The 115343-nt window shown below is 44.0% G+C and carries 97 protein-coding genes and 1 other RNA gene (2 of these 98 cut by a window edge); 66 read left to right on the top strand and 32 right to left on the bottom strand.

The genetic code is table 11. The annotated features are described in order from the left end of the window. Nucleotides 1-1142, bottom strand: partial view of a glycoside hydrolase family 9 protein gene (locus tag ABD960_RS10030; protein ID WP_345331015.1) — the beginning only. The gene continues 1345 nt to the left of window position 1, outside the view; only the first 1142 of its 2487 coding nucleotides appear in the window; it begins with the start codon at nt 1140-1142; its stop codon lies off the left edge, out of view. 153 nt (nt 1143-1295) lie between these two features. On the opposite strand from ABD960_RS10030, the gene ABD960_RS10025 reads away from it, so the two are divergent. Further along, nucleotides 1296-2897: an AGE family epimerase/isomerase gene (locus ABD960_RS10025; protein ID WP_345331014.1), complete on the top strand. Its 1602-nt coding sequence runs from the start codon at nt 1296-1298 to the stop codon at nt 2895-2897. Between the two features lie 53 nt (nt 2898-2950). Here the strand turns inward: ABD960_RS10025 and ABD960_RS10020 are convergent, their stop codons facing one another. Beyond that, nucleotides 2951-3949, bottom strand: a complete 999-nt coding sequence (locus ABD960_RS10020; protein WP_345331013.1) for a glycosyl hydrolase — start codon at nt 3947-3949, stop codon at nt 2951-2953. Between the two features lie 214 nt (nt 3950-4163). On the opposite strand from ABD960_RS10020, the gene glgX reads away from it, so the two are divergent. From glgX to ABD960_RS09980, 8 genes are all read left to right on the top strand, one after another. Beyond that, nucleotides 4164-6305, top strand: coding sequence for a glycogen debranching protein GlgX (gene glgX, locus ABD960_RS10015; protein WP_345331012.1), 2142 nt, complete (start codon nt 4164-4166; stop codon nt 6303-6305). Beyond that, nucleotides 6286-8127 carry a malto-oligosyltrehalose trehalohydrolase gene (treZ, locus tag ABD960_RS10010; protein WP_345331011.1) on the top strand — a complete coding sequence of 614 codons (1842 nt, stop codon included), beginning with the start codon at nt 6286-6288 and terminating at the stop codon, nt 8125-8127. Before glgX ends, treZ begins: the two co-directional genes overlap by 20 nt. Then, on the top strand, nt 8120-12331 hold the full coding sequence (gene treY / locus ABD960_RS10005; protein ID WP_345331010.1) for a malto-oligosyltrehalose synthase: 4212 nt from the start codon (nt 8120-8122) through the stop codon (nt 12329-12331). Before treZ ends, treY begins: the two co-directional genes overlap by 8 nt. A 90-nt stretch (nt 12332-12421) precedes the next feature. Beyond that, entirely contained in the window at nt 12422-13522 is a 1101-nt protein-coding gene (locus ABD960_RS10000; protein WP_345331009.1) for a Gfo/Idh/MocA family protein, read from the top strand. 195 nt (nt 13523-13717) lie between these two features. Continuing rightward, nucleotides 13718-14113: a hypothetical protein gene (locus ABD960_RS09995; protein WP_345331008.1), complete on the top strand. Its 396-nt coding sequence runs from the start codon at nt 13718-13720 to the stop codon at nt 14111-14113. Between the two features lie 98 nt (nt 14114-14211). Further along, the gene (locus ABD960_RS09990) at nt 14212-15354 is read left to right on the top strand and encodes an efflux RND transporter periplasmic adaptor subunit (protein ID WP_345331007.1); all 1143 of its coding nucleotides are present in this window, start codon (nt 14212-14214) and stop codon (nt 15352-15354) included. A gap of 87 nt (nt 15355-15441) precedes the next feature. Then, nucleotides 15442-18603 (top strand): efflux RND transporter permease subunit, encoded by a 3162-nt coding sequence (locus ABD960_RS09985; RefSeq protein WP_345331006.1) that lies wholly within the window; start codon nt 15442-15444, stop codon nt 18601-18603. 19 nt (nt 18604-18622) lie between these two features. Beyond that, the gene (locus tag ABD960_RS09980; RefSeq protein ID WP_345331005.1) at nt 18623-20065 is read left to right on the top strand and encodes a TolC family protein; all 1443 of its coding nucleotides are present in this window, start codon (nt 18623-18625) and stop codon (nt 20063-20065) included. An 85-nt stretch (nt 20066-20150) separates the two neighbouring features. Here the strand turns inward: ABD960_RS09980 and ABD960_RS09975 are convergent, their stop codons facing one another. Continuing rightward, the gene (locus ABD960_RS09975; protein WP_345331004.1) at nt 20151-21110 is read right to left on the bottom strand and encodes an EamA family transporter; all 960 of its coding nucleotides are present in this window, start codon (nt 21108-21110) and stop codon (nt 20151-20153) included. An 18-nt stretch (nt 21111-21128) separates the two neighbouring features. Beyond that, complete coding sequence (locus ABD960_RS09970) at nt 21129-21605, bottom strand: Lrp/AsnC family transcriptional regulator (RefSeq protein ID WP_345331003.1); 477 nt, start codon at nt 21603-21605, stop codon at nt 21129-21131. Nucleotides 21606-21764: 159 nt separating this feature from the next. On the opposite strand from ABD960_RS09970, the gene ABD960_RS09965 reads away from it, so the two are divergent. The 30 genes from ABD960_RS09965 to ABD960_RS09820 all read left to right on the top strand — a co-directional run bounded on the left by ABD960_RS09965 (nt 21765) and on the right by ABD960_RS09820 (nt 59586). Then, complete coding sequence (locus tag ABD960_RS09965) at nt 21765-23321, top strand: CotH kinase family protein (RefSeq protein WP_345331002.1); 1557 nt, start codon at nt 21765-21767, stop codon at nt 23319-23321. A 134-nt stretch (nt 23322-23455) separates the two neighbouring features. Then, nucleotides 23456-23695, top strand: a complete 240-nt coding sequence (locus ABD960_RS09960; RefSeq protein ID WP_345331001.1) for a hypothetical protein — start codon at nt 23456-23458, stop codon at nt 23693-23695. A gap of 41 nt (nt 23696-23736) precedes the next feature. Beyond that, nucleotides 23737-24828 carry an AI-2E family transporter gene (locus ABD960_RS09955; RefSeq protein ID WP_345331000.1) on the top strand — a complete coding sequence of 364 codons (1092 nt, stop codon included), beginning with the start codon at nt 23737-23739 and terminating at the stop codon, nt 24826-24828. A gap of 73 nt (nt 24829-24901) precedes the next feature. Continuing rightward, entirely contained in the window at nt 24902-25081 is a 180-nt protein-coding gene (locus tag ABD960_RS09950) for a hypothetical protein (protein WP_232178500.1), read from the top strand. A 64-nt stretch (nt 25082-25145) separates the two neighbouring features. Further along, nucleotides 25146-25493: a hypothetical protein gene (locus ABD960_RS09945; RefSeq protein WP_345330999.1), complete on the top strand. Its 348-nt coding sequence runs from the start codon at nt 25146-25148 to the stop codon at nt 25491-25493. A 102-nt stretch (nt 25494-25595) separates the two neighbouring features. Continuing rightward, nucleotides 25596-26171, top strand: a complete 576-nt coding sequence (locus tag ABD960_RS09940; RefSeq protein ID WP_345330998.1) for a sigma-70 family RNA polymerase sigma factor — start codon at nt 25596-25598, stop codon at nt 26169-26171. A 66-nt stretch (nt 26172-26237) separates the two neighbouring features. Continuing rightward, on the top strand, nt 26238-27734 hold the full coding sequence (locus ABD960_RS09935; protein ID WP_345330997.1) for a calcineurin-like phosphoesterase C-terminal domain-containing protein: 1497 nt from the start codon (nt 26238-26240) through the stop codon (nt 27732-27734). Between the two features lie 144 nt (nt 27735-27878). Continuing rightward, nucleotides 27879-28856 (top strand): FecR family protein, encoded by a 978-nt coding sequence (locus tag ABD960_RS09930; protein WP_345330996.1) that lies wholly within the window; start codon nt 27879-27881, stop codon nt 28854-28856. A gap of 8 nt (nt 28857-28864) precedes the next feature. Beyond that, nucleotides 28865-32284 (top strand): SusC/RagA family TonB-linked outer membrane protein, encoded by a 3420-nt coding sequence (locus ABD960_RS09925; protein WP_345330995.1) that lies wholly within the window; start codon nt 28865-28867, stop codon nt 32282-32284. Between the two features lie 5 nt (nt 32285-32289). Then, nucleotides 32290-33729: a SusD/RagB family nutrient-binding outer membrane lipoprotein gene (locus ABD960_RS09920; RefSeq protein WP_345330994.1), complete on the top strand. Its 1440-nt coding sequence runs from the start codon at nt 32290-32292 to the stop codon at nt 33727-33729. Nucleotides 33730-33759: 30 nt separating this feature from the next. Beyond that, nucleotides 33760-35319, top strand: coding sequence for a DUF5689 domain-containing protein (locus ABD960_RS09915; RefSeq protein ID WP_345330993.1), 1560 nt, complete (start codon nt 33760-33762; stop codon nt 35317-35319). A gap of 133 nt (nt 35320-35452) precedes the next feature. Continuing rightward, nucleotides 35453-36529, top strand: a complete 1077-nt coding sequence (locus ABD960_RS09910) for a LacI family DNA-binding transcriptional regulator (RefSeq protein ID WP_345330992.1) — start codon at nt 35453-35455, stop codon at nt 36527-36529. 393 nt (nt 36530-36922) lie between these two features. Then, a complete protein-coding gene (locus ABD960_RS09905) occupies nt 36923-39925 on the top strand; it encodes a SusC/RagA family TonB-linked outer membrane protein (RefSeq protein WP_345330991.1) in 3003 nt (1000 codons plus the stop codon). Nucleotides 39926-39963: 38 nt separating this feature from the next. Further along, nucleotides 39964-41481, top strand: coding sequence for a RagB/SusD family nutrient uptake outer membrane protein (locus ABD960_RS09900; RefSeq protein ID WP_345330990.1), 1518 nt, complete (start codon nt 39964-39966; stop codon nt 41479-41481). 45 nt (nt 41482-41526) lie between these two features. Continuing rightward, nucleotides 41527-42387, top strand: coding sequence for a PKD domain-containing protein (locus ABD960_RS09895; RefSeq protein WP_345330989.1), 861 nt, complete (start codon nt 41527-41529; stop codon nt 42385-42387). 43 nt (nt 42388-42430) lie between these two features. Then, entirely contained in the window at nt 42431-43549 is a 1119-nt protein-coding gene (locus ABD960_RS09890) for an acyltransferase family protein (RefSeq protein ID WP_345330988.1), read from the top strand. 13 nt (nt 43550-43562) lie between these two features. Next, nucleotides 43563-45113, top strand: coding sequence for a DUF4832 domain-containing protein (locus tag ABD960_RS09885; RefSeq protein ID WP_345330987.1), 1551 nt, complete (start codon nt 43563-43565; stop codon nt 45111-45113). A 116-nt stretch (nt 45114-45229) separates the two neighbouring features. Next, on the top strand, nt 45230-46363 hold the full coding sequence (locus tag ABD960_RS09880; RefSeq protein WP_345330986.1) for a phosphotransferase enzyme family protein: 1134 nt from the start codon (nt 45230-45232) through the stop codon (nt 46361-46363). A 5-nt stretch (nt 46364-46368) separates the two neighbouring features. Further along, the gene (locus ABD960_RS09875; RefSeq protein ID WP_345330985.1) at nt 46369-47028 is read left to right on the top strand and encodes a carbohydrate-binding family 9-like protein; all 660 of its coding nucleotides are present in this window, start codon (nt 46369-46371) and stop codon (nt 47026-47028) included. A 24-nt stretch (nt 47029-47052) separates the two neighbouring features. Further along, entirely contained in the window at nt 47053-48342 is a 1290-nt protein-coding gene (locus ABD960_RS09870) for a sugar MFS transporter (protein WP_345330984.1), read from the top strand. Nucleotides 48343-48374: 32 nt separating this feature from the next. Beyond that, a complete protein-coding gene (locus ABD960_RS09865; RefSeq protein ID WP_345330983.1) occupies nt 48375-49724 on the top strand; it encodes a Gfo/Idh/MocA family protein in 1350 nt (449 codons plus the stop codon). A gap of 154 nt (nt 49725-49878) precedes the next feature. Beyond that, nucleotides 49879-51804, top strand: coding sequence for a glucosamine-6-phosphate deaminase (gene nagB / locus ABD960_RS09860; protein ID WP_345330982.1), 1926 nt, complete (start codon nt 49879-49881; stop codon nt 51802-51804). Nucleotides 51805-51814: 10 nt separating this feature from the next. After that, the gene (gene glmM, locus ABD960_RS09855; RefSeq protein WP_345330981.1) at nt 51815-53200 is read left to right on the top strand and encodes a phosphoglucosamine mutase; all 1386 of its coding nucleotides are present in this window, start codon (nt 51815-51817) and stop codon (nt 53198-53200) included. A 125-nt stretch (nt 53201-53325) separates the two neighbouring features. Next, entirely contained in the window at nt 53326-55689 is a 2364-nt protein-coding gene (locus ABD960_RS09850) for an ABC transporter permease (protein ID WP_345330980.1), read from the top strand. Between the two features lie 182 nt (nt 55690-55871). Continuing rightward, on the top strand, nt 55872-56807 hold the full coding sequence (locus tag ABD960_RS09845; RefSeq protein ID WP_345330979.1) for a ring-cleaving dioxygenase: 936 nt from the start codon (nt 55872-55874) through the stop codon (nt 56805-56807). A gap of 3 nt (nt 56808-56810) precedes the next feature. After that, on the top strand, nt 56811-57434 hold the full coding sequence (locus ABD960_RS09840) for an alpha/beta hydrolase (RefSeq protein WP_345330978.1): 624 nt from the start codon (nt 56811-56813) through the stop codon (nt 57432-57434). Between the two features lie 53 nt (nt 57435-57487). Then, on the top strand, nt 57488-57859 hold the full coding sequence (locus tag ABD960_RS09835) for a cupin domain-containing protein (protein WP_345330977.1): 372 nt from the start codon (nt 57488-57490) through the stop codon (nt 57857-57859). A 53-nt stretch (nt 57860-57912) separates the two neighbouring features. After that, nucleotides 57913-58500, top strand: coding sequence for a Crp/Fnr family transcriptional regulator (locus tag ABD960_RS09830; protein ID WP_345330976.1), 588 nt, complete (start codon nt 57913-57915; stop codon nt 58498-58500). 11 nt (nt 58501-58511) lie between these two features. Continuing rightward, nucleotides 58512-59207 carry a molybdopterin-dependent oxidoreductase gene (locus ABD960_RS09825; RefSeq protein WP_345330975.1) on the top strand — a complete coding sequence of 232 codons (696 nt, stop codon included), beginning with the start codon at nt 58512-58514 and terminating at the stop codon, nt 59205-59207. A 52-nt stretch (nt 59208-59259) separates the two neighbouring features. Next, entirely contained in the window at nt 59260-59586 is a 327-nt protein-coding gene (locus tag ABD960_RS09820; RefSeq protein WP_345330974.1) for a hypothetical protein, read from the top strand. Here ABD960_RS09820 and ABD960_RS09815 read toward each other — a convergent pair. Further along, entirely contained in the window at nt 59583-60446 is an 864-nt protein-coding gene (locus tag ABD960_RS09815; protein WP_345330973.1) for a YitT family protein, read from the bottom strand. The two genes, ABD960_RS09820 and ABD960_RS09815, sit on opposite strands and share 4 nt — an antisense overlap. 183 nt (nt 60447-60629) lie before the next feature. On the opposite strand from ABD960_RS09815, the gene ABD960_RS09810 reads away from it, so the two are divergent. Genes ABD960_RS09810 through ABD960_RS09800 form a run of 3 tightly spaced genes read left to right on the top strand, consistent with a single transcriptional unit; the run spans nt 60630 to nt 63390 of the window. Then, nucleotides 60630-61949 carry a sensor histidine kinase gene (locus ABD960_RS09810; protein ID WP_345330972.1) on the top strand — a complete coding sequence of 440 codons (1320 nt, stop codon included), beginning with the start codon at nt 60630-60632 and terminating at the stop codon, nt 61947-61949. 14 nt (nt 61950-61963) lie between these two features. Next, complete coding sequence (locus tag ABD960_RS09805; RefSeq protein WP_345330971.1) at nt 61964-62347, top strand: response regulator; 384 nt, start codon at nt 61964-61966, stop codon at nt 62345-62347. After that, nucleotides 62347-63390, top strand: a complete 1044-nt coding sequence (locus tag ABD960_RS09800; protein ID WP_345330970.1) for an adenylate/guanylate cyclase domain-containing protein — start codon at nt 62347-62349, stop codon at nt 63388-63390. Before ABD960_RS09805 ends, ABD960_RS09800 begins: the two co-directional genes overlap by 1 nt. Nucleotides 63391-63411: 21 nt before the next feature. Here the strand turns inward: ABD960_RS09800 and ABD960_RS09795 are convergent, their stop codons facing one another. From ABD960_RS09795 to ABD960_RS09785, 3 genes are all read right to left on the bottom strand, one after another. Next, the gene (locus tag ABD960_RS09795) at nt 63412-63792 is read right to left on the bottom strand and encodes a response regulator (protein WP_345330969.1); all 381 of its coding nucleotides are present in this window, start codon (nt 63790-63792) and stop codon (nt 63412-63414) included. 129 nt (nt 63793-63921) lie between these two features. Continuing rightward, nucleotides 63922-64626, bottom strand: a complete 705-nt coding sequence (locus ABD960_RS09790; protein ID WP_345330968.1) for a Crp/Fnr family transcriptional regulator — start codon at nt 64624-64626, stop codon at nt 63922-63924. 153 nt (nt 64627-64779) lie between these two features. Next, on the bottom strand, nt 64780-65799 hold the full coding sequence (locus tag ABD960_RS09785) for a threonine aldolase family protein (protein ID WP_345330967.1): 1020 nt from the start codon (nt 65797-65799) through the stop codon (nt 64780-64782). Between the two features lie 137 nt (nt 65800-65936). On the opposite strand from ABD960_RS09785, the gene ABD960_RS09780 reads away from it, so the two are divergent. Next, complete coding sequence (locus ABD960_RS09780; RefSeq protein WP_345330966.1) at nt 65937-66548, top strand: hypothetical protein; 612 nt, start codon at nt 65937-65939, stop codon at nt 66546-66548. A gap of 9 nt (nt 66549-66557) precedes the next feature. Then, the gene (locus ABD960_RS09775) at nt 66558-67244 is read left to right on the top strand and encodes a hypothetical protein (RefSeq protein WP_345330965.1); all 687 of its coding nucleotides are present in this window, start codon (nt 66558-66560) and stop codon (nt 67242-67244) included. A 1-nt stretch (nt 67245) separates the two neighbouring features. Here ABD960_RS09775 and ABD960_RS09770 read toward each other — a convergent pair whose 3' ends face one another. The 4 genes from ABD960_RS09770 to ABD960_RS09755 all read right to left on the bottom strand — a co-directional run bounded on the left by ABD960_RS09770 (nt 67246) and on the right by ABD960_RS09755 (nt 69591). Continuing rightward, nucleotides 67246-67857, bottom strand: a complete 612-nt coding sequence (locus ABD960_RS09770) for an HAD family hydrolase (protein ID WP_345330964.1) — start codon at nt 67855-67857, stop codon at nt 67246-67248. A gap of 83 nt (nt 67858-67940) precedes the next feature. Beyond that, on the bottom strand, nt 67941-68531 hold the full coding sequence (locus tag ABD960_RS09765) for a hypothetical protein (protein ID WP_345330963.1): 591 nt from the start codon (nt 68529-68531) through the stop codon (nt 67941-67943). After that, on the bottom strand, nt 68518-69015 hold the full coding sequence (locus tag ABD960_RS09760; RefSeq protein ID WP_345330962.1) for an RNA polymerase sigma factor: 498 nt from the start codon (nt 69013-69015) through the stop codon (nt 68518-68520). Before ABD960_RS09760 ends, ABD960_RS09765 begins: the two co-directional genes overlap by 14 nt. 48 nt (nt 69016-69063) lie before the next feature. Then, complete coding sequence (locus tag ABD960_RS09755; RefSeq protein ID WP_345330961.1) at nt 69064-69591, bottom strand: hypothetical protein; 528 nt, start codon at nt 69589-69591, stop codon at nt 69064-69066. A 93-nt stretch (nt 69592-69684) separates the two neighbouring features. Here ABD960_RS09755 and ABD960_RS09750 point away from each other — a divergent pair, with 93 nt between their 5' ends. The 11 genes from ABD960_RS09750 (at nt 69685) to ABD960_RS09700 (ending at nt 79035) form a co-directional block, all read left to right on the top strand. Further along, nucleotides 69685-70011, top strand: coding sequence for a YbjQ family protein (locus ABD960_RS09750; protein WP_232175999.1), 327 nt, complete (start codon nt 69685-69687; stop codon nt 70009-70011). A 69-nt stretch (nt 70012-70080) separates the two neighbouring features. Continuing rightward, the gene (locus ABD960_RS09745) at nt 70081-71451 is read left to right on the top strand and encodes a dicarboxylate/amino acid:cation symporter (RefSeq protein WP_345330960.1); all 1371 of its coding nucleotides are present in this window, start codon (nt 70081-70083) and stop codon (nt 71449-71451) included. 112 nt (nt 71452-71563) lie between these two features. Beyond that, nucleotides 71564-72064, top strand: a complete 501-nt coding sequence (locus tag ABD960_RS09740) for a hypothetical protein (RefSeq protein WP_345330959.1) — start codon at nt 71564-71566, stop codon at nt 72062-72064. 73 nt (nt 72065-72137) lie between these two features. After that, nucleotides 72138-72446 (top strand): 50S ribosomal protein L21, encoded by a 309-nt coding sequence (gene rplU, locus ABD960_RS09735; RefSeq protein ID WP_345330958.1) that lies wholly within the window; start codon nt 72138-72140, stop codon nt 72444-72446. A gap of 48 nt (nt 72447-72494) precedes the next feature. Further along, nucleotides 72495-72884 carry a 50S ribosomal protein L27 gene (rpmA, locus tag ABD960_RS09730; protein WP_345330957.1) on the top strand — a complete coding sequence of 130 codons (390 nt, stop codon included), beginning with the start codon at nt 72495-72497 and terminating at the stop codon, nt 72882-72884. A 178-nt stretch (nt 72885-73062) separates the two neighbouring features. Continuing rightward, nucleotides 73063-73341: a 30S ribosomal protein S15 gene (rpsO, locus tag ABD960_RS09725; protein ID WP_232175990.1), complete on the top strand. Its 279-nt coding sequence runs from the start codon at nt 73063-73065 to the stop codon at nt 73339-73341. A 131-nt stretch (nt 73342-73472) separates the two neighbouring features. Then, nucleotides 73473-75614: a polyribonucleotide nucleotidyltransferase gene (gene pnp, locus ABD960_RS09720; RefSeq protein WP_345330956.1), complete on the top strand. Its 2142-nt coding sequence runs from the start codon at nt 73473-73475 to the stop codon at nt 75612-75614. A 172-nt stretch (nt 75615-75786) separates the two neighbouring features. Then, nucleotides 75787-76059 carry a hypothetical protein gene (locus tag ABD960_RS09715; protein ID WP_345330955.1) on the top strand — a complete coding sequence of 91 codons (273 nt, stop codon included), beginning with the start codon at nt 75787-75789 and terminating at the stop codon, nt 76057-76059. A 61-nt stretch (nt 76060-76120) separates the two neighbouring features. After that, nucleotides 76121-76789, top strand: a complete 669-nt coding sequence (rpe, locus tag ABD960_RS09710) for a ribulose-phosphate 3-epimerase (RefSeq protein ID WP_345330954.1) — start codon at nt 76121-76123, stop codon at nt 76787-76789. Nucleotides 76790-76937: 148 nt separating this feature from the next. Beyond that, nucleotides 76938-78005, top strand: coding sequence for a 3-phosphoserine/phosphohydroxythreonine transaminase (gene serC, locus ABD960_RS09705; protein ID WP_345330953.1), 1068 nt, complete (start codon nt 76938-76940; stop codon nt 78003-78005). 82 nt (nt 78006-78087) lie between these two features. After that, nucleotides 78088-79035 carry a D-2-hydroxyacid dehydrogenase gene (locus tag ABD960_RS09700; protein ID WP_345332808.1) on the top strand — a complete coding sequence of 316 codons (948 nt, stop codon included), beginning with the start codon at nt 78088-78090 and terminating at the stop codon, nt 79033-79035. Between the two features lie 216 nt (nt 79036-79251). On the opposite strand, the gene ABD960_RS09695 is transcribed toward ABD960_RS09700, so the two are convergent. Next, nucleotides 79252-80649, bottom strand: coding sequence for an MBL fold metallo-hydrolase (locus ABD960_RS09695; protein WP_345330952.1), 1398 nt, complete (start codon nt 80647-80649; stop codon nt 79252-79254). Between the two features lie 120 nt (nt 80650-80769). Then, complete coding sequence (locus tag ABD960_RS09690) at nt 80770-81546, bottom strand: SAM hydrolase/SAM-dependent halogenase family protein (protein WP_345330951.1); 777 nt, start codon at nt 81544-81546, stop codon at nt 80770-80772. A 101-nt stretch (nt 81547-81647) separates the two neighbouring features. On the opposite strand from ABD960_RS09690, the gene ABD960_RS09685 reads away from it, so the two are divergent. The 4 genes from ABD960_RS09685 (at nt 81648) to ABD960_RS09670 (ending at nt 85042) form a co-directional block, all read left to right on the top strand. Beyond that, entirely contained in the window at nt 81648-82607 is a 960-nt protein-coding gene (locus ABD960_RS09685) for a PhoH family protein (protein WP_345330950.1), read from the top strand. 126 nt (nt 82608-82733) lie between these two features. Further along, a complete protein-coding gene (locus ABD960_RS09680; protein WP_345330949.1) occupies nt 82734-83678 on the top strand; it encodes a phosphoribosylaminoimidazolesuccinocarboxamide synthase in 945 nt (314 codons plus the stop codon). A 47-nt stretch (nt 83679-83725) separates the two neighbouring features. Then, on the top strand, nt 83726-84103 hold the full coding sequence (locus tag ABD960_RS09675; protein WP_345330948.1) for an STAS domain-containing protein: 378 nt from the start codon (nt 83726-83728) through the stop codon (nt 84101-84103). A 21-nt stretch (nt 84104-84124) separates the two neighbouring features. Then, the gene (locus ABD960_RS09670; RefSeq protein WP_345330947.1) at nt 84125-85042 is read left to right on the top strand and encodes a ribonuclease Z; all 918 of its coding nucleotides are present in this window, start codon (nt 84125-84127) and stop codon (nt 85040-85042) included. Nucleotides 85043-85049: 7 nt separating this feature from the next. Here the strand turns inward: ABD960_RS09670 and ABD960_RS09665 are convergent, their stop codons facing one another. The 4 genes from ABD960_RS09665 to ABD960_RS09650 form a co-directional block, all read right to left on the bottom strand. Next, nucleotides 85050-86012 carry a YpdA family putative bacillithiol disulfide reductase gene (locus ABD960_RS09665; protein ID WP_345330946.1) on the bottom strand — a complete coding sequence of 321 codons (963 nt, stop codon included), beginning with the start codon at nt 86010-86012 and terminating at the stop codon, nt 85050-85052. Nucleotides 86013-86162: 150 nt separating this feature from the next. Further along, complete coding sequence (gene fsa, locus ABD960_RS09660) at nt 86163-86822, bottom strand: fructose-6-phosphate aldolase (protein ID WP_232175966.1); 660 nt, start codon at nt 86820-86822, stop codon at nt 86163-86165. A 90-nt stretch (nt 86823-86912) separates the two neighbouring features. Next, nucleotides 86913-87012, bottom strand: an RNA gene (gene ffs, locus ABD960_RS09655) — signal recognition particle sRNA small type. Nucleotides 87013-87113: 101 nt separating this feature from the next. Then, nucleotides 87114-87665 carry a 2'-5' RNA ligase family protein gene (locus ABD960_RS09650; RefSeq protein WP_345330945.1) on the bottom strand — a complete coding sequence of 184 codons (552 nt, stop codon included), beginning with the start codon at nt 87663-87665 and terminating at the stop codon, nt 87114-87116. A 76-nt stretch (nt 87666-87741) separates the two neighbouring features. Here ABD960_RS09650 and dinB point away from each other — a divergent pair, with 76 nt between their 5' ends. Beyond that, complete coding sequence (gene dinB, locus ABD960_RS09645) at nt 87742-88926, top strand: DNA polymerase IV (RefSeq protein WP_345330944.1); 1185 nt, start codon at nt 87742-87744, stop codon at nt 88924-88926. A gap of 57 nt (nt 88927-88983) precedes the next feature. Here dinB and ABD960_RS09640 read toward each other — a convergent pair whose 3' ends face one another. The 7 genes from ABD960_RS09640 to queG form a co-directional block, all read right to left on the bottom strand. Beyond that, entirely contained in the window at nt 88984-94578 is a 5595-nt protein-coding gene (locus ABD960_RS09640) for an alpha-2-macroglobulin family protein (protein WP_345330943.1), read from the bottom strand. A gap of 63 nt (nt 94579-94641) precedes the next feature. Beyond that, nucleotides 94642-95046 carry a hypothetical protein gene (locus ABD960_RS09635; RefSeq protein WP_345330942.1) on the bottom strand — a complete coding sequence of 135 codons (405 nt, stop codon included), beginning with the start codon at nt 95044-95046 and terminating at the stop codon, nt 94642-94644. A gap of 34 nt (nt 95047-95080) precedes the next feature. Next, complete coding sequence (gene topA / locus ABD960_RS09630) at nt 95081-97411, bottom strand: type I DNA topoisomerase (protein ID WP_345330941.1); 2331 nt, start codon at nt 97409-97411, stop codon at nt 95081-95083. 204 nt (nt 97412-97615) lie between these two features. Next, on the bottom strand, nt 97616-98704 hold the full coding sequence (mnmA, locus tag ABD960_RS09625) for a tRNA 2-thiouridine(34) synthase MnmA (RefSeq protein WP_345330940.1): 1089 nt from the start codon (nt 98702-98704) through the stop codon (nt 97616-97618). Nucleotides 98705-99528: 824 nt separating this feature from the next. Then, nucleotides 99529-100791, bottom strand: coding sequence for a glutamate-5-semialdehyde dehydrogenase (locus ABD960_RS09620; protein ID WP_345330939.1), 1263 nt, complete (start codon nt 100789-100791; stop codon nt 99529-99531). A gap of 3 nt (nt 100792-100794) precedes the next feature. Beyond that, the gene (gene proB / locus ABD960_RS09615) at nt 100795-101865 is read right to left on the bottom strand and encodes a glutamate 5-kinase (protein ID WP_345330938.1); all 1071 of its coding nucleotides are present in this window, start codon (nt 101863-101865) and stop codon (nt 100795-100797) included. Nucleotides 101866-102001: 136 nt separating this feature from the next. Further along, complete coding sequence (gene queG, locus ABD960_RS09610) at nt 102002-102961, bottom strand: tRNA epoxyqueuosine(34) reductase QueG (protein ID WP_345330937.1); 960 nt, start codon at nt 102959-102961, stop codon at nt 102002-102004. 194 nt (nt 102962-103155) lie between these two features. On the opposite strand from queG, the gene ABD960_RS09605 reads away from it, so the two are divergent. The 3 genes from ABD960_RS09605 (at nt 103156) to ABD960_RS09595 (ending at nt 105281) form a co-directional block, all read left to right on the top strand. Continuing rightward, complete coding sequence (locus ABD960_RS09605; RefSeq protein ID WP_345330936.1) at nt 103156-104574, top strand: tetratricopeptide repeat protein; 1419 nt, start codon at nt 103156-103158, stop codon at nt 104572-104574. Between the two features lie 123 nt (nt 104575-104697). Further along, the gene (locus ABD960_RS09600; RefSeq protein WP_345330935.1) at nt 104698-105069 is read left to right on the top strand and encodes a SpoIIAA family protein; all 372 of its coding nucleotides are present in this window, start codon (nt 104698-104700) and stop codon (nt 105067-105069) included. An 11-nt stretch (nt 105070-105080) separates the two neighbouring features. Next, nucleotides 105081-105281, top strand: a complete 201-nt coding sequence (locus ABD960_RS09595) for a hypothetical protein (protein ID WP_345330934.1) — start codon at nt 105081-105083, stop codon at nt 105279-105281. Nucleotides 105282-105334: 53 nt separating this feature from the next. Here the strand turns inward: ABD960_RS09595 and ABD960_RS09590 are convergent, their stop codons facing one another. From ABD960_RS09590 to ruvB, 3 genes are all read right to left on the bottom strand, one after another. Further along, nucleotides 105335-106186 carry a polysaccharide deacetylase family protein gene (locus ABD960_RS09590; RefSeq protein WP_345330933.1) on the bottom strand — a complete coding sequence of 284 codons (852 nt, stop codon included), beginning with the start codon at nt 106184-106186 and terminating at the stop codon, nt 105335-105337. Between the two features lie 74 nt (nt 106187-106260). Beyond that, entirely contained in the window at nt 106261-107355 is a 1095-nt protein-coding gene (locus ABD960_RS09585) for a Gfo/Idh/MocA family protein (protein ID WP_345330932.1), read from the bottom strand. Between the two features lie 15 nt (nt 107356-107370). Further along, nucleotides 107371-108393, bottom strand: a complete 1023-nt coding sequence (ruvB, locus tag ABD960_RS09580; protein WP_345330931.1) for a Holliday junction branch migration DNA helicase RuvB — start codon at nt 108391-108393, stop codon at nt 107371-107373. A gap of 255 nt (nt 108394-108648) precedes the next feature. Between ruvB and ABD960_RS09575 the strand changes: the two genes are divergently transcribed. Continuing rightward, complete coding sequence (locus tag ABD960_RS09575) at nt 108649-109866, top strand: GAF domain-containing sensor histidine kinase (RefSeq protein ID WP_345330930.1); 1218 nt, start codon at nt 108649-108651, stop codon at nt 109864-109866. Between the two features lie 176 nt (nt 109867-110042). On the opposite strand, the gene ABD960_RS09570 is transcribed toward ABD960_RS09575, so the two are convergent. Both ABD960_RS09570 and ABD960_RS09565 read right to left on the bottom strand, forming a co-directional pair. After that, complete coding sequence (locus tag ABD960_RS09570; protein ID WP_345330929.1) at nt 110043-110990, bottom strand: ligand-gated ion channel; 948 nt, start codon at nt 110988-110990, stop codon at nt 110043-110045. A gap of 88 nt (nt 110991-111078) precedes the next feature. Then, the gene (locus ABD960_RS09565) at nt 111079-111690 is read right to left on the bottom strand and encodes a WbqC family protein (RefSeq protein ID WP_345330928.1); all 612 of its coding nucleotides are present in this window, start codon (nt 111688-111690) and stop codon (nt 111079-111081) included. Nucleotides 111691-111726: 36 nt separating this feature from the next. Between ABD960_RS09565 and ABD960_RS09560 the strand changes: the two genes are divergently transcribed. Together ABD960_RS09560 and ABD960_RS09555 are read left to right on the top strand one after the other, a co-directional pair. After that, on the top strand, nt 111727-112608 hold the full coding sequence (locus ABD960_RS09560; protein ID WP_345330927.1) for a lysophospholipid acyltransferase family protein: 882 nt from the start codon (nt 111727-111729) through the stop codon (nt 112606-112608). Further along, a complete protein-coding gene (locus tag ABD960_RS09555; RefSeq protein ID WP_345330926.1) occupies nt 112608-113645 on the top strand; it encodes a glycosyltransferase family 2 protein in 1038 nt (345 codons plus the stop codon). The genes ABD960_RS09560 and ABD960_RS09555 overlap by 1 nt, the downstream gene beginning before the upstream one ends. A gap of 51 nt (nt 113646-113696) precedes the next feature. Here the strand turns inward: ABD960_RS09555 and ABD960_RS09550 are convergent, their stop codons facing one another. Then, complete coding sequence (locus ABD960_RS09550; protein ID WP_345330925.1) at nt 113697-114578, bottom strand: bifunctional 5,10-methylenetetrahydrofolate dehydrogenase/5,10-methenyltetrahydrofolate cyclohydrolase; 882 nt, start codon at nt 114576-114578, stop codon at nt 113697-113699. Nucleotides 114579-114683: 105 nt separating this feature from the next. Then, nucleotides 114684-115343 carry the 3' portion of a translation elongation factor 4 gene (gene lepA / locus ABD960_RS09545; protein WP_345330924.1) on the bottom strand. It continues 1128 nt past the right edge of the window, so only the last 660 of its 1788 coding nucleotides appear in the window; the start codon falls outside the window, past its right edge; the stop codon is at nt 114684-114686.

Raw genomic sequence — 115343 nt, 5'->3', positions numbered from 1 at the left:
TAATCAAGCGTAGGCTGCCAAACGTTTTCTTTAAACACACCTGCGTTAATAGCGAACGGACGGCTTTGATAATTACCATACTTTACCATATACATACCCGGTTTGGTCACCTTGGTAAAATCGAATTGCAGGTAGTGGTACCGTAAAAAATCACCCCATTCTTTAGGTGCCGATGTTAAAACAGGTTCCAGCCCGCCTTTTTCGCCTATACGCAGCAATGAGGCTTGTTTGCGGGTTTTATCCTTCTGATCTAATTCAATAACAGCAATTTTTGATTGTACCGGATGATAGCCCACTTGTGATATCTGGATCACTGGTTCCGACTGCCATCCGCTAACCGCGTTGGGCGTTACCAGCCACTCAATAGCGTTTTTTGATGCGCCTTTGGCCACCAGCGAGCGTACTACAAACCAACCGTTATTATGCTTGCCACGGCCATCCAGCAATTCAAGGTTGCCGCCCGATAAGTTTTGGATCGTCATGCGCTGGGCATCAAGCTCAGGTACTATAGTTAGTGATTTACCACTCGCCATAGGTTTTATTTGCAACTCACCGGCGGCATCTTTGTACATTTGTCCGTTTGGCTGCTGCGGAAATATGCCGAATTGCTGATCCATGTAGTACGAACGGCCAAACAAAATGCCCGGAAACAGCTCGAAGTTAAAACCAACCTTGCCTATCCATTCATCGGGCAGGGGCTTATCCAAATCAACAATAATGCGGAATGAGCGCCCCTCAGGCTTAACGCGTATGTTGTAAGCAAAATTCAGGTCGGGGTAGATGATCGGGTTAAAGCCCTTACGGTTCATGTCAGGGTTAGGGTACTCCATGCGTACACTAACCTCGTTCTTTTGGCGGTCAACCACGCGTTTGCCTACCTTCGGTATGGGCGACCATTGCCCTGGCGTAGGTTCAAGACGCAAATCGCCGTTAGTAGCCGTACGCTGCCCGTTCTGTATAACGCCAACGCCGCCCTGGTGGCCTTCCGGATAAAAATCATGCGCAAGCATCACGTTTACGCCCTCAAGTTCCAGGTAATCTTTACTATTGATTACCATCGCCTTTTTTTGCTGGCCGTAAACCGTGCAGGCGGTTGCTATTGTAATAAATAGTAAAAAGGATTTTTTGTATAAAATTTGCATAGATATGTTAAGTTACATAGTTGGTAAGCTAAAAGTAACATGGGAGCAAAAAGCCTTGTAATGTATTTTTACCAAATGCTTGTAATATATTGTCAAAATAGCGGTTTGGCGGCTTAAGCATTTATTTTTAATCCTGAAACCAATTATTCAACCATGCATAAACTAGTACAAAATAGCCTTAAACTAATGCTTGCAGGCAGCCTGATAACGCCTCAAATATTGTTTGCGCAAACCGATAAGCCAACCATCGCCAATCAGATGGAACGCTCTGCCAGGGTGGAGCTGCTCGACAAATGGTACCCACGCTCAGTTGATACCGCTTATGGCGGGTTTTTGAGTGCTTTTACCTATGATTTTAAAGTAGCACCCGATCAGCATAAAATGATTGTTACCCAGGCAAGGCACGTATGGTCAAACGCGAAGGCGGCATTATTTTATCCAAACGTACCATACTTTAAAGCCGATGCCAAACAGGGCTTTTTGTTTTTGAGGGATAAGATGTGGGACAAGCAGAACGGTGGTTTTTATACCTATACCGACAGGCAGGGCAACGTAGCCGAAAATTCATTCGCGCCTAAAGAATCGTATGGTAACTCTTTTGCCATATACGGGCTTGCCGCTTATTACCAGGCCTCCGGCGATACGGCCGCGCTTAACCTGGCCAAGCAAACCTTTTGGTGGTTAGAGAAACATGCGCATGACCCTATACATAAGGGCTACTACCAGCACATGGAGCTGGATGGCGCCGTGATAAAACGTACTGCTGATTTTCCGTCAACATCTGATAAAGGTTATAAAGATCAGAATACCTCTATCCACCTGCTCGAAGCTTTTACAGAACTCTATACCGTTTGGCCGGATAGCCTGCTGCGCGAAAGGTTAAACGAGATGCTGCTGTTGGTACGCGATAAGATAACTACGCCCAAGGGTTACCTCACCCTGTTTTTTCAACCGGACTGGACGCCTGTTTCAACCCGCGATTCATCAACCGCCAGCATTTTAAAGCACCGTTACCTCGATCATGTATCCTTTGGGCACGATGTGGAAACCGCTTACCTGATGCTGGAAGCATCGCACGTGCTGGGTTTAGGGCATGATGAGGCTACCCTGAAGGTAGCTAAACGCATGGTTGACCATTCCCTGAAAAATGGTTGGGATAAAAAATTAGGTGGTTTTTATGATGAGGGCTATTATTTTAAAGATCAGCCCGGTATCAGCATTATAAAGGATGGTAAAAACTGGTGGGCGCAGGCCGAGGGGCTTAATTCGCTGTTGCTGATGTCAACACTTTATCCGAAGGACGAGTTGAAATATTACGATAAATTCACACAGCTCTGGACGTATGTGCAAACCTATCTTATCGATCATCAGCACGGCGATTGGTACCCAGGAGGGATTGATAAAGAGCCTGAAATGAAAAAGGCGCTGAAAGGACAGATATGGAAAGGTACTTACCACAATTTTCGCGCGCTCATGAACTGTATCAACCAATTAAAACCCGACAATACGCCGCCGACCGTACCGCAAAAGGTATCCCTTAAAAAGCTAACCACCGGGGCAAAGCTGCAATGGGCTGCAGCTAAGGATAACCGGCAGTTTATGGGCTATAATATTTATAGCAACGGCAAACGCATAGGCTATACGCCGCTCAACTGGTTTATGGTAAACACCGGTGATGCAAAAACCCATTACACTATTCGTGCTGTTGATTTGCAGGGAAACTTATCTAAGCCGAGCCATCCGGTTTCAAACTAAACAAAAATGCCGGGCTACGTACCCGGCATTTTTGTTTAATACGATATTACGATCTACTTGTAATTGATCTCATCAAGCGTTAGAGCTTGCGGGCGGGCATAGTTGCCTTTCACCAGTTCTTTGGTGTTATGTGTCCACAACCAATCGCCCCAAACCATAAACCATACCCATTCCGGTTGTGCTTTAAGTATTTCAGGTTTAGGTAGTTCACCAACTTCAGTTAAAGCAATTGGTTTGCCTTTGGCTAACTGTAAAAGCTCGTTATAATCTTTCTGCTCATAATCGGCATTATAAATATCGGTACCCAATATATCTACATACTTTGCGCCTGGGTAATAGTATTTGTATGAGTAGGCCTGGTCTTGGGGCAGGTCGCGCGGGCCGTTAGCTCCCCATACCCAAATCAGGTTGTTTAGTTTGTGGTAGTTGGTGTAGCGGTCGTACATCATCTTCCATAACTTGCTGATGCCATCCGGCCCTTTTTTATCGCCCCACCAAAACCATACGCCATTCATCTCGTGGTATGGCCGCCAAAGTACGGGTACTTTTGCATCCTGTAGTTTTTTCAGCCATACGGCTATCTGGTCAACCTGTGCCAGCCAGCGTTTGTTTAATTCGGTATTAGGTGTGGTTAGCTCCTTCCATTGGGCGGGGGTAAGCTTGGCCTGTACGCTTTCTTTCCAGCCGTAAGGCGGGTTATCGGTAGGGCGGCCCTGGTGCCACATCAGGCAGATAAGGTAGCCTTGTTTATAACGTTTAATGGCCTGGTCAACTATGGTTTGGCCAACGTCATTGGTGCCGCTCCAAATAAAATCGGCACCCCAAAGGCCAGGTTCTTTACCGGTAATCGCTTTTACGCTATCCAAATGCTTGTTAGGTATATGCGGGTAGTTGTGCTGCCCGGTTATAATGTGTTTGCCTTTAATACTGTAAATGTAACTCAACAGTTTGCGCGCCTCGGGTGTGGTGTTCGGGTTTACCGGGGCAAACTGTTGCTGGGCAAAGCCGTTTAGCCCTGCCACAAGGGCAAGTAGGGTAAGCTTTATTCTCATAATAGGTTTTTTAACAAAGCTACTCAGTAGCCGAAGCAGGGGTTAATGTTTATTTATCCTTATAGTATATTATTTTGAGCCGTTTTTAAAGGTTGTTTAAACATTATTGTTGTTTCGCTGTAGTAATGATGTCTGGCGCAAAACTGATGTCGGGCGTTATAGCTGATGCCTGTTTTATCTCTGCTGCCACAATAAAAACATTTACAATCTATCTATGGAAATAATAACTTACCCGGGTAAACCGTACCCGCTGGGTGCAACGTGGGATGGCGAAGGCGTGAATTTTACACTTTATGCCGATAATGCTACCGGCGTTGAACTGTGCTTGTTTGATTCGCCCGAATCTCAAACCGAATCAAAAAAAATTAAGCTTTATGAACGTTCACATCAGGTATGGCATGTTTACCTGCCGGGTGTAAAACCAGGGCAGTTATACGGCTACCGTGTGCATGGCCCTTATGAACCGCAGAACGGCCACCGCTTTAACCCGAATAAATTATTGTTAGACCCTTATGCCAAGGCCATTGCGGGTGTAATTGACTGGCACGATTCACTGTTTGCCTACCAGGTTGGTCACCCTGATGAAGACCTGAGCTATAGCGAGGAAGACAGCGCGCCTTATATACCAAAATCGGTAGTTATTGATAATAATTTTGACTGGGGAGATGATGCTCCGCCACGTACGCCATATCATCAGTCAGTGATCTACGAAGCACACGTTCGTGGCCTTACAATGCAGCACCCGGAGATACCGGAGGATATCCGAGGTTCTTACGCGGCTATCGCGCATCCGGCTATCATCAAGCACCTGCAGGATTTAGGCATCACCGCTATTGAACTGATGCCGATCCATCAGTTTGTGAACGACCGTTACCTGGTTGAAAAAGGTCTGCGTAACTACTGGGGCTATAACTCCATCGGCTTTTTTGCGCCTGATGTTCGCTATTCATCCAGCGGCGTTACCGGCGGACAGGTAAGCGAGTTCAAAAACATGGTGAAGGAGTTACATAAAGCAGGAATAGAGGTTATACTTGATGTGGTATACAACCATACCGGCGAGGGTAACCAGATGGGGCCTACGCTCTCATTTAAAGGCGTGGATAACGCGTCATATTACCGTTTGGTTGATGATGATAAGCGTTTTTACATGGACTATACAGGTACAGGTAATACGCTTAATGCTATGCTGCCCAATGTGTTAAGATATATAATGGATAGCCTGCGTTACTGGATAACCGAGATGCATGTTGATGGCTTCCGCTTTGATCTTGCGTCGACCTTGGCCCGCGAACTGCATGAGGTAAACCGGTTGAGCGCGTTTTTTGATATTATTCACCAGGATCCCATCATATCGCAGGTTAAGCTGATTGCCGAGCCCTGGGATGTGGGCGAGGGTGGTTACCAGGTAGGTAAATTCCCGCCGGGATGGGTGGAGTGGAATGGTAAATACCGTGATTGCATCCGCGATTACTGGCGTGGTGCCGACAGTATGCTTGGCGAGTTTGCCCAGCGCTTTACCGGCAGCCCCGACCTTTACCAGGATGACTACCGCAGGCCTACTGCCAGCATCAACTTTATAACCGCGCATGATGGTTTCACCATGCACGATCTGGTATCGTACAACGAGAAACACAACGATGCCAACGGCGAAGATAACAACGATGGCGAAAGCCACAACCGCTCGTGGAACTGCGGTGCAGAGGGGGAAACTGATGACGAATCGGTAAACGAGCTTCGCGCGCAGCAAAAGCGTAATTTTATGTCGACGCTATTTTTATCGCAAGGGGTGCCTATGTTGGTAGCCGGCGATGAAATGGGCCGTACACAGGGTGGTAACAACAATGCTTATTGCCAGGATAACGAAATTTCATGGGTAAACTGGGAGAATGCTGATAAAGAGCTGCTTGAGTTTACGCAAAAGCTCATACACTTCCGCAGGGAGCATCCCAACTTCAGGCGCAGGCGCTGGTTTCAGGGGCAGCCTGCTAAAGGCCAGCAACTGGAAGATATTGCCTGGTTTTTACCAGAAGGCGATGAAATGAGTGAGGAGAACTGGAGCCACGATTTTGCGAAATCATTAGCCGTATTTTTAAACGGAAAGGGTATTCACTCGCTCGGGGCAAAAGGGGAGCGCATAGTGGACGATAGTTACTATGTGATATTTAACGCGTTTCATGAAGCTATAGATTATAAATTACCGGCTGAAAAATTCGGCAAAAAGTGGAAAGTGGTTTTAAACACCGCCGATTATAAAGCCGACAGATCAGTTTATAACGCCGGGGAAACGGTTACTGTTGAAGGGCGTACAGTGGTTTTATTAGAGCATCATAACAAGCATGAAGAAGCCGCAGATTAATAAACGGAGCCTTGGCGTAAATTTTGGTGCTGACGGCTTGGCTCAAATAGCGGTTTGGGCGCCGCTTGTAAAGCAGATTTCTGTTGTAGTGGATGAAAAAAAACTTGATTTACCGCTCAAAGGCGAAGATTATGGTTACTGGACGCTCACTACCGATAAAATACAGCCCGGCGACAGGTATATGTTTAATTTGGATGGAGAGAAGCAGCGCCCCGACCCAGCCTCTCTTTCGCAACCTGAAAGTGTGCACGGGCCGTCGGAGGCGTTAGATATTTCCACGTTTAATTGGACTGACGCTTTATGGACGAATCACAAGCAGGATGCCTACATCATCTACGAACTGCATATTGGTACGTTTACTCCTGAAGGTACATTTGATGCCGCCATCACAAAACTCGATCATCTGGTTGAAGTGGGCATTACGGCTGTGGAAATTATGCCGGTAGCGCAATTTCCCGGCGGCCGAAACTGGGGTTATGATGGCGTTTTACCCTATGCGGTGCAGGACACTTATGGCGGTCCGGAGGGACTGATGCGTTTGGTTGATGCCTGCCATGCAAAAGGCCTGGCGGTTGTGTTGGATGTGGTTTACAATCACCTTGGCCCCGAAGGAAATTACTTCAACGATTTTGGTGCCTACTTTACTGATAAATATCACACGCCATGGGGCAATGCCATCAATTTTGATGATGCCTGGTGCGATGCTGTACGGCTATATTACATCGAGAACGCATTGATATGGTTCAGGGATTTTCATATCGATGCGCTGCGGATGGACGCTGTTCACGCGATTAAAGACCTTAGTCCGACACATGTACTTAAGGAGATCAAACAGCATGTCGATGAATTAATGGCTTTGACAAGCCGAAAATATCACTTGATTGCCGAATTAGATTTGAACGATCCAGTTTATATAAATAGTTTAAATAATAATGGTTATGGCATTGATTTGCAATGGATTGACGAGTTTCATCATGCCCTTCGTGTAACAGCGGGTGAGCCACAAACCGGTTATTATTCGGATTTTACCGGAATAGATCATTTGGCAAAGACTTACCGCGACGCTTATGTGTTTGATGGTATATATTCGCCGCATCGGCTAAAAACATTCGGTGCGAGTGCTTCAAAAAACAAAGGAAATCAATTTATCGTATTCTCCCAAAATCACGACCAGGTGGGTAACCGCATGTTAGGCGAGCGTACCAGCACATTGGTAAGTTTTGAAATGCAGAAACTGATGGCGGCGGCGGTAATGTGTAGTCCATACATACCTATGTTATTTATGGGCGAAGAATGGGCTGAAACAAACCCGTTCCAATATTTTATCAGTCATACTGATGACGAGCTGGTAGAAGCCGTACGCAAAGGCCGCAAAGAGGAGTTTAAAGCTTTTCACGCCGAAGGCGAGACGCCCGATCCACAGTCGGAAGATACGTTTAACCGGTCGAAATTGCAATGGCAATTACTAACCCAACCCAGGCACAAGGAAATGCTGGAATACTACAAAACGTTAATAAATCTGAGAGTTAACCACAAGGCTTTAAGGGAATTAAACCGCGAAAACCTAAGTGTTACTGCTGATGCCGGTAAGAAAATCCTGATGCTTCAGCGCTGGCACGAAGATGAAAAAATTTGTTGTGTACTGAATTTTTCTGACAGTGTACAACAAGTTGATCTGCCTGAAAATAACAACTGGACAACGTTGTTTAACAGTGCTGACGAAAAGTGGGGCGGCAAAGCAATAATTCAGCAGGAGGAAGCGGCTCGCGCCGCATCAGTACAACCTGAATCTGTAACAGTTTATATCAATCGTTATGTTTAATCCAGTAGCAACCTATCGCATCCAGTTCAACAAGGATTTTACCTTTACCGATCTTGAACGGATAATACCGTATTTGCAATCGCTCGGAATAAAAACGCTGTATGCTTCTCCCATTTTTGAAGCCGTACCGGGCAGCACGCATGGTTATGACGTTACCAATCCGCACGTAATCAATCCGGAAATAGGTACGCTGAAACAACTGCGGCAGATAAGTAAACGGTTAAAAGAGAGTGGAATAAACTGGTTGCAGGACATCGTGCCAAATCATATGGCTTTTGATACCAAAAACAGTTGGTTGATGGATGTGCTGGAGAAAGGCACGTTATCCGCTTATGCCTCATTTTTTGATACCGCCGGAACAAGCGAGCTTTTTGAAGGCAAAATTATGTTGCCCTTTTTAGGATCATCACTTGAGGACGTAATCAATAACGATGAATTAAAGCTGACTTACGCGGATGGCGCTTTTTATCTGAGCTACTACGATAACAATTATCCGGTTAATATAAGCACCTACGACGCGGTGTTATCAGCCGTAAAAGGAAAAGATAGCGCACTGAAAAAGTTGCTGCAGGAAATTAAACAAACACATCAAAATGATGATGTAAGTGCTTTTACAATAGCTTTTAATGAGTTAAAAATCCAGTTAAAATCCTTGTTTTCCGGCGAGGGATATAAGGGTAAGATCGACCGGGCAATCCAACTGATCAATCAAGATAAGGCTGAGCTTTCGCAACTTGTTGAGATGCAGTATTACCGGCTGTGTAACTGGCAGGAAACCGATAGCAAGATAAATTTCCGCCGGTTTTTTACCGTGAACGGGTTGATCTGCCTGAACATGCAAAACCCGAACGTATTTACAAATTATCATAAATTCATTGCATCATTACTTAAAGAAGGTGTATTCCAGGGCGTCAGGGTTGACCATGTTGATGGTTTGTATGATCCGACAGGTTATCTGGAAAATCTGCGCAAGCTTGTTGGTAATGACGTTTACATCGTGGTAGAAAAGATACTGGAAAAAGACGAGCAATTGCCGGAAAGCTGGCCGATTGAAGGGGCAACTGGCTACGAGTTTTTAGCAGTAATCAATAATTTGCTAACCAATGCAGATGGCGAAAAGCAGTTTACTTCGCTATACAACCGCTTAACAGGTAATGGTAAGTTAAGTGAGGCCGATATACACGAAAAAAAGGCTTACATACTAAAACAGCACATGGCAGGAGAACTGGCTAACCTGACCAGGTACTTTTGCGAATTTAATTTGATCGGTGAGCATGAGCATCAGCAAACAGACCACGAAAAGCTAAAGGAAGCTATTGCCCGGTTTTTAATTTACTGCCCGGTTTACAGGTATTATGGCAACACGATGCCGCTTGCAGCGGATGAAGCAAAGCAGGTATCAGCCATCATAAAAAAAATAAAAGAAAGCGATGCAGAGCTAAAGCAATCAGCAATGCTATTAGAGCAGGCTTTACTGAAAAATCCGGAAGAAAAGGCCGCGGAATATGCTGATAATGCTTTAAGTTTTTATCAGCGCTGTATGCAGTTAAGCGGTCCGTTGATGGCTAAAGGGGTTGAAGATACGCTGATGTATACCTACAACCGTTTTGCAGCGCATAATGAAGTAGGAGACGCGCCGGACGCGTTTGGTATGCCGGTTGATGAATTTCATGCCTATATGAAGCATAGGCAAGCCCATTGGCCGCTTGCGCTAAACGGTACATCAACGCATGATACTAAGCGTGGCGAAGATGTGCGCGCAAGGCTCAATGCGCTATCTGCCATGCCTGATTTGTGGAGCAAAGCAGCTGAGCAATGGATTAAAGAAAATTCACAGCCGGACGGTGATAAGGTGCTTGATGTTAATGATATATACCTGATTTTTCAAACCATCGTCGGCGCATACTCGATGCCCGGACAGGGAGACGATAACTTTGAACAGCGCCTGCATGATTATCTGGAGAAGGCGCTTCGTGAGGGTAAACAGCATTCGCAATGGGCGCAGCCGGATGAAGATTATGAAACAGCGGCTAAAAATTTTGCGTCGCGTTTACTCGATAATGGTTCACCATTTTGGAAGAGTTTCTCGGGCATTCACCCGCAACTTGCCGATCATGGTATTGTTAATTCACTGTCGCAGTTACTGCTCAAATTCACTTGCCCGGGCGTACCTGATATTTACCAGGGCTGCGAGCGTTGGGACCTGAGCCTTGTTGACCCGGATAACCGCAGAGATGTTGATTATACTTTAAGTGATACATTGCTGAAAGATATACAATTAGGTGCAAGAGAAGATATTAAACGGCTTTGGAACGAACGATATACCGCCTCCATCAAGCTTTGGCTTACCAAAAGCTTACTTGCCATTAGGATTAAATATTCCGAAGTATTTACTTCCGGAAAATACGTGCCGTTAAAAGTTAAGGGTAAATACAAGCAGCATATCCTGGCATACGCCAGGCATTATCAGCAACAATGGATAGTGACGGTTATCCCGCTACACCTGCCTGTTATAAAAGCAAACATTGCCGAAGAGTCGATTAATTGGGCATCTACAAGGATCGTACTACCTGAAGGAATACCCGAAAGCTATTACAATGAGTTAGCAGGAACAGAGGGCCGCTCGCAAGAGGATGAATTGTTTATAAAAGATGTCTTTGCAGATTATCTGCCTTTGGGATTAATTAGCTTTAAGCGTCAGGAGAGCCCACGCGGATCAGGCCTGTTGTTGCATATCACATCGTTGCCGTCTGATTTTGGCGTAGGCGATTTGGGGCCGCAAGCATTAGCCTTTGCACATGCTTTGGCGTACAGCCAGCAAAAATACTGGCAGCTGCTTCCACTTACACCAACCGAGATGGTAAACAGCCATTCGCCATATAGTTCGTTTTCAAGTATGGCCGGGAATACGTTGCTTATTAGCCCGGAGTTGCTGGCTAAAGATGGTTTGTTAACCAACGACGACTTAAAAGCCCATGCAATGCCATCAAAAGCTGAAGTGGATTATGTCGCGGCTGAACGTATTAAGCAGCAGTTACTGAATATTGCCTGGGGTATTTTTCAAAAGCAAGGCGAAAATTCACAAGCTGATTTTGCGAGCTATTGCCGCGAGCAGGATGCCTGGCTTAACGATTTTGCACTATATGTGGTGATAAAACAGCATCACGGTGGCAAGCCCTGGTATGAGTGGCATCAGGATTATAGTCAGCGTAAAGACAAATCGCTCAAAGCCTTCGGCCGCAAATATGCTGATGAAGTGCTTAAAGCCAAATGGATGCAATATATTTTTGCCAAACAATGGCAAGGCTTGCGTAGCTATTGTAATGACTTGGGTGTAAAGCTCTTTGGCGATCTGCCATTTTACGTAAGCTATGACTCGGCAGACGTTTGGGCGCACCGCGAATTTTTTAATCTGGATGAACAAGGTAAAATGCTTGGCGTAGCAGGTGTACCGCCTGATTATTTTAACGCCGATGGACAGCTTTGGGGCATGCCTGTTTTTTGCTGGGATAAGCTAAAGCAGCAAAATTACAGCTGGTGGGTACAGCGCATCAAAAAAAATATGGAACTTTTTGATGTGCTCCGTCTGGATCATTTCAGGGCATTTGCGGCGTACTGGGACGTACCGGCCGACGAAACTACCGCCATAAATGGTAAGTGGCAGCAAGGCCCTGGCAATCATTTCTTTGAAACGCTGAAAGCTGAGCTCGGAGAGTTACCGTTGGTTGCAGAAGATTTGGGCGATATTGACGACGCGGTATACCAGCTGCGTGATGAGTTTAGTTTGCCGGGCATGAAAGTGCTACAATTCGCCTTTGGCGATAACATGCCGCAGTCGCCCTACATACCCCACAATTACACCGCAAATTATATTGTTTATACCGGTACGCATGATAATAACACTACTGTTGGCTGGTTTCGGCAGGACGCCGGGAAGCCCGAAAAACGCAGGCTTTTCGATTATACAGGCATCAAAATAAAATCAGGTAACGTGCACGAGGTGATGATCAGGCTGGCGATGAATTCGGTAGCAAACACATGTATCATTCCGGTTCAGGATCTGCTTGGTCTTGATGAAGAATCTCGTATGAATATACCGGCCTCGTCATCAAAAAATTGGCTTTGGCGTTTAAAACCGGGGCAGCTCGGCCAAAAAGATATTAAGAAGCTACTTAAATGGACGTTAGCCGGCAATCGTGTGTAAATAAAATTACAACAATTTGGAATTTAGTGTGTTAAAGTTACACGCACCAGTTAAATAACCGATTGTACATTATTATTAAAACAAAAAGTCATGCAGAATTTCGAGGATTTCAACCGCAGGAATTTTTTAAAGACCTTATCAATCAGTGCCGGTGCATTGATGTTGTCGCCGGCATTACAGGCGTTCAACCCGCAGGGTAAAAAGCTTGGTATAGCGCTTGTTGGTTTGGGCGGTTATAGTGGTGGCCAGCTTGCGCCCGCATTGCAGCAAACCAAACACTGCTACCTGGCCGGTATTGTTACCGGCACACCCTCAAAAGCCGACGAATGGTCAAAAAAATACAACATACCCGATAAGAATATTTATAACTACAGCAACTTCGATGAGATAGCTAAAAACCCGGCTATAGATATTGTGTACGTGGTGCTCCCTGTATCCATGCATAAGGAATTCACCATCCGCGCAGCAAAAGCAGGCAAGCACGTTATCTGCGAAAAACCTATGGCCCTTAACGCGGCCGACTGTACGGAGATGATTGCAGCCTGTAAAAAGGCAAATCGTATGCTCTCTATCGGTTACCGTTTGCATTTTGAGCCGCATAATATGGAGATGATGCGCCTGGGCCAAAAAAAGGTGTATGGTAAAGTAACCGCCATTGATACAGGTAACGGTTTTGTATATCGCGGAGACCCCAACGCCTGGCGATTAAAAAAAGCGCTTTCAGGAGGCGGCGCGTTGATGGATATGGGGGTATACTCTATTCAGGGTACTCGCTACACGTTAGGGCAGAATCCTTTGTTTGTAACCGCTACCGAGCAAAAAACAAACAACGAGTTATTTAAAGAAGTTGATGAAACCATTATGTGGGAGTTCGAATTTCCGGGAGGGTTAAAAACTACTGGTAAGTCGAGCTATAATAATAACTGGGGTTATTTAAAAGCTACCGCCGAGAAAGGTCAGTTTTCTCTTGAGCCCGCGTTTGGGTACGGCGGCATAAAAGGTACAACGCACGAAGGTATTATGAATTTCCCGCAGATAAACCAGCAGGCCGCCCAGATGGATGATTTCGCCTTATGCGTATTAAATAAAAAACAAACACGCGTACCCGGTGAGGAAGGCTTAAAGGATATGAAGGTGATTGATGCCATTTATCGCAGCATAGTATCCGGGAAAAAAGAAAAGATAGTGTAACATTTACATCACGTAAAGCAGGTATACAATTGCCAATCAGAATAACATTTTTTCCTTCTTGTTAAATTCATTATAATATTTTACTCTTGAATAAAAATGCGAGAGTTTATTGTTATTATTGATGGTGAATAGCGATTTTATTATTAGAATGTTTTAAACATTGTGTGATTTTTTGCTAACTTCGCAATTAAGGTTATGCAAAAAAAGTTTGCTTACATATTTGTATCCGTTATTTGTTGGTTTGCCATTATTGTGGTATCTCCTATTTCGGGTGCCCTTGTACACAAACAATATGATGCTAACAGCCAAAACCTTAACGGTAAGTATACTCACGCGCACATAAGTGCAGATGATGCGAACTTTTATAACGATGATGCATCTGAGTCTACCAACCAAAAACGGCTTGTAGCCCGGTTCAGGGTTCGCTTCCTTTTAAATCGTACTGTCCAGATTAACGCGCTTTTGCCAACCGGAAATTCCATTCCGGGGTTGTTACCGGCGCATGTAAAGCATTTGTTTTCACGATTTGTAATCAGCAAAGCATTTTTGCCCGCTTATTACGGGTTTCTGTTCAGGCTTAGCCCTTTCTAATACATTTTCTTTTTCTGCCATTTGCGGTTTCGCCGTAAATTTTTTTGTTACACCCACGCTTCAGTGTGTAATTTATTACAGCTTTAACAAACCAAACAATGAAAAAGATTAAAGTTTTAGGCTATGCTATAGCCCTTGCCGCGGCATTTATGGTCACGGGTTGCTCTTCAGGTACTGCCACAGATAAGGCAGCTGAAAATGCTGATACACTTCATTATCCTGTAATGACGTTACAGGCTACAGATACCGTACTGAAAAAACCTTACGTTGCCGATATCCAGGCACACAAGAATGTTGAAATCCGCGCCCGTGTACAGGGCTTTCTTGAAAAAATATATGTTGACGAGGGCAAGCCGGTAAAAAAAGGGCAATTACTATTCAAGATCAACGATCAGGAGTTTAAAGTGCAGCTTACCAAAGCAAAGGCCGCTTTAAGTAATGCAGTGGCCGATGCCAAGGCTACCGAACTTGAGGTTGACCGTGTTAAGATGCTAGTTGACAAGAAAGTTATCGCCAAATCCGAACTTGAAGTAGCACAATCTAAATTAAATGCCGACAGGGCTACTATAGACGAAGCACGTTCGATGGTGCAAAGCGCGCAAAACCAGTTGGCTTACACACAGGTAACAGCGCCGTTTGATGGCATTGTTGACCGTATTCCGCTAAAAGCAGGTAGTTTGATTGATGAAGGCGCGCTGCTCACCAGTTTGTCTGACGTAAGCTCGATGTACGCGTACTTCAGCTTTCCTGAAAACGAATATCTGCGTTATGTGCGCACCATGAAAACTTCGCCCGATAAAACAAGCACTGAGGTAAGCCTGGTACTGGCTGATGGTTTGGAATTCCCGGAAAAAGGGAAGATAGAAACCATCGAAGGTGAAATAGAACAAACTACCGGTTCAATTAATTTCCGTGCCCGTTTCCCTAACCCGCAGGGATTATTGAGGCATGGCGCAACCGGCAAATTATATATCTCCACAAAAGCCGAAAATGTGGTTATGGTACCGCAGCAATCGGTGTTTGACATTCAGGACAAAAGCTACGTTTACGTGGTTGACGAGGGTAACAAACTGCACATGCAGGCATTTACCCCGCTAACACGTTTCTCACATTACTACATTGTAAAGGAAGGCCTCAAAGCAGGCGATAAAATCCTGTACGAAGGCACTCAGAACGTACGCGACGGAATGGTAATTAAACCCAGGCAAGTAGCAAAGGATGCTTTTATAGCGATGCAATAAGCAAAGCGTCCGGAGTTGCAATTATGTGGCGATCCTTGCTAAAAAGGATACGCCTGAGTTTAGTATGTACATTTTTCTGAAACTGATATGTTTGAAACCTTTATAAAGCGGCCCGTGCTGTCGCTTGTTATATCCCTCATTATTACCTTACTGGGGGTGCTGGCCCTGGTTACGCTGCCGGTTACCCAGTTCCCTGATATTGTGCCGCCGTCCGTCACAGTTACTGCTAATTACACAGGAGCCAATGCCGAAGTATGCGCCAAAGCCGTTGCTACACCGCTTGAACGGGCCATCAACGGGGTGCCGGGCATGACGTATATGTCCAGCGTTTGCAGTAACGACGGCTTAACCGTCATCCAGATCTATTTTAACGTCGGTATTGACCCCGACCAAGCTGCGGTAAATGTGCAGAACCGTGTTTCGACCATTATTGATGAGTTGCCAGAAGAGGTAATTAAGGCTGGTGTCACCACCGAAAAGGAGGTAAACAGTATGCTGATGTACCTCAACATCATGAGCGACGATAAAAACATGGATGAAAAATTCATCTATAACTTTACCGATATCAACGTACTGCAGGAGCTTAAACGTATTGATGGCGTAGGCCGTGCCGAAATTATGGGTGCCAAGGAGTACTCCATGCGTGTATGGTTAAAGCCGGATAAAATGCTGGCCTACAAGGTGTCTACCGATGAGGTGATCGACGCTATCCGTGCACAGAATGTAGAGGCCGCACCAGGCAAAACCGGGCAAAGCTCTGATAAATCCCCGCAGATGCTGCAATATGTATTGCGCTACCCGGGTAAATTTTTTGACCCGAAGCAATACGAAAACATTGTTATCCGCGCCGATGAAGGTGGGGCAGTGCTGATGCTGAAAGAGGTGGCCGATGTAGAATTCGGCTCACTTACCTACAGCATGGTATCTAACACTGACGCCCGCCCATCCGCCTCTATCATGATCAAGCAAAGACCGGGTTCAAACGCCCGCGATGTAATCAACAACATCAAAACCCGCATGGCCGAGTTAAAGGAAACCTCGTTTCCAACGGGTATGACGTATAATGTAAATTATGACGTATCCCGCTTCTTAGATGCCTCGATACATGAGGTATTGCGTACGCTTGTCGAGGCCTTCTTACTGGTTTTCGTTGTAGTCTATATATTCTTGCAGGATTTCAGGTCGACATTAATACCGGCTCTGGCGGTACCTGTAGCGTTGATAGGCTCACTCTTTTTTATGCAGATGCTGGGTTTTTCCATCAACCTGCTTACATTATTCGCGTTGGTGCTGGCAATCGGTATTGTAGTAGATAACGCCATTGTAGTGGTTGAGGCTGTCCACGTAAAAATGACCGAAGAGCATTTAAGCCCGATGGATGCCACCGTTAGCGCTATGCGCGAGATCAGCGGGGCGATTGTAGCCATAACCCTCGTGATGTCGGCGGTGTTTGTACCGGTAGCCTTTATGTCGGGGCCGGTAGGGGTGTTTTACCGGCAGTTCTCGTTAACATTAGCTATATCCATCGTTATATCAGGCGTTAACGCGTTAACGCTTACACCCGCGCTTTGTGCGCTGATGTTAAAGCATGATCATGCCCCGCGGAAAAAGAGTTTTATTCAAAAATTCTTCTCGGGGTTTAACAAGAGGTACGATGGCTTGCAAAACCGGTACGCAAAGTGGATGAATTATCTGTCGCCGCGTAAAGGTTTAACGCTGATTATCCTGGCTGGATTCTTTATCCTGACCTGGGGCACTAACGCCTTATTGCCCACCGGTTTTATCCCAACGGAAGATCAGGGTATGTTGTACGTGAACGTAACCACGCCTGCGGGCGCTACGGTTGAACGTACCGAGCAGGTGCTGAAACAGGTTGAAGCGCAAACCAAAAGCATTAAGTCCATCGAGTCGGTATCAACCCTTGCGGGCTACAGCTTGGTGAATGAGATAGCCGGTGCATCCTATGGTATGGCCATGATCAGCTTAAAACCTTGGGATGAACGGGAGGAATCATTAACGGATGTGATAAAGTTATTAGAGGATAAAACCCGTAACATCAGCGATGCATCCATACAATTCTTCCCGCCGCCAACGGTGCCTGGTTTTGGTAATGCCAGCGGTTTTGAGATACGGATGCTTGATCGCAGCGGTCGTGGCGATCTGCAAAACGCGGCGGCCGTTACCCAAAAGTTTGTAAAGGCGCTGAATGACGCGCCCGAGATCATGGGCTCGTTCACCAGTTTCGACCCTAACTTCCCGCAGTACATGATTACGGTCGATCAGCAAACGGCAGCCAAAAAAGGTATCACAATAGATAAAGCCATGTCGACCCTGCAAACCCTGATGGGGAGCTACTATGCTTCAAACTTTATCCGTTTCGGGCAAATGTACAAGGTGATGGTTCAGGCTGCGCCGGAGTACCGATCCAAACCGGAGGATGTGCTTAATCTGCAGGTGAAGAATACCAAAGGCGAGATGGTACCCTTTTCCACCTTTATCAAAATGGAAAAGGTATTCGGGCCTGAGCAGTTAACGCGCTACAACATGTATACCTCGGCCATGATAACGGGCGATGCGGCACCTGGCTACAGTAGTGGCGATGCGCTGAAAGCCATACAGCGTGTGGCTGATGAAACGCTGCCTAAAGGCTTTGAGTTTGAATGGTCGGGCATGACACGGGAGCAGGTACTTTCAGGCGACCAAGCGATATACATCTTCGCTATCTGTTTGGTGTTTGTGTACCTGCTGCTTGCCGCGCAGTACGAGAGCTTTTTGCTACCGTTGCCGGTTATTCTTTCGCTGCCTACAGGTATTTTCGGAGCCTTCTTCTTTTTGAAGATATGCGGATTAGAGAATAACATTTATGCGCAGGTAGCCCTGGTAATGCTCATCGGTTTGTTGGGTAAAAATGCCATCCTGATCGTAGAGTTCGCCATTCAGCGCCAAAAGGAAGGTTTGACCGTTGTACAAGCCGCCATTGAAGGTGCCGTATCAAGGCTTCGCCCGATTTTGATGACCTCGCTGGCGTTTATAGCAGGGTTGATTCCATTATGTATTGCGAGCGGTGCAGGTGCTATGGGTAACCGTTCCATCGGTACGGCATCAGCAGGAGGAATGTTGCTGGGCACCATATTCGGTTTGGTGCTTATACCCGGCCTGTACGTAATATTCGCCTCAATGGCTAATCGCGACAGCAAAAAGAAAGAAGAAGCTGCGCACGCTGAAGCGCTTGATCCAGTAAATTATTAATCATCCAGATACCATCAAAATGCTTAAAAAAGCAAATAAATATATTATACCTGCGGTTTTTGCAGCGGCATGTTTTGCCGGCTGTAAAAACTACAAGGCCACAACGGCCGAGGCCAACATAAAGTTGCCTGACACTTTTACAGGCAGTACCGATACCACAAGCATTGCCCGATTGCCCGTTAAACAGTTTTTTACCGATCAAAATCTGATCAGCCTAATCGATTCTGCGTTAGGAGCCAATCCCGATATTTTAACTGCACTACAACGTGTTGAGGTTGCAAAAGCTAACGTGCGGTTTAATGCTTCAAGATTGTTGCCGCAGATAAGCGCTACGGCAAATGCCGGCGTTGAAAAATACGGCGACTACACCCAAAACGGCGTTGGTAACTACGATACCAATTTTTCGCCTAACATAAACGACAAGCAGCGCATACCTGATCCGGTTCCAAATTATTTCCTCGGCTTTCAAAGCTCTTGGGAGATCGATCTGTGGGGTAAGTTAAGCAGCCAGAAAAAAGCAGCCTATGCCCGTTTCTTGGCCAGCCAGAGCGGTTACCGGTTGGTGATCACCTCATTAACGGCACAGATAGCGCAGTCATATTACCAATTGTTAGCGCTTGATACCGAGCTGAAGATCATCAATAAGAATATCGGTTTACAGGAGAAGGCTTTAGAGATCATCAAGATACAGAAGCTGGGTGGCCGGGCTACTGAGTTGGCAGTGCAGCAGTTTCAGGCACAGCTGCTGCGTACTAAAAGCCTGGAGTACAGTACCCGTCAGCAAATCAAGGAAACCGAAAACCAGCTTAACTTTTTAACCGGTAATTTTGATAAGCCGATCAGCCGTGACACGTCTATTAATTCGGCTACCTTGCCCGGGGTTCTGTCTGCAGGTGTGCCAAGCCAGCTATTACTAAACCGGCCGGATGTGCAGGCGGCTGAGCTGGAGCTTGCTGCCATGAACGCGGATATTAAAACCGCGCGGCGAAGCTTTTTACCATCGTTAACACTTACGCCTTACGTAGGTTATAACGCGTTTAAATCGTCGCTGCTGTTTGATCCGGGAAGTTTAACCTGGGGAGTATTAGGCGGACTTACCGCGCCGATATTTAACCGCAAAGCCCTAAAGGCTGATTTGCAACGTACCGTTGCCGAAAGCAAGGTTGCTGTTTATAATTACCAGAAAACCATATTGGCCGGTTTTCAGGAAGTAAGTAACGGCTTAAACGGCATCGAAAATTATAACAAGTTTTACGAGCTAAAGCAGGAAGAACTCAAATCCTTAAATAATGCTTTAGCGGTAGCTAATGATCTGTATTTGGTTGGCCGGGCTAACTACCTGGAGATCATTACCGCGCAACAAAGCGTGTTAGAGGCAGAGCTTGACCTCGCCAACACCAAGCGTAATATATTTTTGAGCGCGGTTAACCTTTACCAGGCAGTAGGGGGAGGCTGGCGCTAAATAAATATCTTTTCCGTGTGTTTTTTTAGATGATGAGTGCCGCTGTAAAGCGGCATTCGTTTTTTTAAATAGTTCTGTTCGGTTGTTATTGGCTTACTTGGTTGCCACCAATTTGTTTTTGTTTAGCTTTTCGATATTTAGCTAGGTTGATAAGTAATACACTGCCTAAAATAATTACCAGTCCGCCGATCTGCAGGGCGGTGATCTGCTCATGCGCGAAAAGAATACCTAACAGCACGGCTATAACCGGGTTAACATACGCATATGTGCTTACTTGCGTAGCCGGCCGAACTTTTAACAACCATACATAAGCGCTAAAGGCCACTATCGATCCAAATATCACCAGGTAGGCTACCGCCCACCATGAAGCGGCAGGTATTTCGCTCCATTTTAACCTGTCTAACTCGCCATGTACAATGCTGCACGGTATAAAGGCAATGCCCGCGGCCAGCATTTGCCAGGTGGTGTTTACTGTTGTTGATGTACCCGACGCTTTATATTTGGAATATAAGGATCCTGCGGCCCATATTACAGAGCCAAATACCGCGATAGCCATGTAGGGTAATTTTGACGGCCCGCCGGAATGCATGGCAACATCTAACTGCTCAGCAAAAAGCATAACTACCCCGCCAAAGCCAATTAACAAGCCAATAACGGTTGAGGGGTTTTTCAGGTTCTCCCGCCAGTTTGCCTTATCCAACAGTACAAACCATATTGGCGCCGCCGATACCAATATGGCTGATACCGCGCTCGGTACTTCGAGCTCGCTGATTATCAGCGCGCCCGTGCCGCCAAAGAGCAGGAGCAGGCCGCTTATCATGGCGGGTTTATTTTTACTGAAATTCCAAACCTCTTCGCCGGTTGCCATACACCAGATCAGCATAATTGTTCCGGCTAATAAAAACCTGGCTGCACCTAAAAAGAAGGGCTGCATGCCCTGCAAAGCCAGCTGAATAAAAAAGTATGTTGAGCCCCAAACAATATATACCAATGCAAATGCAATGATTACCATCAGGGTTGAGCCTTTGTTTTGTGAGGTTGACATGAGGATTATGTTCTTGGGTTAAGCTTTCGGTATTACCAGCTGCTGTTGTTCTTTCACAGTTTCGAGTACTATAGTTGTGCGGGTACTTACTATACTTGATATTTTACTCAGGTGGTTTCGCATAATTCCTACCAGCGACGCCGAATCGTACGTACGGATCTTTACCAGATAGCAATCGTCGCCGGCCACATGGTGAACCTCTTGTACTTCAGGTATGGCAGCTAAGTATTTAGTGGTCTCTATATTGCCAGGGGCTTCGTTCGCTTTTATCGCAATAAAAGCAAGCATATTTTGCTTTAGCGCAGCCGGATTGATGGCTGCTGTGTATTGCATAATCACACCTTTCTGTTCAAGCTTCTTAACTCGTTCCAGTACGCCTGAAGGAGCCATGCCGATTTCGCGGGCAATGTCAGCGTTTGAAATGCGCGCATTATCCTGCATCAGGCGCAAAATATGCAAATCAGTTTTATCCAGAATTAAATCGTTATCTAACATAATTCTCAAATTTAGTTAAAATTAAGAATTATAATCAAATTTAGTATTTGAAAAATGAATTTAATTCTTTTTTGGTTTAAGGTTATATGTGTAACTTTTTTGTTAAGAAAATATATATTTGACCAACCAATTTTATTTCTTAACAATTATTTAAACCTGATGATTAAAAGATTTACGCTATGTTTATTTATAGCCGTAGCTGTATGGAGTTGCAAAACTACTAAGGAGACTGAACCGGCACCAGAGCCCGTACCTGAGAAAGCCGATACGGTTATGCTGACTTCCGTAGTTATTGAAGCTAAGAAAAATCCTGACCTGTTAACCGCCGACGTTAAAGCTACGATTAAGAATGACGAGATAACCGCACTTATCCCATCCATCAAAAACACTAAGAAACTGGTGGTAACTTTTACTACTAAAACCAGCGGAACCGTTGTAAAAGCCAACGATACCTTATTAGTAAGCGGCACCACTAAAACCGATTTTACCAAGCCGGTTACATATGTCCTAACTACGCCTAAAGGCTTAACCCGCAATTATACTTTCAAGGTTAAAAATTTTACAGGCATACCAATTTTTTATCTGACAACCAGCGCACCGGTCGACTCAAAAGATGTATATGTTAACGGTACACTCGTTATTAATACTAACGGTGAGTTTGAGCAGGAAAAGCTTACCATCCCTTTACAGATTAAGGGTAGAGGCAATTCAACCTGGATGCACCCTAAAAAGCCCTACCGGTTAAAGTTTACTGATAAGGCCGCCGTGCTGGGTATAGGGGCCGCAAAAAACTGGGTACTGCTGGCCAATTACTCCGACAAAACACTAATGCGCACCAGCCTTGCCTTTAATTTAGGTAGAAAGTTGGGCGTTGGCTTTACACCCGATAGCCGTTTTGTTGAGGTGGTAATGAATGGCGAGTACGCAGGTAGTTATTTATTGACGGAACAGGTGGAGGTTCATGAAAACCGGGTGAATATTCCTGAATTAAAAAAAGGCGATGTATCTGAAGACAAAATTACCGGTGGATATTTACTGGAGTGGGATCAGCGTTTGGATGAAACATTTTGGTTTCGAACCGCGCATGATATACCTTTCACGCTTAAATCACCATCAGAACTGCCGGAACCACAGTTCAACTACATCAAAAACTATGTGCAGCAAACAGAGGACGCCATCTTTGCTGATAATTTTGCTGATGTTAATGAAGGGTATGCCAAATATATTGATGTCAACTCCTTCGTAAATTATTTCATTGTACAGGAGCTGATGAAAAATCAGGATGCGCGTGATTTTAGCAGCATATATTTTTATAAGGATAGGGGTGGTAAATTAACGCTTGGGCCGTTATGGGATTTTGACCTGGCGCTGGGTAATGTGGATTATTCGGATGCACGATATCCAACAGGTTGGTGGGTTAAGGATGGCCCCTGGTTTGCACGCTTGTTTGAGGATGCTGTATTCCGTAAAAGGATTAAAGACCGCTGGAACCAGGTGAAGGGTACAGAGATTAAAGCTATTTATGCGGACATAGCGGCTAACAGCAATTATATTAATCTATCGCAACAGCAAAACTTTAAACGCTGGCCGATATTAAATGAGTATGTATGGCCCAATCCGGTGATTTTAGGTACATATAACAATGAGGTCAACCAAATAAAAACCTGGCTCGACAGCCGGATAGCCTGGCTGGATAGCGAGATAAATAAATGGTAGGTGATTAAGAGATTGTCGGCGATCTGTAATAAATGTTACCAATACAGTAATAATAATTATAATAATTTGTGAAAGTGTTAAAACAAAGTGGTACTTTTAGCTGTTACTATCCTTACACACTAAATTTTTCTGCTATGAACACCGCATTATTATCAAGCCCTATTATGTTTGTAACAACTTATTGGGGATCGCCTGCATTTGTTAAAGTAACGCCAACCGGTGATTTGTATGATTTGCAAATTAATGATCAGCATATGGCTTTATTGTCATACAATAATCGTGTGCTTACTGATGTTGAGGAGCGTTTAAGCGATTCAGAAATGCTTAAAGAAATATCGCGCCGCATACAGGAGCGTGCAGCCACTGCAGCTTAGCAGCTTAAACTTTATCACATCAACGTTGTTGTGGTTTAATCATGGCTAAACTTCAACGCAGTGTTCTTGTACTCTTTCTCCTTTTCTTACTGGTTAGCGGGCTTTATTTCGCCAAAGAATTTTTAGTTCCGATCACTATTTCCGGCTTATTCGCGATGCTTTTTATCGGGTTCAGTAACTACCTGGAAAGTAAAGGCATGTCGCGCGGTTTCTCGGCCTTTTTATCGGTGCTTACCCTGGTATTATCAGTTGCGTTGATATTGTATTTACTATCCATTCAGCTGAGTGAGTTTTCTACTAACGTAGATACCATGAAGCAGCGGCTTGCCGAAATATTACTCAACATTAAGCGCTGGGTTAATCAAACCGTCGGCTTGTCCATGAAACAGCAGGACGATATGCTTAAGCAGCAAACACAATCAGGCGCTGCGGGTAACCCGGGTACTATGGCGGCAGCGGTTGCCAGTTCGTTAATGAGTGTTACAGTTAATTTGGTGCTTGGCCTGGTTTATATGTTTCTATTGCTTTACTATCGCAGCCACATCAAAAAATTCATACTTAAAATAGTGCCTGATGAACAACTGAAGCGTACCGACGAAGTGGTACATGAGTCGGCCCGGGTAGCACAGAAGTATTTGAGTGGCCTTAGCCTGATGATTTTAATGCTGTGGGTGTTGTACGGAATCGGTTTTAGTGTTGTAGGCGTAGAAAACGCGATTTTTTTCGCTGTGCTATGCGGCATCCTTGAAATTGTGCCTTTTGTAGGTAATGTTACCGGCACTACGCTAACTGTTTTGGCTGTTATCGTTCAAGGGGGAGATGGTGGTATGATCGCCGGAGTTTTAGGTACATACTTCGTTATCCAGTTTACCCAAACGTATATAATTGAACCTTTGGTGGTAGGTGAGCAGGTAAGCGTTAATCCGCTGTTTACTATAATGGCCATTGTACTTGGCGAACTGATTTGGGGCGTGCCCGGCATGATACTGGCTATACCCGGCATAGGTATCGTCAAAATTATATGCGATAACGTACCCGAACTCAAACCTTACGGATTCCTGATCGGGTCGCAAAGCAAAAAATCTAACACAGGCATTATAGATAAGATTAAATCCATATTTAAAAAGGATTAACGGTATGGTTATTGTTTTGAATAACTAAATGTGCATTGCTTTAATGTACAATTATTAACTTAATACCAATGTTATGAAAAAGGGACAGGATTTGAGAAACAGCGGAAACTTTCAGGGCAATTCAATTGCCGACAGGGCGTTTACGAACAGCCGGGAAGTAACAAAGTCAAAAGGAATATCCAATGGCGGCGCCCAGCGGGCCGACCAGACATCTAATCGGGACAACATCCGCAAACAGGAAAATAAAAAATAGTGAAAAATGAAAACAGGCCTCGAGCCTGTTTTTTTATCTTAGGCACTTCATAAGCTAATTAGTTGTGACTGATAAGATAAAAACGTTTTTAACGCTATTTGCTATAACAGCGATTATAATAATTACATTTGTTTTGCTTACAAGGAAGGCTGAAAAATCAGAAGCTGAACACTTGTCAGAATTCAACAAAGGTTACAACCAGACAAAAGGTATTATTACAGATATCCATTACTATAAGGGTCGTACATTAACCGTTGAATATTTGGTTAACAACAAGGTTTACGAATCTACTATGGTTTGGGATATTAATCCCAAGCATTTAGATAGCGGAGATTCAATCTATATAAAATACGCAATTACAAACCCTCAAATAATATTTACAGAATTAAATAAAGATTATTATTCCCGATAGTTCCGATTCTTATTGTAACAAATCTACTGCATCAGATTTAACATAAAATTAATAGCACTTCTACCGGCATCCGGGCTTAAGCCAATTAATTTTGCAACCGGCATGCAAACGGAAAGTGAAGTTAAAATAAATACCCTCCATAACCTCGAAACCATTTTCAGGGAACATTATTCATACCTGTTCAGGTATGTGCACACGATGGTAAAGGATGAAGATGAAGCGAAGGATGTGCTGTCAGATATGTTCTTGAACTTGTGGATGCAAAAGGATAATCTGCAAATAACAAACATTAAAGCCTACCTTTTTCGCGCTGCACGCAACGGCGCCTTAAAAACCCTTACGGCCCGCCAAACAGATGAATTGACTGAGAATTGCTGGAACATCAGCGAGCAGGCCTTTAGTCCGTTTGAGCGTTTAGTCGCTAAAGAATCTGTTAAAATAGTTGAGCGTTTAATTAATAAGCTGCCGGCTATGCGTAAGGAAATCATCCAACTGCGTTTAACAGGATTGAAAAACCACGAAATAGCCAAAGTGCTGGACGTTACCGAAAAGAAGATAGAATACCACATGCGCGAAGCCATTGAACAATTGGGCTACTACATGCGCCACGAAAACTATGATCGCGCTACCATTGCCGGTGGATTGTTGCTGGTTAATGTAATGTTGACATTTATTTAACGATTTTTTTCGGGGAAAACCGGCCGGGCTTTGCTCTTTGCTAAAAGATATCTTGTAAACAAACATATGTCGAACAGAAGAGATTTTATAAAAGGCCTGGGCATAACCGGTGCCATGCTGAGCATCCCCGCGGTTATTAATGCCGAACCGGCGGTTGCCGCTTCAGAGAAAATTGATATTGCCAATATCACCCTAAAAGGCCGGGTGCTGAGCAACGGACAAGGGGTAGCCAATGTAGCCGTTACGGATGGTATTAACGTGGTGCTTACTGATAAAGGCGGCAACTATCAATTATTAAGTAACAAAACCGCGCAGTTTGTTTACATCAGCCTGCCTGCCGGATACGCCTTTCCGCATGAGAAGAGCATTGCCAGGTTTTTTAAACAGATTGATAACAAGCAATCGGTTTTTAAGGCTGATTTCGATCTCACACGTTTAGAAAAAGACGATGCTAATCATGCATTTGTGGTTTGGGCTGATCCGCAGATCATCTCAAAAAAAGATGCGGCTATTATGCTCGAAACTTCAGCGCCTGATTTACGCGACCTGGTAGCATCATATCCTGCCGGTACATTAATGCACGGCATAGGTTGCGGCGATTTGGTGTGGGATCATTTTGAACTTTACGAGGATTATAAGCAGGCCATCGGCATGTCGGGCATACCATTTTTTAACCTGATTGGTAACCATGATATGGACCTGGATGCCCGTACTGATGATTACTCGGCGCAAACTTTTAAAAAGAATTTCGGCCCGACATATTATTCTTTTAACCGCGGGCAGGTGCACTATGTAGTGTTGGATGATGTGTTCTTTATCGGTACGGCAAAACGCTACATTGGCTATTTGACCGAAACACAATTGCAGTGGCTGGAGCAGGATCTGTCGCACATAAAACCAGGTACAACGGTTGTAGTATCGCTACACATCCCGACCAATACAGGGGTGAAACGCAGGTTAAATAATAAAGAAGATGAATTAGGTGGCGTGGTATCAAACCGTGAACAGCTTTATAAAATATTGGCTCCTTACAAAGTACATATTATGTCGGGCCATACCCACATGAACGAAAAGTGGGAAGACCGCAATATGATCGAACACGTACACGGTACCGTTTGCGGCGCATGGTGGACGGGCCCAATCTGCAGCGATGGCGCACCTGCGGGCTACTCGGTTTACGAAGTTAAAGGCGGCGAGATCAGCTGGTATTATAAATCAACAGGCAAGCCAAAAGATTATCAGCTCAAAATTTACAAAAAAGGCTACCTGCAAACTGCACCCGATGAAGTAGTGGTCAACGTTTGGAATTGGGATAGCAAATGGACGGTGCAATGGTATGAGGACGGTGTGCTTAAGGGCAACATGGAACAACGTATTGATTATGACCCATGGACTGTTGAGCTTTACAAAGGCGATCAGTTGCCTAAAAAACATAAATGGGTTGACCCGACGTTGACCGATCACTTGTTCTTTGCCAAACCATCAGCAGGCGCTAAAAAAATAACCGTTACGGCTACAGATCGTTTCGGAAAAAAATATAGCCAGGATATGGATCTGGTATAATTAAAAACTTTTCACTTGATGGAGGCTGTTCCTGCTTTGCAGGGCAGCTTTTCTTGTTTTTAATGGTCGTGTTAACAATTACTTCATAAACGCTTAACTATTTCTTTCAGTGGAAAGGGACGGTGGATACCTCTTACTTGTAAAATGATCGCAGTGAACTGGGAGATACTTATAAAATACCTGAACAAGGAAACCACTGAAGCCGAAAACGCTGAAGTGAAATCCTGGCTTGCCGAACGGCCGGAGAATAAAACATTACTGCAATACCTGGAAGAACGCAGCCGCAAGGTTAATGAGCCGGTTAAAGGAGATGTTGTACATAACGAGTGGGTAAAACTGCTTGACCGTATGTATGCCGACCCAAAGCCGGTAAAGCAAACAAAAATTAAAAGGTTGTATGCCTGGGCTGGTGCAGCGGCTTCGTTAATATTGGTTTGCTGTATTACCTGGTATACAATGCAGCGGGAAAAAGATGCCTATGAAAATGGCTATACCTTCATAAAAAAATCACCGTCGCGAAAAAAAGTGGCACTGCCTGATGGGTCTGTGGTGTATTTAGCGCCCGATGCATCCCTGGAGGTAAGCAATGCTTATGGCCAGGCAAAACGCGAGGTACGCTTACGGGGCGAGGCTTTTTTTGATGTAAAACACAATTTAAAAAAATGCTTCATTGTACGTACAGCCAATAACTTGCAGGTAAACGTACTGGGTACATCTTTTAATGTTTATTCGGCCAAAGGTATATCTGAGCAAATTAAGGTGGCCACCGGTTTAGTCGGCTTTATTGAAGGTAAGAAAACGCACTTTATAAAAGCAGGCGAACAGTTAAAGTATAACGTTAGCGCAAAAACAGCACAGAAAATCCTGGTAAATATTGATGATGCGCAAAGTTTGCTTAACGGAACACTTTATTTCAATAACAGTAACGCATCACAAATAGCCTCAAAACTGGCACAGTACTACCATGTCAAAATAGAGGTTGAGCCGTCAGCCAATAAAAAATACAACCTGTTTAGCGGTGAGATGAAAGACAACGGTCTGGACAAACTGCTTGAGGGCCTTAACTACGCTACCGGATTACATTATAAATATAAAAACCAACAAACGATTATTTTTTACTAATCATCATCATGTATCGAAAATTTTTACACAAAAAAGTTCGGAATTACTTATGTGCCATACTTTGCTGTATACTGGCTTTGCCTTTGCATGCACAAAAGCGGCAGCTTAAATTTAACAGTACACAGGTAACCATTGCAAGCATAATCGACAGGCTGCAATCAATTTATAATTACAAGGTATCTTATGACGCCAATGTAAATACAGCCGGGAAAATTAATCTTTCCTCAACCGATCTTACACTTGGTCAGCTCATTACCGAGATAGAGCAGCAGGCCGGCATCGGTATCCGTAATATTGATGGAAACCTGGTATTTAAAAAGGTTGATACCTTTATGGTAAGTGGTACCGTAACATCGGCTGATGACGGATTGCCTTTGGCCGGCGTTACCATAACCAACATTGCCAAAAAATCATTAGGCAGCACGAATGCCGATGGCCGCTTTAATATCAGGGTGACGTCGGGCGCGCCGGTAAGCTTCGGCATGGTGGGCTTTGATACGTTTACAACCCGTTTTCAATCTGCAAACAACAATATTAAAATTAAGCTAATTACGGCCAATACTTCACTTAATGAGGTTGTAGTAACGGCATTGGGCATTAAGCGTGAGGAAAAAGCGCTTGGCTACTCGGCAACCGTAATTAAAGGCGAAGATATTGCTAAAGCGCCATCCAATAACTGGACAGATGCACTGTCGGGCAAGGTAGCGGGTTTAAACCTGTTACGTTCAAATGGTGGTCCAACCGGATCAAACAAAATTATTTTGCGTGGCGAGAACAACCTTAACGGTGAAAACGAAGCCTTGATAGTTGTTGATGGTGTGGTAATAAACAACGGTAGCGGCCGCTCAACCGGTTACGGTGGCAGCTCGTACCTGGCTGATGAAACTCCGGTTGACTTTGGCTCAGGTTTAAATGATATTAACCCTGCTGATATCGAGAACATCACCGTACTGAAGGGCTCAAACGCATCGGCTCTTTACGGGCAGCGTGGCGCTAACGGCGCTATCATCATCACAACTAAATCGGGCTCGGCCAGGAGCAAAGGGATAAACGTAACCATTAACTCAAATACGGCTATTGAAAGCATTAACCGCTGGCCCGATCTGCAATATCAGTACGGACAAGGCGTTGATGGCGCTTTGTATTATTCGTACAATGCGTCAGAAGATGGGCCAAGCACGCGCAGCACCAGCTCCGCCTGGGGGCCTAAGTTTGATGGGCAGATGTTTTATCAGTATGACCCGGTAACGCATACCAAAGGTACAACGCGTACCCCATGGGTGCCTTATGTTAATGATAGCCGCAATTTTTTTGAAACCGGCAGAACCTACACCAACTCGGTAACTATTGATGGCGGTACGGATAAAACAACTGCCAGGTTCTCTGCAACCAATGTGAAAAATTCGTGGATCATACCTAATACCGGTTATGATCGTAATACGGTAGCCTTATCGCTTAACCAAAAAGTAAGTGACAAACTACAGTTATCCACTAAAATAAACTATACCAACAAAAAGAGTGATAACCTGCCATCGGTGGGGTATAACAATCAATCTATCATGTACTGGTACATTTTCTGGCAGCCAAATGCCGATATAAACTGGCTGAAAGATTATTGGCTGCCGGGCAGGGAGAATATTCAGCAAAGCTTTCCGTTCAGTAGTTTCCCGGATAACCCGTACCTGATTACCCAGGAGATGCTGAACACTATGAACCGCCACGGTGTTACCGGTAACGTTCAGGCTACTTATAACTTCACTAAGGAATTAAGCCTGATGGTACGTACTTCAATGGATTTTGGTTACGATCAGCGTACACAGCAGCGCCCTTGGGATACCGAGAAATTCAGAAAAGGGATGTTCCGTACGCAGAACATTTACTCGCAGGAGATAACCGCTGACTTCCTATTACGATACAACAAAAAGATAAACAAAGACTTCGAGATTACCGCAACAGGTGGTGGTAGTACATTAAAAAACACTTACAATCAGGATGCGCTAAGCGCCGATTCGCTTGCCTATCCGGGCGTTTATAGTCTTGCTAATAAAGCGGGCATATTAGTGGCTACACCATATAAATCAAAATACGAAATAAACAGCTTTTACGGCTTGCTTACTTTGGCCTTTAAAGATTATTTGTACGCTGATATAACCTTCCGTAACGACTGGAACAGCGTGTTGGCAAACGCAAGCGGTAATGATAATGTGTCATTCTCTTACCCAAGTTATAACTTAAGCTTTATACCAACCGAAGCGTTTAAAATGCCTGAGTTTATTGATTATTTAAAGCTGCGTGGTTCAATTTCTAACACGGGTAGTGGTTCTCAGGTTCCTTATCAAACAACAAACGGTTATGTTGTAACACCAACTTTTCCGGGTGGTTTACAAAACGATACCCGGTTTGCTAACCTAAACTTAAGACCGCTTACGACCATAGCGCATGAGGTGGGTGTCGAAGCGAAATTTTTTAAAAACCGGGTTGGGTTTGATTTGACTTTGTACAGTTCAGACACCAAAGATCAGCACTTGTGGACGAGTCCTGACCCTGCTGTAGGGGGCACAGCAGCTCTTTTCAATGCCGGCCGCTTACGTAATAAAGGTATTGAATTGGCAGTAAACGGTACGCCGCTAAAATCAAAGAATGGCTTAAACTGGACCGTCAATGGTACGCTTACCGCTAACCGTAACAAAATTATGGAGCTTACCGAAACGCAAACTGAGCTGATTTTACAGAACGGCCCTGGTAGCCGTGGTTTAATATCTGCAAGAGTAGGAGGCAGCATGGGCGATTTTTATGGCCGTGGCTACGAGCGTTCGCCTGATGGGCAGATCGTTTACGAGGGTGGTTACCCCGTATTGAGCCCGGATATTAAATACATTGGCAATACCATGCCTAAGTTCAGGGGCAGCTTACAGAACAACTTCCGTTACGGCTCTTTTGGCTTCAGCTTTCTGTTCGATGCACAAACCGGCGCTGTAGGTTATTCACTTACAAGTGCCGTACTTACCGAGCAGGGTAAAACAAACGCCACATTGCCGGGCCGTTACAATGGCATAATAGGCAATGGCGTAGTGCGTAATGCTGACGGTTCATTCAGCCCTAACACAGTAATCGCCGAAAACATCGCTACATACTACAATGCGCATTACGGACGTGATAACGTAGAAGGAACAACTTACTCAACAGACTATATTAAATTAAGAGAGGCACGTATCGATTACTCATTGCCGGCACGTTTTGCACAACGCGTTGGTATGAAAAAGGCGACCATTGGTATTTACGGTCGCGATTTGCTGATCATCAGTGACTGGCCGGCATTCGACCCCGAATTCGGTACACTTAACGGATCTGAAATTAACCGTGGTTTCGAGCTTGGTCAGTTACCGTCAACACGCACATTAGGCTTAAACGTAACATTAGGATTTTAATCATCATGAAAAAGAGATATATAATTTGGGGATTGATGGCATTGTTGTCGCTATCCTCGGTATCGTGCACAAAAAACTTCGAGGAACTGGCAAAAAACCCCAATGAAAGTTCATTTGCTTTACCGCAATCGTTGCTGGCACCCGCTATTACAAATATTGTAGCTGCAAACATGAACCGCAGCCAGCGCATTACCAATGAGCTAATGCAGGTTACCGTTAATATGGGCGATACCGATGGTAAAATATTCCGCTACGAAATTCGTAGTGCCGAGGCCGATTACTTATGGACAAACTGGTATGTACAGCTTACAAACCTAAAGGATATCTATACCGGCGGTGAGGATAACGATAGCAACACTTATATGGGTATTTCGCTTATCCTGCAATCATGGGTTTACTCCATGCTTACTGATACTTATGGCAATGTGCCTTACTTTGAGTCAAATAAAGCTAAAGAGGGTTTATTTCTTCCCAAGTATGATTCGCAGCAGGCGATTTATGCAGATATATTTGCCCGTTTGGAAGAGGCTAACGAATTGCTGAAAACCGGTACAAACGTTATCTCATCAAGCGACCCCATTTACGGTGGTGTTGCAGCTAACTGGCGTAAGTTTGGCAATTCCTTATACCTGCGCTTATTAATGCGCGTGTCAGGTAAAGATCAGGCTGCTATTGATAAGATTAAGGATATGGTTGACCTGAATGCTGCAAATTATCCGGTCATGACCAGCAATGCGGAATCGGCCATTTTGAAATGGAGCGGCAGCGCCCCTTACGTTTCGCCTTTCGCAACGTGGCGGCCAGCTGATTGGTATACACCCAAACTGGCCAGCTTTTTTGTAGATAATTTGAATGAGTGGAGCGATCCGCGTATAGGTAAATGGGCTACAGTGTTCGAGGGTGAGTATGCCGGAATACCAAGCGGTTACCCGGTAGGGCAGGCACCACAGGCAAAATCAACTTTACCAACCGCTTTACAGCGTGAACCATTGCTGGGCAATATCATGAATTACGGCGAACTGCAATTTATTTTAGCCGAGGCCGCTGCCAAAGGCTGGATAACCGCCAAACCCGCGCAGCAATATTATGAGGCCGGTATAACCGGAGCGATAACTATGTGGGGTTTTAACGTACCGTCAAACTATATGAATTTTAATTCAATTAAATGGGATGATAGCTACACGCTTGATCAGAAGATGGAGCTGATACATAAGCAAAAGTATTACTCGTTATTCTTTACTGATCTGCAATCGTGGTTCGAGTACCGCCGTACCGGGCATCCAAATTTGCCAAAAGGATCAGGTTTGGATAATAATGGTGTGATGCCTGCACGCCTTAACTACCCGGTTTCGGTGCAATCATCAAACCGCGAAAATTACAATGCCGCCGTTGCCGCACAGGGGCCGGATGTAATTACCACACAGGTTTGGTGGCAAAAGCAATAATTAAATAAATACCATATAGTATTACATACAATGAAAGCTAAGATATTTCTTATAGTTTCAGTTTTATCGGCGCTATTTTTCAGCGCCTGCAAAAAGCACGATTTTGCCGAGGGGCAGCTTAGCCCCATAATAGCGCTTGTTGATCTGCGTGCTATACACAAAGGCGCTGATGTTACGCTTAATAAGGATAACATGCTGGGCGCCTACCAAATAACGGGCAAGGTAATTTCAATGCCCGATTCGGGTAATGTGCCGCAGGGTGTTTTAATTGTACAGAATAACCGCCGCAAAGCTATCCGTGGCATACAGATACCCATTGGCGAAGCCGCCGCTACCTTTAAGTCGGGCGATAGCATCGTGGTTAACGTTGAGGGCGCCATCTTGAAAAGGGTAAATGGCGCTTTACAGTTAACCGGTATAACTCCGGCTAACATTACAACCGTATCTACCGGTAACGAGGTGCAGGTACAACAGGTTTCAAGCTATTCCATCAAAACCAAGCCTGATGATTATGAGAGCACGTTAGTGAGTATCAAATCCGCCACGGTTTCTCCGGCACCTGTTATGGGCCAAACAAAGTATGTTGGTAATAAATACCTGGTCAACGGCGCCGATAGCATTATTATGCATACCGAGCCAACAGCGCAATTTGCCAACGAGTTTTTACCTGCCGGTGCTACGGTAGCCGGTGTATTGGTGGTTGATAATACAGTAGATTCCGCTTCGGTTTACCAGGTGTGGCCACGTAAGTTTACGGATATAAGCGATATTACCAAACCTGCCGACCCTAACGCACCTGATCTGGGCGAAATGCCGGTAGTGATTACAGGTTTTGTTAATGATGCCAAGGGATCAGATGGTAATTACGAATACTTCCAGTTCAGAGCGACGCAAAATATTGATTTCTCAGTTACGCCAATGGCTGTAGTTACCTGTACCAACGCTGGCGCCGCGCAACCTAATGCAGGCGATGCGCCGGGTGCAGGCTGGGCAACGGGTGGCGGCCGTACCTATAAATTCAATCTGACTAACGGGCAGGTTAAAAAAGGCGATTTCTTCTATGTAGGCGGTAGCAATAAACGCATTAACGGACCAAACACAACCGACATCAGCGAGGCAAAATGGATAAGCGCTATAGCTTATGTAACTAATGATGGCGACGGCTTTGGCAGCGCCAGCAGCGGCTTATTGCCTAACAGCGGCAACGCCGGTGGTATAGCAATATTTAAAGGCATCAACGTAACAGAGCAATCAGTACCGGTTGATGTGGTGTTTTTTGGTGGTACGGGCAAAACAACCATGTACAACCCAACTACTAACAAAGGTTACCGTGTGCCTAAGAATGATCACTATAATTTTGTTGATGAAGCAGGCGCGGAGCAACCATTCTTTTACCAGGGTACCAACCAGTATGTAATACCGCACGTATCACCTGCCGACCAGGGTGTGTTTATGAAACTGGGCGGAAGTTTTGATGCTGAAACGAAAACATGGATAACGCCTCGTGGCATATCAGTATTCATTATGTCGGGCAGTACCGCGTTAACCGATATTGAAACCGGAAGCGATGTTACGGTAATTTCAAACTAATAGTAACAGCCAGTAAGTAACCAAGCCGCCCCATAACCGGGGCGGCTTTTTTGTGCATCCATTATTTTGCCTGCTGAGGTGCTGTAATTATTAATTGCATAAAAAGCAACTGTTATATTTTTTTACTATAATAGTGCTGTTAAACCAATTAGTTGCTGCCGAGATAACCACCGTACGTATGCAAAATAATAAGTTACCTACTATTAAGGAGATCGCTAAAAAGCTCAATGTGTCCGTTTCAACGGTGTCGCGGGCATTGCACGATCATCCGAGTATTGGTTTGGTAACCACCATGCGGGTACATAAGGTAGCCAAGGAACTGGGTTACGAGGTTAACAAATCAGCCATATATTTCAAGGAGCGTAAAACGTATACAATCGGCGTTATTATCCCCAGTTTGGCAGAACCTTTTTTTTCATCGGCACTTTGCGGGGTTGAGGATTTTGCCGGACAGTTTAATTACAATGTGATCATCGGCCAATCGCTGGATAGTTTTGAACGCGAAAAGCGCATTGTTGAGAATATGAAGGATCATCGTGTAGATGGTATTCTGGTATCGCTCACCAAAGAAACATCAACTTACGAGCATTTCGATAATCTGAAGAAATACAATATTCCCATCGTTTTTTTTGATCGTGTGCCGCAAAAAAAGGATATACACTTTGTATCATGCAACCTGCATTCGGGTATGCTGCAAGCCATAAGCCGTTTTGTTGATGCAGGGCATAAAAAGATAGGCCTGATCAATGGTCCGGCAAAAATGGCGGCTACACTGCAACGGCTGGAGATTTATTTTAAGTGCCTTAAGGAAAACAACCTGCCCATTAATTATGACATCATTGCGTCCACAACGCTGAGCAAGGATGACAACATAAAAGCTATACGCAAACTTATTGACCAGGATGAAATGCCTACCGCCGTAATGGTTTTTAACGATTATGTATTGCTGGATTGCATTGCGACTGTGAAAGCGGCGGGTTTAGAGGTAAATAAGGATATCAGCTTTATCAGCTTTGCCAACCTGCCCATCTGGGAGTATATGGATACTCGTCCGTTGGCTTCGATAGAACAATTCTCATACAAGCAAGCCTCTATAGCAACTGACTTTCTTTTCAAGCTGATTGATGCTAATAACAAGGGCGACCATACAGAAGTAAATTATTTACAGCAGATAATTGATTCGGAAATGGTTAATTATCCGCTTAAATAATCGTTTTCTATAAAATCCATTCGTTTTAGCAATTGTTTCTTAGTGTCGATTTTACAATAAGTTGGGTTTTGCCCTAATATTATGTCGTCTTATAGTTTTTTGGCTAACGGTAGATGCACTTTTGCGTTAGTATCGTACCTTGATTGACGATTTTGTACTGTATTTTCTGAGCTAAACCACGCTAAAATTTTAATAATAGCCCGCCTTGGCAATTATTATTTTGATTGACTCTAAAATTACACAAACGTTTGCGTAGCCAAAACAAACGTTTGCGTAACTCCAATTTGACTTGAGCAGTGCCGCCGGTGTTTTTTTAATGCCTTTTTTGATTCAACTTTAAGTTATTCCAATTAATGATGTACTAACTATTTATTTAACCCTACTTAACATTATATGAAAAAAGTTGTACTCCTGTTTTTTAGCCTGATGGTTTTCGCGAGGGTGTTTTCGCAAAGCCAGCCGGTGTCAGGAAAGATTACTTCCGGCACTGATCAGCAGCCGCTACCAGGCGCGGCTATCACCGTAAAAGGAACCACCATCGGCGTATCGTCAAAGGTCGACGGTACTTTTAGCATCAACATCCCCACCCAAAAAGCAACCCTGGTTATAACATCCATGGGCTTTTTAAGCAAAGAGGTTGAGGTTACCGCCGGGCAAAAGGATATGGTGATCTTCCTGTCTGAAAACATCACACAATTAAACGATGTGGTGGTAGTAGGCTACACCAGCAAAAAACAAAGCGAACTAACCAGCGCCGTAACGGTTGTATCGGCAGATAAGCTGAAGGACGTTACCGCAAACAACGTAGGTACTATGTTGCAGGGTAAAGTAGCCGGTTTACAGGTAGTAAACAGCTCCGGTGCGCCTGGTTCACAGCCGGAGATCAGGCTGCGTGGCGTATCATCAGTTAATGCCAATCAAAGTCCGCTTTACGTGGTTGATGGTATTATCGGCGGTAATTACGATCCTAACGATGTAGAGTCAGTTACCGTGTTAAAGGATGCCGCTTCAACAGCGCTATATGGTTCGCAGGCCAACGCCGGTGTAATCATCGTTACTACTAAAAGTGCCAAATCAGGTAAAACCCGTTTCGAGGCTAAGATAACATCAGGTTTCCGTACCGCCGATTTTGGCAAAATGAACCTGATGAACAGCAACGAACTTTATGATTACCAAAAGGAATTTTATCGCGATTATATTGTAGGTGCTACTGATAACTCATATAAGATAGACCTGATCAAATTTTACAGTGAACGCCCGCTTGATTTGCGTAACCAGGATTATGACTGGGCGAAGGAATCATTTAAAGCCGCGCCGATGTATAACGTGTACATAGCCGCCAGCGGTAAAACCGAAAAGAACGATTACTATGTAGGGGCATCGTATTACAACGAGAAGGGTACCTTTTTGAATACCAATTACCAGCGTATAAACCTGCGTGGTAATTCAACCTATCATTTCTCTAAAAAGCTCGATATAACCAATAACATCAACCTGAGCGCGTCAACCGGCCGCAGTTATGATTATATGGATATGTACTATTCATTTCTGAACATGCCTTGGGATAATCCGTACGATGCCAATGGTAACCCGGTTTATGTGGATGGTACATCGACATTTAAATGGTGGTCGCGCGATAAGATCAATCCGATACATACCATACAAAATTCCGATCATACCTATAAGGGCTTTGATGTAAACTACGATTTTATGCTGAACTACCGCATTACCAACTGGCTGACTTTTACCAGCACTAACCGGGTATCAGCTGCATTTAATAAGAGTTTTAACTATGTATCGCCTTTGGCGGCGGGCACCTACCATGATGATGGTTATATTGATGAGTTGAACACGCTTAATTACGGTGGTATATCAAACAATCTGTTAAAGTTTAATTTTGATATGGGCGACCATGCATTAAGCGGCTTGGCCGGTATCATTTTCGAGGGCGGCCGTACTGAATTTTCGGGCGGGTCGGGCAGGGGCTTGCCAATTGGTTTAAAGGTTCTTAACGTAGCTTCGAACACGCAACTGGTTAATGGTTACAACCTTACCACAGAGTTGCGCTCGTTCCTCTCGCAAGTTAACTATACATATAAAGGCCGCTATATCCTTTCCGGTTCATTCAGGGTTGACGGTTCATCAGCTTTTCCGGAGAGTAAACAATACGGTTCATTCCCTTCTGTTTCAGGTGCCTGGATCATCAGCAACGAGGAGTTCCTGAAAAGTAATAACGTGATCAATAACCTGAAACTACGTGCCAGCTACGGTGTAACCGGTACACAAGATATCGGTGCAACGCGCTACCTGGGCCTGTTCTCGTTAACTACGCAGTATAACTCAATAGCAGGCGCGGTACCTTACCAGTTAGCTAACCCGCTGCTAACCTGGGAAGCCAAGCATCAAACCAACGTTGGCTTTGATTTGAGCCTATTTAAACGTATTAACTTAACAGTTGATGCTTACCGTAACAATACCAAAAATCTTTTATTGCAGGTATCGCAACCATTATCGGTTGGTTTTGAAACCCGTTGGGAGAACGCCGGTAATGTAATTAATAAGGGTATTGAGATTGGCTTGAACACCATCAACATCACCAATAAGAATTTTGAGTGGGTAACTGATTTTAACATCAACTTTAATAACAATAAAATTTATGGCCTGCCGGCTGATATTGTTAAAACCGGATCGTGGAGCATATCGCAGATCTACCGTAACGGCGGCAACCTGTACGAGTTTTACATGCCTAAATGGTTAGGTGTTGATGCGCAAACCGGCGCCCCTGTTTGGGAGAAACTGGTTTACAACGATGCCGGTGAGGCTGTTGCCAGCGAAAAAACATCAAACTATGCTGAAGCTACCATACAGGAAGTTGGTTCGGCACTGCCCAAATTCCAAGGTGGTTTTAACAACAGCTTCCGTTACAAAAGCTTTGGTTTACGTGTAAACACTTACTTTAACTACGGCAATAAGGTATTTAGCAACAACCTGCGCTTTATGATGAATGATGGCCACGAACCATATTACAACCAGATAAAGTTACCTGATAACGCGAAGGTTTGGAGCGGCCCGGGCGATACCGAGGCTACAGAGCCAAGTCCGCAAAATTCTGCCAACTCTACCGAAACCTCAACGCGTTACTTACGGAATGGCAGCTACTTTACCATACGTAACATAGCTTTCAATTACACTTTGCCATCCGCGTTCGCTAAAAAGCTGAGTTTTGAAAGCATCACGGTAGGTTTAACCGCCGACAATGTGGCTACGTTCTCTAACTTCCTGGGTCAGGATCCGCAAACTACTATCACGCCTAATGGCTTCGCTACACCGGGTGTGTCAGACTTTAAGTATCCTAACAACAGGCAGTATTTGTTCACTGTTAATTTCAACTTTTAATAAAGCAGCACCTTAACCGGTTTAAAAATATTCAGAACATGAAAAAGAAATTATCATCCATATTTGTGCTGTTGCTGCTGGCAGCAAGCAGTTGCAAGGATCTTACCGTTACGCCAACCGACGCGATCAGTACCGAAACGCTGGTGACAACCACCGCTGGCTTAACCAACGCCCTCAACGGCGCTTATGCATTGTTTAAAGATCACATCAGCTTTAATGGCATTGTTGATAATAATAATATGTACCTGCGCCAGTACTATCATTTGTCTGACTTTGCGAGTGATGACATTGTGTGCGGACAGGTAACTACCGACCCTCTGTTTTACAGTTTCAGCCTCGGCCATTCGCCGTCGCAGGGTAACACGCGCTATTTCTGGTATGTATCATACAAGATCATCTCAGGCGTGAACACGGTTATCGATGCCGTTGAAAAATCAGGCGACAAGGATGCCGCTAAACAGCAGTTGCTGGGCGAGTGCTATTTTTTACGCGCGTTTTGCCATTTTAACCTGGTTCGCCTGTTCGGCAAACCGTATAGTGTTGACCCAAGTGCGCCGGGCATTGTTTTACGTACATCATTAACTGACGAAGCTAAAAAGGCCCGCTCAACTGTGAGCGATGTATATGCCTCAATTACTGCTGACGCTGAAAAAGCAGCCTCCTTGATGACGCAGAACCGTGGCGTTCAATACGCGTCGAAAGAAGCCGCCTGGGCATTGTTATCAAGGGTTAATCTTTATAAAGAAGATAACCAGAAAGCACTTGATTACGCAAACCAGGTAATCAGCTCCAACAGGTTCAAACTCGAAACCAAAACCACTTACCCTAATTTATTCGCCAACGCCACAACCGGTACCGAAACTATATTTTGTGTAGCCTTTACCGCGGCTGATGATTACGGCAAATTCGGTTCTATCGCCTCAATGATTTATTCTGATGGTAACTCAGGCTGGGGCGAGGAGTATGCGTCATCATCGTTACGTAACGTAATGGCAAAGCATACAGAGGATGTACGCTGGAGCTACATAGTGCCGGCCAAAGATGCAGGCGGTAATGTTCAGAAAAAGAACGGTATCGAAATGTATTACATCAGCAAATTCTCATTCCAGGGCGGATCGCCGAATTTGAGCTCGCCAATCATGTTCCGCCTGGCCGAAATGTATCTGAACAAGGCAGAGGCTGAAGCCAAGCTTAACCAAACTTCGGCAGCGTTGAATGATCTGGACGAAATACGCAAGAACCGTGGTTTGGAAGGATCGCTTTATGCCGGTAAACTACCTATAGGTTACACCGCGCTTGATGCCGTACTTGAGGAGCGCCGTATCGAATTGGCTTTTGAGGGACATCGCACTTATGATGTTTTCCGTAACAAGCGTACCCTTAATAAAACTTACTGGGGCTATCACCTGGCCGGTTTAAAGGAAACTGATATTGACCTGAGCAAAACCCCAAGCGGTTACCCTAACATGACAGTGCCTTACACCAGCAACCGCATCATCTATTTCATTCCGGTTGATGAAGTGCTGAGCAATCCGCAGGTAACACAAAACCCATAACGTAACTATCAATAAAACTGTAAATACTTAAACAGAACAAGTGATATGAAAAATATTAAGACATATATATGTTTACTGGGTATACTGGCTTTGGGCACAGTAAGCTCATGTAAAAAAGACAGTACCGAAATAAAAACAGATCTGCTTTACGACGTAACCGTTGAGGGCAACGAAGCCAAGTTTACCGTAAAAACTGACGGTGTAACCAATTACCGCTGGGATTTTGGCGACGGTGAAAGCTCAACCGATGCCAACCCAACACACACTTACCCCGGTAAAGGCAAGTATGTGCCCACGCTTTATGCTACAGTTAACGGTAAAGAAGCTGAAGCGTCAACCGTGTTGCGTATAGCCAAAACCACACCTGTAAAAATTAATGATAACACCCTGAACGATTGGGCAGGTGTTAGCACCGCTATTACATTGGGTGCGCGCAAAGGCGTATTTAACGAAGTGAAGATGGATTACGATGGTAATTATGTTTATGTGTATGTAGATATGGTAGGCAAAAAAGCCAACGGTGATATTTTTGATTTCTACATGGATTCAGATTACAATCCATCTACCGGTCTGGCTACAGGAACGTTTACCGAGGGGGGCTATGATATTTTGCTCGAAGGCCAGCTGCTAACCAATGGTGTAGACATTTTTTATCACAACAGCGCCAACCAGGCCGATTTTAGTTTCGCCCCGCAAAGTATAGCCGAGGCTTACCAGGTAGGTACTATTGTTGAAAGCGGTGCCAATGTAAAGTTTGAAATGCGCATAGCCCGTGGTAAACTTAAAGGGCTTACCGGTAGCGGACTGCGTATTGCCATACAAGCCATAAAAAGCGATTGGTCGGTAGTGCTAGGTAGCGCGCCTGATGACGGCACCGCGAGTTTCATGCTTGATATGAGCGAATAACTGCCGGCGTATCTTGATTATAAACAAAACATTTTATTCGTAAATGACCAATCAGGCTAACCCGGTTTCAACAGGGCGTATCATATCGCTGGACGTAATGCGCGGCATTATTATGCTATTGCTTTGCGCCGAAAGCTGCCATGTATACATTGCTTTGAGTAAGATGTATCCGGCCGGGCCATTGGCCGCTATTGTCGGTCAGTTTTTTCATCACCCATGGCATGGCTTAAGGTTTTGGGATTTGGTGCAACCGGCGTTTATGCTCATGGCAGGGGCGGCCATGTACATATCCTACAGCCGCAAGCTGGCAAAGGGCGTAAGCTGGAATGATAACCTGAAGCACGTGCTCTGGCGCAGCTTTAAATTGTTTATATGCGGTACGGCGTTACACTGTGTGTACGCCGGTAAAATGGTTTGGGAGTTATGGAACGTGCTAACGCAACTGTCCGTAACCAGTATCATCGCGTATTTGATCATCAACCGCTCATTCACATTTCAGGTTGCTGTATCATTGGTGTTATTAATTTTAACCGAGGTATTATACCGCACCGTGCTGATGCCTGGTTTTGATCAGCCCTTCGTACAGCACCATAACTTTGGCGCATACATGGATACCGTACTGATGGGCAAAATAAACAGCGATGGTTGGGTTGCCATAAATATTATACCAACAGCCGCACACACTATTTGGGGTGTGCTGGCGGGTAAGCTGCTGGTATCGGCCGCTACTTCCAACTACAAAATAAAAGCGTTGGTATTATGCGGTTTGATTGCCCTCTCACTTGGTTTTGGCCTCGATTGGGGCGGGATAACGCCGATTATAAAACGCATTAGCACGAGCTCATTCGCTTTAGCTTCGGCAGGGTGGGTACTGCTTATACTGGCGGCTATTTATTGGCTGATTGATGTGAAGCAAAACATTAAACATGCGTGGATATTTACCGTAATGGGCATGAACGCCATATTCATCTACCTGTTTTTTGAAACCGTCGGGATGCAATGGGTAAATGGCTTAGTCAATATTTTTACGGGTGGTATGCTGCAACAATTCTTTAACACACCGGCACATATCGCCGCACTGATATCGGCATTAGCTGCCTGGATAGCCGAGTGGGGTTTATGCTATTGGCTGTACAAACAAAAAATATTTTTTAAACTCTGATTAATTCTGAACAATGAAATTTAAACTCAATAATTTTTGCCTGTGCTTTTCCTTCGCGGCGCTGTCTGTAATGCAGGCCTGCAAGGATAACGACAAAAAGCTGGTGCAAATAGAAAAGGTAAATGTAACCTATACCGAAAGTAATGACGATTTTGCCAACCCCGAGCGTGGTTTTTACCGCTATTCAGAAACGCATGCCAGTAACTTTAGCCTGCTTAATGGAGATGAACTGAAAAGCTACCGTAGCGAGCAAGCCATACAAGGTGCTACTTACAAGGTTTATAGCACGCTGGTGTTCAGGTATTACATTTTAGATAATGTTACGTCAACGCCGATACCGGCATCTTTTTTAAGTAACGTAGAAAAGGATATGGTAGCGGCTCGTACCGCTGGTGTAAAGCTAATCCCGAGGTTTGTGTATACGGTTCGCCAAACGGCGGGTAGTTGTCCGGAAGGATTTATTTGTCCGCCTTATGGCGATGCGCCTAAAGCTATCATTTTGGGGCACATCGCGCAGCTTAAACAGGTTCTTCAGGCCAATGCCGATGTTATAGCGGCTGTGCAATTAGGTTTTATAGGTACTTGGGGCGAGCAATATTACAGCGACTTTTTCGGCGATGCCTCAACCAATGGCGCCCAGGGTAATAAGTTACTGGATAAAAACTGGCTTGACCGTGCCGAGGTACTGCGCGCCATGCTGGATGCTGTACCGGCCGACCGTATGGTACAGGTACGCTATCCGCAAATAAAACAGCGCTTTTTATATGGTGTTAACGCGCCGATCACAGCTGCTGCCCTGGCTGACGGTACAGCATTTACTTCAGCTGACATTGCCCGCATCGGTTTTCATAACGATTGCTTTTTGGCCAGCTCTAACGATTTTGGTACTTATGAAGATTACGGCAACAGCTCATCGCCCCGTGTATCAGGCGGCTCGGTAGTAAATGTGCTGCGCGATTACATGAAAGCCGATAGTAAATACGTAGCTGTTGGCGGCGAAACCTGTTCAGACGGTTACAGCCCATCAAACGATTGCGAACCGGCCGGTAAAGCGCAAGAAGAATTTGCTGCCATGCATTACAGCTACCTTAATGCCCATTATAATAATGATGTTAATAACGACTGGCAAACCGGCGGCTGTATGGATAACATCAAGAAGAACTTAGGCTACCGTTTTGTATTGCAAAGCGCCGTATTACCTGATAATGTAGTACACGGCACCAGCATGAACATCGTACTTAATTTAAAGAATGCCGGTTATGCATCGCCATTCAACAAGCGTACTGCTAAGCTGGTGTTGCGTAATAAGCAAACCAACGAGGTTAAGTCGTTTGACCTGGCATCAGATGTTCGTAAATGGTATTCAGGTGCTAACAAGATCGAGGAAAGCATCAAAATACCTGATGATATGGCTGCCGGTGAGTATGAGCTACTGCTTAACCTGCCCGATCAGTACGAGAGCATTGCAGGCAAACCCGAATACAGCATCCGTTTGGCTAACAACGATGTTTGGGAGCCATCAACAGGCTATAATAAGCTTAATCATACCGTTAAAGTTAATTAAGATCAATAGTTTACAGTTAGTGTTTTTTCAATTTGGTTGCCGTGCCGCTGTGTGTGATTTGGAGCACAGCAGGCACAGGCGGCTAAACATTAAAATTTTAAGTTAAAATAAACAGCGTGCAAAGCTTAGCAAATATATCAGAGATTGTTGCAAACTTTAACTGCAATGCGGATACGGCCTCTTTGCAAAGTTTTGGTTCGGGCCATATAAATGATACCTATTTTTTAAAAAATATTGATGCCCGTGGTACCGATTACTTATTGCAGCGTATAAATCATCACATATTTACCAATGTACCGGCACTTACCGACAACATGTGTCTGGTAATCGATCATCTTAAAAGGAAAGTATCGGCAACAGACCCGGCTAAGGCAGATACTGAAGTGATGACGCTGATACCGGGCCGCGATGGCAAATATTTTTATCATGACAAACACGGCGACTATTGGCGCATGTGCTACTTTTTAAGTAACACCAAAAGTTACGACGTTGTTGAAACCGAAAAGCAGGCTCTTGAAGGAGGTAAGGCTTTCGGTAAATTTCAATGCATGCTGGCTGATCTCAATCCGGCAATGCTATATGAGGTGATACCCGATTTTCATAATATAACAACCCGTTTGGCGGCGCTAAAATTAGCTGTTAACTATAACTTGAAAGGCAGGGTGCATGAGGTAAAAGCACAGCTTGATTTTATTTACCGCTACGCTGAAACCATGCAGTATTTTCAACAGCCCGAGCAACAGGCGGTATTACCTAAGCGCGTAACGCATAACGATACCAAGTTTAATAACGTGCTGCTAAACAGTAATGATGAAGCGCAATGCGTTATTGATCTGGATACGGTTATGGCGGGTTATGTGGCGTATGATTTTGGCGATGCCATACGCACTATCATCAACAAAACGGTTGAAGATGAGTCTGATCTGGATAAAATAAAGCTGAATATACCTTTGTTTAACGCCTATACGCAGGGTTATTTAACTGAGGCCGCCCGGTTCCTGACTGAAGCGGAAATTAACTCCCTGATTATGGGTGTATTATTGTTACCATATATGCAGGCTGTTCGGTTTTTAACTGATTTTATTAACGGCGACACGTATTTCAAAATTAGGTTCAATGGTCACAACCTGCAAAGGGCCAAAGCGCAGTTAAGGCTTTTTGAGTTATTGCAAAACCATAAAAATGAGTTGCACAATATCATCATCAAGCAAATGGAAAGTATTAAAAAGGGAGCGACGCTGGCGGTATGAGCGCAATGAGTATTCCGTATATCCCCTCGGGTATTTTAGGCAGGTATTCGCGTATGGGCGACGCTTCGGCTCTGCTTGATAGCTTCCCTTCGGCGCAATTGCTGCCGGCAAGCTGGTGCGTACAGGTGTCAGATGTTTCCGCGCGGTTTGCAATAGCTTACGATAAGGAAAATATCTACGTTAAATATTACGTTACCGAGCCGATTGTAAAGGCTACTTATCTAAGCCCCAATGACCCTGTTTATAACGACAGTTGTGTGGAGCTTTTTATAGCTTTTGACAATGATGTTAACTATTATAATTTAGAATTCAATTGTGCCGGAACTTGTTTGGGACAGTATGGTTCGGGGCGCTATGGCCGTGAGTTTTTGCCTGCGGGTTTACTTAGCGAAATAAAACATATCACCACATTGCGGTCAGTTTCGGGTAAGGGAATTGCCTGGGAGTTGACGGTCGCCGTTTCGCTGAATGTATTTGCATTTCATCCGCTGTTAAGGTTATCCGGTACCCATGCACGTATCAACGCCTATAAATGCGGTGATAAATTAGATCAACCGCATTACCTGTGCTGGAACCAGGTAGCATCTGATTTTCCCGATTTTCATCGATACGATTCGTTTAATGGTGTAGAGTTTACACTAAGTGAAGAATTTTCTGTAGATTAAAGGCCACTAAAACATTTAAGCAATATGATTTCTCCAGAAAGTACTCCAAAAAAAACATCAAAACTTAGTCCTATTTTCCTGATCGGTATCCTGTTTTTTATTTTGGGATTTATTACCTGGTTAAACTCCGTACTGATACCTTACCTTAAACTGGCCTGTGAGCTTAACAACCTTGAGGCTTATCTGGTCGCTTTTTGCTTTTACATTGCCTATTTTTTGATGGCATTGCCTTCAGCAGGGATATTAAATATTACGGGTTACAAAAGGGGAATGGCAACAGGTTTGGGGGTGATAGCTGTTGGCGCGTTATTATTTATTCCGGCCGCGCTTACCCGTCAGTACAGTCTATTTTTATTCGGTCTTTTTGTGCAGGGCACGGGTTTGGCTTTGCTGCAAACGGCATCAAATCCGTATATCACTATATTGGGTCCGCCGGAAAGTGCTGCCAAGCGTATAAGCATTATGGGTATATGTAATAAGCTTGCAGGGGCTATAGCGCCAATTGTTTTAGCCGCGGTTGCACTAAAGGATGCCGATGGTTTAAAAGAACGTTTAGAAAAGCTGTCAGTCGATGAGAAAATTGTCCAGCTAAACGAGCTTGCATCAAGAGTAATTACTCCCTACATCATCATTGTAATCGTACTGGTTATACTCGCCGCATTTATTTATTACTCAAGCCTGCCCGAAATCGACAGCGATAAAAAAGATGACACGGATGTTGTTGACACCCCATCAGTAACAACTAACAAAACAAGTGTGTTTCAGTTCCCGCATTTATTATTGGGCGCTTTTACCTTGTTTTTATACGTAGGTGCCGAAGTTATTGCCGGTGATACTGTGATCAATTACGGAGCTGCGCAAGGTATTGCGCTAACTTATGCTAAATTCTTTACTACCTGTACATTGATATGTATGATCGTAGGGTATCTTATCGGCATCCTTTGCATACCAAAATATTTTACGCAAGAAACAGCCATGAAAGGCAGCGGCATCTTAGGTGTTATATTTTCTCTATTGGCTTTGGTTACCAGCGGGTTCACTTCTGTTTTAATGATCGCCTTGTTGGGTTTGGCAAACGCATTGGTATGGCCGGCAATATGGCCGATGGCTTTGGCTGGTTTAGGTAAGTTTACTAAAACAGGAGCATCCATGCTGGTTATGGGTATTTCGGGCGGTGCGGTTATACCGTTGATATACGGTGCCTTATCCGATTCATTTAACCCGCAATACGCTTATATTATATTAGTACCCATATATTTATGTATATGGCTTTACGCCGTTAAAGGGCACAAAATAGGCTTGCCTAAAAACTAAAAAATCAAATCAACTCAATAAAAACTAAAATTATGGATCGCAGAGATTTTGTTAAGAATACCGCTGTCGGATTAGCAGGGTTAACAATTTTGCCTTCAGGTATGTTATTCGGTAAAGCTAAGGATAAAGTGCGCCTTGGTTATATAGGTGTTGGCCTTCGTGGCCGTAACCACATCAGCGAGGGCTTGCTTCGCGATGATGTGGAGATTGTAGCTATTTGCGATACACAGGAAAGCTCACTAAAATATTGCCGCGAACAATTTGTAAAGGCCAAAAAGAAACTGCCTGCTGAATATACCGGCGGTGTGGATGCTTACAAAAAACTCATCGCCAGGAAAGATATTGACGGCGTAATCATCGCTACGCCGTGGCAGTTCCATAAAGATCAGGCTATCGACTCAATGCGTGCTGGTAAATATGTAGGCTGCGAGGTGATAGCCGGTATTACTTTACAGGATCACTGGGACATCCTGAAAGTATACGAGGAAACCAAAGTGCCTTACATGACACTGGAAAACGTTTGTTACCGCCGTGATGTTATGGCCGCGTTGAACATGGTTCGCCAAAACCTGTTCGGTGAGATCGTACACCTTGAGGGTGGCTATCAGCACGATCTGCGCCAGGTATTATTTAATGATGGCAAGCAGTTTTATGGTGGTGGTGCCGAGTTCGGTCCGCAAACAGTGGGCGAGGCGCAATGGCGTACTCAGTACAATGTAGAGCGTAACGGCGATATCTACCCAACCCACGGTGCAGGCCCGGTGATGAATTATATTGGCATTAACCGTGGCAACCGCTTTACCAACTTGGTATCGTTCGCGTCAAAATCACCAGGCTTACCGGCGTATATCAAAAAGATTTCTCCCGGAAATAAAAACGCTGATATCAAGTTCAAAAACGGCGACATCATCACCACTACTTTAAACTGTGCCAATGGCGAAACCGTTGTATTATCGCATGATACGCACTTGCCACGCCCATATTCGTTAGGTTTCCGTGTACAGGGTACCGAGGGTATCTGGATGGATGTTGCCGACGCGGTTTACATCGAGGGCAAATCAAAAAAATATGATGAGTGGGATAAAGCCAGCGAGTGGTTCACCAAGTACGACCACCCGCTTTGGAAGAAATACGAACACCTTGCCGAAGGCGCAGGCCACGGCGGTATGGACTGGTTTGTATTCAATGCATTTGTTGAAGCCGTTAAACAGAAAAAGCAAACCCCAATAGATATTTATGATTCGCTGACCATGAGCGTCATCACTCCATTGTCTGAAAAATCAATAGCCGATGGCAATGCCCCGCAGGAGTTCCCTGACTTTACCAAAGGCACATGGAAGGATAGAAAAAACACATTCGCGCTTGATGACAGCGGCTTTTAAATCATAACCGAAACCCTTGTTGTCGTAAATGGCGGCAAGGGTTTTACATGTAAACAGATCCCAACAAAATACAGGTACTAACATTACCGGCAGGCAAGCTCCAGCACCGGTACGGGAATGCTATGCCTTATCTGATTAAATAATGGAATATAATATGCTGAAATTAAATCTATTAGAAGAAACACGTTACGAAAAAGTACCGGTAAAAATTTACAGTGATGATACCGGGGCGAGTATTAATGTAGCCCGCCGCATAGCCGAATTGATAAAGAACAAACAAGCAAAAGGTGAAACAGCTGTGTTAGGTTTGGCCACCGGTGCATCGCCCATAAAAGTTTACAAGGAGTTAGTGCGTTTGCATAAAGAGGAGAATCTGAGCTTTAAAAATGTTGTCACCTTTAACCTCGACGAATATTATCCCATACAACCTGATGCCGAGCAAAGTTATGTAAGGTTCATGAAGGAGCAACTATTCGATCATGTCGATATCGATACAGCCAATGTAAACATTCCGGACGGGACATTAAAACAGGAAGATATCGCCGCTTATTGCCTGGCTTATGAGCAAAAGATAAACAGCTACGGCGGTATCGATCTGCAGGTTTTGGGTATCGGCCGTACCGGGCATATCGGTTTTAACGAACCTGGCTCGGCGCCAAACTCGGGTACACGGCTGGTTACCCTTAATGATCTTACCCGTCGGGATGCTTCAAAGGATTTCGGGGGTAAAGAGAATGTGCCTAAAAAAGCCATCACGATGGGCATTGGTACTATATTTAAGGCCAAGGAGATCATCCTGCTGGCTTGGAACGGCAAAAAAGCGCCGATCATCAAAAAAGCGGTTGAGGGTGCGATATCTACTGAAGTACCAGCTACGTTTCTGCAAATGTCAAACAACGTGGAGTTTGTTATTGATGAGGATGCCGCGGTTGAGCTTACCCGCTTTGATATACCCTGGTTGGTAAAGGATTGCCGCTGGACGGATTCACTAACCAAAAAGGCGGTGGTATGGCTGGCTAAAACCTTGGGTAAACCTATCTTGAAACTCACTGAAGCCGACTATAATAATAACGGTATGGCACAATTAGCTACCGATTTTGGGCCGGTGTATAACATTAATATCAATGTCTTTAACAAATTGCAACACACAATAACCGGCTGGCCGGGAGGTAAGTTTAATGCTGATGACAGTCAGCGGCCCGAGCGTGCATTGCCACAGGTAAAACGCTCAATTGTGTTCTCGCCGCATCCGGATGATGATGTGATCTCGATGGGCGGCACGTTCATTCGACTGGCTGACCAAGGGCATGAAGTGCATGTGGCTTACCAAACATCGGGCAACACAGCCGTTTGGGATGAGGATGCGCTGCGTTATGTAGAATTCGCAATGGATTTCGGGCAGGCACAAGGGCAGGACACTACTTATCTGACCAACTTGTACGCTACCATGAAGGAGTTTTTTAAAACCAAAAAGCCAAACCAATCCGACCCGAAAGAGATTCGTACCATCAAAGGTTTGATACGCAAGGGCGAGGCCATTGCCGGGGCGCGTTTGTCAGGTTTACGCGATGAAAATATCCATTTTATGGATCTGCCGTTTTATGATCGTGGTAAGTTTGAAAAGGTTGTGTCGTACGAGGATGATGTGCAGCAAACCATGGAATTATTACAGCAGGTAAAACCGCACCAGATTTTTGCCGCGAGCGATTTTGCCGACCCGCATGGCACGCATAAGGTATGTTTTGAGATAATATTGGAGGCGCTTACACGTTTGCGCAAAACGGAAGGATGGACAGCGGATTGCTGGTTATGGCTGTACCGTGGTGCTTGGCACGAGTTTGAGATACACGAAATTGAGATGGCCGTACCGCTTTCGCCGCAGGAGGTGGAACGTAAAAGGCTGGCCATATTCAAACACCAGTCGCAAAAGGATTTGCCGGTGTTCCCCGGTGATGACGCGCGAGAGTTTTGGGTTAGGGCAGAAGACCGGACACGTGAAACCGCCCGCTTATATAACGCGCTCGGCTTAGCAGAGTATGAGGCCATTGAAGCCTTCGTAAAATGGAAGTTTGAGGATTAACTAACACAACATGACACTGATCAAATCAATAAGCGGCATCCGCGGCACTATCGGCGGCGCAGCCGGCGAGGGCTTAACGCCGTTGGACATCGTAAAATTCACTTCGGCTTATGGTAGCTGGGCGGTAAAAAAATCAGGCATCAACAAGATCGTAATCGGCCGTGATGCCCGCATCTCAGGCGGGATGGTAAGCCGCCTGGTGACGGGCACCCTGCAAGGCCTGGGCATCGATGTCATCGACCTTGGCCTGAGCACCACCCCAACGGTAGAAATAGCCGTGCCGCTGGAAAAAGCAGCAGGCGGCATCATCCTGACGGCCAGCCATAACCCCAAACAATGGAACGCCCTGAAACTGCTGAACGACAAAGGCGAGTTTATCAGCGATGCCGATGGCAAGCAAGTATTGGACATCGCCGAACAAAGCGACTTTACCTATGCCGATGTAGACAGCCTGGGTAAAGTAACCCAGGATGACAGCTACCTGCAAAAACATATCGGCCTGATATTAAACCTGCCGCTGGTAGATAAGGAAGCCATCAAACAAGCGAACTTCAAAATAGCGATCGACTGCGTAAACTCCACAGGTGGTATCTATGTACCGGCACTGCTGAAAGCATTAGGCGTAGAAACCATCTACGAACTGTATACCGAACCTAACGGACACTTTCCCCATAATCCCGAGCCATTGCCCGAAAACCTGACGGCGATAGCCGAAACAGTAAAGGAAAACAAAGCCGACCTGGGTATCGTTGTCGACCCGGATGTAGACAGGCTGTGCTTTGTAAATGAGGACGGCAGCATGTTCGGTGAAGAATATACCCTGGTAGCCGTAGCTGATTATATACTAAAACATACCCCGGGCAATACAGTATCCAACCTGTCATCAACCAGAGCGTTAAGAGATGTGACCGAAACCCAAAACGGCAATTACACAGCTGCCGCGGTAGGTGAGGTGAACGTAGTAAACAAGATGAAGGAAACCAATGCCATCATCGGCGGTGAAGGTAATGGCGGTATCATTTATCCGGAATTGCACTACGGCAGGGATGCACTGGTTGGCATCGCCCTGTTTCTGACGCATCTGGCAAAGGAGAAGAAAACCATCTCTGAACTCAGGAAAACCTACCCGGAGTACTATATCTCCAAGAACAAGATAGAATTGCAGGCAAGTATGGATATCGACGGCTTACTCAAGCAAGTAGAAGAAAAATACAAGGATCAACCTTACAGCACCATAGACGGGTTGAAGATAGAATTCGGTAAAGAATGGGTACATTTGCGCCGGTCGAACACCGAGCCGATCATCCGCATTTATTCGGAATCAACCAGCGAGGCAGCAGCAACTGCTTTGGCTGAACGACTGATTGCTGATATGAAGGCTATACTTGGCTTGTGAACACCATCCGCAATCGAACATCCATTGCATCATAACCGAACACTTTGTTTGGTTATGATGTTGATATTGAGTTGATTGTAATTTGGCATCGGTTTGGTTGCAATAGTGTAGCTTAATATAAAACTATGCTTAAGAATTACTTTATCACCGCCTTTCGCAGCCTTAAAAGGTTTAAGTTGTTTACATTTCTTAACCTTTTTGGCTTGTCAACGGGCATGGCTTGCAGCATACTCATCATGCTTTGGGTGCAGGATGAAAAGAGCTATGATAAATTTACCCCGAATGCCGCTGAAATATACCGGCTTACCTCCAATGTATCAGGGTCTATAGCCGCTGTAACGCCTCCGCCGGTTGTTGATGCTGTTAAACAACAAATTCCTGCTGTTGAGAAGGTGACCCGCGTTGTGTCTGCATCCGCTACCGTTAGCGTTGCCTATAAAAAATTTGATGAAAAGAACATTCTCTATGCCGACGCTAACTTTTTGCAATTCTTTAGTTATCCGTTGATACGCGGCAATGGCAATGTACTTGAGCAGCCTAACCATGTGGTGATCACTGCCGCGGCCGCTGTTAAATACTTTGGTACTGAAGATGCCGTTGATAAAACTTTAAAGGTAGAAAACGGCTATAATAGCGATTATGTAGTGAGCGGCGTTCTTAAAAACCTGCCACATAATTCGCATTTGCAGTTCAGTATTTTGCTGCCCATCAGCTATTACAATATCTCTAATGGTAATGATTGGGGTAACTTTTCGGCTTATAGTTATATAAAACTGGATAAGCATTTTGAGGCGACATCATCGGCCATAGCTTCGCTCGAAAAGCAGATCGATTTGATCCACCAAAAGAATGATCAATCCAATACCAAAAGCAGCTTTACACTGCAACCCTTAACTGATATTCATCTTACCGCCGGTTTACAGCTTGATGTTGAGGGCCAGGGTAACCTACAAAACGTAAAAATATTCAGTATTGCTGCCATATTTATATTGGTTATTGCCTGCATCAATTTCATGAATCTTTCTACTGCGTTGGGTAGCACCCGTGCTAAGGAGGTTGGCCTGCGAAAAACCATCGGTGCGCGCCGTATCGACCTGATCATTCAGCTCATGGGCGAATCATTGCTTGTAGCCTTGTTGGCATTGATGATTGGCGTGTTGTTAGCCTGGTTCTTACTGCCTTTATTTAACGAGCTTGCATCAAAAAATATTAACATCAATTTATTGAATGGCAGGTTGATAGCACAATTGCTGGCGATAGCCGTTGTTGTTGGATTGATCTCCGGCAGCTATCCTGCTATATTCATGTCGTCATTTAACCCGGTAAAAGCGTTAAAAGGCATTAAGGCTCCTAAAGGCGAGCTTTCTTATTTGCGTAGCGGATTGGTTATCTTTCAGTTCGCTGTGTCGGTTGTGCTCATCATCAGTACCTTGATAGTGAATAACCAGCTTGATTTTATCAGGAGCAGGGATATTGGCTTTAATAAACAAAACCTGTTGTATGTACAGGTGCCGCAGGTAGGTTACCAAAAAGCGAACTATGATGCCTTAAAGCAAGCTTTAAGTTTTAACAATGGTGTTACTGATTATACTATTGTCGATCACCTGCCAACAAACCTAACCACCGGCACTACCGATGTGGTGTGGAGCGGCAAAACTCCTGACCAGCAAACCGTGTTTCCGCATATTGGTGCTGATGCCAGCTTTCTGAAAACCTTTGGCATGAAGCTCATTGCAGGGCGAATGTTCAGCGCCAACTCAATTGCTGATGATAGCACTTACCTCGTCAATCAAACTGCGTTGAAGGCAATGGGTATCAAACCGGCCTCCGCCATCGGTCAAAAAATATCAACCAATGGTAACCAAGGTACCATAATAGGCGTAGTTCAGGATTTTAATTTTAAACCGGTACAACAGGCAATTGAACCATTGATCATCAGACATAATAGCCGCGCAGGGTTTGTGGTGATCCGCACCAACAATGCCAATTATCAACAGGTGATTGGGAAATTGAAGAATGTATTTCATGATCTCTATCCAAACTATCCGTACAATTACGGTTTTGTAGATCAGGATATTGCCAAATTGTATGTTACCGAGCAGCGCACAGGTATGCTGTTTAATATATTCTCTATGATGTCGGTCATTATTTCGTGCCTGGGCTTGTTCGGTTTGGCCACGTTCGCTATACAAAAACGGGTTAAGGAGATAGGGGTAAGGCGTGTGCTGGGCGCAAGCGCACGAGGTATAGTCGCCATGTTATCTGCCGATTTTATAAAGCTTGTCGGTTCATCGTTGTTAGTAGCTTTTCCCGTGTCATGGTATATCATGCACCGATGGCTCGAAAATTACGCTTATCGGGTAACCATTGGCTGGTGGGTATTTGCTATAGCAGGTATTTGCGCTGTGCTTATAGCACTTGTAACAGTCAGCTATCAATCTGTAAAAGCGGCCTACGCTAATCCGGTTAAAAGTTTGAGGAACGATTAGGAAGGATTTGATCTCCAAATAAAATATACAAAGCGATGGCACCACCCATCGCTTTTTTGCTTTCAGAAGAAAAATATCCTAAAAACGCTTTCTTGTCCTATGTCAAGTCTGCGGGCAAAAATCCGGGGTACATTTGTAGTGTTAAAATAATAAATCAAAACACAAACTAAATACTAAACACTATGGAAAGTACAATCAACGGCATACACCACATCACTGCAATAGCAGGCAATGCCAAACGCAATCATGATTTTTATACCAAAACTTTAGGCTTACGCATGGTTAAAAAAACCGTGAATTTTGATGATCCTGAAACGTACCATTTATATTATGGCGATAAGGAAGGTACGCCGGGTACTATCCTGACCTTCTTCCCTTGGGAAAATATCATGACTGGCAGGCGCGGCTCACGTCAGGCAACCGAGATCGGTTACTCAGTACCCGAAGGCAGTTTGGATTTTTGGCAAAAACGCTTTGAAGATCATAATGTGATTTATAACAAAGTGGCCGAGAAATTTGGCGAGCAGTATTTAACCTTCCTTGATCCAGACGGGTTGAAACTGGAGTTGATCGTATCTAAAACAGCCGACAACCGTTTGCCATGGGAAACTGACGAGATCAAGGCTGAAAACGCGACCAAAGGTTTTCATAACATCACCATCACCACCAACAAAATGCAGCCAACTGCCGATATTCTGACTAACGTTTTCGGTTATAAACTACTGGAGCAGCATGTTAACCGCTTCCGTTTTGTTACCGACGCGGTTGATAATGCCAACATTGTTGACCTGGTTGAAGTACCGGGAGAGGTTGCCGGACATGTAGCAGGCGGTTCAGTACACCACGTAGCGTTCCGTGTAAAAAATGAGGAAGTGCTGATGCAGTATCGCGATAAAATAGCATCTCTTGGTTTACATATTACCGAGAAGATAGACCGTAACTATTTCTACTCACTGTATTTCCGCGAACCGGGGGGCGTATTGTTCGAGATAGCTACTGATAACCCGGGTTTTGCTGTTGACGAACCGGTTGAAGAATTAGGTCAGCACCTTAAATTGCCTGCACAATACGAGCAATACCGTGCAAGTTTAGAAACTACCTTACCAAAATTAGCTTAAGTAATGTACACACATCATAAACAATATATCACCGCCGGCAAACCAATTGCCGAAGCCGGCGGTGCCCTGATCATGATACATGGCAGGGGCGGCTCGGCAGAAAATATCATCAGTCTGGCTGATGAATTAAATACAGAAGATCTGGCCATTTACGCGCCGCAGGCCAGCAACCATAGCTGGTACCCATACAGTTTTATGGCGGCTGACGAGCAAAACCAGCCCGCGCTTAACTCGGCCATTGAGGTGATTGGTGAACTGGTTGACGAGATCATCAGTAAAGGCATCCCTGCCGAAAAAATTTATTTCGCAGGATTCTCGCAAGGGGCGTGTTTAACCTTGGAGTATATCGCCCTTAATGCCAAAAAATATGGTGGCGCGGTAGCTTTTACCGGCGGCTTGATAGGCCCGCAGTTTGATGCAGGCAAATATACTGGCAGTTTTAACGGAACTCCAATACTGATAACCACCGGCGACCCTGACCCGCATGTACCCTTAACCAGGGTTGAGGAAAGTGTGGAACTGCTGAAAAAACTAAATGCTGATGTGAATGTGACGATATTCAAAGGCCGTCCGCATACCATTATTCAGCAGGAAATTGATCTGGCTAATCAATATGTGTTTCATTAAAAGATTGCGCGACAGGCTGCTGGCATTTTGTACATCGATGCAGTTTCGTAAGTATGATAAATATTAAAATGATGGAAGCATTTAAAGTAACCCGGGTTTATGCCGATGAAAATGGCGACAGCCGTTTTGATGAAGTATATTATCCGTTGCATGAGGGCGGGCCGATAGGTTATTTCTCGGAAAAGGTGGGGGTAAAGGAGCTGATCTTCCGTAAAGTAGTACCCACTTATGATGATTTTCATGCTGCACCGCAAAGGCAGTACGTTGTGCTGCTTGATGGCGGTGTGGAAATCGAGACATCAACCGGCGAAAAGCGGCAGTTTGCGGCAGGGGAGGTGTTGCTGATGGAAGATACCGAGGGCAAAGGCCACCGCAGCCGCAACTTGAAAGCGCAGGTACGTAGTTCGCTGTTCATTATTTTTTAGATCAACGGAGGCGCTTTTAGTGGTATATTGCGTTTTTATCGCGATTACTATCTATGTCAACCGATCTGATACTGAAAAGCATTGGCAAATACATTGGCCTTACCGATGAAGAAAGGGAGTATTTTTTAAGCCTGCTGCATCCAAAGGAGCTTACACGCAAGCAGTTTTTATTGAAGGAATTTGAGGTTTGCAAATATTCAGCTTTTGTGAACAGCGGCTGCCTGCGGGGCTATACGGTTGATGAGAACGGGCTGGAGCATGTAATGAATTTTGCCCCCGCGGGTTGGTGGATAGCCGATATGTACAGTTTGCTTAGCCAAAAGCCCGGTACTTTAAATATCGATGCCATTGAGCCTACCGAAATATTACTGCTCTCCAAAGTAAAGCAGGAACTTTTATATCACGAAGTGCCTAAATTTGAACGGTTTTTCAGAATTATAACCGAAAATTCACTGGTAGCTTACCAGCAAAGATTGATGGATAACTTGAGTTTACCGGCCGAAGAGCGTTACAATAACTTTTGCCGCAGGTACCCAACGTTAATACATCAATTACCAAAAAAGGATATCGCCGCCTACATAGGCGTTACACCGGAGTTTTTTAGCCGGATGATGGCAAAACTTTTGCGGGCAGAGAAGTAAAAACAATCGCTATGGAAGATCAGGATAAGCTTAACCGCATAATTGAGGCCCGCATGAAACTGAAAGCGCGTTTTGAGGAACAGATGCGCAACACACCATCCGTTGCCGACGATAAACCCAAAGGCTCGGGCGAACCCAACAGGCACGGTATGCCCGTGATCCCGATAGGGCAAACAGCAACCTCAAAATGGCCGGTGCTTGACCTCGGTTATCAACCTAATGTTCCTTTAGACAGGTGGCGTTTAACTATTGATGGTGAGGTAGAAAATCCGGTGCGGTTAACGTGGAAACAGTTTATGGATCTGCCGCAAACCAGGGATACATCTGACTTTCATTGTGTAACTACCTGGTCAAAACTCAACATGCACTGGAAAGGCGTAAGCCTGCTTGATCTGGCTGCGTTAGTTCATCCAAAAGAAACGGCAACACATATTATGTGCTATGGTTATGATACCTATACCACCAATGTATCATTACAGGAAGCTTTGAAGCCGGATGTATTATTAGTACATACCTACGAAGGTCAGCCGCTGCCGCATGAGCATGGTGGCCCGGTACGCATGATCACCCCCCAGCTTTACGCCTGGAAGGGCGCGAAATGGATAAAGCGCATTGAGTTTTTATCTGCCGACAAATTAGGTTTTTGGGAGGAGCGGGGCTATTCAAACACGGCTTATCCTTGGCGCAATGATCGTTACAGTGATTAACTGTTAAAACAGATGGCCGGTATTTGCGGTTAATAAATTAAACAGACTAATCATGATCAACCCCGTAGCATTCAAAACATCCGCAGATAACGGAACTGTCAGAAAAATAATTATTGAGCCTATATTAAAGCGCGATGATAGCGGCGAGCTTACCGATACCGGCGTTTACCGCTTGCTGAAAAACGCAACCGATAACGAAAGTTTTTTGTTTACCGAACCGCTGGAAACTACCGAAAGTAACACGGATATACCTGATGAACTTAATCCGGATTATCTGGGTAAAATTACTTTTATTGATGGTAGCTGGACATTCAAAGGCGATTTGTTAACCGAGCACGAGCAACAGCAGATAGCAGGGTTTATTGTTAATCACGCTTAGTGCCTTGCCCGGCGTTTAAGCACGCCGCCGGCAGCCTCTTTAATGGTACTGGTAAATACAAACGCCTTTGAGTCAATATCATGCACCAGGTTGCGCAGTCGCCTAACTTCAAGGCGGGTAACTACGGTATAAACAATATCAACCGGGTGGCTTACATCAAAGCTTTCCTTCAAAAAGCCGCGTTCGCCTTTGTAAACGGTGATACCACGGCCTAATTCCATCACCAAACGACGCTTCACCTCTTCACTTTCCGACGATATAATGGTTACGCCGGTATATTCCTCCAAACCTTCTATAACAAAGTTGATGGTTCGCGATGCGGTGTAGTAGGTTAGTATCGAATATAAAGCTGTTGGCAGCGTTACCTCAATAGCCGCGATCAGGAAAATCACGATGTTGATGCCGAGGATGATTTCGCTGATAGTAAAGCTGATGCGTTTCCCGGTGTATAGGGCCAACACTTCAATACCGTCCAGCGCGCATCCGCCACGTATAGCCAAACCCACGCCTATACCCATAAACACCCCGCCAAAAATGGAAACCAGCAATTTGTCTGAGGTTATAGGCTCGTACGGAACGTAAAGCAAACACAACCCCAAACCAAGTATAGCCGCCACCGTACGGAAAGCGAACACACGGTTTACCTGGTACATACCCATTATAATGAAAGGTACGTTGGCCAGCACAATTACATAGGCTATATTTAAGTGGTAAAGCTCATGTATAAGCAGCGCCATGCCGGTTACCCCGCCATCAAAAAACTTATTGGGTATCATAAAGCTTTTGAGCGCGAAACCGCAAAATAATATACCTAAAACTGTGTAAACCGTGTCAATTAACCAACGTGGCAGGTTCTTCATCTGTAAAATGTGTACTTATAAATTCGCATTGCAAATCCCCCAAAACAAGGTTTAATAGCAATACTTCAAATTCAAGGCTAATATATTCAAATGTTTCTATTTATAGGCTGTAATGGTTTAATAAACGGAAATGTTATATTTGGTAGCCAGCCATGATCATTAACCGGCCTGCTTTATTTCGATATGTATTTTTTTGTTTACCTGGGCGCTTTTTTGCTCTTAACTCGTTTACGCACCTCCGTAAAATTTACCGAGCTGTTTGATAAATGGAATGCGTTGCTTCGATGGTCAGCCATCGGTGTGGTAATTTCATTTTTTGTTTTTGGCAGAATTATGCCGGATGTTGTGACGCCTTTCCTGGGGCCGTTTATTTTGGGCGCTATTGTGGCATACACACTTAAAGAGCCCGACTTTCAACCGCTGCGTGGGTTCATCAATACCCACATACCGCTGGTTGTAATGGGTTTTCTGGATGCTTTTTTAGACCTGGTAGCGCCAGAATTTTATGGTGATTATGAAGATTATTTTCAGATAGGCGTATTGCTGGCCTTTGTGTGGATATTCGCGCGCTGGGCAAGCACCAAGAAACAACAGCAAGAACTACGTATGATGTCGGTAAAAAAGGATGAACTGGAAGCCATTGTGGCCGAACGTACATCTGAGCTTACCAATCAGCGTAATGAACTACAGGATTTGGTTAAGGAATTGAAGGCCACGCAGGCACAGTTAATTCAATCAGAAAAAATGGCATCTCTGGGTGAACTTACCGCGGGTATTGCTCACGAGATACAGAATCCCCTCAACTTCGTCAATAATTTCTCGGAAGTAAGCGCAGAGCTGATCGAGGAGATGGAAGAAGAACTTGCCAAAGGAGATAAGGACGAAGCGCTTGCCATAGCAGCTGATATCAAGCAAAACCTGGAAAAGATACGCCACCACGGTAAACGCGCTGATGGTATTGTGAAGGGCATGTTACAGCATAGCCGACAAAGTACCAATATTAAAGAGGCTACAGACGTTAATAAGCTGGCCGATGAATATCTGCGCCTGGCCTACCACGGATTACGCGCCAAAGATAAATCATTCAACGCCGAACTTCTCACCCGTTTCAGCGAAAACCTGCCTACGGTTGAAGTTGTACCGCAGGATGTTGGCCGCGTATTGCTGAATTTATTTACCAATGCTTTTTACGCCACACAGCAAAAAGTTAAGCAAGGCGATCCCAAATATAAACCGGTTGTTGAGGTAGCGACGTTGTTGAAGCGCGGCATGATAGAGATTTTTGTGCGTGATAACGGTACCGGCATTCCCGAGCATATAAAGGATAAAATTATGCAGCCGTTTTTTACTACCAAGCCAACAGGCGAGGGTACGGGGCTGGGCTTATCTTTAAGCTATGATATCATAGTAAAGGGCCATAACGGTAAAATTGACGTGCAAAGTAAAGAAGGCGAATACACCGAGTTCATGATCAGTTTACCGCTATCAGCAAAAAATAGTTAATTTTATAGCTTCTTATGAAAATATTGGTTGTTGATGATGAAGCGGACGTACAACCGCTTTTCTTGCAGCGCTTCCGCAAAGAGATACGTAACCAGGAAGTTGAGTTTGATTTTGCCCTTTCGGGAGAAGATGCATTAAAATATCTGGAAGATAAACATTCGGAAGTGGTGCTTATCCTTTCGGATATTAATATGCCCGGCATGAGCGGTATTGAATTGCTGGGCCATATACGTGAAGATTTTGGCGACCCGCCGCCACCACCCGTTGTAATGATGGTAACCGCTTATGGCGATGAGGAAAATTACAGGCAGGCAATGGACAAAGGCGCCGATGATTTTTTAACCAAGCCGCTTGATTTTGATCTGCTTAAACAAAAACTTAAAAACCTTGCTGAATAATGGCCAAAATTCTGGTAGTTGACGATGAAGCGGATTTGGAACTACTGGTAAAACAAAAGTTTCGCCGCAAGATAAGAGAGAATATCTACGAGTTTGTTTTCGCGCAAAATGGTGCCGAGGCGCTTGAAAAAGTGAAGGAACACCCTGACCTTGACATTATTTTAAGCGATATTAATATGCCTGTAATGGATGGGCTTACGCTGCTTTCGCATTTGCCCGAGGCTAACCCAACGCTAAAGGCCGTTGTGGTATCTGCTTACGGAGACATGCAAAACATCCGTACGGCAATGAATCGTGGGGCGTTTGATTTTGTTTGTAAGCCGGTTGATTTTGACGACCTGGACTTAACCATGCAAAAAACCATACAACATGTTAAGCAGCTGCAGGAAACCATAAAGGCTATTAAAGAGAATAACATACTTAAAATGTATGTTGACGAAAATGTGCTCAACTTTATGACGCACAAAGAGTTTGAAAATAGCTTATTAACCAATGAGCAGGTTGATGCAACCGTGATGTTTATTGACATATGTGGCTTTACCGCGCTTACTGAACAGGTACCGCCAAACACGGTTATCAACCTGTTGAACGGATTGTTTGATAAGATTGTGAAAGAGATAATTGCGCAGGGTGGCCATGTAGATAAATTTATGGGTGATGCGGTTATGGCTGTTTTCAGAGGTAATTACCACCTTGATCGAGCCATTGATGCCGCGATAACCGTTCGCGATCAGATACGGTCGGCAGAAGAAATTGACGCTGGCGAACGTAAGTATAAGCCAGGTGTTTCTGTAGGTATTAATTCAGGAGAAGTAGTGTCGGGCAATATCGGTTCTGCATCGCTCAAAAGGCTCGATTATACGGTAATAGGTGATATCGTTAATGTCGCTCAGCGCTTACAATCCACCGCCAAAGAGGGGCAGATATTGATAAATGAAGCCACTTACGAAAAGGCGAAGGAATCCTTCAATTGCGAAAAAATAGGTGATGTGGTTTTGAAAAATAAGGCTAAACCGGTAACTATATACGAGGTGCTTGAATAAACACCTCGTATAATACCTTATTTAAGCGTGCGCATACGCGCTTTTGTCCAGGCAGCTTTTGATGGTAGTGATCAGTTCGTCAAGATCAAACGGTTTGGATATAAAGGCGTCGCAACCATAATCGCCAAACGCTTCGAGCAAGCGCGGATAGCCTGATAATAGTAACACCGGCAGGGATGAGGTTAACGGATGCGTTTTAATTTCACGGCATAGCTCTCCGCCGTTTACACCGGCCAGCAAATGATCAAGCAGTACAATGTCAGGCTGGTATATATTTACGGTTTGTACAATGTTATCGGTATACAATAATGCGGTAACGGTAAACCCTTCAGGGGTCAGCACGTCAGTCATTAATTCCAGCATCTCCGGCTGGTCATCAATGATCAAAATATTCTTCACCATTTCAGTCTATCAGATTGGTATTAGTAATAACGCGCAATTATCACTATTTGTTTCCTAACGGATAGGCCGAACAGAAAATATAACACAAAGATCAACTCGTCTTAACAATTCGACCTTGATAAAAGTAATCTACACTAAAAATGCCAGCCCTTCCTGGGTTAATTGTAGCAACCCGTCGTAATTGGCGATAGCAATACTTTTGCCCGACAGTGTAATTAATTTTTCGGCCACCAACTCATTAATTACACGAAAAACGGTCTCATACGTAGCGCCAGCGAATGAGGCGAGATCCTGCCTGCTTAGGTCGAGGCTTATGTAGCCTTCGGGCGTTGTGCCAAATTGTTTATGCAATAGAATCAGCGCTTCTGCCACGCGGCCTTTAACCGGCATATGCGCCAGGTTGCGCATCTTTTTTTCGGATTCGCGCAACTCTTGGGAGAAGAACATTAGTAACTGGTATGATAATTCGGGGTTTACCTTCAGGCTCGCCTCAAAAAAATCCATATCAATATAGCAAACAACGCCGGGCTCCAAAGCTGCCGCTGATACGGGATAAATGGCATCGCCACCAAGGCCACGGTGGCCCAGTATGGCTCCGTCCTTAGCGAAGCGTATAATCAATTCCTTTTCAGCATCCCACCGTTTGTAAACTTTAACAGTTCCGGAGTGAACAAAGTAAACTCCTGTTACCGGATCGCCTTCTTTAAATATTTTTTCGCCTTTTTTTACTTTAAAGCTCTTTTTATTTGTGTTAATGGCTGCCTGCCACTCCTTTAGACTGTATTTGCATAAAAAACAATTGCAAGTTTCGCCTATCAAATTCTTTTTTGCCATTCATTTGAGGGATATACATCTCAAATTTGAGTAATTTTTAATGAATAAGTGAAATATGTTTGAGAATTTTATTTAAACGAGCTGGTTTTTAAAGAATTTAAATTATTGTAGATATGGTTTTTGATTAATAATCAAATATTCCGGGCAAAAGTCTTAATTTAAATTCTTCATAATTTTCATTGCATATTCTACGTGATGAGGTTGTATATCCAGATGTGTTACAAAACGAATTCTGTTTTTGTCTGTAGATCCGCACTTGATTCCATGCTCAGCAAGTTTATTTACTATTAAATCAGCCGGTTCGAAGGTGTCAAATAACATGATATTAGTCTCAACCGGTAGTACTTGGCTTACCCAATTACACTTGCTTAGCTCATTAGCTAACAATAGTGCGTGCTGATGATCAATTTTCAACCGCTCTACATGGTGGTCGAGCGCATAAATGCCTGCAGCGGCTAAAAATCCTGCTTGCCGCATGCCGCCACCCAATACTTTGCGTATGCGGCGCGCTTTGTGTATAGTTTCCTTATCAGCCAATAAAACAGAGCCAACAGGTGTACCAAGCCCTTTGGATAAACAAACCGAAATTCCGTCAAAATATTTCTCGTAGTCGATAGCTTTATCGCCCGTGTGCATAAGCGCGTTAAATATCCGCGCGCCATCCAGGTGCAATTTAAGTCCACGTTCTTTACATAGCTCGGCAATGGGCTTTATTTGCTCAAGCGTGTAGCAGCTGCCGCCTCCTTTGTTTACTGTATTTTCAAGCACAACCAAACTTGTGTGCGGATAATGTATGTTTTCGGCGTTTATTTCCGGCTCAATCATTTCGGCGGTCAGTATGCCGCGGTAGCCGTTCAATAGTCGTGTTGATACGCCGGAATTAAAAGCAATTCCGCCGCCCTCATAACGGTAAACGTGGGCCGTTTGGTCGGCAATCAGTTCATCCATCGGCTGGGTGAAACATTTAATGGCGATCTGGTTGGTCATGGTGCCTGAGGGGCAAAACAAACCGGCCTCCATGCCAAACATAGCCGCAGCCTTCTGCTCCAGCTCTGCAACACTTTCATCCTCGCCAAAAACGTCGTCGCCAATTTTAGCGTTCATCATGGCCTCTAACATGGCAGGCGTGGGTTTGGTAACGGTATCGCTACGCAGATCAACTGTAATTTGCATCAACTGTAATTTAGATGGTATATTTAGTGCAAAACTAAGTTATGCTGATCAAAGTTGCTTTAGGCGTACAGCATATTTTACATTTGAAATTAAACCAAGCGCGATTAAGGAAGTCCATCCACAAAAAATCCTGACTTATGCAATTATTATACAAAGCCGCTTTAGTTTTATTTACATCCGCAATTACTTTAACCGCGTCCGCGCAGTGGAAAAAGGGATGCTATTACGATTTGAACAACGCCCGCCATGCCGGATTGATTAAAGCGGATGAACAACACTTATTATATAAGCCCTCGAAAAGAGCCGACGAACTGAAGTTAACTGCTGCAGATATGAACGCCTTCGTTATAGAAAAGGACAGCTTCAGGGTTTCGCACGCGCCGGTATTCGGGCAACCGGTATTTGTACAGGTGCTTACAAATGGACCGACTAAGATATACGTTGCAAGGCCCCGGCCTAAAAAGTTTAGCCGCGGATCAATTATAGGAGGATTGCTTGGCGGCGATACCGGTGCCGAAATAGGTGGCCATGCTGATGCGCTTAGGAGTTACCATGGTTATTATTACGGGCAGGATGAAAATTCACTGGCCACAATAACCATGCAGAACTTTGAGGAGATTACGGCGAGCATTATGGCCGATAAGCCGAAGGTTACCGCCAAAATAAAGGATAAAACATTTCGTTATGGCGATATGGACGAGCTGATAGTATTTTACAACACAGGTAAGCAACCGTCGCTAATTGATTAAACTTGAACAATGAAGAACTGCTGTACAGCTATACTAATATTTATAATTTCGACGGTTACTGCGTACGCTCAAAAATGGCAAGCCGGAAGTTTTACTGATACGAAGGGCATCAGGCAAACCGGTTTTATTAATCCGAACCCTAAAGGGAAAGGGCCTGTAAAAGAGGAAGCGTTTATTGAGTATAAGCTCGATGATAAAATGAACCCTATAAAATTGAGCGCGGGTGAGTTACGTTCTTTTACCATCGGCCGGGATAGTTTTGTAGTGGCCCATGCGCCGGGGAATACGATGTGGGCAGGTAAGGAGTTTGATTTTGTACGGGTTGTACTTAACGAGGAGATTAAGTTATATACCGGAAAAGGCGGCAAGGGTAAGTCCGGTTTTGGTATCAGGCCGGGCCTATCGGGTGGTTTTGGTTTGGGTAGCGGCGGCTATGGCGGAGTAGGCGGTGGTGTTGGTATATCGTTAGGGGGCAACGGCAATGGCGACAGGCAAAAAACGGCTTATTACTTTGGCGCCAACACGGCCGAAATGATGCTGCTAACCCCCATAAACTTTAACGACATTATGTGCGACATTATGGGCGATGAGCCGGAAGTGGTTAACCTCATCCGCCAAAATAAATTCAACTTGAATAATATTGATAAACTGATAGAATACTTTGAGAAGGTTAAAGCATCGCGGCAGCAGCAATAAGTTAGAGTTTATCAATACGTACCCATTTCATACCCGCTGCGGTGGCAGCGGTTGTGCCGGCTTCGCCATCTTCAAATACCAGGCAGTCGGCGGGAGAAACGCCAAGCTTTTCAGCCGCAGCTAAAAAAGGATCGGGGTAGGGTTTGCCGTGTTTGGTTTCACCTGCGCATACCAATACTTCAACGTAATCAATTAAACCAAGTAGCGTCAATGTCTTTTCGACAGCTTTGCGTCCGCTGCCCGATACGACGGCGATACGCACTTTGCCCACGTGCGCTTTTAAATGTTCAACAACATAATTTATGGGCTGAGTATTTTCCAGGTATTCGTCAAAAAAAACCTGGTAGCGTTTTTCGGCGAACACGGCCGGGTCAAAAGCGCTGTTATAACGCTTGTTTATTTCTTCAACTACATTTTTAACCGGCCAGCCGGCCAGTTCGTCAACAATGGCGCCGTCAAACACCAGGCCGCCGTCAGCAGCCACTTTAATGTAGGCGGCTTTGTGCGCGGGCATGTTATCGGCAAGTGTGCCATCGCAATCGTACAAAAAAGCTTTATAGCCGGTTGATAGCCCGGTGAGTTTCTGGAGCTTCAGCTGTTCGGTCTCAGTCATTCGCAAATATTAATAAAAAAGGTAGCACCATCGTTATGCCGATGTAATAAATACATTAAACAACCGCCTTAAAGTGATGGAATTTAGTCGAACTGATTTTGCAACCGTTCCAACCGCTCAATAATCAGGTTGAGTTTTTCCTGTTCAAGCTTGAAAATGCGGTCTTTAAGGTAAAAAGCCACATAAAGCAGCCATACCACGGTAAAGCCATAAAACGAGAAGCGAAATATCTGTGATGAATGCTCAAGCACCTCAAACAGGTACAGAGATAAGCCAATAGTAATTAATAACAGATAAAGGTAATATAGCCATCCGTAGAGGTCTGCGCGGCGGCGCTGATATTCTTTTAAACCCTGCAAATATTCCGCCGGATGGATAGTGACATCTTCCTTTGATACGAGTTTGTAATCTTTGATCATTACAAACATATATAGCAGCATGGTACAAAGTATTATGCTAATGCCTGCATACGTAACCCATGATTGAAATACCAGGAACAACAATACCATTAATACCGCGCCTGCACCTATGGCCATGCTTACAATACCACGCAACAACCTTTTATTAAGGCTTCCCACTCCACGTTTCACCTGCTTCAGCGCCTCGTCTACCGAAAGCTGATCGCGTTTTGGCTGCTCTTGCCAAACCGACATTATATGATCAAAGTCTTTCATACTGGTTGTATAATTCTGTTAACTTTTGTTTTATACGATGAATTTTTACCCGCAGATTGCCTTCGGATATCCCTGAGATCTCAGCAATTTCAGGGTAGGGCATTTCATCAAGCACCATGGTTATAATAATTCTTTCCGACTCTTCGAGCTTGGAGATACATTTATATAATAATGCCACCTGCTCGTTCTTCTCAGATAGTTCTTCGCGTTTGGTTTCCGCAATCTGCGGGGTCAGTTCGTCCTTAGCCTGGCGTTTTTCAGAGCGCAGGTAAGTAAGGCAGGTGTTTACGGCAATGCGGTATATCCAGGTAGAGATCATGGCCTGGTTGCGGAATTTATCCAGGTTTTGCCAAACCTTTAAAAAGGTTTCCTGCAACAGATCATGTGCCGCGTCATCATCCCCTGTGTAACCGTAACACAGGTGGAATATTTTTTTTGAGTTGGCTTCAAAAATTTGTTTAAAGGCTGCTTCTTTACCGGGCACGCTTGCAGTTAATTGTTATACAGTTTAGAGTGCAAAGTTATTAATATGTTACAACTGGTAATCAATAATATTTAACCACTGCAATTTTTTATCTGCATCGCTCAGTAACTGTTCATAATCAGGCGAATAATCATGCCTTACGTCCTCGTGCAGTTTATTAATGTTGTTGCGGATTTTTTCCAGCTGCTTTATAAATATTACACGCAGTGGTTTGTAGGACGTTTTGCGGTCTGCATATTGCAGGTAGTTCTCACCGAAATTTATCAGTAGGTCAATCTCAGCGGTTTTTGATGCGATGAACTTAACATATTTGGCTATCAATCTTAAAATTTTACGCAGTGCTTTAGCGGCAAAATAACTTTGTGAAGGTAGCTGACTAAACATAAAACCTATTTCACTTTTAACCTGGGTAACAAAGGCCGCTTCGTCATGCGCCTCGAACATCAGGTAAGCTAACAGCTCCTTATTTTCTTTTTTATAGCGGGCAAGGCGCAGCAACAGTTCGGCCATTTGGGCAGGGGGCATGTGCTGCAGTTCCTTTTTTATATTTTGGAGTCCGTAGGTAGTTATACTCATAGCAGTTAAATCGTGTAACACAACAAAGTTCTATTATTCATTTAAATATTGAGGATATAAGTTATGTTTGAGTTAAACAATACATTTATAACTATGATAGTAACAACCAGCACACATTTAGAAGGGTACAAAGTAACCGAACATTTAGGCGTTATCCGTGGTATTACAGTACGCTCACGCGGAGTAGGCGGTAATTTTTTAGGCGGTTTACAAACCATATTTGGTGGGCGTAACAGTATTTATACTGAGCTTTGTGAGCAAGCCCGCCAGGAAGCATATAACCTGATGATACTGCACGCGCAGGAAGTTGGTGCAACAGCCGTTATCAACATGCGCTATGATGCCAATGAGGTTATGCAGGGCGTTACCGAAGTGCTTGCTTACGGTACCGCGGTAAAAGTAAGTAAGGTTGACCTGTAGAACCGGCGTTTTCAACGCCTGCTTTAATTAACGGTGTAAATTTGTAGCTTTGGGGTTTAACTGACTTGCATGCGCCGTAGTAAACTTACACTTTACATATTTATAGCCCTTGTTGTGGGCGTAATAACAGGGTATTTTTATAATACCCTTGTTATTAACGAAATTAATACCAAAATAGCCACTGCCGATGCGCAGATAAAAGCTATCGATGCGCGCCTGCTTACCATTACCGATACCACCGCTGCAGGCTACAAAGAACTCAAACTACAACGTACCGAGCAGGTAACCATACGTAAAGCCAATGATACTGCCCGTGAGGATAAGCTCGTCGGCTTTAATGTGCTGAGTGATATATTTTTACGGCTGATAAAAATGATTGTAGCGCCATTGGTGTTCACTACGTTGGTGGTGGGCGTAGCTAAGGTTGGCGATATTAAGGCCGTTGGACGTATTGGGGGTAAAACCCTGCTGTGGTTTTTAAGCGCTACGCTGGTGTCGTTATTATTAGGTATGGTGTTGGTTAACTTTTTTGAACCAGGCAAGGCCATGCACTTGCCGCTGCCGGATAGCCACATCAATACAGGCGTACAAAAAGCAGCTCTTTCGTTAAGGGATTTTATCGGCCACGTATTTCCAAAGAGTATTATTGAGTCGATGGCTAATAATGAGATATTGCAGATAGTGGTATTCTCCCTGTTTTTTGGTGTAGCAACCGCCGCCATTGGCGAAAAAGGTGAGGTGGTGATCAAGGCAATGGACGCCATTGCGCACGTGATCCTGAAAATTACCGGTTATGTAATGAAGGCTGCACCGCTTGCCGTTTTTGGCGCCATAACGGCTATCATTGCAAAGCAGGGGCTGGGTATTTTGTCTACTTATGCCATATTTATTAGTGAGTTCTATTTTTCGTTGGTAGTATTATGGCTGGTGATTATACTGGCTGGATATTTTGTTTTAGGTAAGCGTGCCCTAACGCTGGTAAACAACATTAAGGATGCTATGCTGGTAGCATTCAGCACCTCAACCAGCGAAGCTGCTTACCCCAAAGTTTTAATGGAACTGGAACGCTTTGGCTGTAATAACAAGATCGTGAGTTTTGTGCTACCGCTGGGCTACTCGTTTAACCTGGATGGTTCCATGATGTACATGACCTTCGCTTCGCTTTTTTTGGCGCAATCTTATAACATCCATCTTTCATTTGAACAACAGCTGTCAATGCTATTAGTACTGATGCTTACCAGTAAAGGTATCGCGGGTGTGCCGCGCGCGTCGCTGGTGGTAATTGCCGGCACTATAGCCATGTTCAATATCCCGGAGGCGGGTTTAGCCTTACTAATCGGTATCGATCCATTACTTGATATGGGCCGCTCAGCAACCAACGTTTTAGGCAATGCGATGGCAACAGCGGTTGTGAGCAAGTGGGAGAAAGAGATTGATTAAATGTAATTTTCGATTAATCAATTTCAAACTATGCAATTCAATAACGATTTTCGCTCCTGATTTGCTGATGGTCGGTGAAATCAATCAATAGTCTGTGTAATAAAAGTATATAATGACTTTAAGAAATAAAAAGATATTCCTTGCTGCCAGTGTCGCTGTGCCATTTTTATTGTATTGCTTTTACTATTATGGCATGATGGTGAAGAATGCGCCTTATAAGTTCAATGAGTTTCAATATATGGTGTTCGAGTATGGCAATGGTGATAGCTTGCTAAATAAATACAACTCTAAAACGCATCATTATCAATATGTAGATAGCCGCGATTCAGTAGTTAAAACTTCCTTGAAGTTAAATAAAGATGATTTGTTATACCTGCACCGCAAAGCTGCCGACCTGGGTTTCTGGGATTTCCCGGAGCAAGAAGTAAACAGCGCTAAGCGCGACCCGAAGGTGCCGTATTACTTGATTCAGTTTAATTATTTGCGTAAGAGCAAAAGCGTATTGTTTCAGGCAAACTACCAGGGTAATGAGAAGCTGATAGATGCCAACCAGCGCCTGATCAAAGAAATACAGCGCGTATTGCGCGATGCCGAGCAGCGAAATAAAAAATAACTGCTTATTGGTATTTGATAGATTAATATCTATATTTGCACCTCGAAATTTTAAAACATAATTATAAATAACAATGTACGCAATAGTAAGTATAGCCGGACAGCAATTTAAAGTTGCAAAAGACCAGCAGCTCTTTGTACACCGCTTACAGGGAGATGAAGGCGCTAGTATTGAATTTGACACAGTATTGTTAGCAGAAAACGAAGGTAAATTCAAATTAGGTACTGATTTGAAAGGCGCTAAAGTATCAGCTAAGATCTTGTCGCACGTTAAAGGTGATAAAGTGATCATCTTCAAAAAGAAAAGAAGAAAAGGTTACAAAAAGAAAAACGGTCACCGTCAGCAATTTACCAAAATCGAGATCACAGGTATCGCTCTGTAATTATTGTTTAATCCCGAAGGTGTTTATCCTTCATAAAAGATAAAAGAAATGGCACACAAAAAAGGGGCCGGTAGTTCCAAAAACGGTCGTGAATCGCATAGCAAACGCTTAGGTATCAAAATATTCGGTGGTCAGCCTGCAATTGCTGGTAACATCATCGTTCGTCAGCGTGGTACCCCGCACAACCCAGGTCAAAACGTAGGTATCGGTAAAGATCATACTTTATTCGCACTTGTTGATGGTCAGGTAGTTTTCAAAAAGAAAGCTGATAACCGTTCATACGTATCAGTAATTCCTTTTGAAACTGAAGCCGTAGCTGAAGTAGCTGCACCGGCTCCAAAAGCGAAAGCTGCAAGCAAAGCAAAAACCGCTAAAGTTGAAGAAGCTCCTGTAGCTCCGGCAACTGAAGGTACTGAAGATGCTGCTATAGCTGAGTAATTTCAGTAAATAACATTACCACATAAAAGGCTGCCGCAAGGTGGCCTTTTATGTTTTGCAGAGGATGCTATGACACAGTGCCTTATATAATTATATAGCTATTGTATATCACAATTAATAAGTATATCTTTGCAGCCACAATTAACAAAGTATTTACAGCTTTAATATTATTCAAGCAATGTATTTAAGTAAAGAAGCGAAACAAGAGATTTTCGCAAAACATGGTAAGGGTGCTGCCGATACAGGTTCAGCAGAAGGTCAGGTAGCGTTGTTCACAACACGTATTGCGCACTTAACCGGTCACCTGAAAAAAAACAAAAAGGATTTTGCAACGCAATTATCATTGCAAAAGCTTGTAGGTAAACGCCGTGCCTTATTGGCTTACCTATACAACAAAGATATTGAAAGATACCGTGCTATCATCAAAGCTTTACAGCTAAGGGATATTATCAAGTAATTTTCAACAGTATTTTTAAGAAAGCCGTTCGTCAAATGCGAATGGCTTTTTTACTTTTGTACGCAAGTTTTAAAACACAAACAAAACCGGTGCGCTCCTAAAGATGAAAAGCGCATCTTAATAAACACAAAATGAGTTATAATGCAATTAAAAAAACTTTCGATTTAGGTGACGGCCGCATCGTTGAGATCGAAACAGGAAAACTGGCTAAACAAGCCGATGGCTCTGTGGTAGTAAAACAAGGCGACACCATGTTGCTTGCTACCGTAGTATCATCTCCTGAAGCAAAAGAAGGTGTTGACTTTTTACCGCTTTCGGTTGACTATCAGGAAAAATACGCATCAACTGGCCGTATACCGGGCGGTTTTTTACGCCGTGAGGCACGTTTGTCAGATTACGAGGTTTTGATCTCTCGTTTGGTTGACCGCGCTTTACGTCCGCTTTTTCCGGAGGATTACCATGCCGATACACAGGTAATGATCTCTTTGATTTCGGCAGATAAAAATATTATGCCCGATTGCCTTGCCGGTTTGGCGGCATCAGCGGCATTAGCTGTTTCTGATATTCCGTTCAACGGCCCGATATCAGAGGTTCGTGTAGCTAAAATTGATGGCCAGCTGGTTATAAACCCAACCCTGAGCGATCTGGAACGCGCAACTTTAGAGTTCATCGTAGCCGGATCGGAGTTCGACATCAACATGGTTGAGGGCGAATCAAAAGAGATTCAGGAAGAAGAACTTGTTGAAGCTATTAAGTTCGCTCACGAGGCTATCAAAGTACAGGTTCAGGTTCAGAAAGAGCTTGCTGCCGCGGTTGGTAAAACTGAAAAGCGTATCTACAGCCACGAACACAGCAACGAAGAGCTGAAGAAACAAGTTTACGCCGCTACTTATGATAAAGTTTACGAAGTAGCCAAATCAGGTGCAGGCAAACATGAGCGCCATTTAAAACTGCGCGAGATACGCGATATTTTCATCGCTACTTTAGGTATCGAGATTGACGCGGTTACTGAGAGCCTGATCAAAAAATATTTCCACGATGTAGAGTATGATGCCGTACGTAACCTGATTCTGGATGAGGATCTGCGTTTAGATGGCCGTAACTCAAAACAAATACGCCCGATCTGGAGCGAAGTAGGCTACCTGCCGGCAGCCCACGGTTCAGCGGTATTTACCCGTGGCGAAACCCAGGCGTTAACCACAGTTACCCTGGGTGCTAAGGATGATGAGCAGATGATTGACGGCGCTTTCATCAACGGTTACCAAAAATTCATTTTGCACTATAATTTCCCGGGTTTCTCAACCGGCGAAGTTCGCCCGAACAGGGGAGCCGGCCGTCGTGAGATCGGTCATGGTAACTTGGCAATGCGTTCATTAAAACAAGTATTGCCTGTTGCCGATGAAAATCCTTACACTATCCGTGTAGTATCTGATATCCTGGAGTCAAACGGTTCATCATCAATGGCTACGGTGTGCGCAGGTACTTTGGCATTAATGGATGCCGGTATTAAAATTCAGGCTCCGGTATCCGGTATTGCCATGGGCTTGATCACCAACCCTGAGGGTACTAAATATGCTGTATTATCTGATATCCTTGGCGACGAGGATCACCTGGGTGATATGGACTTTAAGGTAACCGGTACTGAAAATGGTATTGTTGCCTGCCAAATGGACCTGAAGATCAACGGTCTTTCATACGAAGTATTGGCTAAGGCTCTACATCAGGCTAAAGAAGGCCGTTTACAGATCCTGAACGAGATGAAGAAGACCATCGCTGCACCTCGTGAAGATTACAAACCACACGCTCCGCGTATTATCACCATAAAAATCGATAAAGAATTTATTGGTGCGGTTATCGGCCCGGGTGGTAAAATTATTCAGGAAATGCAACGCGAAACCGGTGCAACCATCTCTATCGAAGAAGTTAACAACCAAGGTATCGTACAAATATTTGCTGATAATAAAGCATCTATTGACCAGGCAGTTACCCGTATACGTAATATTGCCGCTAAACCAGAGGTTGGCGAAATTTACGAGGGTAAAGTTAAATCGATCATGCCGTTTGGTGCATTTGTTGAAATAATGCCGGGTAAAGATGGTTTGCTGCACATTTCGGAGATTGACCACAAGCGTTTTGAAACCATGGACGGCATTTTCCAGGTTGGAGATGAAGTGCGTGTTAAACTGCTCGACGTTGATAAACAAGGAAAATTGAAATTATCAAGAAAAGCCCTGTTGCCAAAACCTGAGAAACCTGCGCAGGAAAGCAAATAAATTTATTATAATTGCGTTATAAAACCCTCCCTAAAAGCGAGGGTTTTATTATTTAACAGCCGTTTTATAATTGTGTAACATAATTGATACAATGCCATTGTTCTTAAAACAACAGTAATCATTATTTGTATTGCTTAGGTAATTGATAAGTTATATCCGGTGCTTTAAAAACATGAATTTTACACCCCTTGATCCTTTAGATTTTCTTAGCAAGAACCCGCAGGGGGTTAAGTCAGACGCGCAGGCTGACCTGGTGCAACTGCTGCTTTATGAGATCATTCGGGTAAAGGATATTATTAAGTATTATGAATCTATACCTAACGGAGCAGGACAGTTGGGTGCTTCCATACTGAACGAGCTTGTGTCCGAAGCTTACAGTTCACTTGTTAATTACGACACGGTTTTAATGAAAAAATACTATGACTTATTGCTAAACTGCGATTAAAGCAGAGTCATTTTTTGTGAAATAATACATCAGCGCCACACCAATGCCTATATTTACCGCCATGAAGCCTTTAGTTGCCCCCTCTATTCTCGCGGCGGATTTTGCCAATATGCAGCGCGATATCGAAATGCTTAATAACAGTGAAGCGGATTGGATACATGTTGATGTAATGGACGGCGTTTTCGTTCCGAACATCTCCTTCGGTTTTCCGGTGATCAGCGCGGTTAAAAAATACGCTACTAAACCACTGGACGTACACCTGATGATCGTTGACCCTGACCGTTACCTAAAGGCTTTTAAAGATGCCGGCGCAGATGGTATAATGGTACATTATGAAGCGTGTACCCATTTACACCGCACCATACAGGTTATCAAAGATTTAGGTTGCCGCGCGGGCGTTGCTTTAAATCCGCATACTAACGTGCGCTTGCTTGAGGATGTTATTGCCGATGTTGAACAGGTATGTATCATGTCGGTGAACCCGGGCTTCGGCGGACAGAAATTCATATCCAATACCTATAAAAAAATCAGGGAACTACGCACCCTTGCTGAATTGCATAACCCCAATCTGTTTATTGAAATTGATGGTGGGGTAGATGTAAGCAACGCATCAAAACTTATTGAAGCCGGGGCTAACGTACTGGTAGCCGGCAGTTCAGTATTCTCTGCTGATAATCAGTTAGCAGCCATCTCCGCGTTAAAAAATGCCCAGCCTTTAAAACACGCCTGAGCTTATTGATCTGATTGTTAATAAAGTGTCGCTTTTTTTCAACAAAAAGCAAATAATCTCTATATACTTTGTCAAAATAATTAACTTCGGAGCGTTAATATACTAACTGACCAAAAGTTTTATTAGCGTTTACATTTCAACAAATTATATGAAACATAATTTTGGTGCCGGGCCGGGCATATTACCCCAGGAGGTTTTCAAGCAGGCCGCTCAGGCTGTTATTGATTTTAATGGTACAGGTTTATCAATCCTGGAAATCTCGCACAGGTCAAAAGAGTTTGAAGCTGTTTTGGACGAAGCTGTACGTTTGGTTAAAGAGTTATTCAGCGTTCCCGAAGGTTACTCGGTATTGTTTTTACAGGGCGGTGCAAGCACACAGTTTGCAATGGTGCCTTACAACTTGTTGCCTGACGGAAGTAAAGCCGCATACCTTGAATCAGGCGTGTGGGCTAACAAGGCTTTAAAAGAGGCTAAATACTTTGGAGAAGTATCAATAGTGGCTTCATCTAAAGAGAGTAATTTTACTTTTATCCCTAAGGATTTTGAAATACCTGCTGATGCAGCTTATTTTCATATAACATCAAACAATACCATTTACGGTACGCAGTTGCAAAACTTTTTCTCGTCGCCGGTGCCTGTTGTTTGCGATATGTCGTCAGATATATTCAGCCGCAAGATAAATGTTGCCGATTTCGGTTTGATCTACGCTGGTGCGCAGAAAAATATGGGCCCTGCAGGCGTTACTTTGGTTATTGTTAAGGACGAAATTTTAGGTAAAACTGGTCGTGCTATACCGGCCATGCTCAACTATCAAACGCAAATTGAAGGCGGCTCAATGTACAATACTCCGCCGGTATTCGCCATTTACGTATCCATGCTTACCCTTAACTGGGTTAAGGCAAAGGGTGGTGTTGACGCTATAGAACAGGAAAACCAGGCTAAATCAAAAGCATTATATGCCGAGATTGATCGTAACCCGTTATTTAAAGGTGTGGCCGCTACCGAAGACCGCTCGCACATGAACGTTTGCTTTGTAGCCGAAAATCCGGAGCACGAAAAACCTTTCCTTAAACTGTGCGATGAAAAAGGCATAGTAGGAATAAAAGGACACAGGAGTGTAGGTGGTTTCAGGGCATCAATTTACAATGCGCTGCCAATAACCAGCGTACATGTGCTTATTGAAGCCATGCAGGAGTTTGCCGAAAAAAATAAATAATATAGTCAATGGTCATTGGTCAGTAGTCATTAGACAGAATGATAGTTGAGCAATGACAAATGACATAATTACTAATTACAAAATGAAGATATTAGCTAACGACGGTATCGATCCGGTAGGTAAGCAAATGCTTGAAGAAGCCGGCTTTACCGTTGATACCACCAATATACCGCAGGAAGAATTGCCTGCACGTTTGAACGAATACGACGCCATTACCGTGCGCAGCGCTACAAAAGTACGTAAAGCGCTTATTGATGCCTGTCCTAACATTAAACTGATAGGCCGCGGTGGCGTTGGCGTTGACAACATTGATGTTGACTATGCCAAAGAAAAAGGTGTAGCCGTTTATAATACGCCCGCATCGTCATCATTATCTGTAGCGGAATTGGTGTTCGCACACCTGTATGGTGGCGTACGTTTTTTGTATGATAGCAACCGTAAAATGCCGGTTGAAGGCACTAACAACTTTAACGGACTAAAAAAAGCTTATGCTAAAGGTGTGGAATTGCGTGGCAAAACGTTAGGTATCCTGGGCTTTGGCCGTATCGGTCGTGAAGTGGCCAAAATTGCTATTGGTGTAGGTATGGAAGTTTTAGCTTACGATTTATTCCCATTCAACCCTGAACTGGAGATTGTTTTAGGCGGTGGTACTAAAGTAAATGTTCCGGTAAAGTCTGCTTCAGTTGAAGAAGTGCTTAAACAGTCGGACTTTATCACATTACATACACCTTTTGTTGACAAGGCTTTAATTGGCGAAGCTGAACTGGAAACGCTTAAAAAAGGTGTCGGCCTGATTAACTGCTCCCGTGGCGGCCTGATCGACGAAACCGCTTTAATAGCGGCGCTAGACAGTGGTAAAGTTTCATTCGCGGCATTGGATGTATTCGACAATGAACCAACTCCTCGTCCGGAAATTCTTTCTCACCCTAAAATTACGTTAACTCCGCACATTGGCGCGGCAACTAATGAAGCGCAGGAGCGGATAGGTGTAGAGCTGGCCAGCCTGATCATCGATCATTTCAAGAAGTAATAATTTTTATCCGATTAGATATTCTAAGTCCATGAGCAATAATGCTTATGGACTTTTTTTGTTAGACACTTTCTGATTCTCCCATGAGGGATTACTCTAAAAAAGCAGATTGTCATTTCGAACGAGGTACGAGGAGAAATCTTTTCGCTTAATTATGAACATAGGTAAGTTTCTCCCTGTCGCTTCGAAATGACAAATTGAATATATCGCTCTAGATTATAATAAATAAGCCACACCCTTTTCAGGCACTATAGCTTGGTAACCGGCTTCCTCAATAGCAACAGCTAAAGCATCCATACTCGAAGTTTCACCGTGAACCAGAAATACCTTTTTGAGCTTACCCTTAGCCTGAGATAGTACATTAGCCATCAGGTCATCATGATCTCCGTGTGCGCTTAATACATCGGTTTGCTTGACAGTGGCGTAAACAGCTAAATCGCGGTCTTTAATATGTACAATAGAATCACCCCGCAGCAGGCGGTGGCCTAATGTGCCTTTAGCGCAATAGCCGATGAACAGAATGGTGCAGTAATAATTTTGAATGTTATAAAACAGGTGATCCTGAATGCGGCCGCCTTCCAGCATACCGGCGGAAGATATAATGATGCAGGGCTCAAAGTAATTAGACACCTGCCGGCTATCCTTCAAAGTTTCTACATACGTTAGATTATCAAACTCAAATTCATCGCCCTGCTTATTGTAAAATTCCTGCGCTTCATCATTAACAAGATAATGATATTTGCGAAACACCCGGGTAGCCATGGTAGCCATGGGGCTATCAACAAATACTTTAACCGGCGGCAGTAACCCACTGCTGAATATTTTGTTAAGCGCAAAAACTAACGATTGTGTACGCCCGATGCTGAACGCCGGAATGATCAGTCGGCCCTGCTCTTTTATACAAGCTTTCTCAATAGTTTCTACCAAAGCAGCCTCAACGGTTTTGCCTTTGGTATGATAGCGGCCGCCATAAGTAGCCTCACTTACCAGGTAATCTGCCGGCGGTAAAGGTTCGGGGTCGTTTAATACCGGGTAGTTTTTTCGTCCTATGTCACCGGTAAAAGCGATGGTTTTTTCTTCGCCATTGTCGTTTATTTTTAATACCGCTGCTGCAGCACCAAGCAAATGACCGGCGGGTATAAAAGTAAGCTCCACATCGCCCGTAAGCCTGAACGGTTTATTAAAGCCAATAGTAACAAAACGTTCCATGGTATCCATTACATGCTTTTGCAGATATAAGGGCTGCTGTGCGTTACTGTGTTTGCCACGGTTTCGGCTGTGCTTACGCCCTTTGTGGGCTTTATTCATAAATATGCTAACCGAATCAAGCAGCAGTAATTCAGTCAGGTCAGCAGTGGGGGCGGTGCTTAATATCTGTCCTTCATAACCCAGTCGTACAAGTGTGGGCAGGTTGCCCGAGTGATCAATATGCGCATGGGTAAGTATCACTACGTCAATATCCGCGGGGTTAAAAGGGAAATCTTCGTTGGTGTGCAGCTGTCTATCGCGCTCATAGTCCAAACCACAGTCAACCAGTATTTTATAATTGTTTACCTCGAGTAAATGCATGCTCCCGGTAACCTGGCGGGCTGCGCCATGTATAGTTAATTTCATCAAATATCCTCTGTTTGCAGCCTGTATGGCAGGCACGGTCAGGTAAAACCTTACACTACAGCAAAGTTAACTTAAAACGTTTTGTTTATGGTTTAATAAAATAAATGTTACAGGCGGCTGTTATTCAAACTCAATAATCACGCTGTCGCCCAGGTTAAGGCCTAACAAACCGCTGGCGTTACCTTTGTTTATGGCGATCTCTAAATGATCGCTGATGCCAAACAGGCAAAGCTTTTCACCTTCGGGTACCTCGTTGTAATGCCAGCTCAGGTGGTTAATAGTTTCATTACGTTTAAAATATAACGTAAACCTGCGGCCCTGCTGTATGGTATTGAAAAATTCTTTGGTAATATTGGTAATCACGTTTTGGAAGGAGTCGATATATATTACCGCGCCTTTAATCAGGTTGCGCTCTACTACCGGTTGCAGGTTCATTTTTTTCTCAATACCGCTGATGCGCAAGCCAATTTCGTCAATCCTGCCGCCGTTGGCCAAATGACAGGCTGCCTTAACAAAAATATCAGCCAGCGGGAAGTGCAAAAATTTTAGGTCCTGCATAATGTTGATCTCGTAAACCTCTTCAGGTTCATCATCAAACATTAGGGAGAATATACCGTTATCGGCACCGACAAAAAAATGGTTTTTATAATAGATAGCCAAGTATTTAGTAAAGGAATTGTACACCGTATCAATACCTATCAGGTGTACCGTATTGTCCGGAAAGTAGTGGTAACTGTTCTTTAAAATAAAGGCAGCTTGCTGTATGTTAAAGGTTGATACGCTGTTGGTAATATCAACAATATTTACATCAGGCAACAATTTTAAAATACTGCCCTTGAGTGCTGCAAGGTATATATCCTTATCGCCAAGGTCGGTAGTTAAAGTTATTATTGCCATTAATTATTTAAATATTTATTGCTAATCTTGTACAAGCGATAAGCGCTACAAATATTCAATTTTTAATTCATAAAAATCAGCAACTAAAAATCAATTTTGTATTGAACGAGCTAAAACTATCTATCGAAAACATCAATCCTGCGGTGCTTTGGGGGCCTAATAACGATCATTTTGAGATCATTAAAAAGCAATACCCGAAGTTAAAAATAGTTGCACGGGGCAGTGAGGTAAAGGTATTGGGCGATGAGCATGAACTGTCGGTTTTTAATGAGAAATTCGGGGTTTTGCTTCAGCATGTTGAGAAGTACGACAACTTAAATATAACGGATATAGAGCGCATACTGGGCTCAAAAGTAACGCATACACCAGCGGCTGATAGTCCTGCAGATAAATCTACTACCGGCGAGGTGATTGTTTTTGGCCATAACGGCATTATGGTAAAGGCCCGCACAGCCAACCAGCGCCGTATGGTTGATAGCATCATTAAAAACGATGTGTTGTTTGCCATAGGGCCCGCAGGTACCGGTAAAACCTATACAGCGGTTGCTTTAGCTGTACGGGCGTTAAAGAATAAAGAAATAAAAAGGATCATATTAACCCGGCCGGCAGTTGAGGCAGGGGAGAACCTGGGCTTTCTGCCGGGAGACTTGAAGGAAAAAATTGACCCTTACCTGCGCCCATTGTATGATGCGCTGGATGACATGATTCCACCTGAAAAGCTAAAAACTTACCTGGAGAACCGTACTATCGAGATTGCTCCTTTGGCGTTTATGCGCGGCCGTACGCTCGATAATTGTTTTGTGATATTGGATGAGGCGCAGAACGCTACCGATATGCAGTTGAAGATGTTCTTAACGCGCATGGGGCCAACCGCAAAGTTTATTGTAACCGGCGACGTAACACAGATTGACCTGCCTAAAAAACAACAATCCGGTTTGCATACTGCCTTAAGAATTCTGACGGACATCAAAGGTATCGATATCATATACCTGAGCGGTGAGGACGTGGTGCGCCACAAACTGGTAAAACGCATACTGGAAGCTTACGGGGATATACAGTAATTGAGATTTGAGATGTTAGATTTGAGATATTAGATACCTGTCTAACAATCAAGATAACAATATTTAAGAGTTTGGATTTAGGGTGGTGATCTCACTACTCACATCTCACTACTCACATCTAAAATAATGGACGCAATAAAAGAAACTCATTTTAATTTTGACGGACAAACTGCTTTTTACAAGGGCAAGGTGCGCGATGTGTATACTATAAAAGATAAATACCTGGCCATGGTGGTTACCGACCGCATATCCGCTTTTGATGTGGTGTTGCCGGAGCCAATTCCGTTTAAAGGGCAGGTGCTTAACCAAATAGCCGCTAAATTTTTAAAAGCCACCGAAGATATTGTACATAACTGGGTAATCAGCGTACCTGATCCAAGCGTTACCATAGGTCGTATATGTGAGCCGTTCAAAGTTGAAATGGTAATACGTGGCTATCTGGCTGGCCATGCCTGGCGCGAGTACAGTGCCGGCCGTAAAGAGGTTTGCGGTGTAGCGCTGCCAGAAGGTTTAAAAGAAAATGATAAACTGCCTCAACCTATAATTACCCCTACAACAAAAGCTTCTGTAGGGCATGACGAGGATATATCAAAAGAGCAGATACTTGCCCGGGGCATAGTATCTCCGGAAGATTACGAAAAATTGGAAGCTTACACCCAGGCTTTGTATGCTCGCGGTACCGAAATAGCTGCTGAGCAAGGTTTGATCCTGGTAGATACCAAGTACGAGTTTGGCAAGGCTGATGGGGTAATTTACCTGATTGACGAAATACACACCCCTGACTCTTCCCGCTATTTTTATAGCGAAGGTTACGAGGAGCGTCAGAAAAATAATGAGCCGCAAAAACAGCTTTCAAAAGAATTTGTTAGAAAGTGGCTTATCGAGAACGGATTTCAAGGTAAAGACGGACAGACAGTGCCAGAAATGACTGAAGAAAAAATCCGGTCGATATCTGATCGTTACATCGAGCTTTATGAAAAGATAACAGGAGAGCCTTTTGTACGTTCAGCAAGCGATGATATTTTAAAAAGGGTAGAGGCGAACGTAAAACAAGCGCTGACTGCCTTATAAGTTGTATATATAAAAAATTGCTATATTAGCTTTATATAATTTTAACAATGAAATTTACTGTTGACAAACACGAGAAGTATATATTGGTGAAGCTGAATGAATCAAAGTTAAATTCATTGGTAACTCCTCAACTTAAATCAGAGCTTATCCTGATCAACACCGAAGGCCAGCGCAATATCATTCTTGATCTTTCGCAGGTTAAATTTGCTGATTCATCAGGCCTTAGCAGCTTGCTGGTTGGTCATCGCCTTTGTAAAAATGCAGATGGCGTGTTTATTCTTTGCGGACTGAACGATGCGGTTAACCGTTTGGTAACCATATCGCAATTGGAGAATGTATTAAGCATTGTGCCGACCTGCGAGGAAGCTATCGACCTGATTTTTATGGAAGAGATAGAAAAAGAGCTTAAACGCGAACTAAAGTAGTGCTTTTATTGTTTTCCGGGTATGAAGTTTGAAGTTACTATACTTGGAAGCAGTTCGGCAACACCTATTTACAACCGTAACCCAACCGCCCAGGTACTTAACATTAACGAGCATTTATATATGGTTGACTGCGGCGAAGGCAGTCAGCAGCAAATGATGCGGTTTGAAATTAAAGCAAGCCGCATCGATTGCATTTTTATCAGCCACCTGCATGGCGACCATTACCTTGGTTTGGTTGGCTTGCTTTCCTCGCTGCATCTTAACGGCCGTAAAAAGCCCATGAACTTGTTTGGGCCTGCACCGCTTATCGAGATCATTGAGATGCAGCTTAAATATTCCGAAACTACACTGCAATACCCGCTGATTTTTAAGGCAACCAATGCCGAAAAGCCTGAACAGATATTTGAAAATTACGATTTTACGGTAGAGACCATTCCGCTGCTGCATCGCATAGCCTGTACCGGTTTTATATTCAGGGGGAAGAAGCGTACCCGTAAACTGATAAAGGAGCGTATTGATGAATTGCAGGTGCCGGTGGCTTATTTTAGTGCGATAAAGGCAGGACGTGATTATACTGCGCCGGATGGTACGGTGTATGCCAATGACAGCCTAACGATACCGCCGCCTGAGCCCAAGACCTATGCCTATTGTTCGGACACGCTTTACAGTGCACATTACTTTGAGCAAATTAAAGGGGCAACGTTGCTTTACCACGAGGCAACCTTTATGCATGACATGATTGAGCGAGCCCGAGATACCTATCATACCACCGCCTTACAAGCTGCCGACGTAGCAATAAAGACCGGAGCGGAACGGTTGCTTATCGGGCATTTCTCGGCACGCTATAAAACATTGAATGATCTGCTCGACGAAGCGCGGACTGTATTCCCGGAAACAGAACTGGCAACGGAAGGGAAGACGTTTATTATTGACGAATAGGCTTGCTTTAAACGGCCCGTTTCCGCATTATATCAGCAATTATCATTTCGGCGTGTACACGCGAGTTTTCAATAAACCATAAATGAGTGTCTAACCCACCGCAAACTACACCGGCAAGGTACATGCCCGGTTGGTTTGTCTCCATGGTTTCCTGATTATAATGCGGGATAAATTTGTCTTCAGTCAGTTCGATGCCTAATTTTTTAAGGAAGTTAAAATTGGGCTTATAGCCGGTCATTGCCATAACAAAATCATTCGGGATGGTTACAATACCGTCCGGAGTTTTGATATCCGCCTCATGCTCCCTTACCGCAGCTAATTCAGAGTTAAAGTAAGCTTTAATGCTGCCTTCCTCAATACGGTTGATGATATCCGGCCTTACCCAATATTTTACCCGGCTGCTTACTTCGCTGCCCCGAACTACTAAAGTAACCTCAGCACCCTTGCGATAGGTCTCCAAAGCCACATCAATGGCCGAATTGCTCGCGCCAACCACTATCACTTTTTGCATGGCGTAGTAATGTGGATCTTTATAATAGTGTTTTACTTTGGGCAGGTCTTCGCCCGGGATGTTTAGGTTTACTGCTATATCATAAAATCCGGTAGCAAGCACTACGTACTTAGCCTGATACGCCGCCTTGCAGGTGGTTATGTTATAATAATCTCTATTACGGCTTACCTCCTTAACTTCCTCAAATAAATTTATGGGCAACTGGTTTGATAACGCTACCCGGCGATAATATTCCAGCGCCTCCGTGCGGTTAGGTTTGTTATTGATGGTAACGAAAGGTATGCCGCCAATTTCCAACCTATCCGAAGTAGAGAAGAAAGTCATGGTGTAAGGATAATTGTACAACGAATTTACAAGGCAGCCTTTTTCAATGATTTTGAATGACAGGCCAGCCTTTTGAGCCTCTAAACCACACGCCAGCCCGATAGGGCCGCCACCGATAATTAACAGATCAAGCATCAGGTAAAATATATGTTGCTAATATAAATAATAGGAGGAGCTAACTGCTATATATTGATGGTTACTTACGTATAAGTGACCAAAAAACAACGGCCATAAAACAAAAAAGCCATCTATAAGATGGCTTTTAGTATACTTTAGCTTTGATAATTATTTACCTGCTGCCTTAGCATGGTCAGCCAGGAATTGAGCAAGGCCGTTATCTGTAAGCGGGTGTTTCAATAATGAAGCAATAGCGCTTAGTGGAGCGGTAATTACATCAGCACCAATTTTAGCGCATTGAATAATGTGCATAGCATGGCGTACTGATGCTGCTAATATTTGCGTTTCGTAACCGTAGTTGTCATAAATTAAACGGATATCCTCAATCAGTTGCATACCGTCAGTTGATACATCATCTAAACGGCCAACAAAAGGAGATACGTAAGTAGCGCCTGCCTTAGCAGCTAATAAAGCCTGACCGGCAGAAAATACCAAAGTACAATTAGTACGGATGCCTTTTGAGGTAAAGTATTTTATAGCTTTTACGCCATCCTTAATCATCGGTACTTTTACTACGATTTGCTCGTGCAGTTTAGCAAGGGCTTCGCCTTCAGCTACCATCTCGTCAAAAGTGGTTGAAATAACCTCGGCGCTTACATCGCCATCAGTAATTTCGCATATTGCTTTATAGTGGTTAATTACATTTTCCTGGCCGGTAATACCTTCTTTAGCCATTAGTGATGGGTTGGTAGTAACGCCATCTAAAACACCCATTTCGTGTGCTTCCTTGATTTGTGCAAGATTTGCAGTATCAATAAAAAATTTCATTTTATATGATGATTTTGTTGAATAACAAAACAAAGTAATTACCCGCGCAGGTTATCGGACGGCTCAGGTAATGCAGGTCGAGTTAAAAAAAATGGGTAAGCTACTTTTATCGCACCGCTACAACCCTCTACCCTTGCTGCGTTCCCACCCTGGGGGAGTTCAAGAGGAGCTGGTCGTAAAAGACTTACCCACCGCAAATATAGCAAACATTTTGTCTTCAGCGTAAAAAATAGTGTTTGTGTATTTAACACACTTATAATCAGTCAGAATAATTATCGAGGGTGCTAAACTTTAGCTAAAAAAACTGTTATTAAATGGTAGTAAACGGTGTTGCTGCCAGTTTTGGTGCGGCTCAAAAGTGTCCCTTTTAAGTATGGTTAATCCATCAATCTTAAACACATCATGATATTGTGCCTTAGCGAAATGGGGCCATAACTGCTCAAATTGATGACCCGGTATATTGCGCACAATCGTAATGTGTGGCGTAATGCTCATTTTCAAGTTCATTTTTAATAGTAAAAGCTTGAACCATCTTTTTACAGCGTCGGTTTGCTCAATACGTGCGTAAATGGTCAATCCTTTATCTCCATGTTTAAAAAAGTCAAACCCTTTTATGTGTAATACGATAGGCGGTATGGTACTTAATTTTTGCGCCATGCGCTGTAACGATGGTTCTATGATGAATGTCTTTTGACGGTCGGCTCCGCAAATACTGATATGCGCTTTCGAATGCATGCTATCAAAATTACCGATATGCTTAGCCGAGGCCAGTTTATATCTTTTGATCTCTGTGTTCACTTGTTCGGGTGGTGCTAAAAGCATCATATAATCGGCGTAATGCATAAGTATGATTTGATTCTTACCTCGCAATATTTGCTAATATTTTTAGTATTTGCAAATTATTTATGATATTTGTGCTATGTCCAACAAGCGGTACATAGTGCATATTGATCTTGATTCGTTCTTCGTTTCAGTGGAGCGTAAGTTCAATCCTGAGCTTATTGGTAAGCCGGTGCTCATAGGCGGCTCGGCAGACAGGGGAGTTGTAGCATCATGTAGTTATGAGGCACGTAAGTATGGCATTCATTCGGCTATGCCTACACGGCAGGCTTTGAAGCTTTGCCCGCATGCCATTGTTATTCACGGTACGCACGGTCGTTATTCAGAGGCATCGCGGGAGGTTACAGAGATCATTGACAACGCGATTCCGCTTTATCAAAAAACTTCTGTCGACGAATTTTATATTGATCTCACAGGTATGGATCGTTTTTATGATCCGTATCAGATAGCGTCAGATCTACGGCAAAAAATAATGCGTGACACAGGTTTACCCATATCCTTCGGCATGGCATCCAGTAAAACCGTAGCCAAAATGGCTACCAACCAAGCCAAACCCAACGGGCAACTCCTGGTACCGCACGGTGGCGAAATGGCCTTTTTGGCACCGTTACCCATCAGTAAAATACCGATGCTTGGCGAGAGTACCTGTAAAAAGCTTTACGAATATGGTATCGAAAAAATTGGTGATCTGCAAAAAGTAGAATTACGCTTTTTACAAACGGTATTTGGTAAGGCGGGCTTGTTTATTTGGGAGAAAGCAAGAGGTATTGATCACAGCGAAATTGTACCGCATTCAGACAGAAAGTCAATTTCAAGCGAACATACTTTTCACAACGACGTTGCCGACCGGCGTACCCTGGAAACGATTTTAGTAAGCATGACCGAAGAGCTATCGTACAAACTCCGGAAGGAAGATAAACTTGCTTCGTGCCTTGCAGTAAAAGTGCGTTACTCGAATTTTGAAACACATACCTTACAACAAAAAATACCGCTTACCGCGGCAGAACATATATTAATTCCCGGCATTAAAAATCTACTTAAAAAAGCCTGGAACGGGCATAGACCGGTAAGATTGATTGGTGTTAGATTGAGCAACCTGGCAACGGGCCGCTATCAGATCAACCTGTTTGAGGATAACGAGGAACGGATTCGACTGTACCAGGCCATGGATAGCATCAACTTTAAGTTTGGCGATAAAACCGTTTGCCGTGCCGCCGGCATGGAGATAGGAACGCGCAACTTTAATCCGTTTTTAAAAGGATAATAAACACACAAGGCTGCTAATTAGCAGCCTTGTGTGTTTATTATGGTTTATCTATTATCATTTATAAACCTCAACCCATTGCCCTTTTATTAAAGCGTTTATGGATGAGTTGTACATCGCCTCGCAGTAAGTGGCAGGCAGGTAATATTTACCCGCGTAAGCTGCGTTCAGCATTACGTAGTAAGTTACTTCCTGGCCTTCGGCTAAGCCAAAGTAGGTGTTTACCCTGTCGTCGCGAATGTCACGATAATCAGATGGGGATGATTTAAACGCTTCATCGTTATTCAGCATCCTGCTGTTTAAAATTTCCCATCCCGAAGGGAATATCTGCGTTAATGCAAGGTTGTCATAACGGCCTTGTTTACCGGGGTTACGCAAAGTTACCTGTGAAACAAAGTCAGTACCCTGTTTAAGTTTCGACGGATCAACAGGTTTACCGCCAAGTGTAAAGTAAGCTATCCGCATGTTGAGCACATCCGGGTTGACGTAGGTTACCACGTTATCTGCCGATGATGGCTGCCCTTTTTGTATTAAACGAACATAAAGCTTGTTAGTGCCGTTGTTCTTTACAAAAACCTTACCGCCGTTTGGTGCGGCATCGCCCTGCCATATATATGAGTTGGCATTAATAGTACCTTTACCGGCTGCTTGGTAAGCGAAAGCCATTTTACCGCCATTTTTGTTTACGCCGCAATATTGCGCTATTGCGATTAGGGAGTAGGCGGTGGTTTGCGTACTATACCAGCTATCCTGCGATAGACGGGCAGCTACAGTGCGCATTACTCCGGATGCGCGTTGTTGCTGGCCCAACAAGGTCAAGGTCTCCAGTATCATAGCCTGATCGCGCAGATCAGAACCATAGGTGCCAAACATTGAAGTGTAAGGTTTTATTGTGGTTGGCAATCCCTTGATCAGGTTCAAAGCTACTTCAGTTTGGCCGGCCAGCTTATAAGCCGCTGCCAGGCGCCATTTGGCCTCTACGCTGATGTATTGGAACTCACGTAAGCGGTTCATGGCACCTAATTCAGGTGAACGAGCCAAGGCAAGCAAGTATAAACGATAGGCTTGTACCAGATCGGCACCGTAAAAACTGCGCGTGTCCGGCGCCCAGGCAAGTGCCCTTTGCTTTTGGAATCTCTTCCATTGCTCTATAAATCCAACAGGTAGCGCATATCCTTTAGCCTGGGCAGCAAGCATGAAATGACCGGCGTAGTTGGTTCCCCAGTCATCAGCCTCGCCGTACCCCGGCCAATAGCTTAATCCACCGTTATTTATCCTGAAGCCATTGAGCCTGCTTATGCCCGATTTGATGTTTCGATCAACCTCAGCCTTCTGGCGATCTGTTAAATCCTGCAGTTGACTTAAATACAGCTGCGGGAACACCGCTGATGTGGTTTGTTCAACACAACCATGCGGATATTGTATCAAATAACTTAACCGTTTTGACAGGTTAAGCGCTGGTATGGCCGAAACTTCGAGTGTCGCTTTATTAGTACCTGCCATGCCCAAGGCCGCGTAAGGCGCAGCCCATGATTTACCCGGCGCTAACTCCGCTTCCATAATTTTAGTAACCGGCGGATTAGGATTACGCACATTTAATTCAACATCATAGGCCGCTGTTTCACTTCCGCTTTTAGCTATGATCCTTACTTTGCCTACGCCTACAAAGTCTTTAACATTCAGGTTAAAGGTGACTAACTGATCGCCTATTTTGGTGAAGGTGAGGTTACGCGTGTTGTTGCTGCCAAGGTTACTAAACGCGTTAGACTGTACCTGAACGCTCACGTTCTTGATGTTCTTCTCCAGGGCAAATACCGTAACCGGCAACTGTATTTGTTCTTGCGGCGCTAATACGCGGGGCAGGGTAGCCATAATCATTAACGGTTTTTTAACCGCAACCGCTTTTTCGGCAAAACCATAACCGCCCGCATGACCGGCAATTACCATCGCGCGTACAGAGCCTATGTATTGCGGAAGCGTGAAGCGCTGTGTTTGTTTTTCGCCTGCATTTAAATGGAATGGGCCGAGAAATTTTACCACCGGCTTAAAGCGGTTTACCGATACATTTTTATTTACGGAACCGGTGCCGTCACCACCAATGCTGAGTATACGTTCGAGGCCACCGCCAAAAGCGCCTATCACATAATCGAACAGATCCCATGTTTTTACACCTAATGCCTCTTTAGCATAAAATGCGCTATGCGGATCAGGGGTTTTAAAGCCCGTAATATCCAGCAAGCCTTCATCTACAATGGCTACCGTGTAGGTCATTTCCTTACCCGACGCTTCGGATACAGTAATGGCCGATTGTGTCTCCGGCCGTATCTTATCAGGCATCGAGATCAGCGGTTTCAGTATCGTTTCCGGATCCTCAACCTGCAAGCCTATAGCGCCATACATGCGGATAGGTAGATCATTAATGGTTTGCGCATGGCGCTGAAGCAGGGTAACGTTCACAAAAACGTTAGGCGCCATACTTTCGTCAACCTTAAAGCTGTAGCGGGTTTGCCCTTTTTTAGTATCAATCCAAACCGTTTTAAGCACTTTGCTGCCATTTTCAAAACTGATAAGCGCGCGGCCATCATTGCTGGTTGGTATCGTCAGCGTTGCATCTTCGCCAACTTTGTAACTTGCTTTATCAGAGGTAAAAGATAGCATTGCCGCTTCCGTAGGGTTATCCTGCTGTAACCGTTCCGACCAGTTTGGCCAGTCCACATAAATTATTTTACCTGTTGAATGGCCGGTTTGCGGGTCCTTTACCTTGATCAGGTAACGTCCCCAATCTGCTTGCGCAACACGCATCATCCATTTACCCCGGCCGTTATTCAGGTTAACAGTTTCTGTTTTTATCAGCTTATTATACCTGTCCTGCGTAAAATTGCTTAACTCGTCGCCGGTGTCATCCCACCACCAGCGCCATTGAATTTTGTATAGTTCAACTTCGACAGAACGGCTGCCTGGTAATAGTTTACCTTTAGTGTCTACGTCGGCAATGTCAATCACATGATCTTTACCGGTAACCAGCATGCCCGAAAGCTCGCTGCCTTTTGGTGTTTTAATACCTACGTAGGCCGGATAAACGTTGTAAGGCAAAGCCACCTGATTAATGCTGAAGTTGCCACCCGGCTCAAACACCTTTACTACAAAGTTTGCCCTTAAACGGCCCGGTGCCTGGCGTTCTACATTAATGTCTGCACTTACCGGTGTTGTGCCGTTGGCGTTTAAGCGGCCATCAAACACGGTTTGCGTTTGCGTATTAAAGGCAAGGGTAGGGTCATCAAACACATAATCGTCAAAACCTTTAAATGTGGTTGTTTGAGCCGAAAGGAAGGCATCCACCTTAGCTTTTAAGTTTTGTGCCGCGCCGCCAAATAACCATTGTGCAGATAAGGTGCCATTTTCACCCGCGCCTTTAGTTAATTCCTCTGCACCGCCGAATGACAGGTTCAGTTTAAGCCTGTTTGGCATTATGGTTTCCACTTTGATGTTCTTCTCGAACACCGCGCCCCCAACTTTAACACGCGCCAGCCAGTTACCTGTAGGTGAAGATGTTTCGGTAGCGGTATGGAAGCTGTAAAAACCATCAATGGATTTGTTTTGCGTAATACGCTTATAAACCTGACCCTGTGGATTGTAAAGTTCAAATTCTACCGGATGATCGGGTGGGAGCGTTTTCAGTTTGTCCTCTAAAACAAAGGTGAGATAAATGTTATCACCCGGACGCCATACACCTCGTTCACCGTAAATGAAGCCCTTTAACCCTTTTTGTACCTGCTCACCGCTAACGTCAAAGCGAGTGAGTGGGAGCGAGCTGCCGTCATCAAGTTTTAGGTAGCCTCGTTCGTTGTTGTATTTGGCCAGCAACAGATATGGTTTTCGTTTCAAATCAAACTTGGCAAGGCCTTCACCATCTGAAGTGGTATTGAATATAACCTGTTTCTGGTAATCGAGTAATTGCAATTCGACACCGCTCATAGGTTGTGCCGTAAGTAAGTTGGTTACGGCAATCAGCATGCTGTTATCACTACCACGCTTGGCTATTAAACCAATGTTTGAGGCCATGATATTGCGCGTGGCCCAGCGCTGCTTGGTAAAGTAGGAGTTAGTACACGGATCGTTACGCTCATCCCAGCGGTAATCATCAGGGTAGTAGTTATCATAACGCTGCCAAAAATCGTCATCTTCATCGTTTACCTTCCCTGTATTGTTGCTATAATCATAATCGCCGCCGTAATCATCGTCCTCGTTGTTCACGTTAGCCGGAGACCCGGCGCGGCAGTTGTATAGTGAGTACTCTTTTCTGAAGCCGATCACCACACGGTAAATCGCCCCCGGTTCGGTACGTAAAAGCTGGTCGATGTCCAGCATAAAGCGGTTCTTTTTGCCAAGGTTCAGCCCTTTATCCGTATCCAGCCGGATGGTTTTTTGCACTACCGGTTTACCCACCTGGCGTAGCTCGGCACCGCCGTCAAAGCCATTGTTCTGAAAATATTGCGGCACATTATTTTCGTAGACCTTGATAATCGTAACATCCACCGCGTTAAGGTTTACGGCTTCAAAAGGCATCATCAGGTGGCCCGAATCAGGCAGAATAACACCTTTACCCGGTATGGTTACAGCCGGCAACCGGTTCTCAAAGAAAATATTTGCAGTATATGGTTTGGTAAGTTTTTTATTAGAGATGTTTTCGATACCCGGGTTAACCGTAACGGTATAGTTTCCTTCCAGCCTTTCGGGGGCATATACTTTTACTACGCTGCCGTCAATGGTATAAGCAGCGTCGCCAATGTTGTTAATGCTGATGAGGCCGTTAAGCTCCTGGCCAACCATTATCGCGTCCGAAAATTGAACTTCGGCATACTCGTCGGTATTTTGTACGGCACGCACGGCCAATACCCTGAAATCGCCAATGGCGGGTACCACAAATTCCTGGCTTCCGTTTTTCTCCACATCGAGACTACTGCCGTTCCATTCCACGGTTAACGGTGTAGCGCCGTTTGCTGCACGGGCGAGATTATTTACCGTGAAAGTATGTGTTTTAGTTGCCGCGTTATGCTGCCAGCTTACTTTGGCTGATGTAGAATAGTTTACGGCTAATATTTTTTCAACCGCTTTATCATCTTCGATATCGGCGGTTTGAATGCATCCGCCAAGTTTCATCTTATCAATCGAGGTATTTGTAGCTGTACGCAGCCCGGTAAAGCTTACCGTGAAATCGGGCTTGATAATCTGAAAATCAAAACTAAAGTGTTGATAGTCTTTAGGCACATCAACAACTTTGCTAAGATCAAAATCGGCAGAATAGTTTTCGCCGGGTTCTAAAGACTCGTCAGGTGTAAATTCTATGGTACGTGCGTCAATCCAGCGGGCTTTACCTTTAACAGAAGGTGAGAATTCAAACAAGCCGTTATCAAGCTCGCCATCCTGCTGATGTGCCACCTGTACCTCGCCGGATAGTTTGATGCGAACAGTGCCTTTTTTTGATATAATGCCCGTAGTATAGGCCTCAATATATTTACTGAAAACCGGATCAACCGGCGGGCGCTTAGGCCTGTGAATAAAAAAAAAGCTGACGATGAATATCAATAATACAGCTACCCCGATTGTGGCTAATCGCTTCGGGTGATTAAACAAACTGTTCTCGCCTGGCATAATAAAGGTTTATATTTTGAGTAAATATAAATCTCTTATCATATTAAGCAAATAACGCCCGGGTTATTTTATCATTACACCGGGTTTATTTACTATGGGCAGTTTAATCAGGTTCATGTCCACGATACTTTCGGGCAGAAAGATGAATTTCTTATCGTAAATAGTATTGCCGATGTAATAGCTCAACCAGTATTCGTTGTTTAAGCCAAATGTTTGCTCGTCTATCGGCTCAATGATGGCCGAAGTTTTTGACGACAGGCTGGGTATCATGTGGCGAAGGGTAGAGGTTTTTACCTGTTCACCATCCTTTTCGCCGTAACCTTTTGAGGTTATAAGTATGTTTTCTATCGGCTCATCTTTTAAATTGATGATGTACACATACCAGGTTTTTCCCTCAACAGTTTCGCCCTCTAAAGCTACTGCTATCGCTATATCCTGAACTGTATTATCGGGAAGGTCTTTAATCATTATCTACTTCTTATTTCAGGTAATTAACCGGCTGTTACTTCTTCTTGGCGAACTTCTTAGCACCCTTTTTTGGCTCTTTACCAGCTTCACCGGCTAATGCCTTTACATCCTCAAAAGTAATGGTGTTAGGGTCTTTATCCTTAGGTATCTTGATGTTCTGTTTACCGTATTCTATATAAGGACCCCAGCGTCCGTTGAGTATTTTTGCTTCCGGGTCTTCATCAAATACTTTAATCAGCTTCTCTGCGTCCTTTTTTCGCTTTTCGTTGATGATCTCAATCGCCTGCTCTGTGCTTACGTCCAATGGATCAATACCTTTTGGCAGCGAGTAAAAAGCGCTGCTATGACGGATGTAAGGGCCAAACTTACCGATAGCTACGGTCATTTCCTTATCCTCAAATACGCCAACTTTTTTCGGAAGCTTAAACAATTCAAGTGCTTCTTCAAGTGAAATGGTTTCAATGCTTTGGCCGGTGCGTAAACTCGCATATAATGGTTTGTTGTCGGCATCGTCGTTATCCCCAACCTGTACAAAGGGGCCATAGCGACCAATACGTACCGATATTTTTTTGCCGGATTCCGGATGTACGCCTAACTCACGTTCGCCGCGTGCTTTGTCGGCTGTTTCGATGGTGTTCTCAACATCTTTATGGAAAGGCGCATAAAATTTACGGATCATGTCCGTCCATTCTTTCATCCCCTGGGCTATTTCGTCAAATTGCTTCTCAACGCTCGCGGTAAAGTTGAAATCAACAATGCCGTTAAAGTGCTGTACCAGGAAATCATTTACCACCGCGCCAATATCAGTAGGAAAAAGCTTACCGCGCTCGGCACCGGTATTCTCCGATTTTTCCTGCTTGGAGATTGAGCCTTCCTTTAAGGTTAATACACGGTAATTACGTGCTTTTCCATCACGATCTTCCTTAACAACATAACCACGGTTTTGTATAGTAGAAATGGTAGGAGCGTAGGTTGACGGACGACCAATACCCAATTCCTCTAATTTTTTCACCAAACTTGCCTCTGTGTAACGTGCGGGTGGACGAGAGAAGCGCTCCGTTGCGGAAAGCTCCTGTAAATCCAGTTGCTGGCCCTTTTGCAGCGGCGGCAGCATGGCGTTGTCACCATCCTGTTGATTGTCTTCCTCATCGTCGTTGCTTTCGAGGTACACTTTCAAGAAACCGTCGAATTTCATCACCTCGCCACTGGCAATTAAGTCCTCATTACGCGTTGATATACCAATCTTTGCAGTGGTTTTCTCAAACTGCGCTTCACTCATTTGCGACGCTATTGCACGTTTCCAGATCAATTCATATAAACGCTTCTCAGCGTTATCGCCATCAATGGTATGCCTGTCAAAATAAGTGGGCCTGATCGCCTCGTGTGCTTCCTGGGCGCTTGCGCTTTTGGTTTTATATTTTCGTTGCTGATGGTATTGCTCCCCATAAGCGCTTCGGATTTCCTGCGCCGCGGCATTCAAAGCCATGTCTGACAGGTTTACCGAGTCCGTACGCATATAGGTAATATTACCCGACTCATAAAGCCGTTGCGCTAATGACATGGTACGAGAAACGGAATAACCCAATTTGCGACTTGCTTCCTGTTGCAGGGTTGATGTTGTAAAAGGGGCTGCCGGTGAGCGTTTTGCAGGCTTTGTTTCAAGCGAATCAACCGTAAAATCGGCGCCTATACAGTCCTGCAAAAACTTCTCGGCATCTGCCTGTTGGGCAAACCGTTGCGGCAGTTCAGCCTTAAAAGCGTTTTTACCCTTGCCAAAAATCGCTACAATTTTAAAGGCCGCTTCGGTTTGGAATTTGTTGATCTCACGTTCGCGTTCAACAATTAACCTTACAGCTACTGATTGTACACGGCCGGCGGATAAAGATGGCTTTACCTTTTTCCAGAGAACAGGGGAAAGTTCAAACCCCACCAGCCTGTCTAACACCCGGCGGGCCTGTTGTGCATTTACCAGGTTATAATCTATAGTACGAGGATTATCAATTGCTTTTAATATAGCTGGTTTGGTAATCTCGTGAAATACAATGCGCTTAGTTTTATCTTCTTTTAAATTGAGCGTATCAAATAAGTGCCATGATATAGCTTCTCCCTCGCGGTCCTCATCGGATGCCAGCCATACCGTTTCGGCCTCCTTAGCTAACTTTTTTAACTCGCTAACTACCTGCTTTTTATCTGCCGGTACTTCATATTTTTGTTGAAAATTATTGGCTATGTCAATAGCATCCTCGGATTTCACCAGATCGCGGATATGCCCGTAGCTCGATTTTACGGTGAAGTCTTTGCCAAGGTAACCCTCGATGGTTTTTGCCTTCGCGGGTGATTCTACTATGAGTAAGTTTTTAGCCATTAACAGTTCAAATTTTCTGCAAATAAAATATAAAGAACGCTAAACGCAAATTTGTTTTAGTTTTAATTCTCCTAAGATTTCTGAGAACAGTGCAAAACAGTCCAGTTATTTTATGAAGTGCATTCAACGTATAACGCCCGATATAAACGCTTTATGGCATTTAAATCGGGCGTATTTCATTATTTTGTATTAATAATTAATTGTTTAGATCAGAAAACCTCCGCCAAGAAGATCATTGCCTTCGTAAAACACGGCAGATTGACCAGGGGCTATGCCGGAAACCGCATGGTGGAAATCAACTTTCATGTGTTCGCCCATTTGTACAATGTTGCTTAACGTGCCTGCGTCTTTGTATCGGATCTTTGTAACTGCTTCAATAGGCTCAGTAATCGTTTCGTATTTTATCAGGTTTAAATTTTTTACCCAGGCTTCTTTACGTTCCAATTCTTCGGCTGTGCCCAATACTACAGTATTTGTATCGGGCTGTATAGCAGTAACAAACATAGGCTTACCTAAAGCTATTCCCAAGCCCTTGCGCTGGCCTACGGTGTAAAAGGGATACCCCTCATGCTGCCCTACAACGGTTCCGTCAGTAAGTACATAATTGCCTTTACCAACCCGTTCATCTAAATCTTCAACCTTATGGCGCAGAAACGATCGGTAATCATTATCCGGCACGAAGCATATCTCGTAACTCTCGCTCTTGCCTGCAAGCTCCATCTGGCCCATATCCAGCGCCATCTGCCTGATCTCCGGCTTTGAAAAGCTTCCTAAAGGAAATTTAGTACGTGCCAGGTTTTTTTGCGATACGCCCCACAGTACGTAAGATTGGTCTTTGTTTACATCCTTACCTTTTGAAATTACGTAGCGACCATTATCATGTACCCTTATATTAGCATAATGCCCGGTAGCTATAAACTCACAATCCAGCTTATCGGCACGTTTCAGTAAGGCTTCCCATTTAATATGGGTATTGCATAGTACACATGGGTTAGGGGTACGGCCCGCAAGGTATTCATCAACAAAGTTGTCTATAACAAAGTCGCCAAATTCGTTACGAATATCAAGTATATAATGCGGAAAGCCGTAACTCACTGCCAACGCGCGCGCATCGTTAATACTATCCAGGCTACAGCAGCCGGTTTCTTTAGAGCTGCCGCCGGATGACGCGTAATCCCAGGTTTTCATGGTGAGGCCAATAACCTCGTAACCTTGCTCGTGCAGCATTACTGCCGCTACCGAACTATCTACACCACCACTCATGGCCACCAATATTCTACCGTGCTTGCTCATATTAGCTGCAAAAGTAAGCAATGTTTTACAGACACTTATATGCGTGGTTTATTTTGACGATTTAGTGATAACATTTATCAAAAATCATACAGAAAACATCTGTAAAGGCTTTCAGCATGTAGTTGCTTTTGAGTTAATGTGCTTTGTGTTTCAATTATTTGAGCGCGTTACTTGCATAAACCTAATAACTGGATTTCTTTATTCGCCAATAGCCGATGGTTTAATAAGTGAAGTTATTGTATACTAAACATCGTTATTTCTGCCGGATTTTGGCATTTAGCCGACAAACGTCGGCTAATTTGATTTTAAACCTGCTTGTTCGCCTTTATGCAGAGTATGCCGCGCTCACTTTTGAAAAATACATGAAGAGACCATTAGAATATGCCACCGTTTTTTAACGAGTTGCGGTAGGATTGTCCATTCTCAATGTTTTTTTTAAATTATGCTGCTGTAAATTCCGGGTTAAGCATACTATAGCAATCGATGTTTTAATATCATACGAGCACTTTTTTGAAATATTTCATACAAAAGTGACTTGTGTTTAAACATGATAAAATCGTAATTGCCATTTTGTTAAAAAAATAACAAAAGTGATAGTCGCTATTGCAAAAATGATAACACCTTATAGATTTGTAATACCCTAATTTATAAAGATATGAATGCTGTTAACTTAACTTTCGAGCAAAAGCTGCAAGGCGTGATACTTGCAGTTGTGGGCTTAGCAGTGGCGGTGAATTATTATTTTTTCTGATTACCCCCGGCATGATTTTTCAGCGGGACCCTGGCATGTAAGGGTCCCGCTTTTTGTTTACGCGTATGTTAAATCAGGTTGTCCTGATTTGCCCTGTTCCCCTAATTACCCATTTGTAACTTGTTAATTCGTTGAGCGCCATCGGGCCACGGGCATGTAGCTTTTGTGTACTGATGCCTATCTCGGCCCCTAAACCAAACTGGGCGCCATCAGTAAACGCGGTAGAGGCATTAACATAAACGGCTGCGGCATCAACTTCTGCGCTAAAGCGGTTGGCTTCATCCTCGTTTTCTGTTAATATGGCCTCGCTGTGTTTTGAGCTATGTATGGCGATATGGTTTAGCGCGCTATCCATACTGTCAACAGTTTTTATCGCCAGTTTATAATCTAGAAATTCTATACCAAAATGTTTATCCTCAGCATGTTGTAGTAAACTATGCAGGTAATGGTTTTTTAGTTGATGATAAGCAGGATTATCCGCATAAATAATTACGTTCTTTTCGGCAAGTGGGGCAACAATAGCCGCGAGATTTGTCAATTGCGATGAGTGCACAAGTAAACAATCTAAAGCGTTACAAACACTTACACGTCGTGTTTTGGCGTTAAGCACTATATCCTGTGATTTTACAACTTCGGCTGAAGGCGCGATATAGGTGTGTACAATACCGGCACCGGTTTCAATAACAGGTACTTTGCTGTTATCACGTACATAATCAATCAAGCCCTGACTTCCGCGTGGAATAAGCACATCAACCTTACCTGTAGCGTTTAGCAGGGCATGGGTAGCCTCGCGTTGGGCGGGGAGCAGGGTGAGGATATTTTTGTCGAGATTGTTTTTCTCCAATACCTGCCGGATAATTCCCGCAATGCACCTGTTGGAATGATCGGCATCACTACCCCCCTTTAAAACGGCTACATTGCCGGTTTTAAAACAAAGCGCGAATACATCGAAAGTAACATTAGGCCGCGCCTCATAAATAACGCCGATTACGCCAAGCGGTACCGAAAGTTTTTTTAACTGTAGTCCGTTTTCAAGAACACGTTCTTCCAATACTTTTCCTAACGGCGATTGTAGCTTACTCACTGCAACAATATCATTCGCGATACTTTGAATGCGCTCGGCGGTCATTTTCAGCCTGTCATACTTCGGATCATCGGCGGGCATCAGGGCGAGATCTTTTTTGTTTTCGCCGATAATAAACTCCGTATGATCAACGGCAGCGGCAGCCACCTCATGGAGTACTTTATTTATAACGTCTGCGGATAAGCCGGCCATTTTACGGCTTGCCGCGACAGCGTTATCAAAATAAAAATTGTAAGTTGTTATATCCTCCATTGATTATTGTAGGTAAAGATAATCGTAATGTACCAGCGGCTTCTGATTTTTCTGGCCCATGCGTTCGCGTGCTTTATCAGCCCCGTATTCCGCACGGCCAACGCCAATAATGTTGCCTGTGCTGTCAATCAATTTAATGATATCGCCCTTTCTGAAATCTGATTTGACAGCATGTATTCCGACCGGCAGCAAACTGATCGCTTTATCCGATGATAGCGCCTGTTTAGCACCATCGTTTAACTCTACCAAGCCGGTAGCTGCCGTTTCTGAATGCGCCAGCCATTTTTTGCGGCCGGATGTAATTTTTTGCGGCAAAAAGCGGGTGTGCGGTACATTTCCAGCTAAAATATCCTGCAGAATGTTTTGCCGGGTACCATTGGCAATATGCACGGTTATACCTAGTTGCGCTACCTTTTGCGCCATGTGGGTTTTGGTAATCATGCCGCCACGGCCAAATTGAGATTTACCCTGCATAACAAAAGCAGACAGATCAACGCCTTTGCCATTTACTTCCCGGATAACCTGAGAGGACTCAAGCGCCGGGTTGCCATTGAATATACCGTCAACATTAGTAAGTATTATCAATGCCTGCGCGTTAAGCATCGAAGCGATAAGCCCGGCCAGCTCATCGTTATCGGTAAACATAAGTTCTGTTACCGAAACCACATCATTTTCATTTACGATAGGAATTACACTGTGTTGCAGCAATATTTCCAGGCAGTTTTTTATATTAAGGTAATGCGTCCGGTCTCTGAAATCTTCTTTGGTAACCAAAACCTGTGAACATAGCTGCGCCGACTTTGCAAACGAATCAGCGTAGATATTAATCAATTTTACTTGGCCCACCGAAGCCATCAACTGCCGGGCTGCAACCGCGTCACAACGGTCGGCAACGCGTATTAATCCACGCCCCGAGGCCACCGCTCCCGATGAAACCAGTATAACCTCGACACCGCCATTTTTTAATTTCGTGATCTGATTGGTTAGGTGCGCTATCCGCTGCTCATCTATAAGGCCATTGCTTTGCGTAAGTACGTTTGAGCCTATTTTTATAATTATTCGCTTATATTTCATCAACTTAAATGATTTTTGGGCAATTTAGTCAAAATATAAGTGTTAATGTGTGGTTTTTAGGCTCACTTGTCGGAAAATCAATAAAAGGTGTACTTTTTTTATATAATGCTTATTTATATTGAAAAAAAAGTCGAATCTATGTTTCTTTTGACGCCGGACTGCCATCTTGTAAGAATTTGATATTCCGCTCCAGCCCGGTATACTTTGCACGTTTTACGGCTGATTTTTGGAAGACTTTTTTAAACGTTTCTTCTGTCAGTTCCGTCCAGTCGGCCAACTTTAAGCCAAGCAAATCCGGGTGAGGGTTAAAAGCAGGCTCTGTGTGCAGAACCGAAAACTTATTCCAGGGGCAAACGTCCTGGCAAACGTCGCAACCGAACATCCAGCCGTCCATCTTGTCTGTAAATGATGATGGAATTTCATTTTTTAGTTCGATGGTCAGGTAAGATATGCATCGGCTTCCGTCTACTACGTAAGGCGCAACTATAGCCTCAGTGGGGCAGGCATCAATGCAACGGGTACAGGTACCGCAATGGTCTGCAGTGGGCGCAACGTCATATTGCAATTCGAGGTCAATAATCAGTTCTGCCAAAAAATAAAACGAACCTGTTTTTTTGTTAATCAGGTTGCTGTTTTTTCCAATCCAGCCTAAACCTGCTTTTTTTGCCCAGGCTTTATCTAATACGGGCGCAGAGTCAACAAAAGCCCGGCCGCCTACATCACCAATGTGTTGCTGAATGAAATGTAATAAATGTTTCAGCTTATCCTTAATAACATGATGATAATCAGTACCGTATGCATATTTGGATATTTTTGGCGCTGTCGGGTCTGATTGTGTTTGATCAGTATAATAACTTAAACCCAATGAAATAACTGATTTAGCACCGTCAACCAGTAAACGGGGGTCGAGCCGCTTATCAAAATGGTTTTCCATATACTGCATTTCACCGTGCATATTGTTATTGAGCCATCTTTCAAGCCGGTGCGCTTCTTCTTCCAGGAAATCTGCTTTGGAGATACCGCAAAACAAAAAGCCCAAACGATGAGCTTCATCTTTTATCAGTTTGCTGTATGTGTCTTTATTAGCCGATATCATGCTGTAAATAAGCGCTTCGTTTTACAAAAATATTAAACTTATTGTATGAATAGTTAACCGGAATTCTTTAATAAGTAAATGATATTATCGGTTAATAGCGGCATATTTTTATATTTAGCTGACAATTGAGCTATTGACAGTATATGAGTTATTGCCTTAAATTCTGCCTTTTTGCTGTTTTATTGTGTAGTGCGATGGTTCATGTACGTGCTTCGGAGCTTGACTCTGTGTTTGTTACCCGGGCGTTGCAACACAATTTACCCGGTGTTAACGACGGCGATCTGGCCAGATATCTTAATACATTTTTCGTTAAAGTACCAAAAAGCCGGATAGACAACTCCAGGCAACGGGTTTTTACTTATATAAAGCGATATCGTGCCAACGAAGGTGTCGCATTTAAGCTGTTTGTAAATGGTATCATACAAAAGCGTTTTTTTAAATATTCGAAAGCACGTGTTGACTTTGATAGGGCTATAACAATGGCTGAAAAATCACGCAATCATTTTTTGTTATATGCCCTGCAAACCAACCAGGCATTTATTGAAGCTGCTGTTGGTAACAGCGCCGAAGCCATGGTAAGATACCGGCTTGCGCAAAAACAAGCGTCCTTACTGGATGACATCGACCGCCATATATTGCTTGCTATTAATATTTCTGACCTGTACTATAAAAACAACCTTTTCAGGCAGGCTGTACAATACCTGGATCAGGCGCAGGCCATGGCCGGGGCGCGCCGTTCATCTAACTTTCAGCACGAAAACTTTATTTACTTTAATAAGGTAGAAATATATTTCAGGCAAAACCGGCTCGACTCATTGAGAAAATACAAAGATCTTTTATCAAAACGTGACAAGAAAACGGCCGGGATATATGAGTTTAAAAAGCGCGCGTCCTATTTATGGTCAATAGCTAAAAAGCATCACCGCAAAGCTATTGATCAGATCAACACTCTTCGGTCAGACGAAAAATACCCTTTAAGTGATGAAGACCTGATTTACCTGGCTGACACGTATTATAAGGCGGGTATAAACGATTCGGCAAAAAAGACCATCGATCACGTCGTTAATACGTCGCCACACAACGATAACCCCTTCTTAAGGTATCATTTATACAATATGCTGGGTGAGATTGATATGAAAGACGGCGATTCAGTTGAAGCTTCTAAAAAATTTAAAATTGCCCTGGCAAATCTTCAAACATATACCGGCCATATGGTGCAGGTAGCCAATATATCTTCAGAGATGAAAATAGACCAGATCGCCGCCGATTTTATTCATAAAGAGGAAGCTTATAAGCGGCAGCGCCTGGTTCTTATATTCATAATCGTGGTTTCTGTGCTCCTCATCGTTATCACTATAATATTTTATCGCGGAGTTAAGCAAAGGCATTATTACGAACAGCTTCTGCATAAAGCTAAACATCAGGAACTGGCGTTTATAAACTCCCATGAAGTAAGGCGGCACCTGTCAAACATACTGGGTTTGGTGTCGCTTGTTAAACAAAAAAATATAACTGATGAGAAAGAACAGGATCGCATCATTAACATGCTTGATGATTCTGCAACAAGCCTGGACACAGCTATAAAAAACATTTCTGAAAAATTGGACAACTGACCACTAAGTTGTACTAAAAACTTCGTTTTAATAAACCAAAGTCGGTTTAGATATGCAAATGGTATGTGATTTGCCCATAGGTTAAAAAATTTATGAAGTTGCACATAGTATTAGCCGATAGCGATGTTAAAACAGATAGACGAGTTGCCCGGCCATGTACTTGGTGTGCATGCAAAGGGATGTGTCACCAGGCGGGACATTAAAACAGTATTGGAGCCCGCTGTTGACAACTTTGTGAAGATTTACGGTGGCTTAAATTATATTTTATTAGCCGAAAGTAGTATTTGGGATTATACTACAGGCGCCATGTTCGCTTATCTGTTTTTGATTATTAAGTACTACACCAAATGGAATAAGGTGGCGGTGGTAGCTGACGACAAGGGAGTACAGATGTTTACAGCAGTGTTTCGCTTTCTGATCCCGGGAGTTTCAAAACGATTTCAATTTAAACAGATGGATAAGGCCATTCAATGGATAGCAAAAAAGGATCATTAAAAATTACTACTATGAATACAGAAAAACAAGAACATCGGGATGATGAAAACGTTAAGCAATCATCCGAACAGCAGGGGCATGATTTAACAAAAGGCAACCAGCCTACCGAGCAGAAGAAACCCGACGACGATTTAGTGCACACGGTAGCACCTGATAACGATAGCGGAATTCCTGGTCCGCCGGCTGAAGAGCAAGACGAGGATGATCAATAACTTAAATTGATCAAAAACATTAACGGCCTGCTTTGTAAATCAGGCCGTTAATGTTAAAAGCTATTCTTCATGCTGTTGTGCAGTGTTTTAGCGCTCCAGTAGCCACTGCCTAATATACGGCGAACGGTGTACAAAGGGTCTTCCTGGTCGCGTTTTTCGGCAAGCTGAAACGCCAGTTTAAAACCGCGGCTTTTTAATTCAGGCAAACCCTCTTTGTTCCATAGTCCGAAAGGATAAGCGAAGTATTCAATTTTACGCCCGGTTATTTCTTCCAGCCGTTTTGTTGGTTTGTCGAGCTGGATAAGCCAATCTTCGCCCTTCAACTTTTTAAAATTGTGGTGATCCCATGTATGGCTGCCAATTACGTTACCCGCGTCTGAAAGTTCCTTTATTTGCTGGCTGTTCATGTAGTTCGGCCGACCTATTGATACCGTCATGATAAAGTATACCGCTTTGTAACCATACTTTTTAAGCTCGGGTGCGGCAATAGTGAACTGATCAAGGTCAGTATCGTCAAACGTGAGCATCACCGGTTTTGAGGGTAATGCTTTGCCATAAACCAGGTAATCATAAAGCTGATCTGGCAATACAGTGTGGTAACCGCTGTCAGCCAGCATTTTTATATGCGACTTAAAGTTTTCCGGTTCAACAATGTAATCCTTGGCGGTTTTTGAATCGCGCGGGCGCCAGTTTCTGATCTGGTGATAACAAATGATAGGTACCTGCGGCCTTGAAAGTATAGTAGCGGCGTCGGCTGCCTTAGCATGCACCGCTTTAATGGTATCAGTAGCGGCAGTATCGTTTTTAGACGTACTGTCCGCAGTCAGGTTATTATTAGATACCGACTGGCAGGCCATAAGCCCCAAACCGGCAAAACAGGTGATAGCAATAAATTGCTTAAGCATATAAGTATATCGTGTTAAAGAGTATTCCGGCGGATTGTAAATCCGCTGTTAGTTTTACGCAAAAATATAAATTGCTACAAAATAATTCGTTCTCCCTGGCTTATTGATCGCTTTGCAGCGTCAAGTATCTGCATTACAATCATATTATATGTCAGCGATGCCTGATCGTGCGAATCATCAATTTTTCCATCAAGCACCGCGGCCAGGTATACCAGCGGATCGTTATAGGGCGATGCTAACGGAGTAGCTTTGCGGTTGCTGTTTTTATTTTCGCTCAAGCGCACCTGTAGTTTATCACCGTCGAAAGCATGCACATAGCCGGTACTGCCAAATATCTCCCAGTCCTTAATGTTAAAAGGCCAGTTCCATGAGGCTTCTATTTGCCCTACGGCGTTTGGGTACTCCACCAAAATAGTAGCATCATCCTCAACCTTAGGATATACATCAGGCTTATAATGCCGGGCAACGGCTGTTACCGCTATGGGTTTTTGGCCATTCATGATCCAGGTCATCAAGTTGGCGCCATAGCATCCAAAATCATTAAGCGCACCCGCGCCGTTAAGAACAGGGTCAGTAAGCCAGCTCAAAAACTCCTCACTACAGCCTATTTCGCGCGGGCCTTTATGCCCATCATGTACCACCATTTTACGTATGATACCCAGGCTGTCTTTTTTTGCCAGATCGTATACCTCTTTAAATGAGTTATACCAAGTTGTTTCATAATTGGTAAGTACTTTTATTTTGTACTTGTCGGCAAGTAATTTGATACGTTGTGCCTGCGCGAGGTTTGCTGCCAAAGGCTTCTCAACCATAACCGGAATATGCATCGGCGCGCAAATTTCTACAACGTCAACATGCTGCGCAACCGGGTTATAACCCAGAACAGCATCCGGTTTACGGTTGCTTAGCGCCTGCTTCAGGTCGCTATAAAAAATGTTTTCGGGCAGGTTGTAAAGCTTGCGATATTTTTGCCAAAGCTTTTTGTCAGGCTCCGCTATGGCGCTGATCTCTACTTCGCCCTTGCGGTACTGATTCATGATGTTGTGCACATGGTCATGAGACAGGCCTGCCACAACCACGTTCAGTTTGTGTTGTTGTGCGCTAATATCATTCCTGATTCCGAGCAGCAAAACAATTAAAAACAGGAAGGTTAATTTTATTGATTTCATAAAGTAGAAATAAATTTAGAATAACGATGGTGTGCCACCAGGCTTAATTTTGCCGAGATGTTTGTAAGCTGTTTCTGTTACTTCACGCCCACGAGTTGTGCGCATTAAAAATCCTTCCTGTATTAAAAAGGGCTCATAAACCTCCTCGATGGTGCCCTCATCTTCACCAACTGCGGTAGCAATTGTTTTTACTCCTACGGGGCCGCCTTTAAATTTATCGATAATTGTTGCCAGTATTTTGTTGTCCATTTCGTCAAGGCCATGTTCGTCAACATTAAGCGCATTTAGCGCGTAGCGGGCGATCTCGGTATCTATGTTACCGTTGCCTTTTATTTGCGCAAAGTCACGCGTGCGCCGTAGCAGCGCGTTAGCTATACGTGGGGTACCGCGGCTACGGCGCGCTATTTCATAAGCACCGGTTTCGGTAATCTCGGTACGCAAAATAGATGACGAGCGCATCAGGATAGTGGTTAATAGCTTGGCATCGTAATATTCAAGGCGGGCGTTTATTCCAAACCTTGCTCTCAACGGCGCGGTAAGCAAGCCTGAACGCGTAGTAGCTCCGACAAGCGTAAAAGGATTAAGTGATATTTGTACCGATCGCGCATTGGGGCCACTTTCCAGCATAATGTCAATCTTAAAATCTTCCATTGCCGAGTAGAGATACTCCTCAACAAGCGGACTGAGCCGGTGTATTTCATCAATAAACAAAATATCCCCGGTTTCAAGGTTCGTAAGTAACCCGGCCAGGTCGCCCGGTTTATCAAGCACGGGGCCCGAAGTTATTTTGATGCCAACGCCCATTTCGTTAGCAATGATGTGCGATAGAGTAGTTTTACCTAATCCCGGTGGGCCGTGCAGCAAAACATGGTCAAGCGCCTCGCCGCGCTGGCGGGCCGCCTGTACAAATATTTTTAAATTGGCTAATATTTTATGCTGGCCGGTAAAATCTTCAAATACCTGCGGGCGTAACACTTTTTCAATATCACGCTCCGCCGGACTTAAACGCTCTCGTGCCGGGTCAAGATTCTCGTTCATTGCCAACGAAATTAGTAATTTTTTGCGAGTAGCTTAGTTTTATTCAACTGCATTTTTTCTGTGGATTATCACTCAATGATTTATAACGTTACGTTTGATAAACAGACAATTACAATTGTTATCATTACCTTGGTGACATCTTTCTCTCGTTTAGTTAACTAAAATATAAAGATTTTCGTTTTTGGAAACCCTTTTCATTGCAACATGTTAATTGATAAATCGTAAAAACAGTATTGCTGAACTAATTCATAAACTATGCAAGCTCAAAAGTTACCGGTACCTGCGAATGAAATGGAGAGGGTTATTGAACTTTCTGAATATGATATTGATTACGGAGCGATGCAAGAACAGTTTAAAGACTTAACCACCCTGGCTGCTAAGATTGCCGGGACGGAAGTTTCGTTAGTAAACCTGATCGATTCATACACTTCGTGGACAATTGCAAGGCACGGACTACCGGTGGAGCAGTTACCCCGCGAAGAAACAGTATGCCAGTATACCATCTCGGGTGATGATAATTTCGAAATAACTAACCTTACTGAGGACGATCGTTTTAAAAATAAATCATACGTTAGCGGCGCACCTAATTTGAAGTACTATTTTGGAGTGCCGTTGAGAACAGCCAATGGAAACAACCTTGGTGCTTTATGTCTGATGGATGCCGAAACGAGACAGCTTAGTCCGGAAAAGATTGAAATGCTGAAAATTATCGCGGGTGAAATAGTTAACCGTTTGCAGGTTTATAAAACCTTGCAGGAACTTAAACAAAACGCCAACGAGGCGCTGGAAAGCAAAAAGCGGGTAGCGCATGATATACGCGGGCCTGTTGGCGGAATCATCGGCTTAGCCCGCGTGATTAGCGAGCAGGGAAACGAAAACAATATGGAAGAGGTTCTGGAGTTTATCAACCTCATTTATAAGAGCGGAAACTCCATACTCGAACTGGCGGATGAAATTCTTAGTAATGACTTGCCTACGTCAGCTAAAGCCCTAGGAGCCAATGAATATAACCAACTAATGCTTAAGGACAAGCTGGAGAAATTATATGCGCCTCAAGCACTTAACAAAGGTATTCACCTTACCATAACTACAGACTCGGGGACTGAAGCTGTTCCTTTTTCTAAGAATAAGCTTTTGCAGATCATAGGCAATATCATCTCAAACGCTATAAAGTTTACGCCTCGTGGTGGCGGGGTTTCGGTAAGTTTTGGTTTGCAATTAGGCACCAATCAAAACACCTTGTTATTTACCGTGGCCGATAACGGGGTAGGTATGCAGCCTGAAAAAATCGCGTCCATACTATCCGGCGAGGGTGAAACCACACACGGTACTGCCGGCGAGCAAGGCTACGGTTTTGGCCTATCGCTTGTAAAACATTTAATTGACAGCCTGAAAGGCTCGCTGGATATTACTTCTACACCGGGCAGTGGCAGCGTTTTTAGTGTTAAGATTCCGCAGGGCAAGGTGTCGTAAAAAATAGAAAGCCCCGTGCACTCGCTGCCGGGGCCTTCAAACCTAAACCTTATCACATAGCAGGCAGGTGCCTGCGATACAATAGTACGGCAAAATATCCATTGGCGTTAGTGGTTTTGTAATTTCTAATGGAATTTTAATGCAGCTTAACTGATATTATATGATTTAAGCAATGTTTAAATGCTCGCATTCAATATAAAGTAAGTATTAAACAGGATGTAGAAAGCCAGTACTATCCGGCCGCTGCGTATGTCAAATAGGCGCGATTCATTAATCTTACCTTGTTTTATAAGCGTTAGGGTATAAGCAGTGCATATAATTACCGTAAGTATGCATAGTAAAGTAAGGCCGTGAAGCGTATCTACCAGTGTAAACGTGGTTGAATCGGGTAGCGAGGCATCTATAATATACTTATTACCAATTACCGCGAATAATGCGCCCACACTAAGTCCGAAGCGGGAGTCGATACTATCCGCATGTATGTAAAAGCACATGTAGGCAATCAAAAAAGCAACATACATACCCAAAAACATTTTCCAGAAAAGCCCCATCGCGTTGCGATGAATAACTAATTTAGTTTTAAAGCTGCTGTATTCGGTATGCGGCTTTTTAAGAGTTTCGTCGCCAAAGCCGGTTTCATATTTTTTAATTCCGGTGGCAATTTCAACACTGTCAATATTCCATCCACGGAGTGTCAACCGCGGATCAAAGTGTTGCCCGACAGTATCAGCAGCGAAAACCAGCGCATCCGAATCAAATTGCGAGTTTTCAATGGAAAAGCGGAGCGTCTGCTTATCAAACGGAAAATTATTAATGGTCCAGGTATCTTTCATCACACATTGGAGCTTCATCATCAGGTATATACGCCCGTCCGAGGAATCGACAGTTGAGAATGATTTTTCGACTGTTTTGGCCAATGGCACTTCCAGGTTCCGCTCAAAATCAAAATCCTTATTCTTGTATTTCATCCACAACCAAAGGTTCACGGTATACTCCTTATCCTTAAAGTTGATATCGTGAATGCTGGTTATATAAATACCGGTGCGCACCGTATCGGGAACGGGGCGGGCAATCGCCGAAAAAAACGGGAAGAATATAATAAGAAGTATCAGCTTAGTTTTCAAGGTATTGCTCTGTAACTAAGGCTTAACAGCTTTATGTTTAAGTTGTTTTAGCGCAAAAGGCTGATACTTTCACGTTTTTAATGAAACATTAAATATAAAACTGTGCCTGTGGCCCCTGATTAAATAGCAGATCGACGATACTTAAATCCGGCATAAAGCCTTTACGTTCTTCAAAAACCTGAAAGTAGGGTTTATTATCGGTAATCAATCCTTTTTTAGGATGAATGCTTTCACGCACGTCAGCAACACCCGGATATTGTGCTTCGTAGCTTTCAGTGAATTTCAGAGCGGTTTTTATTTTGACCAGCTTCAACAGCAACTCCAATACTTGCTGATTATAATCAAATAAATAATCAACTTTTTTCTCGTAAAACGGCGCGAAATCATCCTCATAAAATTCAAAATAAGCTGAGCGGCGGTAACAGGCTTGCAGGCTCATCCAGTGCAAGCGCTGCCAGTTAAAATCGTAGCTGATGCGTACATCCTTTATTTTTGTGTGATTTTTTGACCCTTTAATAACAGGCACTACCAGACTCAAAATACCATCAGGCGAATATATATTAGCGCGGTTACGGTAGGTTTGCTTAGGGAAATGCTCCTCACGTTCCATCCATACATCGGGTTTATGCTTATTAAGTTGGGTAAAGTATGATACCGGTGGTAGATAAAACAAGGGAAGAACTGCGCCTTTATCGATCATATATTTTATGTTTGTGCTCAAATTTCGCAGAAATAAATGATAAACAAAGGGCTTTCATATATCGGTATCGGTTTTTTATACCTGGTATCGTTATTGCCTTTTTGGTTTTTGTATCTTATTGCCGATGTGCTTTTTGTAGTAATATACTATATTACAGGGTACAGGCGCAAGGTGGTGCAGCAAAATTTACGGAACGCTTTCCCCGAGAAGAGTGATGAGGAGCGGTGTAAAATAGAGCGTGATTTTTTTCGCTATTTTGCTGATCTGATCGTTGAGATCATCAAGGGCATCACCCTTTCAGAACGGCAAATTAATAAGCGTATTAAAATTTTAAATGTAAACCTGATCAACAGTTACTTTGAGCAGGGACGAAACGTGATAGGAGCAGTGGGGCATTATGGTAATTGGGAAATGTCGGCCTTGAGCCTGGGGGTAATTACGGATAAACCCCGGCTGATTGTTTATAAGCCATTGAGCAACAAAATTTTTGAACGGTTTTTTATTCATGTACGGTCGAGGTTTGGAGCTACGCTGGTGGCGATGAAAAATACCCTGCGCAAACTGAGTGAGATGCGCAGGCAAGTTTCAATAACGGTTTTAGTGGCCGATCAAACACCCGTGCAGCACGAGGCGCAGTACTTTACCACCTTTTTAAACCAGCCAACGGCCGTTTTTTTAGGCGTTGAAAAGCTGTCGAAAATGATGGACGCCGTAGTGGTTTTTTGTGATATAAAGCGGGTGAAAAGAGGGTATTATACTTGTACCTTTGTGCCACTTGCCGAACATCCCAAACAAACGGCAGAATATGAGGTTACTGAACTTCACGTAAAATATTTAGAGAACATGATAAGGCAACAGCCGCAATACTGGCTTTGGACGCACAGGCGCTGGAAATTTAAGCCGGAGGATAAGCATTAATGAATTATATACCTAAAGTTGCCGCTGTTATTTTAAACTGGAACGGCCTTGCGCATATACAGCAATTTTTGCCTTCGGTAATGGCCTCTACATGGCAGAATCTTGAAATAGTACTGGGCGACAATGGCTCAACCGATGGTTCGGTTGAATGGGTAGCAAGCGTTTATCCGTCAGTAACCATAATCCGGAATGAAGAAAACTATGGCTTTACCGGTGGTTATAACCGCGTTTTAGAAAAAGTAGACGCCGATTATTTTATACTCCTGAATTCGGACATTGAAGTGCAGCCTGGCTGGATAGAGCCTGTAATAGCTTTAATGGAAAGCGATGAACTTATTGCCGCGGCGGCGCCGAAAATACTTTCGTATGCCGATAAAAAGATGTTTGAACATGCCGGGGCGGCCGGCGGTTTTATTGACCATTTTGGTTACCCGTTTTGCCGCGGACGAATATTTTACGAGATAGAAGAGGATAGGGGACAGTACGATCAATCAGGTGAGGTGTTCTGGGCATCCGGTGCGGCACTGTTTATCAAGAGAAAGTGCTGGCGGGAATCCGGCGGGTTTGATGAGCGCTTTTTTGCCCACATGGAAGAGATTGATCTTTGCTGGCGTTTGAAAAATATGGGTTATAAAGTAATGTACTGTGCCGAATCAACCGTTTACCATGTCGGCGGCGGCACTTTAAATGCTGAAAACCCTTTTAAAACTTATCTTAACTTCCGCAACAACCTGTTGCTGTTAAAAAATAACCTGCCGTTTGGCCGGGCAACATTTGTAATTGGCCTGCGTTTTTGGCTTGACCTGTTGGCGCTTTTCCGGTTTTTAGGCGAGGGTAAACGTAAGGACGCTTGGGCGGTAAGCAAAGCGCATCAAAATTTTGTGCGGCAGCTATTTAGATCATCTAACCATAAAGGAGAAAAGAAGGGGAGTGTTAAATCTCTTACCGGCATGTATAAAGGCAGTATAGTATCAGCATTTTTTGTGGGGAAAAAACACAGGTTTACTGATATATCTCCGGAATTCTTTTACAAGTAGGAGCTATTGTTATAAATAAAAATGGCTCGCTAATCAAGCGAGCCATTTTCGTTACTGATAAACCTCTTTATTGGCTGATGCCAAGGTGTTTTTAAGCAAGCCAACGATGGTCATTAAACCTACACCGCCGGGTACCGGGGTTATCCATGATGCCTTCGGCGCAACGTTCTCAAAATCAACATCGCCATATAATTTATAGCCCGATTTTGTGGTGGCTGATGTTTCGCGGTTCATACCCACGTCAATCACTACCACGCCATCCTTGACCATATCGGCCGTAATAAAATTCTTTTTACCGATGGCAACAATAAGTATATCAGCATCCAGCGTAAATTTCTTAATATCCGGTGTACGGCTGTGGCAAATGGTTACGGTACAGTTGCCCGGCTGGGTGTTACGCGCCATCAGTATGCTCATTGGAGAACCAACAATATTACTGCGGCCAACTACCACGCAATGCTTACCTGCGGTTTCAATACCATATTCCTTTAGCATCAGCGTAATGCCATAAGGCGTAGCCGGGATGAACGATGGCAGGTTACGCTGCATGCGGCCCAGATTTACTGGATGAAAACCATCAACATCCTTACGGTGGTCAATACGCTCGGTTACTTTTTCCGGGTCGATGTGTTTTGGTAAGGGTAGCTGAACAATAATACCGTCAATATCAGCATCGGCATTAAGCTCCTCAACTTTTTTCAGCAGTTCTTCCTCGGTAACAGTATCCTCATAACGTACCAGTGTCGATTTAAAGCCTACCTTTTCGCAGTTCTTCATCTTGCTGGCTACATAGGTTTCGCTGCCACCATCGTGCCCAACCAGTACTGCCACCAGGTGCGGCTTACGGCCGGTTTTTTCTAATATAACCGCTGCTTGCTCGGCTATCTCTACCTTGAGTTTTTCTGATACGTATTTTCCGTCTAATAAATTCATTTAGCCCCCTAACCCCCTAAAGGGGAATAAAAGTTTAACTCCTCAATCCCCTAAAGAGAAGCAATATACAGCCGTTTACAACACCCCCTTTAGGGGGCAGGGGGGCTAATCTAATTTAAGCACCGCCATAAACGCCGATTGTGGTATCTCAACGTTACCTACCTGGCGCATGCGTTTTTTACCTGCCTTTTGCTTTTCTAACAATTTACGCTTACGCGAGATGTCACCACCGTAGCATTTGGCCGTAACGTCTTTACGCATGGCTTTTACCGTTTCGCGGGCGATGATCTTGGCACCTATGGATGCCTGTATCACGATCTCGAACTGCTGACGTGGTAAAAGCTCTTTCAGCTTCTCGCATATCTTTTTACCAAAATCGTACGAGTTGCTGCGGTGTATCAGTGATGATAAGGCATCTACAGGCTCACTGTTCAAACGGATATCCAGTTTTACCAGGTCAGACTGGCGATAACCGATCTGATGATAATCAAATGAAGCGTAGCCTTTTGAGATGGTTTTCAGCTTATCGTAAAAATCGAACACGATCTCGCCCATAGGCATCTCAAATACAAGCTCTACACGGTCTGATGTAAGGTACGATTGGTTAACAATGATACCACGTTTGTTGATACATAGCGACATCACAGGACCTACGAAATCAGACTTGGTGATGATGGTAGCCTTAATATATGGTTCCTCAACAAAATCAATCTTGCTTGGATCAGGTAAGTCAGATGGATTGTTTACCAGCATGCTATCGCCCTT

Source organism: Mucilaginibacter defluvii, from assembly GCF_039543225.1.
In the GTDB taxonomy this organism is placed as follows: Bacteria; Bacteroidota; Bacteroidia; order Sphingobacteriales; family Sphingobacteriaceae; genus Mucilaginibacter; species Mucilaginibacter defluvii.
Note: the sequence above shows the minus strand (reverse complement) of the source record. Positions and strands in the feature narration are given on the sequence as shown.

Bases quoted from the DNA above. Each gene is read 5' to 3' on its own strand.
- ABD960_RS10025 (WP_345331014.1), top strand. From the start codon at position 1,296: ATGCATAAACTAGTACAAAATAGCCTTAAACTAATGCTTGCAGGCAGC.
- ABD960_RS10020 (WP_345331013.1), bottom strand. From the start codon at position 3,949: ATGAGAATAAAGCTTACCCTACTTGCCCTTGTGGCAGGGCTAAACGGC.
- glgX (WP_345331012.1), top strand. From the start codon at position 4,164: ATGGAAATAATAACTTACCCGGGTAAACCGTACCCGCTGGGTGCAACG.
- treZ (WP_345331011.1), top strand. From the start codon at position 6,286: ATGAAGAAGCCGCAGATTAATAAACGGAGCCTTGGCGTAAATTTTGGT.
- treY (WP_345331010.1), top strand. From the start codon at position 8,120: ATGTTTAATCCAGTAGCAACCTATCGCATCCAGTTCAACAAGGATTTT.
- ABD960_RS10000 (WP_345331009.1), top strand. From the start codon at position 12,422: ATGCAGAATTTCGAGGATTTCAACCGCAGGAATTTTTTAAAGACCTTA.
- ABD960_RS09995 (WP_345331008.1), top strand. From the start codon at position 13,718: ATGCAAAAAAAGTTTGCTTACATATTTGTATCCGTTATTTGTTGGTTT.
- ABD960_RS09990 (WP_345331007.1), top strand. From the start codon at position 14,212: ATGAAAAAGATTAAAGTTTTAGGCTATGCTATAGCCCTTGCCGCGGCA.
- ABD960_RS09985 (WP_345331006.1), top strand. From the start codon at position 15,442: ATGTTTGAAACCTTTATAAAGCGGCCCGTGCTGTCGCTTGTTATATCC.
- ABD960_RS09980 (WP_345331005.1), top strand. From the start codon at position 18,623: ATGCTTAAAAAAGCAAATAAATATATTATACCTGCGGTTTTTGCAGCG.
- ABD960_RS09975 (WP_345331004.1), bottom strand. From the start codon at position 21,110: ATGTCAACCTCACAAAACAAAGGCTCAACCCTGATGGTAATCATTGCA.
- ABD960_RS09970 (WP_345331003.1), bottom strand. From the start codon at position 21,605: ATGTTAGATAACGATTTAATTCTGGATAAAACTGATTTGCATATTTTG.
- ABD960_RS09965 (WP_345331002.1), top strand. From the start codon at position 21,765: ATGATTAAAAGATTTACGCTATGTTTATTTATAGCCGTAGCTGTATGG.
- ABD960_RS09960 (WP_345331001.1), top strand. From the start codon at position 23,456: ATGAACACCGCATTATTATCAAGCCCTATTATGTTTGTAACAACTTAT.
- ABD960_RS09955 (WP_345331000.1), top strand. From the start codon at position 23,737: ATGGCTAAACTTCAACGCAGTGTTCTTGTACTCTTTCTCCTTTTCTTA.
- ABD960_RS09950 (WP_232178500.1), top strand. From the start codon at position 24,902: ATGAAAAAGGGACAGGATTTGAGAAACAGCGGAAACTTTCAGGGCAAT.
- ABD960_RS09940 (WP_345330998.1), top strand. From the start codon at position 25,596: ATGCAAACGGAAAGTGAAGTTAAAATAAATACCCTCCATAACCTCGAA.
- ABD960_RS09935 (WP_345330997.1), top strand. From the start codon at position 26,238: ATGTCGAACAGAAGAGATTTTATAAAAGGCCTGGGCATAACCGGTGCC.
- ABD960_RS09930 (WP_345330996.1), top strand. From the start codon at position 27,879: ATGATCGCAGTGAACTGGGAGATACTTATAAAATACCTGAACAAGGAA.
- ABD960_RS09925 (WP_345330995.1), top strand. From the start codon at position 28,865: ATGTATCGAAAATTTTTACACAAAAAAGTTCGGAATTACTTATGTGCC.
- ABD960_RS09920 (WP_345330994.1), top strand. From the start codon at position 32,290: ATGAAAAAGAGATATATAATTTGGGGATTGATGGCATTGTTGTCGCTA.
- ABD960_RS09915 (WP_345330993.1), top strand. From the start codon at position 33,760: ATGAAAGCTAAGATATTTCTTATAGTTTCAGTTTTATCGGCGCTATTT.
- ABD960_RS09905 (WP_345330991.1), top strand. From the start codon at position 36,923: ATGAAAAAAGTTGTACTCCTGTTTTTTAGCCTGATGGTTTTCGCGAGG.
- ABD960_RS09900 (WP_345330990.1), top strand. From the start codon at position 39,964: ATGAAAAAGAAATTATCATCCATATTTGTGCTGTTGCTGCTGGCAGCA.
- ABD960_RS09895 (WP_345330989.1), top strand. From the start codon at position 41,527: ATGAAAAATATTAAGACATATATATGTTTACTGGGTATACTGGCTTTG.
- ABD960_RS09890 (WP_345330988.1), top strand. From the start codon at position 42,431: ATGACCAATCAGGCTAACCCGGTTTCAACAGGGCGTATCATATCGCTG.
- ABD960_RS09885 (WP_345330987.1), top strand. From the start codon at position 43,563: ATGAAATTTAAACTCAATAATTTTTGCCTGTGCTTTTCCTTCGCGGCG.
- ABD960_RS09875 (WP_345330985.1), top strand. From the start codon at position 46,369: ATGAGTATTCCGTATATCCCCTCGGGTATTTTAGGCAGGTATTCGCGT.
- ABD960_RS09870 (WP_345330984.1), top strand. From the start codon at position 47,053: ATGATTTCTCCAGAAAGTACTCCAAAAAAAACATCAAAACTTAGTCCT.
- ABD960_RS09865 (WP_345330983.1), top strand. From the start codon at position 48,375: ATGGATCGCAGAGATTTTGTTAAGAATACCGCTGTCGGATTAGCAGGG.
- nagB (WP_345330982.1), top strand. From the start codon at position 49,879: ATGCTGAAATTAAATCTATTAGAAGAAACACGTTACGAAAAAGTACCG.
- glmM (WP_345330981.1), top strand. From the start codon at position 51,815: ATGACACTGATCAAATCAATAAGCGGCATCCGCGGCACTATCGGCGGC.
- ABD960_RS09850 (WP_345330980.1), top strand. From the start codon at position 53,326: ATGCTTAAGAATTACTTTATCACCGCCTTTCGCAGCCTTAAAAGGTTT.
- ABD960_RS09845 (WP_345330979.1), top strand. From the start codon at position 55,872: ATGGAAAGTACAATCAACGGCATACACCACATCACTGCAATAGCAGGC.
- ABD960_RS09840 (WP_345330978.1), top strand. From the start codon at position 56,811: ATGTACACACATCATAAACAATATATCACCGCCGGCAAACCAATTGCC.
- ABD960_RS09835 (WP_345330977.1), top strand. From the start codon at position 57,488: ATGATAAATATTAAAATGATGGAAGCATTTAAAGTAACCCGGGTTTAT.
- ABD960_RS09830 (WP_345330976.1), top strand. From the start codon at position 57,913: ATGTCAACCGATCTGATACTGAAAAGCATTGGCAAATACATTGGCCTT.
- ABD960_RS09825 (WP_345330975.1), top strand. From the start codon at position 58,512: ATGGAAGATCAGGATAAGCTTAACCGCATAATTGAGGCCCGCATGAAA.
- ABD960_RS09820 (WP_345330974.1), top strand. From the start codon at position 59,260: ATGATCAACCCCGTAGCATTCAAAACATCCGCAGATAACGGAACTGTC.
- ABD960_RS09815 (WP_345330973.1), bottom strand. From the start codon at position 60,446: ATGAAGAACCTGCCACGTTGGTTAATTGACACGGTTTACACAGTTTTA.
- ABD960_RS09810 (WP_345330972.1), top strand. From the start codon at position 60,630: ATGTATTTTTTTGTTTACCTGGGCGCTTTTTTGCTCTTAACTCGTTTA.
- ABD960_RS09805 (WP_345330971.1), top strand. From the start codon at position 61,964: ATGAAAATATTGGTTGTTGATGATGAAGCGGACGTACAACCGCTTTTC.
- ABD960_RS09800 (WP_345330970.1), top strand. From the start codon at position 62,347: ATGGCCAAAATTCTGGTAGTTGACGATGAAGCGGATTTGGAACTACTG.
- ABD960_RS09795 (WP_345330969.1), bottom strand. From the start codon at position 63,792: ATGGTGAAGAATATTTTGATCATTGATGACCAGCCGGAGATGCTGGAA.
- ABD960_RS09790 (WP_345330968.1), bottom strand. From the start codon at position 64,626: ATGGCAAAAAAGAATTTGATAGGCGAAACTTGCAATTGTTTTTTATGC.
- ABD960_RS09785 (WP_345330967.1), bottom strand. From the start codon at position 65,799: ATGCAAATTACAGTTGATCTGCGTAGCGATACCGTTACCAAACCCACG.
- ABD960_RS09780 (WP_345330966.1), top strand. From the start codon at position 65,937: ATGCAATTATTATACAAAGCCGCTTTAGTTTTATTTACATCCGCAATT.
- ABD960_RS09775 (WP_345330965.1), top strand. From the start codon at position 66,558: ATGAAGAACTGCTGTACAGCTATACTAATATTTATAATTTCGACGGTT.
- ABD960_RS09770 (WP_345330964.1), bottom strand. From the start codon at position 67,857: ATGACTGAGACCGAACAGCTGAAGCTCCAGAAACTCACCGGGCTATCA.
- ABD960_RS09765 (WP_345330963.1), bottom strand. From the start codon at position 68,531: ATGAAAGACTTTGATCATATAATGTCGGTTTGGCAAGAGCAGCCAAAA.
- ABD960_RS09755 (WP_345330961.1), bottom strand. From the start codon at position 69,591: ATGAGTATAACTACCTACGGACTCCAAAATATAAAAAAGGAACTGCAG.
- ABD960_RS09750 (WP_232175999.1), top strand. From the start codon at position 69,685: ATGATAGTAACAACCAGCACACATTTAGAAGGGTACAAAGTAACCGAA.
- ABD960_RS09745 (WP_345330960.1), top strand. From the start codon at position 70,081: ATGCGCCGTAGTAAACTTACACTTTACATATTTATAGCCCTTGTTGTG.
- ABD960_RS09740 (WP_345330959.1), top strand. From the start codon at position 71,564: ATGACTTTAAGAAATAAAAAGATATTCCTTGCTGCCAGTGTCGCTGTG.
- rplU (WP_345330958.1), top strand. From the start codon at position 72,138: ATGTACGCAATAGTAAGTATAGCCGGACAGCAATTTAAAGTTGCAAAA.
- rpmA (WP_345330957.1), top strand. From the start codon at position 72,495: ATGGCACACAAAAAAGGGGCCGGTAGTTCCAAAAACGGTCGTGAATCG.
- rpsO (WP_232175990.1), top strand. From the start codon at position 73,063: ATGTATTTAAGTAAAGAAGCGAAACAAGAGATTTTCGCAAAACATGGT.
- pnp (WP_345330956.1), top strand. From the start codon at position 73,473: ATGAGTTATAATGCAATTAAAAAAACTTTCGATTTAGGTGACGGCCGC.
- ABD960_RS09715 (WP_345330955.1), top strand. From the start codon at position 75,787: ATGAATTTTACACCCCTTGATCCTTTAGATTTTCTTAGCAAGAACCCG.
- rpe (WP_345330954.1), top strand. From the start codon at position 76,121: ATGAAGCCTTTAGTTGCCCCCTCTATTCTCGCGGCGGATTTTGCCAAT.
- serC (WP_345330953.1), top strand. From the start codon at position 76,938: ATGAAACATAATTTTGGTGCCGGGCCGGGCATATTACCCCAGGAGGTT.
- ABD960_RS09700 (WP_345332808.1), top strand. From the start codon at position 78,088: ATGAAGATATTAGCTAACGACGGTATCGATCCGGTAGGTAAGCAAATG.
- ABD960_RS09695 (WP_345330952.1), bottom strand. From the start codon at position 80,649: ATGAAATTAACTATACATGGCGCAGCCCGCCAGGTTACCGGGAGCATG.
- ABD960_RS09690 (WP_345330951.1), bottom strand. From the start codon at position 81,546: ATGGCAATAATAACTTTAACTACCGACCTTGGCGATAAGGATATATAC.
- ABD960_RS09680 (WP_345330949.1), top strand. From the start codon at position 82,734: ATGGACGCAATAAAAGAAACTCATTTTAATTTTGACGGACAAACTGCT.
- ABD960_RS09675 (WP_345330948.1), top strand. From the start codon at position 83,726: ATGAAATTTACTGTTGACAAACACGAGAAGTATATATTGGTGAAGCTG.
- ABD960_RS09670 (WP_345330947.1), top strand. From the start codon at position 84,125: ATGAAGTTTGAAGTTACTATACTTGGAAGCAGTTCGGCAACACCTATT.
- ABD960_RS09665 (WP_345330946.1), bottom strand. From the start codon at position 86,012: ATGCTTGATCTGTTAATTATCGGTGGCGGCCCTATCGGGCTGGCGTGT.
- fsa (WP_232175966.1), bottom strand. From the start codon at position 86,822: ATGAAATTTTTTATTGATACTGCAAATCTTGCACAAATCAAGGAAGCA.
- ABD960_RS09650 (WP_345330945.1), bottom strand. From the start codon at position 87,665: ATGCATTACGCCGATTATATGATGCTTTTAGCACCACCCGAACAAGTG.
- dinB (WP_345330944.1), top strand. From the start codon at position 87,742: ATGTCCAACAAGCGGTACATAGTGCATATTGATCTTGATTCGTTCTTC.
- ABD960_RS09640 (WP_345330943.1), bottom strand. From the start codon at position 94,578: ATGCCAGGCGAGAACAGTTTGTTTAATCACCCGAAGCGATTAGCCACA.
- ABD960_RS09635 (WP_345330942.1), bottom strand. From the start codon at position 95,046: ATGATTAAAGACCTTCCCGATAATACAGTTCAGGATATAGCGATAGCA.
- topA (WP_345330941.1), bottom strand. From the start codon at position 97,411: ATGGCTAAAAACTTACTCATAGTAGAATCACCCGCGAAGGCAAAAACC.
- mnmA (WP_345330940.1), bottom strand. From the start codon at position 98,704: ATGAGCAAGCACGGTAGAATATTGGTGGCCATGAGTGGTGGTGTAGAT.
- ABD960_RS09620 (WP_345330939.1), bottom strand. From the start codon at position 100,791: ATGGAGGATATAACAACTTACAATTTTTATTTTGATAACGCTGTCGCG.
- proB (WP_345330938.1), bottom strand. From the start codon at position 101,865: ATGAAATATAAGCGAATAATTATAAAAATAGGCTCAAACGTACTTACG.
- queG (WP_345330937.1), bottom strand. From the start codon at position 102,961: ATGATATCGGCTAATAAAGACACATACAGCAAACTGATAAAAGATGAA.
- ABD960_RS09605 (WP_345330936.1), top strand. From the start codon at position 103,156: ATGGTTCATGTACGTGCTTCGGAGCTTGACTCTGTGTTTGTTACCCGG.
- ABD960_RS09600 (WP_345330935.1), top strand. From the start codon at position 104,698: ATGTTAAAACAGATAGACGAGTTGCCCGGCCATGTACTTGGTGTGCAT.
- ABD960_RS09595 (WP_345330934.1), top strand. From the start codon at position 105,081: ATGAATACAGAAAAACAAGAACATCGGGATGATGAAAACGTTAAGCAA.
- ABD960_RS09590 (WP_345330933.1), bottom strand. From the start codon at position 106,186: ATGCTTAAGCAATTTATTGCTATCACCTGTTTTGCCGGTTTGGGGCTT.
- ABD960_RS09585 (WP_345330932.1), bottom strand. From the start codon at position 107,355: ATGAAATCAATAAAATTAACCTTCCTGTTTTTAATTGTTTTGCTGCTC.
- ruvB (WP_345330931.1), bottom strand. From the start codon at position 108,393: ATGAACGAGAATCTTGACCCGGCACGAGAGCGTTTAAGTCCGGCGGAG.
- ABD960_RS09575 (WP_345330930.1), top strand. From the start codon at position 108,649: ATGCAAGCTCAAAAGTTACCGGTACCTGCGAATGAAATGGAGAGGGTT.
- ABD960_RS09565 (WP_345330928.1), bottom strand. From the start codon at position 111,690: ATGATCGATAAAGGCGCAGTTCTTCCCTTGTTTTATCTACCACCGGTA.
- ABD960_RS09560 (WP_345330927.1), top strand. From the start codon at position 111,727: ATGATAAACAAAGGGCTTTCATATATCGGTATCGGTTTTTTATACCTG.
- ABD960_RS09555 (WP_345330926.1), top strand. From the start codon at position 112,608: ATGAATTATATACCTAAAGTTGCCGCTGTTATTTTAAACTGGAACGGC.
- ABD960_RS09550 (WP_345330925.1), bottom strand. From the start codon at position 114,578: ATGAATTTATTAGACGGAAAATACGTATCAGAAAAACTCAAGGTAGAG.